The sequence below is a fragment of the Chondromyces apiculatus DSM 436 genome, from assembly GCF_000601485.1.
In the GTDB taxonomy this organism is placed as follows: Bacteria; Myxococcota_A; Polyangia; order Polyangiales; family Polyangiaceae; genus Chondromyces; species Chondromyces apiculatus.
In genome coordinates, this window is the sequence record NZ_ASRX01000063.1 from 1 (window position 1) to 93,107 (window position 93,107).

The following is a 93,107-nucleotide window of genomic DNA, read 5'->3' on the forward strand; positions in this document are numbered from 1 at the left end:
GCGCCGGGGCTTGCGGCGCCGGGAGCGAAAGGCGCCGCGGCCTCGACCGCCCAGCGCGTGGCGCCGCTGCCCAGCGCGACCTGGGCCCGCGCCTGCATCGGCTCGGCGCCGCGCCGCGACAGCAGGACCAGCTCGCCGACAGAAGCCTCCCGGCGGCCCAGCCGGGCGGCCCAGTCGGCTTGAACGCGCACCGTATCGTCCCCGCGCTCCATGCGCTCCCCGCGCTCCCCGCGACCCAGCGTCAGGTGCGGCGTGTAGCCCTCGGCGCGTCCCCGGCAGCGCGGAAAGCGGCGCACGAGCGCCTCGTGCAGCCGCGCCCAGGGCGCCGCGCCGGAGGCGGCGGGGTCCAGCCAGACCGTGGCGTCTTCGCTGTGCTGGAACCCGCGCGTGCCCTCGAGCACCGCGGTGAAGGGCCCGACCTCGCGCGCCGCCGCCGCGATCAGCGGCAGCGCCGCCTCGAAGCGCGACTCGGGCACGAAGCCGAACAGGAGGTTCACGTGCGGCGGCCAGCGGTCGACCTGCGGATCGTGCACCGCCCGGATCGCCTGGATCTCGGGCCAGAGCGCCTCGGGTGGCACCCAGGCCAGGGCCGTGCGCGCGGTCGGCGCGGTGTCCAGCGCCTCCCCGGCCTCCTCGCCCGCGGAGATCTCCACGCGGACGCCGTAATGGTCGGACAGGAACAGGCCCTCCGGCGAGACCGGCGCGGCCCCCTCCAGCGCTGCGGCCACGGCGCGCAGCGTGGCCCCGCGGACCAGCACCCGGTCCAGCCGGAGGGCGCGGCCGCTCCGCGACGAGACGGCGGCCAGCGGGTTGACCGTGGGATCGAAGGTGGGTGTCACGTCGTCCGCGCCGCGGGCTTCCAGCCACGCGTCCCTCATCCCCAGCGTCGCGGCCGGTCCCGGTCCGCCGTCGTTGAGATCGCCCAGCAACACCCGATCGCCCTCCACCGCGCCCAGCCCCGCGGAGAGCGCCGCGAGTTCGGCCTCGCGGCGCAGGGGCCCGTCCTGCGAGTGATCGCTGGTCAGGTGCGTGGCCACCACCACGAGCGGTTGCCCCGCGAGCGCCACCGTCATCGCGACCACCGCCTTGTGCGGCCCCAGCGCGTGCCACCCGACCTCGATCACAGGCAGCCGGCAGAGCAGCAGGAGGCCCGCGGTGTCCACGTCGCGGCCACGCGGCCCGTCGCTCAGCGTGTACCCGGCGCGGACCCAGCCCTCGGCGAGCAGCATCTCGAGCAGCGGCAGCTCGACCTCCTGCAGCGCGATCACGTCGGCGTCCGCGCGGCGCAGCGCCTCGACCAGCAGCGGCCGGCGCCGCGCCGTATGGATGCGCTCGGCGTCGTAGCGATCCCACAGCGTGTTCCACGTGAGCAGCCGCAGCCGTGACGTCGCCCCCGGCGTGAAGGTGGGCGCCGCGGTCTCCGCCTTGCCCCAGCAGCCCTGCGCGGGGTCCCAGCGCATGCCCGAGCGCGGCGAGAAGAAGGGAGGCCGCAGCCGCTGCGGCGCGCGCACCAGGCCAGCCTGCGTCTCATCCAGGCAATCCACGCCCGCGAGGCGGTCCCAGACCACCTCGCCGTCGGCCTCGATGACCACCACCCGGTGCCACGGGATGTCGCCCCCCGGCACGAAGGCGGGCAAGGGAATGCGCTTTGGCTCGGCCGCGTGCACGTTGATGCCCAGCACGAAGCGCGCGGGATCGAAGCGCGCGTCCCAGCGAATACGGTTGTAAATCTCCTCGCTCGTGCGCATGGCGTGTCCTCAGGGTTCCTCGCGCTCCGGCCGCTCCGGCCGCTCCGGCCGCTCCGGCCGCTCCGGCCGCTCCGGACCGAAAAGCGTACCTTCAGAATCGGCGACGCGGCCCGCGGCGTCGATATACCAGGTGCGGTGCGCGTCGCCTGGATACGGCGGCGCGAAGCGCTCCATCTGGGCAGCCAGCACCGCGTCCGGCACGCGGTGCGTCCGGCGGGCGTTGCGCTCGGCCAGCACGGCCTGGGGCACCAGGAAGACCGCGCAGGTGACCAGCGCGTCCCTTCGCCGCGCGACGGAGAGCGGCAGCGAGCGTTGCTGCGCCGTCAGCGCGGTGGCGTCCCAGACCACGCTCTGACCGGCGGCGAGGAGCCCATCGAGGCGCTCGAGCCCCTCGCGCAGGACCTCCGCGTTCGCCCCCTGATCGGCGCGGCTCCCCCGCGCGGCGCGCAGCTCGTCCAGGGAGACGCGCGCGGCGCCTGCCAGCGCTCGCTCCACGAAGCTGCTCTTGCCGCTGCCCGGCGGCCCCACCGTCACGACCAGGCGCGGGAACCGCCCCGCGCGCCAGCGAAACCCGTACGCCGCGGCCTCCTCGGGGCTGTGCAGCCGCCCCTCCACCCAGGCCTCGGCCGCCTCGGCCCAGCAGCGATCCTGCGCGTCCACCTCCAGCGCGCCGAGCGCCTCGCGCAGCCCCTCGCAGAGCGGCGCGAGCGGCGCCTCCTCCAGCAGGCCCGCCTCCGCGGCGTGCAGCTCGCTCCAGGCGACCTGCTCGCGCGCAGCGTCGACCTCCGGCCCGCGCCGCCCGGCCAGCGTGGCGGCCGCGACCGCGTGCAGCGCCCCGAGATCGGCGGCGCGGACCATGCGCATGAGGCCCGCGCGGCGCCGCTCGTCCGGGAACGGCGCGTGGAGCCGCCCGTGCAGCCCGACCAGGTCCCCCACCCTGCGCCCGAGCGGCATCCCGAGCGCCGCCGGCAGGTGCGTCATCAGCGTGACCCGCGGCCACCCGTGCAAGAGCGCCCCGAGCACGCCCGCGAGGCGCGCATCGCCGGCGCGGCCCAGGACATCCAGGCGCGCCGCCGCGTCGAGGACGGCGGCCTCTGCGTGGTCTGCGTGGTCTGCGTGGTCTGCGTGGTCTGCGCGCTCGCCCCGGGCGCCAGCCGGCTCCCCCGCGCCAGCCGGCTCCCCCGCGCCAGCCGGCTCCCCCGCGTCGGCCGGCAGGCGCAGCGCGCGCAGCAACGCAGCAGCCTCCGGCGCCGCGCCCGAGCGCACGTCCCACAGCGCCGCGCCCGGGCCGCGGCCGTTCGGGACCACCGGCTTGAGCATCCAGTGCTCGTCGGTCTGCACGTGGCCCGAGCGCACCCACTTCGCCACGCTCCGGGGGAACTGCTCGCGCGAGAACCCTCGGGCCGTGCGCACCACATAGCCTTCCTGCCGGCTCAGATCGAGGCGCAGCGCTCGGAGCGCGCGCTCGTTCATGGTCCCACGCCACAGCACCGGCGGGACCGGCACGCCCAGGCGGCGCGCGAAGCGCACGGTCGCGTCCCAGTCCAGGCAGCGGTCCTCCCCGGTCCAGACCGAGAACGCATAGAACCAGCTCTCCAGCCCGTCGTAGGCGATGGAGTGGCGCGCGTAGAGGTTCTCGCCGGAGACGCGAAAGCCAGGTGGGATCCGCGGAGCGATGCGCCCATGGAGGGCCTTGACCCAGGCGCGCGACGGGTGGTGCGCCGAGTCCAGCGACCGCGCGTGCAAGCCATCGCGGTACAGCGTGGTGTTCTCGCCGTCGAGCTTCTCGGTGACCACGATCTCCTGGCCCTCAAGGCCGGAGAGGTCCGCGGCGCGCATGTCGTCCGGGGTCGCGCCAGGCGACCAGGGAAGGTGCGGCGTACGTGGGTAGCGGACACGCATGGCGGGAGGTGAAGTCTAGTTCAGGTTCTGCGTGCGGGACCTGCGTGAACCGCACGATGTCCGCCCCGCTCACCGTGTCATCGAAGGGCACGACGCGGTGCGCGATCGTCGCGGCGCAGCGCGGTGCAACCCTCGGGAAGCTCGGCGCGGTCCACCGCCATGAGACCTTGGTCCCATGGTCCCAGGGCAGAGAGCCATCTACATGGGAGACACACCCAAGGTGGCGGTGCAGCTCTCCGAGGCTCGGCCGCCCACCGGAACAACGAGTCTTTCGTGAAGGGAGAACCCCATGTCACTCACGGCAACGGATAAGCGAGAACCTGCATTCGACGAGGTGATTTTCTTCACCGCGCGAGACTTCGGCGGCCAGGGCTATCTGGCGAAGATTGGCAGCCGGGTCGACGTCTGGAGAGAGCACAACGCGCTCAGCGACCGGCTGCTGTCGGTGAAGATCGGCGCATCCTGCACCGTCACCGCCTACTGGGCCGCAGGCTTCGGCACGCCTTCCAAGCAGTTCACTGCCGATACCGCGAGGGCCGCCGGATGACGCTCAAGAGCTCCGAGTTCCCTGAAGCCGGCGAGAACGGCGTCGTGCAGCCCAACCCCGAGCCGCTACCCGGCGTCGATCCTGCGACTCCTCGCGTGTTCACCGTGCTGAGGGACAGGAACGACGAGGCGCATCCACAGGCCGTCGCGATCGATGTCAGGAGGCCCAGCGGCGAGTACGAGGACATGGGCGCCGCGATGCACATCTACTGGGAGGCAGGCAGCGCCCGCATCAAAGATGTCCTCGGCTGGCCCACGAACCTGCATCATGAGCAGGACGGCTCGACCATCCACTTCGCATGGCGTTGAGCGCGTAATGCCTTTAGAGGGGGTGCTATCAGGCCCCTTTTTTCCGAACGAACGGATGCACCCTGGTCCCCGAGGCATCCCCGCCTTGCCCTGCCGGGCCGTGACACGCATCGGCCCCCTGGCACCGGCACCGGCAACGATGCACCCCTTGCCGTTCTCATTCACACGGCAGGGGCTCGCGCCCCCGCCCCCCGTCGAGCAAAGCTCGTCGGGCCCCCCACGCCGCGATCCACCCGCAGTTTCCAGAGCGCTTTGCCGCTTCGGGCCTGACGCCCGTCGCCTCGGGAAGCGGACAATGGCCCCAAGCACGTGTCGCGGCGGCGCTCGGGAATCTCGCCACGCGTCCCATCACGGACATTCTCATCGTCTTCGGGGGTTGGGGCTCCATCAGCGCCGGGGAACCTCTGCCGCGTGGTCGTTCCCGCCGGGGGCGCCATTCAGGTGTGCGATCTCGTGGACGATGGTCCCTGCAATGGCCCAGCGCCCCATCCGGAGCGCGAGCGGGGTGAGGACGATGTCATGGAGATAGCTGGGGTCCGTCCAGCCCCAGTCTCTGTGGTTGCCGGCCTCGTAGTTGACGTAGACGCCCATGTTGACGATCTCCGTGAACGAGTACCGCGCGGCAGCGTCCTGAACTCCTGCTCGCACGACTCGCACCCCAGGATCCTGGTCACCAGCAGATCGATCCCCCGCTGCACCTGGCCGACGCGGCCACCGTCCTCGTGTCAGCCGGTCGTCTGCGGCCCCCGGGACCTTTGCCGCGCGCCTGGCCGCCCCCGCGGACACGCTCGACGTCGAGGTGACGGGCATCGGCCGGCTCCGCTTCCCCCTCACCCCCCGTGACGCCCGCAAGCTCCGCAGCGTCGCGCGCCCCTCGCCCTTCGGCCTGCGCGAGCAGACGCTCCACGACCCCACCGTGCGCAACACCTGGGAGATCGCGCCGGGCCAGGTGAAGATCGCCACCCGACGCTGGAAGCCTGCGCTCGCGAGGCACCTGCGCACCCTCCAGGCCGAGCTCGGCTTCCCCGAGGGGTGCACGCTCGACGCGGTCTTCGACAAGCTCCTCCTCTACGAGCCGGGTCAGTTTTTCAAGCCTCACCAGGACTCCGAGAAGAGCGACGACATGGTGGCCACCCTCGTCGTGCTCCTGCCCTCGCAGTACAGCGGCGGCACCCTGACCGTGGAGCACCGCGGCGAGAAGAAGACCTTCCGGCGCCTTGAAGGCCAGATCAAGGACCTCTCCCTGCTCGCCTTCTACGCCGACTGCACCCACGCGGTGAGCCCGGTCAAGAGCGGCGTCCGGGTGGCGCTCACCTACCGCCTGCTGCGCGGCGCGCGCTCGACGTACGCCCCCCCGCCGCCGCACACCGACCTCGTGGATCAGCTCACCGAGGCCGCGCGCGAGCACTTCGCCGTGCCCCTCCTCAGCCGCTACGGCCAGACCGAGCCCGCCCCCCCGGAGCGCCTCGTCCACCTCCTCGACCACGAGTACACCCAGCGCAGCCTCTCCTGGGACCACCTCAAGAACGCCGACGCCCTGCGCGTCGCCGCCCTCCGGGCCGTCGCCGAGCGCCTCGACTGCGTCTGCTTCCTCGCCCTCGCCGAGGTCCACGAGCTGTGGACGTGCGAAGACGACCACCAGGGCCTTCGCTACGGGTATGGCTGGGATGACGCCGAGGACGACGCCGACGAGACCGACGCCTACACCCTCACCGATCTCGAGGAGACCGACATCGAGCTTCACCACTGGCTGGACGCCGAAGGCAAGCGCCTGGAGGGCATCCCCGCGCTGGTCGGCCCGGAAGAGCTCTCCCTCACCCGCCCCTGCCAGGATCTCGCGCCGTTCCGGAGCGAGCACGAGGGCTACCAGGGCAACTACGGCAACACCGTCGATCGCTGGTACCACCGCGCCGCCTTCGTGATGTGGCCCCGCAGCAACACCTTCGCCCTGAAGGCCCAGGTGTCCCCCGAGTGGGCCGTGGACGAACTGCTGGCGCTCCCCCCGGCGAGCGCCCCCGCGCTCACCTCCAGGATCAAGGCCCTCCTCCCCCGCTGGGCGCACACGGCCGGAGCCGTCGAAGAGCCTCGCTTCTTCGCCAAGCTGCTCAAGCTCTCCACCCGCATCAAGGACCCCGCCCACGCCCACGCCTGGCTCCACCCCCTCGGCGCCCACCGCCTCCAGAACCAGGCCATGCGCCGCGACCTCGTCACCCTGGTCGACAAGCACGGCGTGAGGTGGGCCAAGGACCTCTTCACCGAGTGGACGAAGCGCCCCACCTGGGACACCCCCCTCTGGGCGCCAGGCCTCGCCGACCTCTGCGAAGCCCTGTGCGTGAGCCGGCTCCCTTCCTGCGAAGCGCTCGCCACGTGGCTCCTCGACCGCGAGGCAAAGGCCGCGCGCGAGCGCTGCCTCACCGCCCTGAAGCTGCAGCAACCCTGGCTCGACCTCGACGGCTTCGCCGAGCCCTCGACGCACCTGGCCCACGTCCTCGCCGCCGCCGCCGCCGCGTCCGCCTCCGGCTGCCTCGACCAGACCATGACGTTCCTCCTCGACGCGTCCCGGCGCCTCTCCACCCCCTTCTTCCTGCACCTCATGCAGACCTGCTTCGCCAGGTCCCCCGCGCTCCGCGCCCACCTCACCGGCTCCCCCCTCCACCGCGCCTGCGCCGAGCGCCTCGCCGCAGTCCTCGACGCCCCGGCCCGCGCCCCCGACGACTGGAGGATCGTGCACCCCCTGCGCTGCACTTGCACCGACCGCGAGGTGCTCTCCCGGTTCCTCCAGTCCCCGGACCAGGATCTCGACTGGCCCCTGAACAAGCAGCGCCGCCAGCACCTCCATCACGTGCTCGACGCCGCCAAGCTGCCGGTCCTGCACACGACCCTCCGGCAGGGAAGCCCCCAGGTCCTGCAGCTCCGCAAGGACCCGTCGCTGTTCACGCGCGAACGCGCCTACCGCGCGCGCGTGAAGGCCCTGGCGAGCGCTCTGCCCGCCCTCCCTGCGCGATGAGGGGGCACCGTCACCATCGGTGTTGGGTTCTGAGCCATCGCCAGCTCATTCCGCTGCCGAGAGCCCCAGGCTCAGGGCTTCTTGGGCTTCAGGTCGGGAGGGGACCGTTCGTGCTCTTCGACGTGCACCGTCTTCGGTCCGGGCTTCGGATAGATTCTCCCGTCCGGCGGAACCGGTGAGGGCTTCGACCTCTCATGTTCCTCCACATGCACGGGCTTGGACTTGTCGCTCATGATTCACGGCCTCCGATCTCTGCTCAGCGTGTCGCGCTCCAGGGAGTCGAGCTCCCCGAGCATGTCTGCAGCATCGATGTGGAAAGTCCTCGAACGCCGCGAGCTGCCTCGTCGCGGACCTCCTGTCGACGCCGCCGTGACCGGAAGCCTCTCCAAAGTGCATGCCAGGAGCGACTCGCTGGTGGAAGCTCACGGTCCTCTCACCGTGAACCGCGGGCAGGTCATGCCCGGACCGCGGCTTCTGCGCGATCTGGGAGGACTCACGGAGGCGCGAGCCACCGTGGGACACGACCTCGAGGCACCTCGCATCGCCGACGCGCTGGCCAGATGTGGCCCGAAAACCGGCTCTACTCTGCCTGCAGGCCAGTTGTGACCTGCATCCAAGGACGACGCGAGCCCCCTCAGGCCGAACAGGAAACGGTTTCTAGCGTTCGGACTGTGGTGTAGTGTGTGCTGGGCCACGCTGCCGGGCATCTCGTCCCGGTCATGAGGTGCGGATGATGTCGAGGAAGCGACAGACCTCGCCGTTACACGCAGGCATGCTCGGTTCGAGCTGCCCTGAAGGAGACTGCCAGGAACCGTCCTGCATCTCCAGGAACAGCAGCCTGCGAGCCGCGGCCTGCACCGCGTACCACGCCGCGCGTGCTCTCGCCGAACCTCTTCCCAACAGGAACCACTTGATTCTCGCGCTCCCTTCCCGCGTGCGCGCGAGGGTCACTCTTCAGCTCCATGGCGGAGATCCCTGTGCCCAATCAACCCATTGAAACGATTCCGCTGGAGTCACGACTGGCATTGCCGGCCATCGCATTCGTGTGGCAAGCGGAGGGCAGCCGCAAGGTGCTCACCGTCGTGTGCAAGACGACGTACGAGCTATGCCCTGGCGTCTCGCCACTCGCGCCAGATCAGGACGATGTCCTGTTGCAAGACATCCACTGGGCCGGGGACACCTCGAACAGTGTATGGGCGCCCAGTGATCTGGTGCCCTTCAAGCGGCGTGTGGATGTTCTCGTCACCGGACACGCCTATCCGCCGCCGGGACAGCCCGTTCACGCGATGCTGGCGCGGCTGACCCTCGGCGCCATCGACAAAGCCGTCGAGATCTACGGGGATCGGAGCGTCCTTCCCGGTGGAGTGGCTTCGCGGCCTGCGGCGATCTCCAGGGTCGCGCTGTGCTGGGAGCGCGCCGCTGGTGGACCCGGTACGATGAACCCTGCGGGAATCGCGGTCGCTGCGCTGGACGGGTCGGAAGAGCGGGGCTGGGTCCCGAACCTTCAGCCTCCCGGCCTCGACATGGCGAGCCTGCGTGACCCCATCCCGCCTGCAGGGATGGGGCCCATCGCCCCCGACTGGCCGCATCGCATGCAGAAGCTCGGCCGCGCTGCCGCTTTCTGGGATCACCGGACCTGGCACGCGCACCCCCTGCCCGACGAGGTGGACGCCAGCTACTTCAACAGCGCGCCTGCGGACCAGCAGGTAGATCACCTCGCGCTCAACGAAACCCTCGTGCTCGAGCATCTGCACGCCGAGCACCCGCGCCTCGTGACCCGGCTCGAGCAGGTCGTGCCCCACGCCACCCTCCGGCGAGCGGCGCACCCGGAGCAACCGATTCACCTCCGCTGCGACACGCTGTGGATCGACACCGATCGCGGGGTCTGCTGCGTCACGTGGCGAGGCTCGGTTCCGCTGGAGCGGCCCGGAGGCGCCTCGGTTCACCTGACCGCCGAGGGGCCCCACCTCGCCTCGCTGACGGCGGAGAGAGCGGCTGCGCGTGGGGGACAGGCCCTCACGTCCGAAGAGCCTCGCCCCGAGGGCGGGTTCCCGGAGCGCTTGCCGCAGCCGATGGCCGAGACCATCACCGGAGGACTTTCATCCACTGTCCAAGCCCCCCTTCTCCCCTTCATGCCTGCCACCGTCGGAGTGGGCCTGAGCGCGACACCGTCGGTCACGATCCGTGAGTCCAGGGCCACCGGAGAGGATGACGACATGAGCGGCACCCTGCCGGCGCCGCTCGTGGTGACGACGAAAGCTCTGCCTTTCGGCACGCAAGACACTCCGGGACCCGTACTACCGGAGCAGATCGCCAGGCCAGGCGCACCTGCCCTGCTCGCACCGCTCGCCGGACCAGGAGGGCCTACCCCTCAGCACCCGTTCTCGGCACGGAGCGCTCTCGTGGAGCCTCCTCCGGTTGCAGGACCGAGCCAGCCTGTGTTGCCACCCCTGGGCGCAGCGCCGCTTCCTCCACCGCTGGGGCAAGTCACCGCGACCGAAGACGAGCCGGGGCCAGCCTCCGAGAGCGAGGTGCGGACACTCCCGCCGCCTCCCCTCGTCAACGCCGGGGTGATGGTCCCCACCACGTCCGAGCCGGTAGCGTCTCAAGCGGTCGAGCCGGCCGCATCCACCATCGATCCCGAGGCATTCACCATCGAGCGGTGGGCCGAGCTCACCGCCGAGATGGACAAGGGACAGCGCTCGCGGGCGGCGCTGCTCCGGGCGCAGGAGCTGACAGAGGTCGATCTCACCACCGTCGAGCGGCACTGGAAGACGGCCCTCGACAGCGAAGCGAAGAGCGGCGGCTTCGCGCTCCGAGCGAGGCACGACACGGCCTACGTGGGCGCGCTGGAGCGACTCCGGGGGCGGCCCCTATCGGCCCCCGAATACGCGCGACTTCTCGCCACCACCGACCGCAAGCAGCTCCCACCGACGCTCCAGGAACTGGAGATGCCGGCCGCCGCGCACCTGCCCATCGTCCGCCTGTGGACCGGGAAGCTCGCGCGCGATCCGAAGCTGTCCTTCGAGATGATCCAGGCAGTCGCTGCCCTCCGCGGCGGCACGCCAGGGTCAACACCGGCAATGCCCTGAGTCTGCAGCGGAGGATCCCCCCATGCCCCAGGCCGCCAAGTTCTTCGACCCTGTCCTCGGCATCGATCTCCACCTCGTTGTGGTTCCGCCCTCCCCAGCGCCGGTGCCGCTCCCTCACCCTTTCATCGGCATGGTCTTCGACCCGATCGGCGTCCTGATCGGGGCTGCGATGTCCGCCGTCTTCGGCGGCGGCGGTCCTGTCTTCGTGAACGGGCTCCGCATCGGGAACACCGGTACGGATGTCGTCGCTGTCCCGCACTTCCCCACGCCCCCGGGCGTCTCGTTCCATCCGACAGACATCCCTGACAACGAGGGCACCCTCGTGACCGGCGCGAAGACGGTGAAGTTCGAGGGCATGTCCGAGAGCCGGAACGGCTCGATGGTGGCGAGCTGCAACTTCCCGCTCAACCTGCCGACCTCCCTGTGCCTGGCGGTCGCGACGGGCGATCCCGTGAACGTCGGCGGCCCGGAAGCCGTGGACTGGCTGGCAGCGATCACCCGAGGGATCCGCACCAAGTGGTTCTCCGGGGTGCTCCACAAGGTCACGAAAGCTGCCGAGGGTTCCTGGCTGAGCAAGCTCATTTGCTTCCTGACGGGCCACCCGGTCGACGTCATGACCGGCATGGTCCTGACCGACAGGATCGACGTCGACCTCCCCGGGCCCCTGCCGCTGACGTTCGAATGCAACTACTACAGCCGGGATCGCTATGTCGGGCCCCTCGGCCAGGGCTGGCACCATCCCCTCGACGCCCATGTGATCGAGGACGACATCGAGGTGCGCGTGCGACTCGCGGATGGCCGCGAGCGCCTCCATGACCGTCTCGAACCCGGACAGTCGTTGTGGGACGACCTCGATCGATACACCCTGGCCCGGACCGAGCACGGATACCGGCTCACGACCTGGGATGGCATCGCGTACGACTTCAGCACCATGCCCGGCGCTGCCCCGCGGGGTGGCGAGCGCAGCAGCACCTTCCTGCTGCTCCGCGTCTCGGACCGCTGCAACAACACGATCCAGCTCACCTACGAGCGAGGACTGCTGCGGCAGATCCTCGACTGTGTTGGCCGCAGACTGGAGGTGGCGCATACGCCGGAGGGTCGCCTGGCGAGCATCTCCTGCAACCAGGTCACGCTCGCTCGCTATAGCTACGATGGCGCATTCCTGGTCGGCGTGACAGACCCGCTCGGCCACACCATGCGGTACGTCTACCGCGGTGGCGTGCTGGTCCGCGAGACCAACAAGAACGGGCTCTCGTTCTACTTCGAATACGACTGGGAGAACCCCGACGGCTGGTGCGTCCGGACCTGGGGCGATGACGGGATTTACGACAGGCGCATCCGATACGATAAGGCACGCCACACGACCATCGTGGATGACGGGAGGGGTGGGCGCACGCATTACTTCGGGAATGAGGCGGGGCTCGTCGATCGGGAGATCGATCCCACTGGCGTGGAGAAGCGCTACGAGTGGGACCAGCATTGCCGCAAGGTCGCAGAGATTGACGGTTTGGGGAACCGGACCGAGTGGGAATACGATGAGAGGGGGAATACCATCCTGGAGAGAAACACGCTCGGCGAGGAGACGCGGCGCGCATTCAATGCCTTCAACCTCCCGGAGGTCGTCATCGATGCGGCCGGGAGCCGCTGGAAGGTCGAGTATGATCATCGAGGAAAGCCGACCCGGCTAACCGATCCCCTCGGCCACGCGCGACGATACAACCATGACCGGCGCGGTCTGCTGAAGGAGAGCGAGAACCCCCTCGCCCAGACCTTCGCGTTCATCTACGACGACCGCGGCGAGCTGGCCGAGACCAGGGATCCGGAAGGCGGGCGCACCCGCCGTGCATGGGACGACTTCGGCAGGCTTCTGACGTACACCGATCCCGCGGGCAGAGAGACCGCCTTGACGTGGGATGCATGCGGCCGGCTGAGCGAGCTTCGCTTTCCGGATGGAGGCGTCGAGCGCCGCGCCTACGACCCCGAGGGCAACCTCGTCGAGCGCATCGACACGCTGGGCAACACCAGCCGGTACCGCTACGGTGGGTTCAACCGGCTGGTGGAGCAGATCGACGGCGAGGGATACTCCGTCCATTACCATCACGACGTCGAGGAGGACCTGGTCGGCCTCACCAACCAACTGGGCGAGACCTACCGACTCGACGTCGACCTGGCCGGGCGGGTGGTGCGTGAAGTGGGTTTCGATGGTCGGACGCTGGCGTTCCGGTACGACCGCGCTGGCCGCTGCATCGAGTCGGTGAACGGTCTCCAGAAGATCACCAGGCTGGAGCGCGACGCACTGGGCCGCATCATCCGTCAACTCGTCCCCGGCAGGCCGACCCCGGACCGCCCGCTGCCCCCTCCCGAAGAGGTGCTGTTCGTCTACGATGCGCGCGGCGACCTGGTGCGCGCCCGGAATGCTGACGCCGACGTGCTGTTCGAAAGGGACGCGCTCGGTCGTGTGACCGTGGAGCGGGTGGGCGACATCGCCATCGAGAGCCGCTACGACGCCGCGGGGAGGCGCGTGCTGCGCCGCACGAGCCTCGGACACGTGACGGGCTATGACATCGATGGAAACGGCCGCCTGCGTGGGCTGGCAGTCCTGCCGGACGAGGCATGGATGGACTTCAACCCGGTGGCGCTGCACGGGGGCGTGCGCCCGGAGCGCGCTCCCTGGTCGATGCGCATCACGCGCGACGCCACCGGCGCAGAGATCGAGAGACAGCTTCCTGGCGGCGTGGTGGCGCGCTGGGATCATGACATCGCGGGGCGACCTGCGGTGCATCAGGTGTTGCATATCGGCAAGCAGAAGCTCCATCGTGCGTACACATGGCGCTCGGATGAGCAGATTGCAGCGATTGCCGACGCGCAAAAAGGCATCACCCACTACGAGCATGATCGGCGTTCGTACTTGGTGGCTGCTCATCACGCGGCTGATGTGACGGAATACCGTGTCCCGGACCCTGCCGGTAATCTCTTTCGGACGCCCGATCGCTCTGATCGCACCTACGCTCATGGCGGTGTGCTCAAACGAGCTGACGGCGTGACCTGTTTGCACGATGATGACGGGAACCTGATCGAGAAGCTGCTTCCTGGTGGAAACCGCTGGGCCTATCAGTGGGACGGGGCTGGCCAGCTCCGTGAAGTCGTGCGACCCGATGGGCAGCTCGTAACATTTGTGTACGATGCCCTGGGACGGCGGGTGGGTAAGCACTTTGGCGGGCAAATGACTACATACGTCTGGGATGGCAATGATGTTGTGCACGAGGTGCGACCAGGGCTTGGAGTAACCACATGGGAGTTTGAGCCTGACACGTTCGCGCCAGTTGCAAAGACCGACGGAGAGCAACGTTATGGCGTTGTTACGGATCATCTGGGCGTGCCACTTGCAATATTTGACGATGCGGGCGAGATCGCTTGGAGGGCGCAGCTCAACACCTATGGAGTGGCGCGGGCTGATATGGCGCGCACCTCGTGCCCTTGGCGCTGGCCGGGGCAATACGAGGACGAGGAGACAGGACTTTTTTACAACAGATTCCGATACTACGACCCTGAAAGTGGCAGATATGTTAGCCAAGATCCAATCCGGCTACTCGGGGGAATTAACTCTTATCGATACACCTTCAATCCAACGTTGAATATCGACCCTCTTGGCCTCATAGACCCCTGGGACATCTTGTTTACTCAAGACTCAATAGGAGAGACCTTCACGCATGGTGATTGGGCAGGTAGGCCGCTGTCTGAAGCTATCGCAGAGACAAGGGATCTAGGGAGACTGCCAGAGGGGTTGGAACTAAAGGTCATGCAGTTGAATGACGATTGGGTTACGCTTAATAATCGCACCCTCTATGTTGTACAAGAGGCTGGGTTGAGCCAAACTCATCCCGAGAACGTGGGGGACAAGGGATTGAACACGCTCAATAAATTGCTCGACGGCAAAGCTCCTCTTCCGTACGATGAGCAGCCACATGTTCGCAGGAATCCGCCGCCCACCAGCGGTTGTGACTAGTCTAAACATGGAGAGGGATCATGGATAGGCAGCTTTGGACTGGCGCGCTCACGTTTCGTTGTCCTGAAGATCCGAATAGTCATTTTGGAATCGTTGCTGCGCAATGTGCTCCGAGTGCCAGTGGGTCTGTTACTGTAATTCTCAATAAATCAATGATTTCTATAGAAGAAATTGAAGGTGGAGTCCGGCTCTCACTTCCTGAATCATGGGCCGTCGAACTCGCAAAAAATGTCGAACTCACCGCTATGCGTCTCTCACACCTGCGTAGCTTGAACAGATTGGGACTTCTAAACGATAGCGCCTTCGTTAACGAAGCGTCTAAAATCTAAGCTTTATTTTGGTTTGGCTGGAAGGTAGCCAGGGTCGAATAAGCACATTGTGCCGGAGATTTATGGCCATCGACTTCACTTTCGCATTCGAGTCTGCCGCCGGCCCTTCGGGACCCTTCTCTCATCTCCGCGTGGTGGCGCTTTCCGGTCGCGAGGCGATCTCTGCCCTCTACCGCTACACGCTCGTCCTTTGTGCCCGCGAGCCTGCCCTGCCCGTGGATCCCGACGACCTCGTCGGGCAGCGCGCCACGCTCCGCATCCTCACCCAGACCGAGCCGCAGGTCCGGTACGTGCACGGCATCGTCACGGAGGCCGAAGAGAGCGGCTCCGCGTCCTCCAGCATGCTCTACCAGGTCACGCTGGAGCCGCCGCTGGTGCGCCTGGCCCACCGCACACGCAGCCGCATCTTCCTCGAAAAGACGACCCGTCAGATCCTCGAGGAGGTGCTCCTCGGCGACCCCTTGATGGCTGCAGGCGACGTCCCCTTCCAGACGGGCGACTCCCTTGAGGGCTCCTTCATCCCTGCGGCGGAGCAGTTCGCCTTCCGCTTGCTCGATCCCCGGCGGATCACAGACGTCACCACGCGATCTTACTGCGTCCAGTACAACGAGAGCGACCTCGCCTTCCTCTCGCGCCTGCTGGAAGAGGAGGGATTGCGTTATCACTTCGAGAACAGCGATTCGACCTGCCTGCTGGTCATCTCCGACAACGATGCGGGCGCCCTGCGTCACAATCCCTCCCTCCCGATCGGCGCGGAGATGATGGGGCGCGAGCTCACGTCCATCCAGCTCGGCCGACGCCTCCGCGCGTCGAAGGTCTCGCACACAGATTACAACTGGAAGAAGCCGTCACTCTCCATGGCCGTCGATGTGCCGTCTAAAGGTGCGGGGGGCGACCTGTTCGAGTCCACCTACCCGGGGCTCTACCCCGACGCGCCCGATCAAGGGAAGCCGCTGGCGGAGGCACGCCTCGGTCGTCTGCAGAGCGAGGCGCGGTATGCGCTGCTGTCGTCCACGTGCCGCGCGCTATCTGCGGGCTCCATCATCCGGGTGGATCACGCCAACGACCGCTACGATGGCGAGTACCTGGCCACCGCGCTCGATGTCCGGGGGGAAACGCCCGGGGAGCTACCGCCAGGGCTGAGCGTACCGCTCACGGGCACGCCCTACAGCGCGCGCATCGAGTGTGCGCGGCGCGGGAAGAACGGCTCTCCGGCAGAGACCGGATTCAGGCCGGCACGCATCACCCCGAAGCCGTGCATCGTGGGGTCGCAGACCGCTTTCGTGACGGCGGAGCCGTCGAACCAGGGGGCCGAGATCCATGTGGGAGGGCCACCAGGGGCCGAGATCGGGTGTGTGCGGCTCAAGTTCCACTGGGATCTGGAGGTCGAGCGGCACGCGAAGGAGCCGACGTCGTGCTGGGTGCGGGTGAGCCAGATGTTTGCGGGGGTCGGGGAAGGCGGGGTGTGGCACCCGCGGGTGGGGACGGAGGTGGTCGCCGAGTTCCTCGACGGGGACCCGGACCGACCAATGGTGACGGGGCGGGTGTACAACGGGAAGAACAGGCCGCCGGCGCCCGGGAGCGGCTCGCCCACCATCAGCACCTTCAAGTCGATGTCGAGCCCGGGGGGCGGGGTCCACAACGAGCTCATGTTCGACGATGCGGCTGGGAATGAGCAGGTCAAGCTGCACGCCGGCAAGGATTACAACGCGGAGGTGGGGCACGATCGGTCGGAGTCGATCACCAACAACAGCACGTCGAGCGTGGGCGTGGATCGTACGGAGTCGAGTGGCAACAACCGCTCGACGTCCGTGGGAGTGAACAACACGGAGACCGTGGGCAACACGGAGAGCGTCTCCATCGGGGTGATGCAGAACGTGTCGGTCGGGAACACGCAGATGATCGGGGTGGGGGTCAACCAGAGCCTGTCGGTGGGCGTGAATCAGATGGTCAACGTGGGAGTCACGCAGATCGAGAGCATCGGGGCGGTTCGCTCCGTCACCGTGGGGGTGAGTGACTCTCTGGTGGTGGGTGCGAGCCAGTCCATCGCGGTCACCGGGCACCGGAGCGATGCGGTGCTGGGAACCGTGGACGAGAGCGTGGTCGGCGCGAAGACGGTCAACATCGTGGGGCCGAGCACGGAGTCGATCCTGGGGCCGCAAACGCTGATGGTGACCGGGCCGCAGAGCTACACGGTGGTCGGGCCGGTGTCGCGCGTCGGCACGCTCAACATGGACGAGACCGTGGCGCTCAATGCCACCGTGAGCGCGGGCGTCAACCTCACCCTGGGGGCGGGCGCGCAGGCGGCGCTGGGAGCACCCGCGGTGTTCGTCAACGCGGAGGGAGAGCTGGTGCTCACGGGTGGAGGGGCCACCATCAAGCTCAGCGGTGCAGGTGTGGAGATCTCGGGCGCCACGGTCAAGATCTCGGGTGGGAGCGTCGATGTCACCGGCGGTACGATCAACCTGAACTGAGGCGATGTGGATCCGATCACCGTCGCGACGAAGCGGTTTCTGCAGGAGCTCGAGCGTCACTGGAAGCGGCACCCGGGCGGCGTGGCGCGACTCGTGGCGCGGGTGAGCGACCGGGTGCACCTGATCAAGGCGCTACGGCTTGCCGAGTACGAGCCCTCGAACCGGCGGCCGCTCTTCGTGTTCGAGGCCGGGTTCGAGGCTGCGGAGATCTACTTTGCCGGGCTCTGCCAGCAGGTGACGAGCGATTACGAGCTGGTTCGGAAGGGTGCGGCCGAGGAAGGGGTGACACTTGCGCCTCTGGACGCGCCGACACGCTCTCCCGCGCTCACGCCCGAAGCTCATGCGATGGCGGTTCTGGCCGCCGCAGGGGAGCGGCTGGGTACACATCTCGATGGGGCATTCGTTGCGCTGGTCCCGAAAGCGACTGCGGACACCGAGGCATGGCGTCGGTCCATGGAGCGCCTGTCGCGGACCACCCGGCTTCCTTCGTTGCGCATGGCCGTGCTGGATCCAGAGGATGGGCCGCTCGTGGGTGTGCTCGGGTCGGAGGGGGCACGCTTCTCGTTCGATACCGATGAGCTGTTCGATTTCGTCGAGCAGCAGACGAACCGGACATCGGCAGGCCCTCCAGTACCTCCAGGGCCTTCCGTCGCATCAGGGCAACGCGCTGGCGTCGGGCAGGCGCCAGGCCGCGAGGCAGTGAAGCCCGAAACGGCCGCTGCGCTTCAGGCACTCTTCCTGAAGGGTGCTCGGGGAGCCGCGAAGAACGACTTCGGGGCGGCCGTTGCTGCCTATCGGAGCGCACGCGACCTCTGCCATGACCAGGGCCTTGCGCAAGAGGAAGCGATGGCGGCATTCGCGCTGGGTGGTGCGCACCTTGCTGCCGGGAACCGACCGATGGCGCAGGTCACCTACGGGCAGGCGGCATTGCTCGCCGCGCAGGAGAAGCTCTGGCTGATGTCGTGCCAGGCCAAGCTGGGCGAGGCCGGTGTGGGCTGGATGGAGCAAGACTTCGGACGCGCGGCGCGCGCCTATGCGGAGGCGGCCTCGCTGGCGAAGAGGGGAGAGATGGTGCCGCTCTACATCGAGGCTCGGCGCATGGAGGGCCTGTGTCACCAGCATCGAGGTGCTGAGCCGGAGGCGATCGTGGCCTGGCGCAAGGCGGTCGAGGAAGGGACCGTCGCAGAGGAGCCGGCGCGGCGCGCGAGTACGTTCCGTGAGGTGGTCACGGCACTCGCCGACCTGCTCGAGGAACGAGGTCTACGGCCGCAGGCCATTCATCTGCGTTCCCTCCTGGATGAGTCGTAGGACGAAGCGGAGCGAGCCACCGACGAAATGGCTGAGCGATTCAGGAACCAGCCATGCGTCAGCGCTGGGACGGGTACTCCCTCGGATGCGGGTGATGTGTTGATGTAATCCGATTCACGTCTGGCTATTCCTCCTTCACAGGAGCGATTGCCGCGCCGGCAGGAGGAGCCTTCGCCTGGACTCCAAGACATTTCGTGTCCACGCGACTCTCCGACCACGAGCACGAACCCGCGGCGCGTCCACACGAACGTCATTCCCGTGGCGACGAGATTCCCAGCGCGCACACGGAGGCCATGCACGTCCTCGGGGAGGCGCTTCCCGTGGACACGAAGCGCCTTCACGTCGACACGATCTGCGGAGCGCGGACATGGAAGAACTCCGTGCCGACGCGACCGTCGTCCCCGTGGACGCGACCCGCGCTCCGTGGACATGAAGTGCCTTCGTGTGCGCACGGGTTTCTTGGCGGGGACACGAACCCGAGTCCTGTGGGACGCGAACCGGGGCTCCGTCACCACAGATCCCGGTCCCGTGGACTGGAAGGGTCCTTACCGTCGACACGAAGGAACTTCACGTCAACACGAAGATCGTTCGTGTGAACGGGAACGACCCTTCCCGTCGACGTGAAGATCCTTCGTGTCGACGAAGAGATGGTTCGCGTCCGCTGGGCGGTGGTGTGCGCCTGGGACGGGCAAAGCCGTGTCCAGGCAACCATCTCCTGTATCCAGGGCCGCCTGCTCCGCGTCACTGAGGTCCTGCAGGGCGCCGGTGCGGTGAGAGGGGTCACCACCGGCATCGTTCCGGCGCGCGCCGCGAGCCCCTGCATCCAGCCGGCGTCGTTCCCAGGGGAGGCCGGGAGAAGGGCATGCCAACCGGCGTTGTTTCGGGACATGGTGGGGCGTCAGGGAGCCCGACCGGCGTTGTTCCGGGGCTCAGGCGGGAAAGAGGCGTGCCAACCGGAGTTGTTCCGGGGCGCGGCGGGGGGTCGGGTACGCCGACCGGCGTTGTCCCGGCCACATTGCGGTGAGGGCGGACGGCCGACCGTCGTTGTTCCGGAGCGGGAACGGGTGCGTCGGCGCCGACCGCCGTTGTTCCGGAGCGGGAGCGTGTACGTCGGGGGCCGACCGCCGTTGTTCCGGAGCGGGAATGGGTGCGTCGGGGGCCGACCGCCGTTGTTCCGGAGCGGGAATGGGTACGTCGGGGGCCGACCGTCGTTGTTCCGGAGCGAGAATGGGTACGTCGCGCTCTCGATCAGGTTGGTAGAATCGCCTCGATCACCTTGAAAAGAGCCTGTTTCTTGCGCGAAAGTAGCACTTTGATTGCGCGTGCTTCACCTCGGGCGAGGTGGTGACATTGGAAGAAAGAAAATCGTCGCCGGTCCCATTGACGAAAATCGAATTGCAGACCATCTATGGGGGCGTGCGGGGCCGGTGACTCACCGGGGCGCACGCGGGTCGGCGCATGCGCCCTCATTCCGGGGGCGCACGTCGAACCTTCACAGTGAGGAGATGCATCATGGCGAGCATTGTTGTTCAGCCTCATCCGGGGCCTTACGTGCACGATTTCAGCCACCTGAGCGAGTTCACGGTCGACGTCCAGGAAGGGCACACCAAGGGTCTCTGCAGGGAGAAGCTGGGGTGGTCTGTCGCCAATCAGGAGCTGGCCACCAACCTGCCTCTGCACGCCGCGACGCTCGGGCTCGCCTCGGGTTTCTACGGGCAGGTGGAGGTGCTCAACGATCGGCTCGCTCAGGTCCGCAGCGCGCTGGTGGTGGTGGGCAAGCTGATGGAGGCGCTGGAGGAGACGGAGATCATCCTGGAGGATGAGCGCGAGACCCTGGTCAACGTGGTGGTGAATGCCACGCGCACCGTCTCCAAGCGCAAGAACCCCGCGGTCCGCGTGGCTTTCGAGGAGACCGAGCGCTACCACGGCCAGGTGGCGCGGCGGGCCGCGAAGACGCGCCGCCGGAACGCGGAGGAGGCCGAGGCCGCCGCGGCTGAGGAGGCAGCGGAGGCCGCCGCGGGGGATACCAAGGCCAAGGGCGCCGTCTCCGCAACGGCGGGCGGTGCAACTGCGGCCGACGCCGCATAGCCAGGGCCCCTGGGGGCCGCCGACGGTGAATGTCGGCGGTCCACCTCACAGGCCACCCACCCTCTGAACCTGCCCGCGCCGCCTGACGCATGCGCCGATGTCCCCTCCCGGGTCGGTGCCTCCGGAGAGGGCGGCGCGCGGTGGTCCCTCTCCTGAAATCACCCGCGCTACCTGACGATTGCACCGGCGTTCCCTCCCGGGTCGGTGCATTCAGCGGTGCGGCGCGCGGTGGCTCCCCTCCACGAGTCGCATGATTCGCTTGCCGGTGCGCTTTGCGCATCCACAAGCCGGACGATTCGCTTGCCGGTGCGCTTTGCGCATCCCCTCCGTCAGCGCGGGTGCATGTGGCGCCTTCCGCAGCCGACCACGTGAATGCGCTTCCCGGCGTGCTCGACGGCGCGCAGCGTGAGCTTCTCCGACCAGGGGATCTCCTTGCGCAGGTCGAACAGCACGAGCCAGCCTTCGGCGAGGCCGGCGCGGTCCAGGTACCCTGCGAGCTGGTCGAGGGCTTCCTCCTCGGTGTCGGTGTCGCGCCGGAGTTTCAGCTCGATGACGTGCCGCGCGTGGCGCTCGTCTCGCCACACCACCAGCAGATCCAGGGCGCCGCGGCCCAGGCCGTACTCGCGCGGGATGCGGCCGCCACCGTTCACGACCCGCTGGTCACGAGGCGTCTTTGCGAAGCGCGGCCAGCTCGGCGTCGGTGGGGAAGGTGTCGACGCGGTAGCGGGGGGGGTAGAGGTCGACGGGGATCATGCGGTCGCCGAGCAGCTCGGTGGCGCGGGACCAGGGGCAGAGGAGGGTGCGGGTGTCTTCGGGGGCGTCGGGGTCGACGAGGACCAGGTCGTCGGCGTGGGGGAGGAGGGTGGAGACGCCGCGGGTCCAGGCGCAGTAGGAGCGCATCTCGTCGTCGTCGTCGCGGATGCGGGTCTTGTGGCTGGCCACGAAGATCGGGTTGCCCTGCTCCTTGTGGAGGGCGTCGAGGAGGTGCTTCTGGCGCTCGTACTCGGAGGTGAGGGTGGCGATGCGGAGGGCGGCGAAGCGGGCGTGGAGGGGGTGGCCCTGCTCGGGGATGAAGGGGGCCCAGGTGTCGTCGTCGAGGAGGCAGACCGGGATGGTGGTGATGGCGCGGTTGTCCTCCATGTAGCTCTCGGTGAGGGCGGCGAGGACGTCGAGGCCCTGGATGTCGTCGGTGCCGGTGACGATCAGGGCGTCGCGGTGGGCGACCATCACCACCGGGTCGCCGCGGACGAGGAGGCGGCGGAGGGTGTCGGTGAGGATGAGGCGGGCGGCGTCGTGGTTGTCGCGCCAGGGGGAGAGGTACACGCCGTGGTGGACGCGCTCGAAGGGCTCGGCGCTGAGGGCGCGGAGGTTCTCGCGGGCGATGTGGAGGGCCTCCTCGAAGGAGATGTTCCACGTGGCGAAGACGTCCTCGGGGACCTCGACGATGTGCTCGGGCAGGTCCTGGACGAGGCCGAGGGCGAGGTGCTCGGCGACGGGGCGGTACAGGCCGCTGCGCGGGGCGGAGATGCCCTCGATCTGCAGACGCAAGGGGAGGGCGGTGTAGAAGAAGCGGTCGCGGATGCGCGGGAGGAGGCGGGGGAGGATCTCGGCGAGGGGGACGTCAGCGAGGGAAGGGGTGGGGCCGAGGGCGTAGCGCTGGAGGATGGCGCGGCGGCGGCTGCGGGGGGCCTGGAGGTAGGCGTCGTAGCCGTTGGCGAGCCAGGAGATGGCGGGGGAGTCGTCGCCGATGCGGAGCTTGAAGCCTTCGGGCTCGTAGCGGATGGGGCGGTCTTCGCCCTTCTTCCGCATGGCCTTGATGATCATCTGGGCATAGTCGTCGCGGGTCGGCCGGCCCCGGAGGCGATCCCAGAAGCCCATGGGGGGCGGCTCAGGTGGACGCCGGCTTGGCCGACGCGGTGATGGGCACGAAGCTGCCGGTGCGCACGCGCTCGCCGCGGGCCTGGGCAGGGATGCCGGCGGGGTAGACGGTGACGCGGGCCTCGCCCACGGTCTGGCCGCGGTCCTTGAGCCACTCCTCGCGCTCGGCGACCCAGGCGAGGACGGCCTCGCGGGCCTCGGGGGTGATGGCGCGGGTGTCGTTGACGTCGGCGAGCTCCAGGTCGCGGTCGTAGCGGTAGCGGATCTCCATGGGGCGGTCGGGGGGGGCGCTGGCGAGGGCGGCGCGCTGGGCCTCGACGACGGCCTGGTCGCGCTTCGCGGCCTCCTCGGCGCGGCGGCGGGTCTCCTCGTGGGCCTTGGCGTCGAGGGCCTGCTCGCTCTGGCGCTCCTCGTCGTCGAGGGGGCGGAGGGCGGCGCGGAGGCGCGCGTCGATCTCGGGATCGATGCTGGTCATGGCCACGCCGAGCACTTCCTGGAAGCGGGGGCGGTCCTTGAGCCAGGCGAGGGCGTCTTCCTCGGTGGGGAAGGAGACGATGGTGCGATCGCCACTGGAGAGGTCGCGGACCTGGAGATCGATGGGCGTCATCCGGGTACGATCGCCGAGTTGACGGTTCTCTGCAACGGGGCACCGCGCGTGCGTACGGCGATGCGCGCGAGACGCCGGGTACGACCGAAAGGAACGGACATGCTTGCTGGACGCATGATGGATTTTCCGCTGACGCTGACGCACTTCCTGGAGCGGGTGAAGACGTTCCACGGCCGCGGGGAGGTGGTGACGCGCAACCCCGACCGGTCGCTGTCGCGGACGACGTACGCGGACATCACCAAGCGCTCGGCGCGGCTGGCGCACGCGCTGACGCGGCTCGGGGTCGGGCCGGGCGACCGGGTGGCGACGCTGTGCTGGAACCACGCGCGCCACCTGGAGGCGTACCTCGGGGTGCCGGCGATGGGGGCGGTGCTGCACACCCTGAACCTGCGGCTGCACCCGCGGGAGATCGGCTACATCGCCAACCACGCCGGGGACCGGGTGATCCTCGTCGACAGGTCGCTGCTCAAGCTTTTCCGGGCGTTCAAGGACGCGGTGACCACGCTGGAGCGGGTGATCGTGATCGGCGACGACGGCGAGGTGGAGGAGGCCGACGGGCTCGATTACGAGGCGCTGCTCGCGGCGGAGGCTGGTGCGTTCCCGTGGCCGGCGCTCGACGAGGGGTCGGCGGCGATGATCTGTTACACCTCGGGGACGACAGGGGACCCGAAGGGGGTGGTCTACACCCACCGGTCGATGGTGCTGCACACCCTGGCGTGTTGCATGGCCACGGTGACCGGGGTGCGCGAGAGCGACGTGGTGCTGCCGGTGGTGCCGATGTTCCACGCCTCGGCGTGGGGGCTGCCGTACGTGGCGGTGGCGACGGGGGCGAAGCTGGTGATGCCGGGGCCGCACCTGGATCCGGCGTCGCTCCTGGAGCTGATGGCGAAGGAGAAGGTGACCACGGCGGGGGGTGTGCCGACGATCTGGCTGGGGATCCTGGCGCTGCTCGATCAGGACGCCTCGCGCTGGGATCTGTCGGCGATGCGGGTGATGCTGATCGGGGGCTCGGCGGCGCCGCCAGCACTCATCGACGGCTTCTGGAGCCGGCACAAGCTGCGGGTGGTGCACGCCTGGGGGATGACCGAGACGAGCCCCGTGGGGACGATGGCGCACCTGAAGTCGACGATGGACCTCGACGCGGCAGGAGAGCTGGAGGTGCGGTCGTCGCAGGGGTTCCCGCTACCGTTCGTGGAGCAGCGGCACGCGGGCGAGGACGGGAAGGTCCTGCCCTGGGACGGGCAGACGATGGGCGAGCTGGAGGTGCGGGGGCCCTGGGTGGCGTCGTCGTACCTGGGCGACGAGGGGGCCGATCGGTGGACGGCCGACGGGTGGTTCAAGACAGGCGACGTGGTGACGATCGACGCCGAGGGCTACGTGCGGATCACCGACCGGTCGAAGGACGTGGTGAAGTCGGGCGGGGAGTGGATCAGCTCCGTGGCGCTGGAGAACGCGCTGATGGCGCACCCGGCCGTGCTGGAGGCCGCAGTGTTCGCGGCGAAGCACGAGAAGTGGTCGGAGCGGCCGCTGGCCGCGGTGGTGCTGAAGCCCGGGCAGGAGGCGACGAAGGAGGCGCTCTACGGGCAGCTCGAGGGGAAGTTCACGAAGTTCTGGCTGCCGGACGACATCCTGTTCGTGGAGCAGATCCCGCGGACGTCGACGGGGAAGTTTCTGAAGACGAAGCTCAGGGAGCAGTACGGGGAGTACCTGGTGAAGGCGAAGCAGGAGGCGTGAGCCGAGGGGGGGGCGTGATGGCGGAGATGGATGAGGGCACGCTGGGAGCGCTGGGAGCGCACCTGCGCCGCGAGCGTCGCTGGCCTTGAGGGGGGCGCGAAACGGAAGAAATCATCCGCAACCGTGGTCAATTTTTCGAGGACAACGCATGACCAGCACCGCCATTGCGGTTCCCCCCGCCGCGACCCAGCAGCGGCGCCTGACCGCGCTCACCGGCTATCGCTTCGCGCTCGCCTCGACGATTCTGTTCACCCACACCTTCTATTCCATGCAGCTCTTCCACACCGATCCGGCGAAGGATCCCCTGGCCCTCAGCGTGCCGGTGGGGACGGCCGCGGTGTCGTCGTTCTTCGTGCTCAGCGGGTTCGTCCTGGCCTGGTCTGCCCCAGCTTCGGACACCTTCCGTGCCTTCTGGCGGCGCCGCGCGGTCAAGGTCTATCCCAACCATGCGCTGACGTGGCTGGCCACCGTCATCTTCCTGCTGGTGGTCACCACGCCGTCGCTGATGTTCGGCACCGACGTCGGTGTCGATGCCGACAAGGCCATCCTCAACCTGCTGCTGCTGCAGAACTGGGTGCCCCGGATGGACTACATCGGCAGCATCAACGGCATTAGCTGGTCGGTGTGCTGCGAGGCGTTCTTCTACGCGGTCTTCCCGTTCCTGTTCCCGGTGCTCCAGCGCATCCCCGCCCAGCGGCTGTGGCACTGGTTCGCGGTGCTCGGGGCGCTGGTCGTCGTCATTCCCGGCCTGACCTACCTGCTGGAGGGGCCGGACGCGGCCCCGTGGGCGCGCATGCCGGTCGCGCAGATCTGGTTGGCCTACGCCTTTCCTCCGACGCGGCTGCTCGAATTCATGATGGGGATCCTGACGGCGCGGATGATCCAGACCGGGCGGTGGCCGCACATTCCCGTGTGGGCGCCGCTGCTCGTCAGCGGGCTCATTTTCCTGACGACGCCGGTCCTGCCAGCGGCATACCTCTTCGGCGCCGCGGAGGCGGTCCCGATGGCGCTCGTGGTGCCTGCTCTGGCCACCCGAAACCTCGCCGGTCAGACCGGGTGGCTGGACCGGCCCGGCATGGTGCTCCTCGGCAACGCTTCCTACGCCCTCTATCTCTGCCACTACCCGATCTTGCGCGTCCTCCGGCACGTGGTCGGCCCGCAGCGGCGCTTCGCGTGGTGGTCAGGGACGCTCATCGGCCTCGTGGGGATGGCCATGTCCCTGCTCGTCGCGGTGCTCGTGTACACCTACTTCGAGGACCCGATCGTCAGGCGCTTTTCCCGCCGCCGCGCGTCTCCGTGACTGCGCGCTGACGAGCCTCCGTCACGAGGCGTGCTGGGGCGTGCGGGCGATGGCGCGCATCCGCAGGCCGCGTGGCTGCAGGACGATGTTGCGGGTGTCGGGGCGGACGGGGTGGCCAGGTACGGGTCGCAACTGCCAGCGGGAGGCGATGGTGGCGAGGGCGAGCGTGGACTCGATCATGCTGAACTGGTCGCCGATGCATCTGCGGGCGCCGTCGCCGAAGGCGATGAACGTGTCCCGGGGCGGCGCCGGGCGCCGGGGGCTGTCCCAGCGATCGGGATCGAAGCGCTCGGGATCGGGGTACAGGTCGGGGCGGTGCTGGATGAGGTACGCGCTGTAGAGGAGGGTGGTGCCGGCGGGGAGGAGATGCCCGCCGAGGTGGGTGTCGACGGCGATGGTGCGGGTGAGCAGCCATCCGGGGGGCCAGAGGCGCAGGGTCTCGGTGACGCAGCGGCTGGTGAGCTTGAGCCTGGGGAGGTGCTCGTGCGCGGCGGGGCTGCCCTGGAGGACAGCGTCGACCTCGGCGCGCAGGCGGTCCTCGATGTCGGGGTGTTGCGCGAGGAGGTGCAGCGCCCAGGCCACGGTGTTGGCGGTGGTCTCCGTGCCGGCGGAGAAGAAGGTCACGAGCTGGTCGGCGATCTCATCGTCGGAGAGGGCCGGGCGGGTCTCTGTGGGGTCGGGGTCGCGGGCAGCGAGCAGGGCCGAGAGGAGGTCGCCCTGGTCGGTGCCACTTTCGCGGTGGTCGGCCAGGATGGTGCGCACGGTCCGGTGCAGGCGGTCGCGGGCCTCGTGGAAGCGGCGGTTGCTGGGGATGGGCAGCCGATCCAGGGGCGGGGGCATGAGCATGCGCTGGAAGGTGCCGTGCGCGAAGGTGGTGATGTCGTCGATGGCCTGGCGGAGCACAGGGGGAGCGAGGGTGTCCGAGAACAGGGTCATGGTGGTGACCCGCCCGGTGAGGGTCTGCATCTCGGCGAGCACGTCGAGGACCTGCCCGTCGCGCCAGGAGCCGGTCATGGCGACGATCTGGTCGGTCATGGTCTGCGCGTAGCGGGCGAGGCGCGCGGGGTGGAACGCGGGCTGGAGCAGGCGCCGCTGGCGGCGGTGCATGCTGTGCGGGCAGGCGGCGATGCCGTTGCCGCCCACCTCGCGGAGGCGTTCGTAGAGGACGCCGCCTCTGTCGAAGGTGCGGTCGTCGAGCAGGACCTGGTGGGTCAGGGCCGGGTCGCAAACCATGACGGCCTGGAAGGGGCCGAGGCAGACGCGCACGAGGTCGCCGTGGGCCGAGAGGGACCTGAGGAAGGCGAGGGGATCACGCAAGAGCGGCGCGAGGTGGCCGAGCAGCGGCAGCGCCCCGGGCGCGGTGGCGATGGAGCTTGCGGTGCTCATGAGCGCGTCGCGTACCTGGCGTAGGTGATCTGCTGGACGGCGCCGCGGACGACGTGCTCGATGAGGCTGGCGTGCTCGGGGTGCGGGTCGGCGCCCGAGGCCAGCTCGTCGAGCAGGTGTCGCACGTGGAGGGCTTTGCGCCGGGTGTGGTCGGCGGCGAGGGCGCTGGCGGCTTCCAGGTCACCCCCGGTGTCGCGGGCGAGGATGGTCTGCAAGGCGAGCACGTCGCCGTGGCCCCGGGCGATCTCCCGGTGGTAGGAGACGAGGTCGTTGATCCACCCGCACAGGGTCGCGGCCTCGTCTTCCAGGCGGCGGAAGCGCGGGGAGTCGAGCAGGTCCTGGGAGGGGTCGTGGGCGGCGGCGATGCGGGCGACGACCATGAACGGGCGCGCGAGGATGGTGTAGGAGCGCATGGCGCTGTAGTCGGCGAGGGTGACCTCGGCGGGGCGCCGGCCGTGGTGGGCGTCCCAGACCATGGCAAGGAAGCTGTCGCGGAGGGATGCGGTGAGGTGGGCGTACTGCGAGGCCGTGCTGCGTGCCCTGAAGCGCGCGAGGAGGTCGTGCAGGGCGGCCGCGAAGGGTGAGCGCTCCGCCGCGGGAGCGCCGGTGCCGCTGTTCATGACGGTGACGAACTCCGCGAGGAGGCGGCTCAGCGCGGCGGCGGCCTGCGCGGCGGCGGCCTGCGCGTCGTCGACCTGCGCGTCGTCGACCTCCACGTGGCGGTCGTCGAAGGCGACGAGCCACACGGCCAGGTCCACGGAGAGCGCCACGGCGTCGAGGTCGGCGTCAGGCAGGATCACCGCGCTGGCCTGCGCGCACGACGAGGTGATCGCCGGCCGATCGGTGAGCTGGAACCGCTGGGCCCAGGCCGTGGCGCGGCGCTGGGCCTCCTGCTGGTGGGGGCTGGTCCGGAAGGGGCCGGGGAAGACGTCGCCGAGGGCAGACTCGGACAGGGCGCGAGGTGTGTGGTCGGCTGGCTTCACGGTGGGCCTGGCTCTCGTTTGTGGGGTGGCTGGGGTGGCTGGGGTGGCGGCCATCCGGGGGTGGCCAGCCCGAGGCGGGCTCAGTACGCGGTCTGGGGGCCGATCCGGAGACGGCGCAGGGTCTCGCGGGTGGCCAGGATCTCGGCGTCGATCATGGCCTGTGGAGCGTAGAGGGTCTTGTCGTGCCACAGGGCGGGGTGGTGGTGCAGAGGGTCGGCGCCGGCCTCGTCGAGGAAGCGGGCCGCGGCGGCGAGCTGGGTCCTCATGCGAGGTGAGGGCCCGGCAGTGCCCGCGGCCAGGAGGATGACGGAGGCGGCGTAGGCGGTCTCCTCGGCGGTGCCCGACCACACGCCCCAGGAGCCGTCGGCGCGCTGGGAGTCGCGCATCCAGCGCCCAGCCGCTTGCAACGCGGCCTCGATGCGGGGGGCGCGAGGGATGGAGGCGAGGGCGGTGACGGTGCGGCTCGTGGCGTAGTACGGGGACGCGTGCCACTTGTCGCCCCAGTGGCCTTCGGGCTGCTGCCGGCCGAGGAGCCAGTCGCGCAGGCGCTCGATGGGAGCCGCGCGCGCCGCAGGGTGGCCGAGGGCGTCGGGGGTGTTCAGCCAGTGGGTCCAGGCGTGCAAGGCGTGCGCGTTGGCGGTGATGGAGCTGGTGTCCTCGCCGAGGTAGCAGTCGTAGTAGGCGCCGTTGTCGAACCTGGCGAGCGCCTCCGGCGACCAGGGCTGCCCGAGCTGGGCGCAGAGCAGGACGGTCATCGCGGTGTCGTCCGCGTCGGGGGCGAGGTCCGGGGCGCCGCGCACGCCTTCGGGGTGGCGGTCGGCCAGGGCCCAGGTCAGGGCGGTGTCCGCCGCGGCTGCGGGGAGCCCGGTGCGGGCCAGGGCGGCGGCGGACCACAGGCGTTCGAAGGTGCGGATCGGCGCGGCCTCGGGGAACAGGCCGCCATAGCGGGCCGCGATCGTGGAGAGCAGGGACACGGCGGCGCTGCGGTCGGCGGGGCGCGGGGACAGCGCTCCGGCCGCGGCGGTGGCCGCAGGGGAGCTGCCCACCAGGCCAGTGACGGCGGGGACCAGCGCGCCTTCGCAGTGGCGGGCGATGCCCTCGAAGGTGTGCCGGAGCTTGAAGGGTAGCGCCCCGCGCGCTGCCGCCTTCGCGCCGACGCGCCGAGGAAGCGCCGGGTCGAAGCCGGGCAGGGGGCCCAGGCGCGCGCACGGCCACCCGCTGGATCCCGGCAGGTGGTCGCCCGCGCTGGCGAGGAGGTCGTCGATGCGCGCGGTGAGCTCGGGGATCAGGATCTGGATCGCGGCGGTGTCCGGCGCGGGCCCGGCCCCGGCCAGCGCAGGGATCACGGACAGGGCACGGGCGACGGCTGCGGCGGTGCGGGCGAGGGGCAGGTCGGGCGCAGGGCTGACGACCAGCAGCCGCAGCAACGCCTCGGCAGCGCTGAGGGTGGGCAGCAGCCGGTGCGGGGCGGGGCCTTCGCCAAAGCTCCCGTCCGGGTGCTGCCCGTCGAGCAGCCAATCGATGCGCTGGGCGGTGCCGGCGAGATCGGGCAGGAAGGACAGCACGCGCGCGGTCTCGTAGACCGAGGGCCTCACGCGCCCCCAGGGGTCGGCCTCCAGCGAGGCGATCAGATCCGCGGCCGCCTGGTCGTAGGCGGGTCTCGGTGCGGGGGAGGTGCCGGGGGTGAGGGGGGGGCGCTGGGCGATCATGAGGGCTGCTGGGTCGTGCGGGAGACGGCACGCATGCGGAGGCCGCGTGGCTGCAGGACGATGTTGTGGGTGTCAGGGCGGACGGGAGGGCCAGGTACGGGTCGAAGCTTCCAGCGAGAGGCGATGGTGGCGAGGGCGAGCGTGGACTCGATCATGCCGAACTGGTCGCCGATGCATTTGCGAGGACCGCCGCCGAAGACGATGAACGCATCTCGGGGCGGCGCCGGGCGCTGGTCGCTGTCCCAGCGGTCGGGATCGAAGCGCTCGGGGTCGGGGTACAGGTCGGGGCGGTGCTGGATGAGGTACGCGCTGTAGAGGAGGGTGGTGCCGGCAGGGAGGAGGTGCCCGCCGAGGTGGGTGTCGACGGTGACGGTGCGGGTGAGCAGCCATCCGGGTGGCCAGAGGCGCAGGGTCTCGGTGATGCAGCGGCTGGTGAGCTTGAGCCTGGGCAGGTGCTCGTGCGCGGCGGGGGCGCCCTGGAGGACAGCGTCGACCTCGGCGTGCAGCCGGTCCTCGATGTCGGGGTGCTGGGCGAGGAGGTGCAGCGCCCAGGCCACGGCGTCGGCGGTGGTCTCCGCCCCGGCGAAGAAGAAGGCCACGAGGTGGTCGGCGATCTCGTCGTCGGAGAGGGTCGGGCGCGTCTCGGCAGGGTCGGGGTCGCGGGCGGTGAGCAGGGCCGAGAGGAGGTCGCCGTGGTCGGTGCCGCTGGCGCGGCGTTCGGCCATGAGGCTGCGCACGGTCCGGTGCAGGCTGGCGCTGGCCTCGTGGAAGCGGCGGTTGCTGGGGATGGGCAGCCGATCCAGGGGCGGGGGCATGAGCATGCGCTGGAAGGTGCCCTGGGCGATGGCCTTGATGTCGTCGATGGCCTGGCGGAGCACAGGGGCCGGGAGGGCGTCCGAGAACAGGGTCATGGTGGTGACCCGTCCCGTGAGGGCCAGCATCTCGGCGAGCACGTCGAGGACCTGGTCGTCGCGCCAGGCGTCGGTCATGGCGACGATCTGGTCGGTCATGGTCTGCGCATAGCGCGCGAGGCGCGTGGGGTGGAACGCGGGCTGGAGCAGGCGCCGCTGCCGGCGGTGCAAGCTGTGCGGGCAGGAGCCAAGGCTGTCACCGCCCACCTCCCGGAGCCGTTCGTAGAACACGCCGCCTCTGTCGAAGGTGCGGTCGTCGAGCAGCACCTGACGGGTCAGGGCCGGGTCGCAGACCATGACGGCCTGGAAGGGGCCGACGCAGACGCGCACGAGATCGCCCTGCGCCGGGAGGGACCTGAGGAACGCGAGGGGATCCCGCGCGAGCGGTACGAGGTGACCGAGCAGCGGCAGCGCGCCTGGCACGGTGGCGATGGGGCTGGCGGTGATCATGCGCGCTCCGTGAGGCTGTGGTCGTCGGCGAACTCGGGGGGCTGCATAGTGGCGCGCGCGCCCGGGTGCCACGAGGTTTCAAGGAAAGAGAGAGCGACGTCCTCGGTTCGAACATGGATGCGCGACGAGGGAGCCAAGAAGCCACCCGGTGGTTGGCGATCCGCGCACGAATTGCGCGTTTCAGCGCCTCTTCGGGAGTGACGAAGCGCTTCGAGCGGAGCGATGTTGGGGCGGAGCGATGAAGGGGATGGAGACGCGTCGCTCGGGAGGGACTCGTGCGGGTCGAGCGATTAACGCAGGTGGGTGTGGGCGGCGGTTTCGAGGAGCATGGCGAGGACCAGGGGGTCGGAGGTCGCGCCGGAGGAGCCGGTGTGCATGCGGAGGCGGGCGAGGCGGGCGGCGTCGGTGAGGAAGAGGGGCTCGTTCAAGGTCTCGGCGGCCTGACGGAGGATGCCTTCGCGCTCTTCGAGGAGGGCGGTGGCGCCGCCGCGGTCGCCGCGGGTGATGCGCAGGGCGGCCTGGGTGAGGGCCTCGCCGGCGGCGAAGCCTTGCACGGTGCGGGCGACGCCGGGGTCCTGCGAGGCGGCGCTCTGGGCGTCGCTCTGGGCGAAGTGGACGGTGAGGGGGAGCTCCTCGGTGATGTTCTTCTTGGCGATGCGGTCCTTGTAGCGCAGCTCGATGGTGCCCACGTTCGCGGTGCCGGTGGCAGTGGCGGTGTTAGGCGCGGCGCGGAGCTTGAAGAGGAGGGCGTGGCTGTCGTCGCGGGAGAAGGCGGGCATGAAGAAGCGCATCCCGCCCTCGCGGTCCTCGTGGCGGTTCGCGGCGATCTTGTCGCGGGCCTGGGCGTGGACGTCGGCGGCGATCTCCTGGGTGCGCACGCTCTGGGACTCGGTCTCGTTGAGGCGGCGGGAGCCGTAGACGCGGAGCAGCTCCACGCCCTGCTTGAGGCGGACGCGGACCTCGACGGCGGAGGCCACGGGGTCGAGGCGGCGGTCGAGCTCCGAGGTGAGGGCGGGGGCGATCTGCTGCGTGTCGCGGAGGTAGTAGTAGCCGCCGGCGCCGTCGCTGGCGATGGCGCTCATCAGCTCGCCGTCGTAGGAGGCGCCGAGGCCGAAGGAGCTGGTCTGGATGCCGCCCTGGAAGGCGTCGAGGGCGAGGCGGGAGAGGCGGCCGCGGTCGGTGATGCCGTCGGAGGCCTGGCCGTCGGAGAGGAGGAAGACGACGCGCACGGCGTCCTCGGGGATGGTGGGGAGGCTGGCCTGGGTGTAGCCGTAGCGAAGGCCTTCGCCGATGTTGGTGCCGCCGGAGGAGCGGAGGTCGTCGATGACGCGCTGGATGGCCTGGCGGCGGGCGCCGACGAGGCCGTCGGGGACCTTCACCTCGGCGTTGCTGCCGAAGGTGGTGAGGGAGAAGTCGTCGTTCGGGTCGAGGCGGTCGACGAGGATCTTGGCGGCCTGCTTGGCGCGCTCCAGGGACTCGCCCTCCATGGAGCCGCTGGTGTCGAGGACGAGGTGCACGGAGAGGTGGGGGCGCGCGGAGGGGGCCTCGGCGCTGGAGCGGAGGCCGAGGCGGAGGTGGAAGGCGCCGCCGGAGGGGGGGAGCGCGGTGCGTTCGAGATCGGCGCGCAGGCCGAGGGCCTTGCCGGGGGGGAGGTCGAGGTTCGGGGCGTAGCGGGCGCCGACGTCGCTGACGATGACGCGCTCGGCCTCGGGGAGGATGCCGCGGGCGATGGCGGACTCGAAGGCGGCGAGGTGGCCGCCGCCGGGGCGGTAGGTGGTGGCGAAGCGGCCGTTGGGATCGAGCGGGGCCTCGGCGATCGCGCCGGGGTGGACGGGCGGGGCGTTGCTGTTCTGGGGCGCGCCTGCGTAGGCGGAGAGATCCGGGGTGGCGTGCTTGCCCGCGAGGCGGCCGTGGCCGGTGCCGTAGCCCTGGCCTGTGCCAGTACCCGCGCCGGTGCCGGCGCCGTGGCCCGCGCCGTTGCCGAAGCCCTGGCCGGTGCCGGCGCCGGCGCCGTGGCCGATGGTGCCGATGCTGCCGAGGCCGATGCCGCCGCCGCTCTCGCCCATGCCCGTGAGGCCCAGGCCAGCGGCGCCGCCTCCCTGCGTGGGGCCATTGCCGAGGGAGTCGTCGCGGCCCCAGGGGGCGGCGGGCGCGTTGGGGTCCCCGCCGCTGCCGGTGTTGAGCAGGCCGATCATCCCGAACTCGGCGGCGTCGCGCAGGCTGTCCCGGCGGGCGATGGCGAGGGCGCCAGGATCCTGAGGGCCTGTCACGCCGTAGCGGTTGCCGGTGGCGTTCCTGGACGGGTTGCCCAGGGAGCCCTCCTCGCCCTTGGCGCGGGTGCCGCTGCCTCCCTCCTTCACGTCGGCGTTGTTCTCGGCGACCTGCTCCGTCTCCTGCTCCTCCATGTCGCGCTCGGCGGCGGCGGCGAGGTACTGCTGCATGATGTAGACCTGGTCGGCGGTGGGGCCGTCGTCGGTGGGCGGGGGCGTGGGGCTCATCGCGAAGGCGGCGAGGGCGCCGAGGTGCGCGAGCGCGGAGAGGGCGACGAGGCCCATGGTGCGGCGGCCGGGGCGGGCGCGGAAGGCGCGCTCGTCGAGGGGCTGGGCGGCGGTGACGCGGATGTGGATGTCACCGAGGTGGATGTCGAGGAGGTCGAGGTCGGCGACGGGGATGGCGACGGCGCCTTCGAGGCCGTCGACGGTGCTGTCCACGTGGCGCTCGCGGGCGGCGGCGGTGGTGAGCGAGGCGCCGCGGAGGGTGAGGGTGCCCTGAGCGTCGGGGTGGAGGGCGAGGCAGGTGCGGCCCTGGGCGTCGCGGAAGAGGAGGGGGACGCGCTTCTGGCCGAGGACCTGCTCGGGGAGGAAGCCGTCGCAGGGGCGGCCGTCGGGGCGCGCTTCGCCGAGATCGAAGGGGCGAGGGGGAGCGAGGTGGGCGAGGTGAAGGACGGTCTCGCCCCAGGAGATCACGATCTCGAGGTCCCGGGGACGGGCAGCGGGGCGGGGGGCTTCGGGGCTTTCGCTCGAGTGCGTGACGCTGGACATGGCTTTACCCTCTCCGCACAGGGGGTGCGGCACGGCGTGGTTCGGCGCGCGTGGGGCGGGTCGCCAGGTCGGCGCTCCCGCACGCTCCATGCGGCGCAACGGGGCTGACAGCGGTCTGTCGGGAAGGTTCCGCGTTCGCGTGACATGCCGCGGATCGGGGTCGGGCTTCGTGGGCAGTGCCGCGGATCGGGGTCGGGTCGGCCCGGAGGAGCGGCGTTTTGGATCAAGAGAGATCCAGTGGGGCATCGCGTGCCCATCCCTTGAGAGGCGTGCGCGAGGCGTGCGCGTCTCGCAGGTCTACAGGTTTCCGCTCAGGACCGACGCGTGAGTGCGGTTATCCGAGATGAAGGGTGGGTGGTGCCAGAAGGCACACATTGGAACTGGACACCCCTCGGAACCCGGTGGTACTAGGTGGGCCGTGACGATGTAGGTGGGTGCGCACCGAGGCGCACCTCGGTCTCCGGGGAGAGACCGAAGGCTCGCGGGGATGGCTGGCAAGCAGGTTGCAATCCGTGACTGTCGCTTCAAGCCACCTCGACGCGGATAGCGGAGAAGACCGATGAAGTTTGCTTGGACCTGGATGGGCATCGCGAGTGGGGCACTGCTCATGGGTGGGCTGGCGTTCGGAGCGACGGGCCAGATCGCCGAGGAAATGGCCGCCGAAGCACACGCCGGAGAGGCTGTTCAGGGCTGCGGCGCCGAGGTCGTGAGCTGGAGCTATGACGCGGAGCGGCAGGTGCTCTCGCTGAGCGACGGCAGCGTGCAGCTCAACTGCTGCGGTCAGCGCTCGATCCAGGTGGAGCGGGTCGACAACGTGATCGAGGTGACCGAGCGTGACCGGCCCGACGAGGGTGGGCGCTGTGCGTCGTCCTGCACCTTCGACCTGTCGACGTCGGTGGCCCAGGTGGGCTCCGGCGAGGTGTTCGTGAAGCTGCTCCGCGACGTGACCGACGAGAACGGGAGCCCCGTGCTGGTGTGGCAGGGCAACCTGGACCTCACGAAGACCGCAGGCCACGTGGCGATGGAAGAGGCGGCGCCCGGGCCGTGCGAGGTCGCCGCGCGCTGAGATCCCCGTGAGCGCGGCGTTCGCGCCGCGCGCTGCATGAAGAGACGCCCGTCCGGAGAGACGGGCGTTTTCGTTTTGTCTGGCGGTCGCGCTGTCCGGCAGTCGCTGTTCGGCGGTCGCTGTCCAGCGGTCGCGCTGTCCGGCGGTCGCTGTCGCTGTCCGGCGGTCGCGCTGTCCAGCGGTGAGCGCGGGCGTCTGCGAGGACGTCAGCGTGTGGGGCGTCGTGAGCGCGCGCGGGCGGTGCGGGCTGCGAAGGCGGTGAGGGTGGCGAGGGCGAGGAGGACGGGGGGACGCGCAGGGCGAGGATCGGCGTGGCCCGGGAGGGTGCAGGCGCAACCTCCGGCGGCGCGGAGGGGGGAGGGGATGGTGGGCGTGGGCACGACGCACATCTCGGCGGTGAGGGGCGTCGCGGCGGTGCGGGTGGCGCCCTGGGAGAGCGGGGTGTCGAGGTTGCCGGTGTTGCGGTTGTCGTGGTGGTAGCTCTCCCAGGCGATGATGGTGTCGGTGGGGGCCTGGGTGTGCCAGGCGTAGAGCCAGCCGTCGCGGGTGCCGACGGTGACTTCGAGGAGGCCGTCGCCATCGAGGTCGCCGAGGGCGGGGGTGGAGGTGATCCACTGGCCCGTGAACTTGGGGAAGCCAGGGGCCTCGCGGCCGCAGCCGTCGAAGGCGCGGAGGAAGTAGCCGCCGGAGCCGGTGAGGATCTCGGGGTAGTCGTCGCCGGTGAGGTCGGCGATCGCGTGGTTGTTGAAGAAGGTGTAGTCCTCGAGGACGACGGGGAGCCCAGGGAGCATGGCGCCCGTCCTGCCGCTCCAGGCGGCGAGGAGGTGGTGGTCGCCAGGGATGCGGGCGCCGCTCTGCACGAGGGCGGCGAGGGAGAGGGAGCCGCCGGAAGCGACGATGTCGGGGGTGCCGTCCTGATCGATGTCGCCGAGGGAGGGCTGGGCGAAGAGGGGGAGGAAGCTGTTGGGGCGGTAGGCGGTGGAGGCCGGGCCGAAGTCGCTGGCAGGGGCGAGGCCGCGGGCGCCGTCGGGGCGCAGGGGGAGGGAACGCTCGGGGAGGTCGGTGAGGGAGGGCTGGGGGCCGGGGTTCGCCGGGAGGACGAGGGGGGTGCTGGCCTGGCCGTGGGCGACGGCGGCGAGGGTGCCGTTGAAGCGGGCGATGGCGCCGGAGTTGGGGACGCCCTCGGCGACGAGGGGGAAGAGCTGGAGGGAGCCGAGGGTGACGGGCCAGCCAGGGAGGATGGGGCCCTCGGGGGCGCCGTTGCCGCGGCCGTCGAGGAGGTAGACGGCGCCGGCCGCGCCGTCGTTGCCGAGCTGCTCGTTGGAGCCGACGAGGAGATCGGGGATGCCGTCGTCGTTGAAGTCGCCGACGGCGGGGGTGGTGAGGATGCGGTTGCGCGCGGGCGCGTCGGCGTGAGGGCCGGTGTAGTGCAAGGCGACGGGGAAGCCGGGGAGGTCTTCGCCCGTGGCGCGGAAGGCGTAGACGTTGCCGTCGAAGGCGGCCTGCACGATGTCGAGGGCGCCGTCGCCGTCGAGGTCGACGAGGACCGGGGAGGCGAAGGCGCCGCGCGCGATGCGGCTCGCGGTGGACATGCAGGTGGAGACCGGGGGCGCGCCGACGCCGAGGGGACAGGAGGGGACCTCGGGGAGGCGGCGGGGCCATCCGGGCGCGAGGGCGCCGTCGTTGCCGATGACGTAAACGGTGCCAGGCCAGGTGCTGATCACGATCTCGGGGGCGCCGTCGCCGTCGAGGTCGTCGATGGCGGGGGTGTTGACGATGGCTTCGCGGCCGATGTCAGGGAGGACCGCGCCGCTCTGGTAGGCAGGGGCGGCGAGGTAGCTCGGGGTGGTGGGGGTGGGCGGGGGATCGGCGAAGCCGTCGATGAGGGCGGTGCGGAAGGGGAAGCCGGGGAGGGGCTGGGGGCCGGCGGTGGTGATGCGGAAGGCTTCGACCTTGCCGTCGGAGGTGGCGTAGACGAGGTCGCGGACGCCGTCGCCATCGAGGTCGGCGAGCCTGGGGCTGCCCTCGGCGCTGGCGCCGAGCTGGATGGGGAAGCCCTTCACGAGGGTGGGGTCGCGGGTGAGGTAATAGGTGCGGCGCATCTCGCCGGGGACGTCGCCGATGTCGCCGCCGTAATGGGCGACGGCGCGCACGCGCACGGTGATGGCGCTGTCGTTCTCGCCGAAGGGGCTGTCGGGATCGCGGGCCTCCTCGGCGTCGAAGCGGACGGTGCGGAGTTCGAGGGTGGCGAGGATGCCGTCCTCGGCGCCGGAGACGACGGTGGAGGGGACGTTGGTGGCCTGGGCGAAGGCGGTGAATGCGTCTTCGAGGGGCTGGACGCCAGGGGCCCATTCGACGGTGTAATCGTAGGAGGTGGCGCGGCGGGCAGAGACGGTGGCGCGGATGGGGACGGGGCCGTCGACGCGGTCGTCGTAGAGGACCTGGAACCAGAGGGGGTAGGTGATGTCCACGGCCGGGGGGATGCGCTCGGCGAGGACGGCCTCCACGGCGCGGTTGGCGTTGACGCGGCCATAGCCGAAGCGCTGGTCGAAGCCGGGCTGGGACCAGGCGTACTGCGCGCCATCCTCGCGCGATTCGGGGGCGTTGATGTCGTCGGCGGTGATGAAGAGGAGGCCCTGGGCCTCGCCCGGGGAGAGGGGGAGGTCCTGCTTCAGGGCCGCGGCGTAGAGGAGGCCGGCGATGCCGGAGAGCTGGCCGGTGGCCTCGCTGGAGCAGCCGGTGCCGGAGGCGGAGAGGAAGTTCTGGCCGCCGTAGTTGGAGCAGGGGTGAAAGTCGAGGAACGTCGTGGAGCTGGTGACGCTCGGTCCGTCGTACCGGATGGCGTGGACCGGGAGGGTGTGGTTGCTCGTGGTGGGGAGGTTGTGGTGGCGTGAGCTCTCGTCGGCCATGGAGGTGATGACGAGGACGCCCTTGTCGTAGGCGTAATCGAGCGCCTTCTGGGTGAGGCTGTTGTTGTTGATGGTGCCGAGCGCGCACTGCACGACGCGGGCGCCATTGTCGGTGGCATAGACGACGGCCTGGGCGAAGTCGGAGGCGTCGGTGATGAAGCTGTCGCCGACGCGCATGGGGATGAAGCGGCAGTCGGGGCAAGCGCCGGCGGTGCCGACGCCGTTGTCGGCCTGGGCGACGGAGTGGCGGGCCTCGCTGGTGCCGTGGCCGTAGCGGGTGTCGTCGTAGGGGTCGTTGTCGTCCTTGAAGAAGTCCCAGCCGGCGATGTCGTCGGTGTAGCCATTCTGGTCGTCGTCGATGCCGTCCGAGAAGTGGAGGATGAGGTCTCCGGCGTCGAGGAAGCCGTTGGCATTGCGGTCGCCCCGGGGACGCCCTTCCGCTTCCGGGGGGGTGAGGGAGGGGGTGTCGCGGTAGTCGGAGACGGTGAGCTTGCCGTCGCCATTGCAGTCGAAGCCGGCGAGATCGTCGGTGCCGCCGCAGGGGCCGTCGTTCGCGGTGCGGGGTTTGTGGCTGGCGAGCTCGCGGTGGTTCAGCCACACCTGCTCGATGAGGTCCTCCTCGTCCCACTGGATGCCGGAGTCGGTGATGGCGATGCGGACGCGGGGATCCCCGGTGGTGTGGCGCCAGGCGAGGTCGATGGACATGCCCGAGGCAGTCTCCTCGGGGCGGGGCATGACCGAGCCGTTCGGGGTGGGGAGGAACGAGTAGTAGTTCCATTGCCCGTCGCTGTCGTCGCTGTAGCCGTAGCCAGGATCGCTCGGCCAGTTGGCAGGGTCGGCCATGTCGGCGGCCGTGGCCGAAGGGGGAGGAGGCCAGGCGGCGGTGGCGTCTCCGGGGACGAGCGAGCCCGCGGCAGTGAGGAGGGCCAGCAGGCCCGTGGGGGGGGCGAGGCGTGCGAGGTGTACAGGGCGCGCGGGATGGGCGGGGTGGGTGGGGCGTGCAGAGCGTGCAGAGCGTGCAAAGCGTGCAAAGCGGGCAAAGCGTGCAAAGCGGGCAAAGCGCGCGAGGCGGGCGCGGGGCATGGCATCACCCTACCATCGGCGCGGCGAGGTGGGTAAAGCGGCCCATCATGACCAAGGTGGACCTGTCGCGGTTGCCGCGGGTGGACCGGGTGGCGCAGCATCCTTCGCTCGCCGGGCTGCGGCGCCGCCTCGGCGCGGAGGCAATGACGCGGCTGGCGCGGCGGGTCATCGAGGAGGCGCGCGCGGGGGTGCGGGCCGGGGCGTCGTGTCCGAGCGAGGAGGAGGCGGTGGCGCGGCTGATGGCAGCGGCGCAGGCGTCGCTGTCGGCGCGGAGCCGGGCGGTGATCAACGCGACGGGCGTCGTGCTGCACACGAACCTCGGTCGCGCGCCGCTCGGGCCCCGGGCGGTGCAGGCGCTGGCCCGCGCGGCGGGGGGGTACACGTCGCTGGAGGTGGATCTTTCGACGGGTCGGCGCGGTCCGCGGGGCGCGTTCGCGGAGGGGGCGCTCGCGTCGCTCGCAGGGGCAGAGGCGGTGCTGCTCGTGAACAACGGGGCAGCGGCGGTGATGCTGGCACTCGGGGCGCTGTCGGCAGGGAAGAAGGTGCTGGTGTCACGGGGGGAGCTCGTGGAGATCGGCGGTGGGTTCCGGGTGCCGGAGGTGCTCGCGCGATCGGGGGCGGAGCTTTCGGAGGTGGGGACGACGAACCGGACGCGGGTCGCCGACTACGCGCAGGCGCTGGAACGCGGGGGGGTGGGGGCGATCCTGCGGGTGCACCAGGGGAACTTCCGGCAGGTGGGGTTCGTGGAGCGGCCGGAGCGGCGGGCGCTGTCGGCGCTGGCGCGGGAGGCAGGGGTGTGGCTGGTGGAGGATCTGGGGGGCGGGGCGCTGGTCGATCTCACGCCGTCGGGGCTCGGGGAGGAACCGACGGTGCAGGCGTGCGTGAGCGGGGGCGTGGACGTGGTCTGCTTCAGCACGGACAAGGTGCTCGGAGGTCCCCAGGGCGGGGCGCTCGTGGGGCGGAGCGAGGCGGTGGAGCGCGCGCGTCGGGATCCGCTGGCGAGGGCGCTGCGGATGGGGAGGCTGCCGCTCGCAGCGCTGGAGGAGACGCTGGCCTGCTACCTGGAAGGAGACCTGGACGGGGTGCCCACGGTGCGGATGCTGAAGGCCACGCCAGAGGCGCTGCGGGCGAGGGCGGAAGGGTGGCGGGAGGCGCTCGGGGCGCGGGGGATCGCGGTGGAGGTGGTGATGCTGGAGGGCGCGGTGGGCGGTGGGGCGCTGGCAGAAGCTGCGCTGCCGTCGGCGGGGATCGCGTTCGGAGGGGAGGACGGGAAGGAAGACGTGGAGGAGGTGGCGGCGCGGCTGCGCGCCGGGGAGCCGGCCGTGGTGGGGCGGGTGCAGGAGGGGAGGGTGCTGCTCGATGCGCGCACGGTGCTGCCCGGTGAGGAGGAGGCGCTGCTCGCGGCGGTCGTCGCGGCGGTCGTCGCACTGAAGCGGTGAGCGCGGGCGCGGCGCGGGAACGTGCGGCGCGGGAACGTGCGGCGGGAACGTGCGGCGGGAGGGAAAGGGAGATGCGGGCGAGAGGCGCGAGGAAGCGAGGGGCGTGAAGACGGGGGCGCCAGAAGATCAGGGGAAGCAGATGGGAGGGGTGGGGAATGCTCCGCAGTGAGCGGGGTCCGTGGGGGCGACGACCCGGAGGGTGGCGTTCTGCGAGGTGAGGCGGCGGCGGGTGCCGCACTGGTTGCCGTTCGACTCTTCGAGGGCGGCGCACACGCCCGCTTCGTTGGGGAGCGACCACGCCTGGCCGGTGCCGTAGACGAGGTTGATGGCGTAGTTGCCCTCGGGGAGGCAGCCCTGCTGGACGGTGATGGTGCGGCCGAATTGCCGGGAGAGGCTCTCTTCGAGGGCCGCGGTGTTGCCGATGACGACGTTGCCCATGCTGTCGTCGAAGTGGGGGACGACGAGCACGCCGCCGAGGGCGGGGTTGGCGGGATGCAAGCAGAGGGCGGCGGGGCGCACGGCGATGATGGCCTCCGGCTGCACGGGGTCGGTGACCTCGGTCGCGCTGGTGAGCGCGACGGTGTCGGTGAGGGTCTTGTAGAGGGTGATCCCCTGGAGGATGACCGCTGGTGAGGTCTGCTTGGTGAGGGTCACAGGCCCGTCGACGAGCTTGCTGAAGACCGAGATGGGAGTGAGGGAGGGGATGAGATCGGAGTCGGGGATGTGGTCGTCGGGGGTGATGACGCCATCGCCGTTCACGTCCTGGCGCGCGTAGAAGAGGGTGGGCGTGATGCCCTCGCCGACCGGGAAGAAGAAGGGAGAGCGCGCGGCGTCGTCGCGCTCGTCGGCAGGGACACCTGCGGCGAGGCGGAGGCGGAGGAAGGAGGCCTCGGTGTCGGCGGGCGCTGCGGGCGAGAAGGTGTTGAACTGGAAGTCGGAGGCCATCTCGACGGTGCCCGGGTTCGCGGTGTTGCCGGTGGGCGCGAGGGCCTCGGCGACATGGAAGACGGGCCGTTCGAAGGGGAGGGGGAGGGCGAGGGTGACGGCGACGCCGCTGACGCGGGCGCCTTGCTCGGGGATGCGGCCGTCCACGCCGAGGGGGATGGCGCGGTACTCGGCCTTGGCGCCGGCGAGGACCGCGGCGGCGTTGGTGATCGCGCCGCCGCCGATGTCGCCCTGGGTGGGGAGGTTGGCGATGGAGAAGATGGGGTCGAAGTCGCCGTCGAGGTCGTAGAAGCCGCGGATCTGGTAGGTGCCCGCCGGGAGGGGGGCGATGCTCCAGGAGGCGCTGACGGTGACGTTGGGGGTGCCGGGAGGAGGGCAGCCCTCGGAGTAGCCGAGCTGGGAGCGGACGCCGGCGAAGAGCTCGTCGCCAGGGACGACGTCGAGGCTCGCAGCGGAGGTGCCGAGGCCGTCGGGAGGCGGGAGGAGGAGGGTGTTGAAGGCGAGGATGGCCGCGGCGCCGACGAAGCGGCCGCCCTGGATGCAGGGCGGGGGGCCGGTGTACGTGACGGTGCCTTCGATGATGCCCGCGGGGCCGCCGAACTCGGGGCGCGGGATGAAGGTGTCGATGTCGTCGCAGCCGGCGCCGGTGAGGGAGGCGAGCGCGAGCAGCGCGGGCAGGGCGGGCAGGGCGGCGAGGAGAGGCTGGATCTTGGAGGTGGTGCTGTTCATCGCTGCGCCTAGAGGGTGTACGTGAAGAAGCCCATGAAGCGCCGGCCGATGCGGTTGCCGAAGGGGTGCATCTGGGGCGATTCGGGGGCGGTGATCCCGGCGAAGGCGTTGAAGACGGTGGCCGAGACCTCGGCGTGGTCGCCGAGGAAGCGGTAGCCGAGGCGGGCGTTCACCAGGGTGTAGCCGGGCAGCTCGAAGCGCTGGGGGAAGATCCCCGTCGCGGTGGTGACCTGCTCCACCCACTGCTGGCTGGACTGGTAGTGGAACATGATCTCGCCATCGAGGCCGATCTTGGTGCGGGCCTGGACGCCGGCGTTGATCTTGTGGCGGCTGGTGCGGCGGTCCTCGGGGACGAGGCAGCCCTCGGCGACGCTCTGGTTGGAGAGGTTGAGGGCGTAGTTGGCGAAGAGGTCGATGCCCTCGATGGGGAAGACGCGGCCGCCGACCTCGCCGCCGACCACGTTGTAGGTGTCACACTGGTTCTCCCAGCCGCCGAAGCCGACGGTGTACCGGCCCGTCTCGGGGTCGATGCCGCCGAGTCCATCGGCGCGGTTCGAGAGGGTGAGCAGGCGGCGGTCGGCGAGGGCGATGAGGTCGGTGACGCGGTTGTAGTAGGCGGTGACCTCGACGTTGACGTACTCGCTCTGCTGATTGAGGTAGCTCGCCTCGGCCGCGATGATCTGCTCGGGGTTGAGCTGGAAGCCGGGGCGATCGCGGGCGTCGCTCTCCGAGAGCAGCTCGGCGCCGGGCTGCGCGAGCTGGATGGGGAGCTGGAGGTAGGCTTCGAGGAAGGTGGGCGAGCGGAAGGCGGTGGAGCCGGAGATGCGGATGGCCTGCTGGCTGGTGGGCTTGATGAGGAAGGCGCCGCGGGGCGAGGGGATGACGCGCTTGAGGAAGGGGACGTAGTCGAGGCGCCCCGAGGCGACGAAGGTGAAGTGGGGGCCGAACTTCATCGCGTCCTGGAGGAAGAGCGCGCCGTGGTGCTCGGTGGGGGGATCGTCGACGAGGTAGCTCCAGAGGATGCGCTTGAGGCGGTAGCTGGCGCCGAGGTGGAAGTCGTGCTCCACGGCCTCGGGGAGGCGGAAGGTGCGCACGAACTCGGCCTCGCTGTGGAACAGGTGCTGGAGGGCGTTGGTCGGGTAGAGGGTGCGCCCGGAGTAGGCCGCGTTCGACTCCGCGTCCTCGTTCATGTTGGTGTAGTAGGTGCGGACGTTCAGGAACTCGCTGGTGAACATGGCGGTGACGTCCATGTTCGTGCCCTGCAGGATGTAGTCGTTGAACGGGCCGACGCCGTAGATGTTGAGTTCGTTGCGCGCGTAGCCGCCGCCGATGTGGAGCATGCGCCCCTTGCCGAGGCGCTGCGTGGTGCGGAGGTCGATGCGCACGTTCTGGGCGCCGAGGTTCTGGTCCTGCTCGGTGAGGTCGAGGTCGATGCGCTCGTCGGAGACCTCGCGCGTCCAGCGGGGATAGCGGGTGTAGCCGGCGGAGAGGCGGTAGGCGAAGTCTCCCTCGCGGCCCGAGGTCCACACCGATCCGTAGCCCTGGACCTGATCGCCGATGCCGACGCGGGCGCCGTCCCGGCCCTCGCCGGGGGCGATGGTGATGATGTTGACGATGCCCATGAAGGCGTCGGCGCCGTAGAGGGCGGAGCCCGGGCCGCGCACGACCTCGATGCGCTCGATCTGGTCGACGTCGATGGAGAACATCTCCCAGAACGTCGAGCCGAGGATGTCGTTCTTGGCGGTGCGCCCGTTGACGAGGACGAGCACCTTGTTCGAGAGGCGGCTGTTGAAGCCGCGCATGGAGACGCTGCTGTCGCCGCCCGTGATCTGCATGACGTCCATGCCAGCGACGCGGCGGAGCAGCTCGGGGATGCGGGTGATGCCCGAGAGGCGGATGTCCTGACGGGTGATGATGGTCGTGGAGCTGGGCGCGTCGAGGGGGCTCTGGGCGCCGCGCGAGGCCGTGACCACGGTCTCGCGGTAGATGTCGTCGGTGCGTGCTTCGCCGACGATCTGCTGGGTGTCCGGGCCGGTGGGCGCGGGCGTCGGCGTGGGGACCTGAGGGGACGGCCTGGGAGGCTCGGCAGGACGCGGCGGCTGTTCGCCCGTGGGGGGTTGCTCGCCGGTGGGAGGCTGGGTGCCGGTGGGAGGCTGCTCGCCAGGGCCCGGCGGGGTGGGCGTCGGCGGCTGCGAGGGCGCAGGCGGCGGTGGCTTGGCGGGCTCCGCGGCGGCGCGCTGCGCGGCGAGCTTCTCTTCGAGCTGACGGATGATCTGCGCGGACTTGTCGCGGTCCTCGGGCTCGCTGGCGAGGTACTGGCGGTAGCTCGCGATGGCCTGTTCGAGGTTGCCGGCCTCGGCGTGGGCGCGGGCGATGTTGAAGACGACGTTCGGGTGGGGGAGGATCTCGTTCGCGAGTTCGAGCTCCTTGATGCCCTCGTCGAAGCGCTTCTTGGCGATGAGCTCCATGCCCGTCTTGAAGTGCCGGCGGGCCTCGGTGCGGGCGTCGGCGAAGGCGCTCGACGACACGAGGGAGGTGGCGAGCAAGGCGATGGCCGCGGCGAACCTCGTGCGGTGCAGGAGGCGGCGCGTCGGCAGAGGCGCGGGGGGGCTCGGGCTCGGCGTTCGAGAGACGGGATACGCCATCGATCCCGTTGTCTCTCAGGTCGCCCGCCCGAGGCAAGCTTCGCGATGCAGGGTGGCCGGCCTCAATTGCCGAAGGGGTTGTCCTTGTAGCCTTCGGGCTTCGGGCCGCCGAGGCGGCCAGCGGGGGCCGGATCGAGCTTGATTTTCACCCGATCCTCGGCGCCCATCACGCTCACCTTGGTGGGCTTGAAGCCTTTCTTCTCGAAGGTGAGCTCGTGCTTGACGGTCGGCGCGGCCTCGTCGCCGTGCCAGGTGATGCGGCAGGGCGTGGTGGCGCAGAGCTCCTTGGGGCCTTCGAGGACCATCGCGCCGGTCGGGTTGCTCTCGACGTCGATGGTGAGCGACGCCGGTCGGGCCTGGGGATCGGCGGTGGCCGTCGGCACCTGGGGCGCGGCGGTGGGCGTCGGGGCAGGAGCAGCGGTGACGGGCGCCTGGGGAGGCGTCACGGCCTGTCCGCTGCTGCCCTCGGAGGTCTTCGAGCCGGTGGAGACCATCACCCCCACGCCGATGACGAGGGCACAGACGCCGGCCGCCACCCACGGCAGGATGCGGCGCGTGTTGCCGGCGGGCATCCCTCCGGGGGGGCTGCTCGGAGGTCGCGGCCTCGGGCCCAGCGAGTCGGTGATGGGCGGCGGCACGAACACCGACGCGCCAGGCGGCGGCTGAGAGCCGACGTCGGGGGAGAGCAGGCCGGAGTAGGTGATGGGGCTCGTCGGCGGGACTGACTGGGGCCCGGAGTAGGCGCCGGAGTAGTTGACCGAGGCGGAGGAGAGCTCGCCGCTGGCGGAGAGCGAGGGGCGCGAGGTCCGGGTGTAAGGGCCGGTCATCGCCGGCAGGACCTCGTTGGTGTCGGAGAGCCCCGCGCCGCCGGTGCGCTTGAGGGCGGCGAGGACATCGTTCATCGAGGCGTAGCGGGCCCGCGAGTCCTTCTCCAGACACCTGTAGATGAGCGCCTCCATGGCAGGCGAGATCTGCAGGTCCGGGTACGCCTCGTACATGCGCGGCACCACGTCGTGCACGTGGGCCATGAGGGTGCTGACGCTGGCGCCCCGATCGAAGGGGACCTTGCCGGTCATCATCTCGTACATGATCACGCCGAGCGCGTAGATGTCGGTGCGTGCGGAGATCTCGCCGCCGGTGACCTGCTCGGGGGCCATGTACTTCGGGGAGCCCATGAAGAGGCCCTGCTGGGTGAGGTCCTGGCCGCTCTCGACGTCCTTGACGAGGCCGAAGTCGAGGACCTTCACGTGGTCCTGCTCGTCCTCGTGGCTCACCAGGAGCACGTTGCCTGGCTTCAGATCGCGGTGGACCACGCCGATCGAGTGCGCCTCGCGGAGTGAGCGGCAGATCTGGCGGGCGATGTACGAGGTGCGTTGCTCGCTGAAGGGGCCCTCTTCGCGGAGCACGCGGTGCATCGTCTTGCCCTCGATGTACTCCATCGCGATGTAATAGATGTCGTCGCTCTGCCCGTAGTCGAAGACGGTGACCGTGTTCGGGTGGGAGAGCTTCGAGGCGGTCTCGGCCTCGAGGACGAAGCGGCGATGGAACTCCGGATCGCGATCCCCGTCGTACTTGGGGCTGAGGACTTTGAGGGCACAGATGCGACCGAGCGGCGCTTGCTCCGCGCGGTAGACCTTGCCCATCCCACCCCGCGCGATGACGCTGATGATCTTGAAGCGATCATTGATCACGCGACCGATGAGCGGATCCGACAGAGCAGCTCTTGCGCTGCCAGTTCCCTCTCGGTGGCGGTCATCGGACATGTGATCTGCGCGCTCCCCGCGCTGGTTAAGAAGGAGACTTGGAGGGGCCAAATCCCGCCTCCCGTCGCAGTCTGACCGAGGCGGCTCGGGCATGTCAATCTGTCGGCATCTCCTTTCCGGGCGCAAATGTCCAGCGATGCGCGTCGATGGCAGGTAAATCTGGTGTTCTTTCCGGAATGAAGCCTTCCGGTCAGGGGCTTCCAAGGAAACCGGTGGTGGGACCCTGTGGACGTCCCGGCTCCTCCGCTCGGAGGTTTGAGCGAAGTCACGGGGGTAGCGATCGCAGATGCTTGCTCCAGGGTACGCAGAGCCGCTGCATCTCCGGAGGGGGGTAGCGACCATCGGGAGCGTAGGGACCGCAGGTCCCTGATTCGCTGTACGCAGTACCGACCATCGGGAGCGTAGTCTCGAATGGAGGCTGCGCCTCCACAGGGCCCGAGGAAAAGGCTTCTGATTCAGAGACCTTGGAGTCCTTTTCAGAGCAGGGACCGCAGGTCCCTGCTCCAGGGTACGCAGGACGACGCAGTACCTAGCGGCGGGCGAGGATGACGAAGGTGGTGCGGCCGGCCTGAAGGGAAGCGCCGACCCAGATCTGGTTGGCGTCGTCCGTGGTGAGGGAGACGGCGGTGTCAGCGCTGGTGAGCTTCAGGACCTGGACGGGCTCGCCGTCGGGCTTCACGGTGCCATCCACGACGTAATGCACCCCGATCGGGTCGAGCGCCTCGTAGGTGGCACCGTCGTAGGGCTGGAAGAGGAGGAGACCCGGAGTGTCTCCCTCGGGGGCGATGGCGGCGAGGCTGCTGCCGAAGCCTGGCAGCGTGAACAGCGTCTCGCCGACGGTTGGCTCGGCGCCGGGGGCGATTTCCGCCGCAGAGAAGCCGCGCGCCTCCTGATCGGTGAACCCTGCAAGGATGACGATGGCGTTGCCGTCCCGGTCCACGGCGATGGGGCCGGAGAGGTCGCCCCACGCAGACACCTCGGTGGGGGCTGCGCAGGTGGCGTCACCTTCGGGAAGGAGGCGGGGATCCTGACCCACGGCGCCGCAGGTGTCTGCCGCGTAGAGGGCGTTGTTGCCAGCGGCAGCCGCGCCGACCGGGGAGAGGGCCGTGTAGAGCAGGCGCCCATCGGCGTCGTTGCCCAGGGCGGCGCCGGCATAGAACCCGTTTACGGCGTAGCGCAGGGAGACCGTGTCGTCCGAGACGAGGAGAAGCTCGCCCTCGGTGCTGGGGAAGGCGCCCGTCCAGGAGAGTGCGGTCCAGTCGAAGAAGGGGAGATCGAGGGCCTGGCCCCCGAGGAAAGAGCCGTCCGGGACCCCGGTTGCGATCTGGGTCACCGTCGTGGAGAGCGCGCCGGTGGCTTCGGCAGGGGGAGTGAGGCGCACGAGTTCCGCCGGGTCGCCATCCTCGGTCTGCACCAGGAGCGGCCCTCCGTGGCGTCCCCAGGTGGGGGCACCCGCGTCGACCTCGGCTGTGTACACGCCGACGGCGCACAGGGTCGGATCCACGATGGAGAACAGCTCTGCATAGGTGGAGGGATCGAGGCAGGGACTGCTCTCGTCCCCGCCGGAGCCTCCGGAGCCTCCGGAGCCGCCGGAGCCTCCGGAGCCTCCCTGGCTGCTGGTCGAGGCGCCGGCGCCACCCGTCCCGTCATCCTCGTCGCCGTCGCATCCCGGCGCAGAGGCCGCGAAGAGGGCGGCCGTCGCGCACAAGCCGAGCCACGTCAGGGAGAGGGCGCGCTTGCCCCTCGCCACGATCGGAAACCTGGTCATCGTCATCGTCCTTACCCGGCGCCCCACCGCGCCGCTCCGCAGGGTTGATTCCGCGGTCCGGAGGGGCAGAGAGGGCGAGGGCAAGGCGAGACCTGGCGCGCGCCGCTCGCTCCACCCCGGAGCCGCGGACGGCCTCGCGCAGCAGGTTTCCTGGCTCCCGGATCGTCCTCCGGCGGACCTTCCCAGACCCGGCGCTTCGATGGAGGCGCCGGAGATCCAGTGGATGCTCCGCCTTCGTCCCCGGTCACAGTGGCGGGGGCCGCGCCGGATTGTCACCGGCTTCCCTGTTGGCTGGCGTGGGCGCTGCCGCGCAAGCTGTGGCGCCTGGAGGGGGGGACCCGCCCGGCGCCCGAGGCCGACGCTGCTGCGCCCGCGCCCACTGCGCGAGATCGGCAGACCGGTAAGTCTGCACGAGCGACCTAGTTCAGGTCGTGGCTGAGCGTCAAGCACCCCGGTCGTGCGGGGGCTCGTCCGAGGCGGTCTCCATGAAGGGGACCTCCTCAGGCAGGTCGCGGGAGGCTGCGTCTCGGTCCTGGATGCCTCCACACCTCCGGGAGAACGCTGCCGGACGCGGCATTCGCGACAGCCGGGTCTCTTCTCTTCAACGACTCGTTGCGCTTGTCGTCCAGATAGACGACGCTGTGCGCGTGACTGGTGTTGGCACGCACCGGCGCTGTGGCTCTACCGCTTAACTGAGGCCGTGACCAAGTCGTCTCCCCCTCCCATCACTGCCGGAACGGTCATCAATGATCGTTACGAGATCCGCCAGAGCCTTGGGAAAGGCGGCATGGGCGAGGTCTTCCTGGCATTTGATCGCTCCACCCAGCAGACGGTGGCGCTCAAGGTTGTGCGCGAGGAATCGCGTATGCCTGGAGACGACGAGGCGTTGCGTCAGGAGTTGCTCCTTGCGCGCTCGGTCGGTCACCCCAACGTCTGCCGCGTCCATGACCTGGCGCCGAGCCTCTGGGGGCCGATCCTGGTCATGGAGCAGATCCCTGGCCAGACGCTGCACACCCACATCCGCAAGCGCAAGGCGGCGGGTGGCTACTCGGCCGACGAGTTCCGCAAGATCGCGAGCGAGGTGTGCAACGGCCTCGCCGCCATCCACGCCCAGGGGCTGGTCCACGGCGACCTGAAGCCGGGCAACGTGATGGTCTCCGAGGGGCGGACGGTGATCCTGGACTTCGGCTTCGCCCAGGAGCGCGCGCGTGCTTCGGCGCGGAAGCCTGGCGCGCCACCCGACGGCGGGACGCCGAACTACATGTCCCCCGAGCGGCTGCGCAGCGGTGGCGCGAGCCCCGAGGACGACGTGTACGCGATGGCCCTGACGCTCTGGGAGATGTGGACCTGCCGCGTCCCCGAGCCCGGCTACAAGCCGCGGGTCAAGCCGATGAAGCAGCAGATCATGTTCGACGTGCCGGCGGGCCTGTCGCATGACGAGATCCGGCAGATCTTCCGCGGCCTCAACGAAGATCCGGCGATGCGCCCCCAGGCGCGTCACATGCGTTTCTTCAACCCGTCGCAGCTCACCACGAGCCCCATCCAGCTCCCGCGGGAGCGCCTCGATCCAGGGCCTCCGCCCGGCGGCGCGCTGCGCACGAACTTCACGCCGGGGGCCCAGTCGCTGCTCATCAGCTACGCGAGCAACGCGCCGGACATCGTGGGGACGCTGCTCCCGCTGGACAAGCCGGTGATCACCATCGGCCGGCGCAGCGATCAGGACATCGTGCTCTCCGAGGCCACGGTCTCGGGGGCGCACGCGACGCTCCGGTGGCAGACGGGCACGTGGCTGGTCGAGGACCACGGGAGCACCAACGGGACGTACGCCGACTTCAATTACGAGCGGAAGACGCAGGTGTCGCTCCTGCACGGGGGCGAGGTGCAGCTTGGCGAGTGTCGGCTCAAGCTGGTCACCTTCGGGTCCGACTCGCCGCACCACAAGAAGGCGAAGCAGTACCTGGCCAAGCGGGACGGGCTCACGGGGCTGCTCGTGCGCGAGTACCTGATGAAGGCCATCGACGAGGATGGGCTCTTCGCGGAGTGGACCGAGGTGCCGATGCAGATCGCGCGCTTCGAGCTGCGGGGACCGAACCGTCAGGTGAGCGAGAGGCCGACCATCCTGGAGATGCTCGCGCTCCGGAAGGCCGCGCAGCGGGTCATCGATCTGACGGAGATGCTGCTGCTCAGCCTGACCCCGGCGGTCGCTGGCCGCACCGGGCCGCTCAAGTTCGCGGTGTCCGTGGTCGGGCCGAGCCTCGACGAGGCGCGGCACGTGGTGGAGCAGGTCGTCGCGCAGGTGCAGGGGATCCTGCCGGAGACCCTGGAACTCGCGGCCACGCTGGTGAAGTTCGAGCCAGGGCGGCCTGCCCGGACCCTGGTGGACTGAAGCAGAAGTGCGATGAACAGGCCGCTCTTTCCTTCCAGTCCGCCATCGCAGCAGTCACCCTACCGTTACCTCGGCCGTGGCGGAGGGGACCGGCCGGTCCGTCTGCAGATCATCATCGCGCTCGTCGCGGGGCTGATCCTGGTGGCCGTGCCCCTGTACCTGTGGCGGCGGCCGAGGCCCGAATCGATCCCGTCGGCCGACGCAGCGACCTCCGCCTCGGGCAGCGTCTCGGCGTTGCCGCTGACGCTGCCCCAGCCGGCGCCGCCTGCGGTGACGCTGTCGCCGTTCACCAACATCCGCTGCGAGAACCCAGGTCCTGGCAAGACGCCGCCGGAGCGCTGCGATCACGTGACCTTCTTCGAGGACGCGCTCGCGCGTGCCATCCGCGAGAACGTGAGCTGCGCGCCGACGGGCAAGGCTCCGGTCACCGTGAGCTTCGTGCTGGAGACGGACTTCCGGCGCAAGCGTCTCAACCTCTACTCGGGCAAGTCGAGCACCCTGAAGCGGGCCAAAGCCAAGGAGCTGATCAAGTGCATCGACCGCGCGATGCCGAAGCCCGACTGGGGGACGATCCCGCACCAGTACGTGAAGTACAAGGTCAACGTCATCGCCACGTATCCGCCCGACGCGAGCCTCTAGGCCTTCGGGGATCGCTCGCGGTCGCGCTGCTCGCGGTCGCGCTGCTCCTGGAAGCGCCGGCTGTGCGGGCCGAGGATGGGCCCACGCCGGGTCGTCCGCTGGTGGTACCGCAGCGTCGGCCCGTGGCGCGGCCTCGCGCGCCTGGCACAGGTCCCCTCTCGCCCGAGCCGGAGGCAGCGAGCGCGGGTTCCCTCACGGGGGCACCCACGGCAGCGAAGGATGCGCCGCTGCGGCTCAGGTACTCGGATTACGAGGTCGAGACCATCCAGCGTGCGCTCGCGCGCCTCGACGCGCAGCTCGCCGCGGATCCCGAAGGCAAGAGCATCGAGTCCATCGAGATCCTGCCCCTCGAAGTCTTCGAGGATCGCGATCCTGCGCCAGGGTTTCTCAACTGGTTCCACGCGACCTCGAAGCCCTACGTGCTCCGACGCGAGATGCTCCTCCGCACGGGGGAGCCTTACCGGCAGGTGCTCGCCGACGAGACGGCGAGGAACCTCCGGGGCCTCGATCCGCTCTCGCTCGTGCTCGTGTTTCCGGTCGAGGGGAGCCGACCCGGCCGGGTGCGCATGGTGGTGGTCACGAAGGACGTGTGGAGCCTGCGTCTGAACTCGAACTACCGCTTCGCTGCCGGGCGCCTGGAGTACCTGCTCCTGCAACCCAGCGAGCGAAACCTGTTCGGCACGCACCAGTCCATCTCCGCGCAGATGGTGATGGACCCGGCCACCGTCGCGCTCGGGGGCGGCTACTCCATGCCCTACGTGGGCGGGAGCCGCATCGTCCTCGGCGCGGACGTCAACGTGATCCTCAACCGGGACAGCGGCGTCCTGGAGGGCTCGTACGGGAGCTTCTCGTACGGCCAGCCCCTGTACGCGACCATCGCCGAGTGGTCGTGGGGAGCCGTGATGCAGTGGCGCGAGGAGATCACCCGCCGCTTCGTCGCCGGGCAGGTGGCGCAGTACGACGCCGCAGCCACGCCCGAGGAGGACGGGATCCCGTTCAGCTACAGGAGTTCGGTGCTCGGGGGCAGCTACACCCTCACCAGGAGCTTCGGGCGACTCCTCAAGAACAACTTCTCGGTGGGCGTCGAGGCGAGCCGCCGGGTGTACCGCCCCCAGGATCTCTCGGCGTTCGACCCCGTGGCAGCGGCGGAGTTTCTCCGCGAGGCGATGCCGACCAGCGACACCCGCGTCGGCCCCGCCTTCGAGTTCCACACGTACTCCGCCCGGTTCAAGCGCGTGCTCGATCTGAACACGCTGGCCCTGCAGGAGGACTTCCGCATCGGCCACGAGCTGTCCGTGAAGCTCTACCCGGTGTTCGAGGGCCTCGGCGCGTCACGCAACTTCGTGGGCGTCTCGGCGTCGGGGAGCTACACCGTGCCGCTCGGGGACGGGCTCGCGCGGGTCGTGGCCGAGAGCGTCACGGAGATCGAGCCCGAGCGCCTCGCCGATGCGTCGTTCCAGGTCGCCGCCCGGATCCACACGCCGCGCTTCGGGTTCGGGCGGCTGGTCTTCGACACGGTGCTCCTCCACCGCTACCGCAACTACATGAACCGGCTCACCCAGCTCGGCGGAGAATCGCGGCTCCGCGGGTACGCGACGGGAGAATTCATCGGACCGGACGTGTTCGCGGCGAACCTCGAGTTCCGCAGCATGCCCTTGGAGATCTGGTCCGTGCAGCTCGCGGGTGCTGCCTTCGTCGATGTGGGCGATGCGTTCGACGGCTTCGACGATCTGCGGCTCAAGCAGTCGGCGGGGTTCGGGGTGCGGATCCTGTTTCCGCAGCTCGATCGCACGGTCATCCGGGCCGACTGGGGCTTCCCGCTGGCGCGGGGTTACATGGAGAGGGACACCTTCCCGGGGGACATCATCATCACTTTCGGTCAGGCGTTCCCGTTGCCTTCTCCGTCGGTGTCTTCTCTTTAGCCGTGGCGACTGGCCCCAGGCTGGCGATGCGCGCTCGGTGGGCCGCAAAGGAGGCCTGGAGATCGGGCGGGATGCGTTCCTTGTCGAGCGCCGCGAGCACCTCGGCCCGCGGCCGACCCGCGAGCATGGTGTACCACGCGCGCTCCAGGGCGCTCCGGAGCCGCAGGCTGGCGTCCTCGCTCGTCGACGCGGTCGACGCAGGCGGCAGCGGCGGAGGCGCCCCGGCGGAGGGAGCGGCGGCGATCCCGGCGTGGCGTGCGGCGTGGCGTGCGGAGAGGGCCCGCGCTGCCTCGCTCCGGAAGGTGTAGCGGCCGCGCTCGAAGGTGGCGACTTCGAGCAGATCTGGCGCGAGGAGATCGCCCTCCACGGGGAGAGGCCTCCCGGCCAGATCGAGCTGACCATCGTCGTCGGCATCGATGGCCAGCGTGGGCAGGGTGGACAGCTCGACGGGATACCGCGTCGCGCTGAACGGATGAAGAGCCCATACCTCCAGCGTGCCCGTCTCGCTGCGCAGCACCACGTCCGGGAGGCTGTCCCCATTGAGGTCGGTGAGGGAGGCCGTGGCGAGGGAGGACTCCTCGTCGGTGTGGGTGGCGGCCTCGCCGAGGAGAGGATGCGCGAGAAGCTCGGTGGCCTGGCTGCGGTCGAGGTCTCCCAGGGAGAGGGGACCCAGGGTCAGCACGACCCCCCGCGAACTCACGGCGCGGACGGCCGTGGTGCGCCGCCCGAGCCGGTCTCCTCCCTCGTAACCCCGAGCGACCACCTCGCCCCCTCCCCGTGGGAGGCGGCCGCGCATCTCCAGGACGGCGGTGAGTCCGAGGGCCGCGGTCTCCTGCTCGATGACCCGGAGCTGACGCGCCAGGTCAGGACGCTGCACCAGTACCGAGGGAGGCGGGGCGTCGCCCCCACCCCAGGGGGATACGCGGTGGTTTCCTGCACAGGAGAGGGAGAGAAGGCACGTCGCCCACGCGATCTTTTCTGTTACCTTCGCCCCTGGCATGCGCCTGCTCGTCGCCGACAAGATGAATCTCTCCGCCCTCGAGGAGCTGCGAATCCTCGGGATCGAAGTCATTTACCGCCCGGAGCTTACCAGGGACACCCTGGCTGCCGCGCTGGATGGCATCAGCATCCTGGTGGTTCGCTCCACCGAGGTCACCGGGGCGGCCCTGAGCACGGCCAAGCACCTCAACCTGATCGTCCGCGCAGGCGCTGGCGTGAACACCATCGATGTCGCCGCGGCGAGCGCGCGTGGCATCTACGTGGCCAACTGCCCGGGCAAGAACGCCATCGCGGTCGCCGAGCTGGCGATGGGCTTGATCCTGGCGCTCGATCGCAAGGTGGTCGATGCCACGACCGATCTCCGCGCGGGACGCTGGGAGAAGTCGAAGTACTCGAGCGGAGGCGGGCTCTTCGGCCGTCGGCTCGGCATCGCCGGACTCGGTGCGGTCGGCCGTGAGCTCCTCGACCGGGCGCGTGCCTTCGGGCTCACGCCACATGCCTGGTCCCGCTCCCTCACGCCCACCCGTGCTGCGAAGATGGATGTGGGGTTCTCGAAGACGCTGGAAGAGCTCGCGGCGAAGTCGGACATCCTTTCGATTCACCTGCCCCTCACCGCGCACACGCGCGGGGTGGTGAGCCGGCGGGTCCTCGAAGCTCTCCCGGACGGCGCGATCCTCGTGAACACCTCCCGCTTTGAGGTGCTCGATTACGTGGCGCTCGCGGAGCTCGTCCCCAGGAAGAACCTGCGGGTGGGCCTCGACGTGCTGCCCGGCGAACCCGACGAGGGCAAGGGAACGATCGACCCCTCCCTCTTCGAGCAGGGGCTGGTCTACGGCACGCCTCACATCGGCGCTTCGACGGAGCAGGCCCAGCTCGCCATCGCCCTGGAGACCGCGCGGATCGTGCGCTCCTTCCTGACCGAGGAGGACGTCCCGAATGTCGTCAACATCGCCGCCGCGTCACCCGCGCGCTTCGCGGTGGTGATCCGCATGATGGACAAGGTGGGCGTGCTGGCGAACTGTCTCGCCGTGCTCAAGCGGCACAACATCAACGTCGAGGAGGTCTCGAACACCGTCTTCGAAGGGGCGCTCGCCACCTGCACCAAGCTCCGGGTCTCGGGCCGACCGAGCGACGCATGCGTGAAGGAAATCCAGGCATTCGATGAGGTCCTTCACGTGGACGTCATCGGCTTGCCCAACCTCGCATGAGCTTGTCGGGAGGCGATCGCGCCTGGTAGCCCCGTCGTCGTACGACCAGCCTGGCTGAAAAAGGCCGATCGTGCGGGGACATGTGCTTCGTGGTGGGGGGTAGGTCCCTCTTGCGCGCATGCGCGTATGGGACTAGGGTGCCCATCACAACTAGGCGGATCCGCGGGCCGGGTTCCCAGTTTGGGAATCGGCTCTTTTTTTTTGGCGCGTGGTCCCCAGGGCGAGATCCCGGGGTAGGCGCCGAAACTGAGTGGGTCTGCCCGAGGGCGATCGTCTATTTCTTTCATGCAGCAGTTGATGGACGCAGCAACGAAGACCTCGGTAGATCTCGCGCGAATTCGCGAGGTGATCGTGCCCGTGCTCGTTGCCTACGGGGTCGAGCTGGCCGACGCGGAATGGGTGACGGAGCGGTCCGGATGGACGCTCCGGGTGACCATCGAGCGTCTCGGAGCGGCAGATCTCTCGGGTGGCGTGACCCTGGAAGACTGCGCCGAGGTCTCGCGGGACGTGTCCGCTGCCCTCGATGTCGCCGACCTGATCTCGGCCGCCTACAACCTCGAGGTGAGCTCGCCCGGACTCGATCGGCGCCTCAAGTCTCCCGCCGAGTTCCGGCGCTTCCTCGGCCGCACTGCCAAGGTGAAGCTGTCGCGACCTGCACCCGACGGCCAGCGGCTGTTGCGGGGAGAGATCCTCGAAGCTCCAGAGGGACACGTCGCCATGATGGTCGACGGCAAGCGCATCGAGGCGTCCCTGGCAGACGTGGTGGAGGCGCGGCTCGTCTTCGAGCTCACGCCCCAACCGAAGGCAGGAAAGAAGGGGAAGCGGCGCTCCTCCGGTCAGCATGAAGAGGCTGCGCCGGATGCACGACCTGCAGCTCCAGGCCCCCAGAAGAGAACGTAGAGAACGCAAGGACCAGGAGACACGAACGTCATGGCAACGATGGCAGCGGCGCCGGCCTCGGACACGAGCCTGGGCGGCATCCTCGAGCAGGTCGCGAAAGAGAAGGGGATCGACAAGAAGATCCTCATCGAGACGATCGAAGCGGCGATCTTGAAGGCAGCGCAGAGCGTCTTCGGGCCGAGCCGTGAGCTCGAGGCACGCTTCAACGACGACAGCGGTCAGGTCGACCTCTTCCAGTACATGACCGTGGTGGAGACCGTGACCGACCCGGAGCGGGAGATCGCGCTTCCCGATGTCGAGCGCCTGAAGCTCGAAGCGTCGATGGGTGAGGAGCTCGGCTTCCAGGTCTTCTGGCGCCCCGAGGACGCGGAGAAGGCCCGCGATCAGGACAAGGAATACGGGGACATCCTCAAGCTCAAGCACGGCCGCACCACCTTCGGCCGCATCGCTGCCCAGACCGCGAAGCAGGTGCTCCTGCAGCGGGTGCGCGACGCCGAGCGCGACCTGATCTTCAACGAGTACAAGGACCGCAAGGGCGAGCTCATTCGCGGGATCGTTCGTCGCTTCGAGAAGGGCAACAACATCATCGTGGACCTCGGTCGCACCGAGGGCATCCTGCCCTTCCGCGAGCAGACTCCGCGCGAGACCTACCGCCCCGGTGACCGCATCGTCGCCTACGTGAAGGAGATCGACCGCGAGGCCCGGGGCCCGCAGATCATCCTGTCGCGCTCCGATCCCCGGCTGGTCGAGAAGCTCTTCGAGGCCGAGGTTCCCGAGATCTACGAGGGCATCGTCCGCATCGTCTCCGTGGCCCGCGAGCCCGGGGCGCGCTCGAAGATCGCGGTCACCAGCCGTGACGCGGACGTTGATCCGGTGGGCGCGTGCGTGGGCATGAAGGGCTCGCGTGTGCAGGCCGTCGTGCAGGAGCTGCGCGGAGAGAAGATCGACATCGTTCCCTACGATCGCGATCCGGCCCGCTACGTGATCGCTGCCATCCAGCCGGCAGAGGTGCACAAGGTCATCGTCGACGAGGCCGATGGGCGCATGGAGCTCGTCGTGCCGGACGAGAAGCTCTCCCTCGCCATCGGGCGCAAGGGACAGAACGTGCGGCTCGCCGCCCAGCTCACGAGCTGGAAGCTCGACATCATCAGCGAGTCGAAGTTCAAGCAGATGGAGGAGGAGGCGATCTCCGCGCTCCAGCAGATCGACGGCGTGAGCGAGCAGATCGCCAAGTCCATGTACCGGCTCGGCTTCCGCGCCCTGGAGGAGGTCAGCGAGGCGACCACCGAGGAGCTGGCGGCCATCCCGGGGCTCGGCGGTTCAGACGCTGCGGACCGGATCAAGACCCAGGCGGAGACGACGATGGAGCGGCTCCGGCAGGAGCGCATCCGGCTCGCCTCGCAGCGGGCAGAGCCCCTCACGGATCGCGAGCGCCTGATGTTCATCCGCGGAGTGGGTGACCGTACGGTGACCCTGCTCGAAGAGGCGGGATACCGCTCGGTCGAGGATCTCCTCCGCGAGGACGAGGATCGGCTCGCCATCCGCACGGGTCTGGGCATCAAGAAGGCACGGGCCATCAAGCAGGGCGCGCGTGATTTCGTGGAAAGCGAGCAGAAGGTGCTCGAAGCTGCGCGGGCCGAGGCTCGGCAGCGCGCGGCTGCGGCAAAGCACGCCTAGGAGGGTGATACTGGGAATGCCGGAAACGACGCACACTACGGGTACGGAAGAGAGTGATCTGGCGGGAGAGCGCGAAGCCGACGCTCGCGTGGACCCGTCAGGGGCTCACGGTCGTACGCGTACGTGCGTGGGATGTGGCCAGCGTGTCGCACTCGAACGTTCCGGTGATCCCACGACCCTCGTGCGCCTGATCCTGGGGCCCGATGGCATCGTGGCCGTGGACCCCGGCAACGGTGGTTTCGGTCGCGGCGCTCACGTGCATCCGCACCCTGACTGCCTGGCCAAGGCCGTGCAGCGTGGCCTCTCGCGCGCTGCGCGGGGTCGGGTTCACGCGATACACCTGGACCACGCCACGGACGCGGGCGAGACACGTGGTGAGTCTGCGCCGGAGCGGACTGCACCGGAGCAGGGGGCGCAACCGCAGCCCGTCCCGCTCACGGCTGCTTCGCTGGCCCGCGCCATTCGCCAGGCGATGGATCGACGGATCCGGGGTCTCATCCAGGCAGCCGTACGTTCGCGGGCCGCCGCCATCGGGGCCGATGCAGCCGCCGAGGCGCTCGACCGCGGTGCTCACCTGGCGCTCGTCGCCTGTGACGCCGCCGCGGGGGCCGAGCTTTCCCAGGTGCAGACGGCTGTCGCCGCGGGGCGTGCGGCGGCCTGGGGCACCAAGATGGATCTCGGGAAGCTCGCCGGGGGACGTCGTGAGCAGGGCGTGGCCGTGATGGCCATCTCCTCGAGTCGGCTGGCCTCGGCGCTTCTTGACGCGGTGCATACGGCCGATGCCTGTGCCGCTGCCGAGCGCGGCGCGGTGGTCCCTGGTCGCCCCGGCGGCGGCGGGACACGCCCCCCGCGCAGACCTTCCGGCCGCGAGCAACAGGAAAAACCAGCTACCCAGGCAGAGCCTCCCCGCGTGCCTGGATCACGCCAGCCCGGGGTGGCTCGGCGTGATGACACAAGAAATTCCCTGCAGGGCAAGGCGCCTCGTCGTAAACACGAAGAGGGCACGTCCGGCGATCAGGAAATGGACGCTCGCGAAGGTGCGGAGAGCGATGCGGCGGCGCGTCGAGGCCAACGTGGGTGGGCGAGGCGGACTGGCAACGTGGAGCGAGGTGCATGAGTAAGGTTCGGGTCTACGAGGTAGCGAAGCAGCTCAACATGGATCAGAAGACGCTTGTCGCGCTCTTCCAGTCCATGGGGATTGGCGACGTGCGTAACCACATGAGCGCCGTCGAGGCTGATGTCGTGGAGCGCGTCAAGCGCCACCTCGAGCGGCAGAAGACGCCCGAGGTCGTCGAGGAGCGCATTCGCCCGACTGTGGTGAAGCGCAAAGCACGTCCAGGATCGGAGCAAATCCCGGCGCCAGCACCGTCGCAGCCTGGAGCCGCGCGCGCGGCCGAGCCTGCGGCGCCTGCGCGCCACTCACCTGCGCCGGAGCCGGTCGCAGCCCGTCCCGTCACCCGTCCGACCGAGCCTCTGCCGGCTGCCCGTCCCCAGCCCGCACCCGCTGCCGAACCGGTTGCTGCTCGCTCGGCCACGCCGTCCGACAGGCCTTCGGCACCGCCGGTCGCGTCGGCTCCTGCAGCAGCCCAGGAGCCCTCCAAGACAGCCGCGTTCTCTGCTCCGCCTGCTCCGACCGCACCCGCACCCGTCGCTGCCGAGCCTGCCCCGGCTCCGCAACCGCAAGCCGCTCCGCCCCCGGCCGCTCAGCGCCCGGTGGAGACGCAGCCCACGGCTGCGCCCGCGCCGACGTCCGCGGCTGCACCAGAGCCCGCCCCGGCAGCGTCACCTGCTGCCACCACGCCTGCGGCAGCTCCGCAAGAGAAGGCGGCCTCCCAGGAGAAGGCTGCTCCCCCGGCCGCCGCGCAGCCCGCTGCAGCAGCTTCTGCTGCTTCCTCGGCGCCGGCGCTCACCGAGGTCGCGCCTGCGCCCGCAACGCCAGCACCGGCTGCTGCTGCGACGGCGCCTGCGACGCCCGCTGCACCGCCGCCTGCCGCCACCCCGGCGCTTGCAGCACCGGCGACCGCTGCGGCCGCGCCCGCACCTGCGGCGACTCCCGCGCTTGCACCTGCTGCAGCCGCGAGGCCCGCACCGGCTGCTGCGGCCGCGAGGCCCACGCCCGCGTCTGCGCAGCCGTCGCGTCCCATGTCCGGACCTCAGGCCGGGAGGCCGGGAGCACCGCCCGTATCGGCGCAACCTGCACGGCCCGGCTCGGCGCCTGTGAGGCAGGAAGAGCCGGCGTCCACCACCCAGGCGCCGCGTCGCCCGTCCTCGCCACCGAAGACCGGCATCGAGGTCTGGCAGGGCCGTCCGGGTATCACCGTGACCCAGCCGCGACCGACCACGCCCCAGCCGCGGCGCACGACCTTCGATCCCCGCGCCCCCAGCGCTCAGACCGGCCCCCGAGGGCCGACGACCGGCTTCGGTCCGGGGGGCCGACCGCGTCCCGGCCAGGCTGGCCGACCTGGCTTCGGGCGGCCGCGCCCTGGTCAGGCAGGCCCGCCGCGCAAGCCGGGGCCGGTGGCCACGCAGGAGATGGCCTCGCACAAGAAGGTCATCAAGATCGAGGAGCAGGTCACCCTTCAGCAGCTCGCCGCCAAGATGAGCCTGAAGGCGACCGACGTCCTGATGAAGCTCCTGTCGATGGGCATGACCGGCGTGCACATCAACAGCACGCTCGACGCCGACACCGCCAAGATTCTCGCCAGCGAGTTCGGCTGGACCGTCGAGGACGTGGCCGTGAGCGAGGAGCAGAGCCTCACCGCCGCGACCGAGGTGGTCGGCAAGTCCGACGAGGGGAACGAGCCGAGGCCGGCGATCGTCACCGTCATGGGTCACGTCGACCACGGCAAGACCTCGCTGCTCGACCGGATCCGCAAGGCGAGCGTCGCCGAGGGTGAAGCCGGCGGCATCACCCAGCACATCGGCGCGTACCGCGTGGAGACCCCGCGCGGCACGCTCGCCTTCCTCGACACGCCTGGCCACGAAGCCTTCACCGCGATGCGCGCCCGTGGCGCCTCGGTGACCGACATCGTGATCCTGGTGGTCGCCGCAGACGATGGCGTGATGCCGCAGACGCGCGAGGCCATCTCGCATGCTCAGGCCGCGAAGGTGCCGATCGTGGTGGCGGTGAACAAGATCGACAAGCCGGGCGCCGACGCGGAAAAGATCATGCGTGATCTCTCCTCCCTCGGCCTGCAGCCGGAGGAGTGGGGTGGTGACACCCAGTTCGTCCACGTCTCGGCGAAGATGGGTCAGGGCATCGATCGGCTCCTTGAGTCCGTGCAGCTCGTCGCCGAGATCCAGGAGCTCCGCGCCAACCCCAAGAAGCGCGCGAGCGGCACCGTCATCGAGGCGTTGCTCGACCGTGGCCGCGGCCCGGTGGCGCGCATCATGGTGCAGGACGGCACGCTCCGTACCGGTGACGTACTCCTCGCCGGCAGCGCCTGGGGCAAGGTCCGCGCCCTGACCGACGAGATGGGTCGATCCGTCGCCGAGGCGGGTCCCTCCACTCCGGTCGAGGTCCTCGGCCTGAACGAGGTCCCGAGCGCAGGCGATCCCGTCCACTCGGTGAAGGACGGCAAGACCGCCGAAGAGATCGCCGAGACCAGGCGCAAGAAGGCGAAGACGCTCATCCCGCAGGACTCGCGCGTCTCGCTCGAGGCGCTCACGAAGAACCTGCAGGAGGCCGACCAGCTCGAGCTGAAGCTGATCATCAAGGGCGACGTCCAGGGCTCCGTCGAGGCCGTCGTCCACGCGGTGAGCAAGCTCTCGAACGAGAAGGTGAAGGTGACGATCGTCAGCGCAGGCGTCGGCGCCATCACCGAGGGCGACGTCAACCTCGCTGTCGCGTCGAAGGCGATCATCGTCGGCTTCAACGTGCGCTCGGCGGGCAAGGCGAGCCAGCTCGCGGAGAGCGAGGGCATCGAGATCCGCCTCTACAACATCATCTACAACGCGGTCGACGACATCAAGAGCGCCATGGAAGGCCTGCTCCCCGCGACCAAGGTGGAGAAGCAGCTCGGTCGCGCCGAGGTGCGTCAGGTCTTCAAGATCACCAAGGTCGGCATCGTCGCCGGCTGTATGGTCATCCAGGGCACGATGAAGCGCACCGCGGAAGCGCGCCTGGTCCGTGACGGCGCCGTCATCTGGAGCGGCCGCCTCTCGGGTCTCCGTCGCTTCAAGGAAGACGCGAAGGAAGTCGAGCAGGGCTTCGAGTGCGGCATCTCGCTCGACGGCTACCACGACGTCAAGGAGCGCGACATCGTCGAGTGCTTCGACATCGAGGAGATCAAGACCAAGCTCTTCTAGTCAGTCTTGCGATCCTGCGTACCGGCGGAGGGGCCTTCGGGCCCCTGCGCTCCTCGGGTGCGCCACCCCTGGTTCTCCGCACGCGCGGCCCTGCAGAGACGCTGGACGAGCTGGGGAGATGAGGCACGAGGATCTCCTCGCGCCCGACGACTCACCGCTCCTGCCACCGCCGCGCTCACGAACGAACCCGCATGTTTGTAGGCATCCTTCGGCTTCGTCTGGAGATCGTCGGTTCCCGTTCCCTCAAGGACAAACGCCGCGTGGTGAAGTCCATGAAGGAGCGGGCGCAAGCGCGCTTCAGGGTATCGGTCGCCGAGGTCGGACAGCTCGACGACCCCCGCCGTGCCACCCTCGGCGTGGCGGTCGTCTCCAATGAGTCGGCGCAGTGCGATCGCGTGCTCGCCGATGTCGCCGCCATGGCGGGGACGTTGCCGGACGCCGTGCTGGCCGATCGCGCGACCGAGATCGTGTCCTTCGGTGAAGGCGGCTCCGGCGTTCAAGGTGGCATCGAGCAGGCACTGGGGCCGAGCTGGAGCGCAGCCGGCGACGAGGATGACGATGATGATGACGACGAGGAGGTCTCTTGAAAGGCGGCGGTAAACGTACCGGTAGGGTTGGTGAGGCACTTCGTTCCGAGCTCGCCTCGGAGATCCGCGCCCTCAATGATCCTCGCGTGGTCGGGGTGATCGTCAGCCGGGTGGAGATCGATCCTGATCTCTCGCACGCCAAGATCTACGTCCGCCACGATCTCGGCGCCTCCGACCCCGCGGCCCGTCGGGAGATCCTGCGCGGCCTCGGCGCTGCGTCCGGCAGGCTACGTCGCACGATCGCCGGCAACCTCTCCCTGCGCTCCATGCCGGAACTGCACTTCTTCTACGACGAGGCACTCGATGAGCAGCGGCGCATCGAGGAGATCCTCAACGAGATCAAGAACGAGGAAGGGCAGAAAGCACCGGGCGGCTCCGGCACGCCCACCTCGTAGCGTCACCCCGCGCCCACCTCGTCGCGACGCAGCAGGTCCACCGCCTCTGCCGGTGACAGTTCGAAGCGCCAGGGCCCCATCCGGGTCGGCCTCTCCAGGCACGCCCGCAGCGTGCGCAGGAAGCGACGCCGCGGCCACTCCACTGCCCCGAACCGCTCCAGGTGGGTGGTGTACGCCTGACAGTCGACCAGATCGAAGCCCCAGTGGACCAGGTTGCCGAGCAGCGTCGCGAACGCGACCTTCGACGCATCGGGCGCCCGCGCGAACATCGATTCTCCGAAGAACAGCCCCCCCAGCGACACCCCGTACAGCCCGCCGACCAGCCGATCCTCCTGCCAGCACTCGATGCTGTGCGCGTAACCCAGCGCGTGCAGGCGCACGTACCCCGCCATCAGCTCCTCGGTGATCCACGTCCCGTCCTGCCCCGGCCGCGGCACCTCGCTGCACCCCCGCATCACCTCCGCGAACGCCGTGTCTGTGCGCACCTCGTAGGGCCCCCGGCGCGCCCGCTTGCGCAGCGACCGCGGCAAGTGCGCTTCGGTCGGCACCAGCACGAACCGCGGATCCGGGCAGAACCAGAGCAGCGGCAGCCCCTCGTGCGGCCAGGGGAAGATCCCGCTGTTGTAGGCGGCGAGCAGACGCTCCGGAGATGCGTCTCCACCCACGGCCACGATCCCTTCCGGGGTGGCGCGCTCTGGCGAAGGGAAAGCGATCGCGGGAGTCAGCACCGGAATGCGCATGGGCCGCTCAGGGATCCTCGCACCTTCATTCCCTCACCGCCAAGCCCTACGACGCGCACACGTAGTCCTCCCCTTCCGTGAACCCCGCGCTCCCGAGGTGCTCCCGGATCAGCGCCCGTGCTCCCCGCGCGCCCACCGCCACCACCAGCGCGTACACCCCTCGCTCCAGCCGACCCGGCTCCACGATCGGTGCCCCCTGCACGGACCGCCCGATCTTGCGCGGATCGATGTCCACGAACAGGCAGGGGAACACCCCGTTCTCTCGCAGCGCCGCCGCGAGCCGCCGTCCAGTACGGCCAGCGCCCCACACCGCGACCCGACGACCCTCCTTGCGCAACCGGGCGGCGAGGTAGTGCCCCTTGGCCTCCAGGAAACGCGCGATGGCGTAGCGAGGATCGCTGAACGTCGCGCGCCCCGTCTGGTGCCGCCACCGCAGCCCCACCTCCGGGATCTTCGCCATCCGCACCCCTGCCGCCGCCATGCGCAGCCACAGATCGTAGTCCTCCGCCCACCGCGTCTCCTGGAAGCCTCCCACCGACGCGAGCACCTCCCGCCGCATCATCACCGACGGGTGGCACAGCGGCGACTCCACGAACATCTCCCGCGCGTGATCCTCCGGCGTCACGATCCCGTTCAGCCAGTCCACGTACCGGCGCATCCCTTCGCCGACCTCGCGCGCCTCTCCCTCGGCTCCCGTCGCGAACGCCTCCACCCGCGCCCCGACCACCCCGAGCCCCGCGTCCTCGCGCAGCGCCTCCGCCTGCCGTCTCAACCGCTCGTTCACCGACACATCGTCCGCATCCATCCGCGCCAGCAGCTCCCCGCGCGCCACCGACGCTGCCTGCGACAGCGCCCGCGCGATCCCCACCCCCCCGCTCGCCACGGGCACCACCCGCGCATCCCGCGCTGCGGCGCCTGCCACCACCTCGGGCCCATCGTCCGTGGACCCGTCGTCCACGGCCACCACCTCCAGCGGCACCCCCCGCTCCGACAGCACGCTCCCGAGCGCCTCCTCCACCGTCCTCCCCGCGTTCCGGTAGGGCAGCAGCACCGACACCAGCGGATGCATCGACCTCGGACTCCTCTCCGCCGCGACCGCCGCGACCGCCGCGACCGCCGCGCGGCTCAGCGCGCCAACCGCAACCCGCTGGCCTGCCAGCGCGCGGAAGGAGGGAAGAAGTTCCGGTACGTCGCACGCGCGTGGGACGCCGGCGTGAAGCAAGACCCTCCGCGCAGCACCATCTGCCCGCTCATGAACTTCCCGTTGTACTCACCCAGCGTACCCGCCCACGCCTCGTACCCCGGATACGGCAGGTACGCGCTCGCGGTCCACTCCCACACGTCCCCGAACATCGCCCGCGGCGCGCCCTCGTCCCCTGCCGTCGTTACCGGCGCCGGGCGCAGCCTCCCGCTCTCCGCGAAGTTCCCCTCCACCGCGAGCCCCTCGGCCCCCACCTCCCACTCCGCTTCCGTCGGCAACCGCGCCCCTGCCCACCGCGCGAACGCATCGGCCTCGTAGAAGCTCACGTGGCTCACCGGCGCCCGAGGGTCCACCGCGCGCATCCCGTGCAGCGTGAACACCTGCCAGTCCCCCTCCTCCCGTTCCCAGTAGAGCGGCGCCTCCCACCCCTGCACCTGCACCGCCTCCCATCCCTCTGACAGCCAGAGATCCGCCCGCCGGTAACCGCCATCCTCCATGAACGCGAGGTAATCCCCGCAGGTCACCGGCCGATCCGCGAGCGCATGGGCGGCCACGAACACCCGGTGCCGCGGCGACTCGTTGTCGAACGCGAACCCTTCCCCGGCGTGCCCGATCCAGCGCACCCCCTCCTCCTTCTCGATGAAGCGCGCTGCGTCTGCTGCGCCTGTTGTGCCTGCTGCGCCCCACACCACCCCGGTCTCGACCCCACCTGCGTGCTCCCCGCCATCTTCCCGCAGCGCTGGCCGCAGCGGGTTCTGCGCGAGCAGGTGCTTCACGTCCGTGAGCAAGAGCTCCTGGTGCTGCTGCTCGTGCTGCAGCCCCACCTCGATCGTCGCCTTGAGGTTCGCGTGCGCCCCTCCGGCCACCTCCATCAAGAGCGCCCGCATCCTCGCGTCCACGTGCTGCCGGTAGGCGTACACCTCCGCGACGGTGGGTCGCGTCAGCATCCCTCGCTGCGGCCGGCTGTGCCGCTTCCCCACGCCCACATAGTACGAGTTGAAGAGGAACCCGAACCGCGGATGGAATGGCGCGAAGGACACCCCCACCGCCCGCGCCGCCGGCTCCAGCACGAAGGTCTCGAAGAACCAGCTCGTGTGCGCCAGGTGCCACTTCGCCGGGCTCGCGTCCGGCATCGACTGCACCACGTAGTCCTCGGCCGAAAGCGGCGCGCACAGCGCCTCGGTGAACGCGCGGACCGCATCGTAGCGCGCCCCCAGCGACACCCCCCGCTCAGCTTCCCTCTTGCCCGCCTGCGCCACGGGCCCGCCCGACACCATCATCCCCCCTTGGATGCTGCTCACTTCTTTTTGAAGCGGTTCAAGTGCGTGATGTACCAGCGCCCCTGCCACGAGATGACCGTATGGACATCGATCGTGTGCGTCTTGCCCTCGATCTCGTACCGCAGCTTGCCCCTGAAGGACCGGTAGTACCCGATCTTGTTCGCCTCATCCCCGGGCGGCACCCACTTCGGCGTCGACCCGAGCTGGAACCCCACGAAGGTCGCGCCTTCCCAGCTCTTCCGCTTGCGGTGCTGCTGCCGGATGTCGTTCAGGTACGTCGCGTGCAGGTTGTCCCAGTACTTCCCGGGTCCCTTCACGTCCTTCAGCGGGATGAACGGCTCCTTCGGGAACCAGAATGCCTCCCCGAGCGCCCCCTCGTTCTTCACGATGGCGTCGAACAGCCCTCGCGCGCGCTCCGTCAGCTCGGCGCTCTCGCGCGGCGGCAGGATCTTGTTGTCGGCGGCATAGGGCGGCGCACCCTCGCCAGCGGCCCCGGCCTCCACGGCAGCATCGCCAGCGTCCGCGGACCCCGCATCGCCAGCGTCCGCGGTCCCTGCATCTCCCGCGCCCGCATCTCCGCCCTCGCTCCCCGCGCCAGGGGCGGCCCCTGTGGATGCGGCGGCCGTCGCTCCCGACGTCGGCGTCGCTCCCGACGCGGTCACCGCGGCGCTGCCGGAGGCCACGACCGCTGGCACTGCCGACCCTGTCGACCCCGCGGCGCCAGGCGACGCAGCCCCGCCCCGTTCATCCGCCTCTCCGGAAGGGCCCGCGCACGCCGTCACGAGCAGCGCGAACGCCACCCGCGCGGCGAGGCCACCCGGCAGGGCGCGACCACGCCCTGCAGCCATGTCGGGGGAGTTCACTTCTTCTCGAGGATGATGAGCTGCACGCGGCGGTTCTTCGCCTTGTTGGCGGGCGTCACGTTCGGCGCGATGGGCCTGTCCTGCCCGTACCCCTTCGCCGTCAGCCGCTCACCGTCCACGCCCGCCTTGACCAGCCACGCCCGCACCGCGTTCGCGCGCGCGTCGCTGAGCTTCTGGTTGTGCTCGCGCCCGCCAGTGTTGTCGGTATGCCCCTGGATCTCCAGCTTGCGGATGTTCGGGCTCCGCTGGAGCACGTCGGCGAGCTCCTCGAGCAGCGAGTTCGAGTCGCCCAGGATCTTCGCCGAGTCGGTCTCGAAGTGGACCTGCTTCGAGATCTTGAGCTCGTTGCCGAACAGCTTCACCTGCGAGATCCTCGGCCGCTTGTTGACGGACAGCGCCGCGCGCGTGTCCTCTGCGACCTTGATGTCGGCCTGGTTGACGTGGTTCATGTACCCCTGCGCCTCGACCTTCATCGAGATCGCACCGGGCGGCAGATCCTTCAACCGGAAGCTCCCCGTCCCATCCGCGGTGACGACCTGCTCCTTGCCGCTCGCGTCGGTGATGCGCACCGTCGCCCCCGCGACGGCCTCACCGCTCTCCGCGTCCTTCACCGTGCCGCTCAGCGCCCCGAGCTTCGGCTCGGCCTCCAGCGGGCACATGATGTCGACGAACGTCGTCCCCTGCGGTGCTGTCGGCGTCTGCGCCCCGGGTGCGCCCGGTGCACCGGGTGCCCCTGGCTGCTGACCGAAGGGCTGCGGCTGACCGAAGGGGTTGGGCTGCTGCGGCTGACCAAAGGGGTTGGGCTGCTGCGGCTGACCGAAGGGCTGCGGCTGACCGAACTGGTTGGGCTGCTGCGGCTGACCGAAGGGCTGCGGCTGCCCGAACTGGTTGGGCTGCTGCGGCTGACCGAAGGGGTTGGGCTGCTGCGGCTGACCGAAGGGCTGCGGCTGCCCGAACTGGTTGGGCTGCTGCGGTTGACCGAAGGGGTTGGGCTGCTGCGGCGGCGCGAACGGATCCTGCTGGCCGGGCTGGCCTGGCTGACCCGGCGCCGCGTTGTTCTGCACCACCGTCGCGGAGCAGGTCCCCGGCTTGTACCCCGCCGCCTTGACGGAGAAGGTGTACGTCCCCGGCTCCAGGTGCCGCGTGACGAAGCGGCCGTCGGGCCCCGTGGCCACCGGCGCCTGCACGCCTCCCTCGAAGCTCACGATCGCCTCCGCGATGAGCGTCTCGGGCTTCCCCTGCTCGTGCACCATGCCCCGCACGAAGCTCTGCGGCGCGGGCACGATCTTCACCTCCGGCGGCGGCGGGGGCGGCGGCGGCGGGGGCGGCGGCGGCACCTTCTTCTCCCGCGTGTCGTACGCGTAGCCGAGCCCGAAGTAGAGGGTCCACGGCGCCTGAGGCGCCACCTCCTCGATGAACGTGCTCGTCGCCGACAGCCCCACGTCGAACCCGAGCATCGCCGACAGGCCCCGGAACGCCTTGCTGAACGGCGTCACCCGCGCGCCGAACGACAGCCGCGAGGGCACTGCGGCGTACCCCGGACCTCCCTGGTTCACCGGATCCGACGAGCTGAAATCGTCGAGCCCGAGGCACACGTCACCGCGCGACACCCTCCCCGTGTGACACTCGTAGCCCTGCCGGTTCACGGGGATGTCCACCGAGTACTCCACGAACGGCTGCACCCAGCGCAGCGGTACCTCGACCCCGAGCGCCATCTGGAAGAAGTCGACCTTGTTGATCCCGAGCCCGAAGCGCTCGATGCGGCTGATGGGCTGCCGATCCCGCCCATCGGTGAACGCCTCCGCCCGCTGCACCTCGATGTCCTCCACGAGGTTGCCGGAGTTGTCGAGCTTGTACCCGAGGTTCAGGTTGGTCCGCAGCGGGAACCCTTTGCCCTGCGGCTTGCGCAGATCCATCGTCGCGAGCCCTCGGAACGCCGCGCTGGTCCCGCCGCCCGCCAGGCCCACCTCACCGGCTCCGTTCAGCAGCATGAGCTGGATCTCGCCGCCGAACGTGAACATCTTGCCGATCTTCGGCGGCGTGAACGCCTTCACGCCGAACGTCGTGTCGCCGAGCACCTGCAGGAGGCTCGGCCGCCCCTGATCGTTGTAGTTCGCGTACGTCCGCAGGTTCGCGTACGCCTCGAGCCACGACAGCGGCGTCGCGTTCAGCGTGAAGAACGCGCCCACGTGGCTCGCCGAGTCCTCGGCGGCATCTGGCCCGCAGGTGATGGGCGCCCCGGCGGGCGTGCTCTCGGCCGGATCGCACAGGAAGCCGCTGGTCGAGAACCAGTCCATCATGAACGCGACCCGGAACGTCCCTGGCGCGCCCGACCCCGCGTACGAGGTGCGCATCAAGCCCGTCGAGCCCCAGTAGTTGGGCGCGTTCATCAGCGAGAGGGCGCGCTCCTCGTCCTCCCACTTCTCGTCCACGGGCTTCTCGGCGTCGGCATCCGCGCCAGCGTCCGCGCTCGCGCTGCCTCCCGCCTGGAGCCCCTCGCCGTTCAGCGAAGCATCTGCGCCGAACGAGAACCCTGCGTCCGCGCCTCCCGGCGGCGGCTGGCCCGCAGGCGGTTGCGGACCGAAGCCCGGCTGCTGCGGCTGACCGAACCCTGGCTGCTGCGGTTGACCGAAGCCCGGCTGCTGCGGCTGGCCAAACCCTGGCTGCTGCGGCTGACCGAAGCCCGGCTGTTGCGGCTGACCGAACCCTGGCTGCTGCGGCTGACCGAAGCCCGGCTGTTGCGGCTGGCCAAACCCTGGCTGCTGCGGTTGACCGAAGCCCGGCTGTGGCTGCTGCGCGCCCGCGGTGCCGGTCAGGGCGAAGATGCCCAGGATCGGGAGCGCGGTGCGGGCGATGCGTCGCGTGTCAGCAAGGGCAGCCTGAAGGAGGGTATGCATCGATCCTCGTGCCTGGTGTGCGAGATCGGTCGAGGGACGTCTCCCGAGACGCCGCCGTGCCCCGCGCGCCGCCGTTGTATCATTCTCTTCGTCTCCGACGAAACAGGCGACATGTTCTGTCGCCATCCCACTGTGAAAGCCGCCATCTCCGGGGGAATCCTCTCGCCATCGCCACAGCCGGTGCCGATGCTCCCCACGTCACCCGTACGCACGCACGAGGGCGCCAAGGATTGTCGCCACCACCCAGGGTTGTGCACATGACAGGCCCACGAGGTCGTGGGAGGAGGTCCGGGAGTCTGTTGGAGGAAGTCCGGGAGTCTGTTGGAGGAAGTCCGGGAGCCTCGTGGAGGGAGCCCGGGAGTCTGTTGGAGGAGAGGTCTGGGAGCCTCGTGGAGGAGGTCTGGGAGCCTCGTCAGGAGGTCCTGGAGTCTGTTGGAGGAGGTCTGGAAGCCTTGTGGAGGAGGCCCGGGAGGCGCGTTGAGGAAGCCTGGGAGGCTCGTGCAGGAGGCCTGGGAGTCTATTGGAGGAGGCCCGGGAGGCGCGTTGAGGAAGCCCGGGAGGCTCGTGCAGGAGGCCCGGGAGGCTCGTGGAGGAAACCTGGGAGGCTCGTGCAGGAGGCCCGGGAGCCTCTCGACGAGGAAGCTCGGAGGCTCGTGCAGGAGGTCCGGGAGGCTCGTGCAGGAGGTCCGGGAGATTCGTGCAGGAGGTCCGAGAACCTCATCCAGGAGGCCCAGAAATCCCTTCGGCGAGGCATCCATACCCCCCGAAAGGGTGCTGGCCGGACGCTGTACGTGCTCTGTACGTGCGCTGGACATGCTCTGGACGTCAGGAACGTGCAGCCTGGCGTCAGGAAGCATCGACGCGCCTGCGTCACATAGGGCAGGATCGGCCCGCCTCATGCTCAACCTCTGTCGCCGTACCCGCCTTTCGGTGTGCGGCACGCTCCTCTCCGCCTTAACGCTGCTCGGGGCGTGCGGTGCACGCACGGAGATCCTGCTGGGGCACGAGGTCTCCGTGAGCCAGGGAAGTGCTGGCGGCACGGGGGGGGATGGGGGGACGGGTGGATCTGGGGGAACGGGTGGGGCCGGGGGAGGACCCATCGACCCTGAGCCCCTGTGTGCCCTCACGCGCTCGTTGCCGGTCCTCTCGGTGGGAGGGGGCGCGTTCTTCCACCAGCGGCAGCCTGACCTGGTCATCACGGGGGACGACCCGTCCCGGGTCACCCTCGCGGCCGAGTGGCGCAGCACGCAGGCGTCGCCCAGCACCGCCTCGGAACTGCGTCACACCACGTTCTTTCCCTGGGTCGAGTGGCCAGAGGGCGGGCAGATCGCGCCGAGCTACCTCGCCCACCTGAGCGGCGGTGGCTCGTTCGCAGCGGACCACGCCGAGGGGAACCCGCTCTCGCTGGCCATGATCGTCTCCCCCGGCACGGCCTTGTTCTCTCCCGAGTTCACCCCGGGGAGCGGCAACATGCCGTCCTTCTTCACGCTCAGCTACCCGGCCGACCGCATCCTCTTCAACCTCGCGGGGGACTCGACGAACCTCCTCGGCATGCAGTGGCAGGTGGAGAACAGCAATCCCCCTGTCTACCGGCAGGTCTACGAGGTCCTGTCGTCGCCCACCTTCGAGGGGGGGTGTGCGAGCGCGCCAGGTGCGGCCGACGCGATCCACATCGCTGGAGGATGGCTCGTCGCGCACGTGCTGTCGGCCACGGAGGACCTCTCCCAGCCGTGCATGCCGGGGAATCAGGTGCGCCCACCGACCATGCTCCAGACGCAGTGGCACCGTGAGGACGACCCTTCGGACAGCTTCATCGCCGTGCCCTTCGACGATCCGCTCCACAGCGGCAAACCGATCCAGCGCATCCAGGTGACACCACGGCCCGAGGGCGCGTGGCTCCTCTGGTCCTACGGGAGCACCGGCATGAGCCCCCTCTCCGCGATCCGCTTGACCGAGCGCGGTGACACCACGGGCGGCATCGCCAGCCTGTTCGCACCCGACACGCCCGGAGCGTTCGCTGCCGCGGCCCTCGGCACCTCGCTCGCCGTGGCGTCGGTGTTGGGCGGAACGAGGATCACCATCATGCTCCTCGACAGGGACGTGCAGCTTGAGAGCCTGGTGGAGATCGATGCGGATTTCCCCGTGGTCGGCGCGCCTTCGCTGATTGGCTGGCCGGATGGTCGAGGGCTCGTCCTCGCGTGGTCCGAGTCTCCGCCAGATGGCTCCGGTGACCGTATCCGGCTGGCGCGTTTCGAGTGTGCAAGTGGAGGGTAAGTAAGGGAGATGTCCAAGCGCGACGTACTGGATTCGCAGCTTGCAGGGAAGTTCGCGTGGCGCATCGCCATGCCGACCGAGCTTGCAGCGCCACCGCCGCCGGAGCCCGTGAAGGCCCCGGCGTCCGCGCCTCCTCCCTCTGCGCCGCCCCAGGCTTCTCCGGAGGCGACGGCGGCCGCGACGGAGGCCGCCGACAAGGAGCGCTGGGCGCGCGCCGATCGCGAGTGCGCGGAGCTGGCCCGCAAGGTGGATGAGGCGTGGCAGATCTCCGACCCCGCGACCCAGGCGGCGGCGACCGCAGCGCTCCTCGACCGCGCCCGCAAGCTCGGCCTCGACCTGTTCGGCATGAGCGACTACCCGCTCGCCAGCGTGCGGCTCTGGCGCCTCGTGGTGCGGCACTACCAGATCCTCCCCGCCCGCGAGCGCAAGCCGGGCGTGCACGCGCTGAGCTTCGCCGCCGCGCCGCCCGACCAGCGCGAGACGGTCGACCTGCTCGTCGAGGTGGCGGAGACGGGCGACTCGTGGCTCGCCTTCATGATGGAGCGCGGGCCGGCCTGCGAGGCCATGGGGCGCAGGCACCCGGAGCTCGGCGCGCGCCTCGCCCGCGTCCTCGACCACGGCAAGACCTGGGCGGCGCGCGAGACGGCGGCGCGCTGGCTCTCGTTCGCCGACCTGCGCGCGGCGATCCCCTCGCTCCGGCGGGCCCTGCGCCGCCCGCACGCGCGCGTGCGCTGGTTCGCGCTGGAGATCCTCCTCGAACGGGCGCCCCGCGCGCTCTCGGCAGACGACGTGCAGTGGCTGCTCGAAGACGCGGTGGATCACCCCCTGCCGCACGGCTTCGGGAGCCGCTCGTACGAGACCGCGGAGGGCTACGCCGACACCCTGGTGACCGCCGTGGCCAAGGTGCGTCCGCCCGAGGGGTGGCGGCCCCTCTCGGTCGTCGCCGATGGCGGCGGCGTGCACATCCGCCGCGATCGCGCCGGCCTCGACATGGGCTGGGCCCTGCGCGCCCTTGCGGCCGGCTACCCGGAGCGGGCGCTGTCCCGCATCGATCGCGAGCTCGCCGGGACCCGGAGCTGGCGGCGCATGGAGGCCGTGGAGGCCGCGGGGCAGCTCCCCGACGAGCTGCTCCGCCCCCGCCTGCTCGAAGCCGCGAAAGGCCCCTCTCACCGCATCATCGAGCGCGCCAAGGCGCTGTGGTTCGAGCGCTTCGGCTCCGAATGTCCCGTGGATGCGCTCGCTGGCGTGTGGACCGAGGTCCTCGCCGAGCCGCCCGGCGACAGGTTCCTCTCGCGGCTGACCGTGCTGCGCGGCGCCTCGGACGAGGCCAAGGGCGCGATGCTGGCAGCGCTGCTCGCCGAGGCTCCGGTCCCCGGGACCCCTGCCGTTGCCGACGGCGACAAGGCGGCGGACGGCGACAAGACGGCGGACGGCGGCAAGCCGGCAGAGGGCAGCGCACCCGGAGGCGAGCGCCCGGAGCCGGAGCTGTCCGTGGAGCAGCGCGAGATCCTCGCCCTCCTCCTCTACAGCCTGCGCGAGCAGGGCACGGCGCACCGGCGGACAGGCCTGCCGAACTCCGAGGAAGCGTGGGCCGAGGCCATCGTGCAGCGCTTCGGGCACCTGGGGTTCGAGGGGCTCGCGGCGCTCTCCGAGCGCGGGGCCATGGCAGGCGTGGACCACGAGTGGCTCGGCGCGCTCGCGGGCCTCGCGCGGCGCAACGTGCTGAAGCCCTCGTGGCACGAGCGGCTGCGCACCGTCGCCGTCAACACCCTCCGCTCCCCCGGGTGGGACGGCGCCACGTCGCCGCTCATCGTGCTCACCCAGGTGGGCGCGCCGCCCGATCTCATCGATCAGCTCTGGTCTCTGGCGCTGGAGCCGTCGAACCCCGACGGCCCCCGCCTGCGCGGCTACACCATCCTCTGGGCCTCCGACGCGCTGGTGGGGATGAAGGACGCGCCAGCGCTCGACGCGCGCATCGCCGCCGAAGGAGAGGCGGCCCTCGTGGAGCGCAGGTGGGAGCGCCTGGAGCGCATCTCGCGGATTGGCTGCCGGAGGCGCCTGCCCGCCGCCTACGAGATCGCCAGGCGTGGCCTCGCGCTCGGCGAGCACGACGCCGAGGCGCGCCCGACCGCGCTGCAGTGCGCGCACAACCTGGCGGAAGCGAAGCAGCTCGATCCGGCGTGGGTGCTGGCGATGCTCCAGAAGCCGGAATCACCGAGCTTCACCATTGCCTCGCGCTTCGTCGGCGAGGACGCCTCGCCCGAGGTGATCGCCGCCATCGAGCAGGCCATGACCTCCCCGGCCCGCGACGGCGCGGCGGCCGCGGAGTCAGCGCGGGCCCTCCTCTGGCGCAAGCGCATCGGCATCGAGGATCCCCGCCTCGACGGCCTGCTGGAGGGGGCCCCTCCGCGCGCGCGCGCCGATCTGCTCGGCTCCCTCGTGCTCCTCGACGCCCCCTTCGCACCCCTCCGCCGGCACTACCACGAGCTCCTGCTCAGCTCCGACGAGGAGTCCGCGGCCGAGGCGTTCGAGGACCTCTACGTGAAGCAGCCCGAGGGGACCTGGGAGCTGCTCGAAGAGGTGCGCCCCCTCGTGAAGAGCGAGGACCTGCGCGAGTCGATCACCTACTACCTCCGCGAGCCCACCGAGGCCGACCTCTACTGGCGTCACTCGGACGAGGACGAAGACGAGGACGAAGACGAGGACCTCGACGACCTGCTCGACGAGGACACCGAGTGACAGCGCGCCCGCGCGCCGGGTCGGCTAGGATGGGAGCATGAGCGAAGAGGAGGAGCAGGCGCTGCACCGCAAGGTCACCGAGCTGTGTGACCGCGGCGATGCGCTCGTCGAGGGCGGGGAGCTCGATCAGGCCGTGGCGCTCTACGAGGAGGCGCTCTCCTTGCTGCCGCGCCCTCTCCACCGCTGGCACGCGGCCACCTGGATCCTCACTGCCCTCGGCGAGACGCTCTACTTCCAGGCGCAGCACCGGGAGGCCGTCTCGGCGCTCAACGAGGCGCTGCAGTGCCCGCGCGGGCTGGGCAACCCGCTCATCCACCTGCGCCTCGGCCAGGCGGCGCTCGCGCTGGGAGATGAGTCGCTGGCCCGCGAGCACCTGGGGCGCGCGTTCCTCGCCGGCGCCGAGGATGTCTTCCAGGGAGAAGAGCCGCGTTACCTGGAGATCGCGCGCGAGGGGGCGCAGACACGGCAAGCGACGGTGCGCACGCCCGACGTCGGCGCGGACGGCGACGGGTCGAAGGAGCCCTGAGCGCAACCCTGCGCGCCGCGCCCGTCGGGAGACCGCCCGACACGATCGCGACCGTCCAGGAAAGCACGCCACTGGGGGAACACGTAAGGGACACACTCCATGGCGCGCGGACAGCCCCGCGCTGCGAAGCGTGCACCGCACCTCGCAGGGTCGCTCGCATGTCGGGCGCGGATCCTCCTTCACCTTGGCGGCCACCGATCCTAGGCTCCGGAGGTCGCTCGGAGGTTGCCCGTGAGCATCAACCAGCCCCCTCCCTCCCCGATCGCTTCCGTTGACGCCACCGTGTCCAGGACGACGTGGGGCGACCGGGCGGCTCAAGACGAGGTACCTCGCAAGCCCTCCGGAGCGCACGAAGGTAAAGTGATGGCGTCGCGACATCAGGAGAGCGCCGGGCCCGGGCGGGTCGAAGGCATCCTGGAGGGACAGAGGCAGGCGCTCGAGCTTGCGATGCGTGAAGCACCTCTCGGCGCGGTGCTCCAGAGCCTCACCAGGACCGCCGAGAAGATCGCGGGCGAGGGCGTGGTCGCCTCCATCCTGCTGCTCGATCGCGACGGCTTGCACGTGCGTCACGGCGCTGCACCAGGCCTCTCCGACAGCTACAACCGCCTCGTCGACGGCGCGGCCATCGGACCGGCGGTGGGCTCCTGCGGGACCGCTGCGTACACGGGACAGACGGCCATCGCGACCGACATCGAGACCGACCCTCGCTGGGCCAGCTTCCGCGGGCCGGTGCTGGAGCAGGGCCTGCGCGCGTGCTGGTCGACGCCCATCCTCTCCTCGGGCGGCGCTGTGCTCGGCACGTTTGCCCTCTACTGCCGCGAGGCCCGGGGCCCGACGCCGGACGACATGGATCTGGTGGAGCGCCTCACCCGCACCGCGGCGCTGGTCATCGAGCGGCATCGCGAGACCGAGGACCGTGAGCAGACCGAGAGGGCGCTGCGCGAGCTCAGGGAGCAGGATCGTCGGAAGGACGAGTTCCTCGCCACGCTCGCCCACGAGCTGCGCAACCCGCTCGCGCCGATGCGGAACGCCCTGGAGATCCTGCGCCTGTCCACCGATCCCGCGGCGCAGGACAGCGCGCGTCACATGACCGAGCGGCAGCTCCGGCAGGTGGTGCGGCTCGTCGACGATCTGCTCGATATCTCCCGCATCAACACCGGGAAGCTCGAGCTGCGCCGGGAGCGGGTCGACCTCCGGGCGGTGCTCCGGAGCGCCGTGGAGACGAGCCGGCCCCTCATCGACGCCGGGAGCCACACGCTCCTCGTGGTGCTGCCCGACACGCCGCTCCACCTCGACGCGGACCCGACCCGCATCGCGCAGGTGATTTTGAACCTCCTGAACAACGCCGCGAAGTACAGCGAGCCCGGGGGGCGCATCACGCTCACCGTGACCTGCGCCGGGGCGGAGGCGGTGATCCGGGTGAAGGACACCGGCGTCGGCATCGCGGCGGACATGCTCCCCCGCATCTTCGACATGTTCACCCAGGTGGACCGCTCCCTGGAGAAGGCGCAAGGAGGCCTCGGCATCGGGCTCACCCTGGTGAAGCGCCTCGTGGAGATGCACGACGGCGCGATCTCCGCGGCGAGCGAGGGGCCCGGCAAGGGGAGCGAGTTCGTGATCAGGCTCCCGCTGAAGGACGGAGCGGAGATCTCGCCAGCGACGATCCGGCCCGCAGCGCCCGACGCCGAGCAGGGAAGCAGGCTGCGGGTCCTGGTGGTCGACGACAACCACGACTCCGCCGAGAGCCTGGCCATGCTGCTGGAGCTGACCGGGCACGAGGTGCGCACGGCCCACGATGGGATCGAGGCCCTGCAGGCGGCGGAGACCTTCCAGCCCGCCCTGATCCTCCTGGACATCGGGCTCCCCGGCCTGAACGGCTACGAGGTGGCGCAGCGCATCCGCGCGAACCCGGCGCTCACCGGCGTGAAGCTCGCCGCGCTGACCGGGTGGGGACAGGCAGAAGACAGGCGCCGGAGCCGCGCCTCGGGCTTCGACTACCACCTCGTGAAGCCCACCGATCCGAACGCGGTGGAGAAGATCATCGCGGAGATCGAGGCCTCGGCGCGCACGCCCTAAACCAGCGATCCCGGACGTCACGGGCGCGGCCCCCCCCGCCCCCGTGACGGAGCGATGGGGTGCGCTAGCATGGGGTGGAAGCCATGGGGAGGAGCGCACCGTGAGCGACGTCGACTTCGCGTTTGCCTGGGAGGGAGCCTCGGAAGCCGTCGGGCCGTTCCGTCACCTGCAGGTGGTGGATTTCCGCGGCAGCGAGGGCATCTCCAGCCTGTACCGCTACGAGGTCACCCTGCTCGCCCGCGAGCCCGCCCCGGAGGTGGACCCCGAGGAGCTGATCCAGGCCCGGGCCACCCTGCGCCTCGCCACCCTCGCCGATCCTGCCTACCGTGTGGTGCACGGGATCATCACCGAGGCGGAGGAGCTCGGGGCCACCCAGAGCGGGATGCTCTACCGTGTGGTGCTCTCGCCGCCGCTCGTGCGCGCCGCGCACCGCACGCGCTGCCGGATCTTCCTGGAGAAGACCACCCGCCAGATCCTCGACGCCGTGCTGCAGGGGGACCCGTCGCTCACCCGGGACGACGGCGCGACGGCGGAGCCGGACGGCGGGGACATGACCTCGTTCACGCCAGCGCGGGAGCGCTACGCCTTCCGGGTGGCGCACAGCGAGCGCATCGACGACGCGGCGACGCGCCCTTACTGCGTGCAGTACAACGAGAGCGATCTCGCCTTCGTGGCGCGCCTCCTGGAGGAGGAGGGCATCAGCTACCACTTCGAGCACGGCGAGGGGGTCTGCCTCCTGGTGCTCGCCGACGCCGACGGGGGCCGCGCCCGCCTCGACCCCTTCGCGCCGCTCGGGCCTGGTCTGAGCAGCCGCGAGATCGCCAGCGTGAAGCTCGGGGCGCGCCTCCGGCCCCGGAAGGTGTCGCTGCTCGACTACAACTGGAAGAAGCCCGCGCTCGACATGGCCGTCGCCACGTCCGACGAGGCGTCGGGCGAGGATCTGGTCGACCACGAGTACCCGGGCCGCTACCCGGACGCGCCCGATCAGGGCAAGCCCCTGGCGCAGGCGAAGCTCGACAGGCTGGCGGTGGAGGCGCGCTACGCGGTGGGGGAGGGGGCGGTGCGCCTGCTCTCCGCGGGGAGCATCTTCATGCTGGAGCACCCGACGCCGCGGTACGAGGGCGAGTACCTGGTGACGCGGCTGGAGGTGCGCGGCGAGCAGCAAGGCGTGCTGCCGCCCGGCGGGGGTGGGGCGCCCGCGCAAGGCGTGCCGTTCGCGGTGCGCTTCGAGTGCGCGCGCCGGGGCAAGAACGGGTCGGCCGCCGAGTCGCGCTTCAGGCCCGCGCGGACCTCGCCCAAGCCCCGGGTGCACGGTACGCAGACGGCGTTCGTGACGGCGGAGCCGAGCGCGGCCGGCGCGGAGATCCACGTGGGCGGGCCGCCGGGCGCGGAGATCGGCTGCGTGCGGGTGAAGTTCCACTGGGATCAGGACGCGGAGCGGCTGGCGAGGGAGCCCTCGTCGTGCTGGGTGCGGGTGAACCAGGTCTTCGCGGGCGTGGGCGAGGGCGCGGTCTTCCATCCCCGGGTCGGGGTGGAGGTGATCGTCGACTTCGAGGAGGGCGACCCCGATCGGCCCATCGTGGTCGGGCGCGTCTACAACGGGCAGAACAGGCCCCCGGGCGGCTCTCCCACGGTGAGCACGTTCAAGACCATGACCAGCCCGGGTGGGGGCAGCTTCAACGAGCTGACCTTCGACGACACCGCCGGAAGCCAGCAGATCAAGATGCACACGCCGATGAACTGGAACAGCGAGGTCGGCAACGATCGGAACGAGCAGGTGTCCGCGAACAGCGGCTCCACGGTGGGCTCGAACCGCAACGAGGCCACCGGCGCCGACCGGAGCACCATGGTCGGCGGGAGCAACGCCGAGATGATCGGCGGCAACGAGTCCACCACGGTGGGCGCGAACCAGCGCGTCCAGGTGGGCGGCAACCAGGCGGTGTCCGTGACCGGCAACCGCGACCTCGCGGTGACCGGCAACCAGGGCCATACGGTCACTGGCAACCGCAACGCCGACATCACCGGCAACGACCAGCTCTCGGTGACCGGCAACCGCAGCGTGGCCGTGACCGGGGCGCAGAAGACCGACTACCAGGCGACCCACGAGGAGAACGTGGGGGCGAGCCAGAAGATCGTGGTCGGCGGCGAGCAGACCATCAATGTCACGGGTCCACAGGGCCTGAAGTCGGCGTCCAGCCAGAAGATCGAGGCGCCTTCGCAGGAGATCAAGGCAGACGGGGTGCAGGCCCTGAAGTCGACGAACCTCACCGTCGACGCCTCGGCCGACGTCACGGTCACCACGCCGACCTTCCTGGTGAACGGCGCGACGATCCAGCTCAAGGGAGACCAGATCCTGATCAAGGGCGGTCAGGTGACCATCGAGGACGGCGAGATCGCGATCAAGGGCGGCAAGGTCACCGTGAACGGCTCACCCATCGAGATGGACGGCGGCGGGCTGGTCCAGGTGACGGCGGGCCTCATCAAGCTCAACTGACCCGCCCATGCGCTTCGCGAACCACACGCCCCTGCCGGCCATCCTGATCCCCAACGCCGAGGAGGACGACCGCATGACGTCGCTCTTCCTCGCGGCCCAGACCTGCCGCATCGAGGGGAGCCGCCTGGTCCTCGCGTCCGCGCAGCGCCCCCTCTTGCTCGACCCGTCGCTCCCGTATCCGCACGACGGCATGCTCCGGAAGGCGACGGCCTCGGTGTGCGCGACGGGCTTCGTGTACCCGCGCGAGGGCCGCGCCCGCGAGGCGCTGACCACCTTGCGGGTCGGCGAGCGCGACGCGGCGATCCTGGCCCTGGGCCCTCGCCTCTGGCAGCGCGGCGCGGCAGGGGGCCTGTCGGCAAGCGCGCCGGTGCCGTTCGATCGGGTGGAGATGGACTGGCAGCACGCCTTTGGGGGCACCGAGGACGAGCCGGCGCGGGTGGTGGACATGGACGGTGAAGAAGCCTTCCTCCCCGCCCACGAGAGCGGCTCCCCCTTCAACCTGGAGGGCAAGGGCTTCCACACCGAGGCCGCGCGGGCCGTGGGTCAGCCGCTGCCTCAGCTCGAAGACCCGGCGCAGCGCATCCAGCGCTGGGACGACCGCCCCGAGCCCGTGTGCTTTGCGCCCTACCCGCTGTGGGGTGGTCTGCGCAGCACGTACGTATGGCACGACGGACAGCTCGATCCAGGCGGCGCGAGCAAGCTCGGGAGCCGCGCCGCGCCGCGCACCACCTTCGAAGCGCTCCCGTCCGGGACCCGCATCGCCCTCGCCGGGATGCGCCCCGGCGGTGAGGCGCTCGTCTTCGAGGTGCCTCCGCCACCCGTCGCGGTGGACGTCGCCGTGGGGGCCCGTGTCGAGCGCGTCCTGCCACACCTCGACGCGATCGACATCGACGCCGAGGCTGGCGAGGTGCGGCTCCTCTGGCGTGCCGAGGCCATCTACGAGCTGATCCAGTACGAGCTGCGGCGAGCGCGTCTCGTCGCCACCAGCGAGTTTCCGCCCGCGTGAACGGAGGGGTCCGTGGCGCACAACTTCCACGACATCAACGGCTGGCTGATCGTCGGCATCGAGCTGCACCAGGGCTTCCACATCTTCCCGCCCGCGCCGATGAAGTTCTGGAAGCTGACCCTGCTCCACCCCTTCACGCTCGGTGACAAGCAGCAGCCCACGGTCCTTTTCAACGGCGTCCCCTCGGTCACCCACCAGCACGAGCCGAAGTTCCTGTGGCCCCACCTGGGGATCATCCCGGACCCGCTGGATGCGCTGACGCCCATCCACATCCTCTTCGGCTCCCACAAGTGCTGGCTGCCGCGGGGCGCGGTGGAGATCTGCGGAGAGAAGGCGACCTGCTGCGTGATCGGCGGGCCGGTGTCCCTCAACGCGGACTGCTGGGACGTGGGGCGGTGGCCGACGTCGCTGGTGCTCAACCCGGGCACGGTGCAGACCACGCCGACCTTCGGCGATTTCGTGATGGGCGCGGTGACGCTCGCCGTGGACCTGGTGATCGACCTGCTCTTCGAGGGCGCCTTCAAGCTCGGTGGCAAGTTCCTGATGAAGCTCGGGAGCAAGGCGCTGAAGCCCCTGCTCAAGAAGGGAAAGGGCCTCGTCCAGAAGGGCATGAAGGCCGCGGCGAAGAAGATGGGAAAGGCGGGGCGGGGGCTCGCGAAGGGGGCGAAGTCGCTGAAGGGGAAGGCGGCGTCGGCCGCGAAGAAGGCCAAGTGCTTCGTCACCGGGCACCCTGTGGATGCTGCGTCCGGCACCGTCGTCGACGCCAAGGTGGACCTGACGCTTCCGGGGCCGGTCCCGCTGCTCTGGGAGCGCCACTACGCATCCTCTCGGGCGCTTGATCGATCCTCGCTGGGGCGCGGCGGGTGGACCCACAGCTTCGAGCAATGGATCGAGCGCACGGAGGAAGGGATCGTCTTCCGTGACGAGGAGGGACGCGATGTGCGCTTCCCGGCGCTGCGGGCCGGGGAGAAGGCGTTCCACAGGGCAGACAGGCTCACGCTCGCGGCGAACGACGACGGCACGTTCACCCTCCAGAACCACATCCACCGGACGACCCGGGTCTTCGCGCCGCAGGAGCCCGAGGGGCGTGCCCTGCTCACGGCCATCGGCGATGCGTTCGGGAACGCCATCCGGCTGGAGTACACGGGTACGAAGCTGCGCCGGGTCATCGACACGGCGGGCCGGGAGGTGCGCGTCAAGCTGACCCACGGCGGGCGCATCGCGCGGCTGGAGGTGTGGGTCGACGATACCCTGGAGCAATGGGTCGATTACGCCTACAGCCGGATGGGCGAGCTCGCGAGCGCGACGGACGCGCTGGGGTACAGCGAGCATTACGCCTACGACGAGGATCACCGGATGGTGAAGACCACGCTGAAGAACGGCGTGAGCTTCTACTACGAATACGACCCGGAGACCGGCTGGTGCAAGAAGAGCTGGGGTGACGGCGGGCTGCACACGGTGGAGCTCACGCCGGACCTGGAGCAGCGAATCACCTGGCTGACCGGGAACGACGAACCACGCATCCTCCACTGGAACGAGGACGGCCTCGTGGTGCGGGAGGAGACGCCAGATGGGTGCGTGCTCAGGACGCGCACGTACGACGCGGATCATTACCTGGTCGCCGAGGCGAACGGTGCTGGCGAGACCAGGAGGTACGAGTACGACGAGAGAGGAAACAAGACGCGGGAGGTCGACCCCGCGGGCAACGTGACAGCATGGGCCCACCATCAGGACCAGCCTGTCATGCTGGTTAGTCCCGAGGGACTGGTGACCACGTACGAGTACGATTCGCGTGGATCCATGACGGCAATGGTTCAGCCGTCGGGTGTTCGTCGCACTCTCTCGTATGATGAACTGGGGCGTCCAACCGAGGTGGCGTACCAGGGAAACCGACTCGCAGCGTTCCAGTTCGATGCGCATCACGACTTGGTCGAGGAGATCGACGCGCGGGGCGCGAAGACACGCTACAAATACGACGGTTTGAGCCGACCACTGTCGCGCACCGACGCTCTCGGTCGGGTTACATCGGTCGAATACGATGTGCTGGGTCGACGCATCGTGTTGCGCCGGCCCGACGGCACCACGTTGCTTTCGACATACGATGCCTTGGGTAACCCGGTGCGTGTGACTGACGTGCTCTCGAACGTCACACACATGGAGTTTGCCGGGACGGGCGTGCTCGTGAAGCTGGTGGAGCCAGACGGCCGTACCTGGCGGCTCCGGTACACCCAAGGAGAGAGGCTGCGGAGTGTCGAGAATCCCCGCGGTGAGCTGCATGTGTTCACCCGCGATGCGGTCGGTCGCATCACGAGAGAAGCCACGTTCGATGGGCGGGTGATTGATTACGAGTACTCCAGCGCTGGAGCGCTCTCGCGCATCAACTACCCGGACCGCAGCTTCCGGGCATTCGAGCATGACGCGCTCGGGAACATCGTACGCGAGCTGTCGAGTGACGGATGCATCACCTTCCAGAGAGATCGCCTGGGGCGCTTGCTCGGTGGACTCAGGGAGGAGGACGGCCGTACCGTCATGACGGCCTTTGAGCGGGATCCGCTCGGTCGGATCATCGCCTGTGTCCAGGATGGCCAGCGAATCGCGTATGCGGTCGACACCCAGGGACGGCGTGTCGAGCGGATCATGCCCGACGGCGCGAGGACTCAGTATCGTTACAACACGCGTGGTGACGTGGTCGGGGTGTCTCACGACGACCGCGAAATCGCGATCGAGCGTGACTTGCTTGGTCGTGAAGAGACGCGATGTGACATGTCCGGGCGGTTCAGCATCCGGAGCGTCTACGATTCCATGGACCGCATCATCGAGCAGCGCGTCGAGGCGGGCTCTGTGGTGGGCCGCGCCCCGTCGCTCCTCGCCCAGCGCCTCTGGCAATACGATCCGTTCGGCAGGGTGAAGCTCGTAGAGGACGGGCGATGGGGAGCCACAAGGTATCGCTATGACGCCGTGGGTCAGCTCCTGGAGGCGAGGAGCGACGCTGCTCAAGAAGTCTTCTCCTATGACGCAGCGGGAGCCCTGCTGAATGTTTTCCGAGGGCTGGAGGTGGTAGCCGAAGGGGAGGCAGGTAACGAGGGCTGGGAGATAGGGAGAGGCAACCAACTCCTGCGTTCCGCAGAGGCGACGTACGCCTATGACCTGCGAGGACGGCGATCTTCCAAGGTCGAGCTTCGCGAGCACGCTGGGCCAGGGAAAACCGACTACATCTGGGATTGCCGGGACGGTCTTCGGGAGGTGAGGCTACCCTCGGGAAACCGCGTGGTCTTCACCTGTGACGCGTTCGGGAGGAGGGTGCGCAAGCAGGTCCTGGATGCGCACGGGGTAGAGCAGTACGCGGTCGATTTCATCTGGGATGGCGACGTGGTCGCGGCTGATGTCGATAGCAGACATGGCACAAGACATTTCGTTCACGCGCCAGGCAGCTTCGTCCTGCTGCTTCAAGCAGAGCGAGGTGAGGTGTTCAGCTATGTGAACGACCACGTCGGGGTTCCCAAGGAGCTGCTCGACGCGTCAGGGCAAGTCGTCTGGTCTGCTTCGCATACTGCGTGGGGACGCATCGCAGAGGTGCATGTGGATCCGGAGAATCCATCGCGCGAGGCTCGCAGCGTTGCTTCTCCTTTTCGGCTTCAGGGTCAGTACGAGGACGAGGAGACTGGCCTGTGTCACACGAGGTTCCGGTATTTTGACCCGGATGTGGGAAGGTGGTGCAGTCCCGATCCACTTGGGCTCGCAGGCGGAAATGATCCGAATGGTTGGGACATCAACCCCGTCAATTGGGTCGATCCTCTCGGCCTGCTCCCGAACCTCCCGGCGAACCCCGATGATCTCCTGGACGATGGCTGGGAGGAGGTGACGCACCCGGAGATGGCGAAGAACTCGAATCGCAGGGAATTCTACAATCCCGACCTGGGCTACAAGGTCGCGTTTGACAAGGGTGTGCCAGGGGAAACCGGATTCGAAGCCGTCGACCATTATCACGTCTACAATCCCAATACGACCGGTAAGGGCGATAAATTCCTAGATGCCGCTGACAACCCGGTCCCCAAAGGCTCGAAGGCCTCTCATATACTGCCCAACTGCTGATGAAACCATCCGACGTTCCTCGAAAACTGGTTCTTCATGACTCCGTGATCAACTCCATCGATCATGATCCAGTGGCTCATACGCTGCGAATCGAGATCGAACTCTGTAATTACATGCAGAAATGGTACAGAGACTCCGAGCCGGAGATGGTGAGGGGAAGCCTCCTGTTCTCTGCGGTGGCGAGTGTTCGCGCAGAGCCCGACCTCGCTGGGCTCGCATGGAGTGAACAATTCGATGGTCAGATCTTGCGTGTCACGTCCGTGGACGGTTCGCCTGCGGAGATGGAAACGCTGAAATTCGCCATTGAGACGAGTGACTACCGCACGAAAGAAGAAGGAATGCTCATCCTCGAGGTATCCGCCGGGGAGTGTATCTGGCGCGGTGAGCAAGGAGCTGGACTGCTAGAAAGCAGTTCCTGATTAATGAGAGCCGTCTGATCGAATTTATTCTGGTGCTGTCGGTGGAATGCCGGTCTCCGCAGCGCTGTACACTCTGAACGAAGGAGTGAATGGAGTGAGGACGGCATGACGGAGCAGGAAGCGATAACCATCGTGGTCGAGGGGCTCGTCGGCGCGCGGAGCATTCCGGTCAAGCTGCGCGCGAGGGAAGGGCTGGATCGTGAAGGGGTGGCGCAGGTGAAGGAGGCGCTGCGCTTTCTCGCCGAGCAGTGGGAAGGGAGACCCGATGTTCCCAGGCAGGTAGCGCTCGCGTTCGTGGACATCGGGAGCAACATCACCTGGGCTCAAGGTGGGTACACGGAGCGGGAGCAGGCGGAGATCGAGGCGGCTGGGATGGAGCTGACGGAGCTGGGGCTGGCGCTCTTCGACGGCTGATGCACAGGAGGGAGCGCCCGAGGTGGGATGCGGTGATGTTCGTGCAGGAGACAGGGGAGGAGACCTGCTTCGTCACCGCCAGGTGAAGCCGAGCTGGGTCTCGGCGAGTTGCTCTTCGGCGAGGGGGGCGACGAGGCGGACGGCCCCGCACCAGGTGAGGGAGACGGTTTGCTGTTCGCCGTCGATGCGGACGGTTTGCAGCACGGCGTCGGGGGTGAAGACCTTGGGGACGCCGGGGGGGCGCACGGTGATGGTGGGGCGCTCGCCGGGGAGGGTGAACTGGAGCTCGGGGTGGCCGCGCACGAGGTGCTTGAGGATGACCAGCTCGTTGCCGCGGAGGCGCTCGGAGGCGAGGCCGGGAACGGCGCCCTGCACGTGGCGGGGGAGGATTTCGTTCTTGAGGAAGGGGCCGCGGAGGTCGTCGCCGTCGGGGAAGGCCATCTCGCGGATGGGTTTCGTCGGGGGGTCGTGCTCCAGGAAGGCGCCGAGGCTGCGCATGATGCGGGGGTACCAGGTGTGGGGGACCCAGCCGAGGCCGGCAGAGGCGGGGGCGTCGAGCCAGGCGAGGGGGGAGGGGACGAAGAAGCGGGAGGGGGTGAGGGGGTCGCCGGGGTCGTCGATCTGGGGCAGCAGCTCGCCGTCGGCGCGGTCGCGGTCGACGTCGATGAAGTAGGCGCGGCCGACCTTGTTGCGGGGGTAGGCGAAGACGCCTTCGTCGCGGGGGGAGGGCTCGATGCGGCGGCCGTTGCGGCGCTCGGGGGGGTCCAGCTCGTCGTGGGCGTAGGCGTCGTAGCCGCCGTAGGCGAGGTCCCAGGTGAGGGGGACGCTCTCGAAGGGGGCGGGGTCGGGGAAGTGGACGTCGCCGTCGAGGGTGACTTCGACACGGCGCTCGCCGAGGACCTTGAGGACGCGGGCGCTGCGTCCGACGGCGACGCCCACCATCAGCTCCTGGACCTTCCCGGGGGCGTGCGCCTTGCTGCCGGTGACCACCACGTCCGTGGCCGGCTTGGGGGGGAAGAGGTCGGTGTCTTCGCGGAGGGTGCGGTAGCGGTCGTGGGGGTCGACCTCGATGTCAGGGTCGAGGGTGAGGGGGAGCTGCGCGTCGGCGAGCTTCACGCGGCCAGGGGCGAAGGCGTAGGTGCGCCGGGCGATGCAGACCAGCCACAGCTTGCTGTCGGCGCTCTTCATGCACGCCACCCGCTGCGTCAGGGCCAGGGAGGGGGGTGTGGCGCTCATGAGGCTCGGGTCCGGGGCACGATCGACGGGTATCTGCCCTGCGCCGGGCGCGCAAGATGGGCCCGAGCCAGGCGGCCTTCAGGGCTGTAGCCGCGCGCGTCGGGGTCCGCGCCCGCGGGGGCCGGTTGCGCTACGATGCTCCCGTGAAGGACGCGCGCGCTACGGCTTTGCTGCCCGATGGTTCCGTGGCTCCCGCGGCGACTGAGCCTCCTGCGGGGGCGCTCTCGCCTGTCGCAGGGGCGGGGGCGGGGGCGGGGGCGCTCGCAGCGGCGACGTCGGCGGAGAGCGGAGGGGCAGCGCGGGTGGTGCCGCTGGGTCACGGGCGATCGCTGGAGATTGCCGAGGAGGGGGCGGAAGAGCGCCTCCAGGTTCGCGCGGCGGAGGGGCAGATCTTGCTCTCGATCCGGCTGACCAGCGAGGGGCCCGTGCTCTCGCTGGAAGGGGTGTCGCTGGAGATCAGCGCTGCGAAGGCGCTGTCCCTGGGGTGCGAGACGTTGCGGATCCAGGCGGCGCAGGATGCGTCGATCGAGGTGGGCGGGAGCCTGCGCGAGCAGGTGCGCGGGAGCGTGGTGCGCGAGGCCGGGCGGAGCGCGCGGGTGACGGCCGCCGAGGTGACGGTGGAGGCGTCGCCCGGAGGGGTCGCGATCCGGGCCAACGACGACGTGGATCTCGTGGGGGAGCGGGTGCGGCTCAACTCGGAGGATCCGCCGATGCCGCTCACCCGGGAGGAGTTCCTGGAGCGGCAGGCGCTTGTCAGGAGCCGGCCCGAGCCTGCGGCGCTGATGATCCCGCCCGATGCGGCGCTCGGGGGTGCGGGCAGGGGTACGCCTTCGTCCGGCTGATGTGAGCGCGGAGGGCTGGCTGCTCAGTCGGCCCTGAGCTTGGGGAGCAGGGCCATCAGCTCGGTGGAGAGCTTGGCGTCTCCTGCCGCTTTCCGGGTCCAGACACGCACCACGGGCATCAAGGCTGGGCGCTGGATGTGGAGCGCGTCGAGCGCCTCGCTGGCCTCGCCGCGCTCCAGGGCGACGGCGAGCCGCGCGTACTCGCCGAGGGTGATGGGGCCGCGAAATCCCTCGACGGCGGCGACGTAGGCAGTGTCGTGCTCGGCGCGCAGGTGGCCACCCCGTGCGCCATCCTTGTCGAGCGCTGCCTGCCAGGAGCGCGCGATCGAGGTCCAGGTGCCCTCGCTCATCTCGTGCGCGCGGAGCACGTCGGCGCGCGCGGTGCGACCCTCGGCGAGCTCCGCAGCGATGGTGGCGAAGCGCTGAACCGAGAGCTCCGGGAGCGGCGCAGAGGGGGCCGCCGGGGGGCCAGGCTCGGTGCGGGGGGAGGGCTTGTCCGCTGCGGAGGGGAGTGAGGGGGACGCGGAGGCCTGGGGAGATGGAGGCGGTGGGGCGAGGCCGAGAGGTGGGGCGAGGCCGAGAGGTGGGGCGAGGCCGAGAGGTGGGGCGAGGCCGAGAGGTGGGGCGACTTCGGGGCGCGGTGTGAGGTCGGGCGAGGAGGTGAGGCGCCGAGGTGGTGCGTCCTCGTCCAGGTGGGCGGGCTGGGTGCTCGGCGGCAGGTCGTCGGGGACGAGTGTCGAAGTCGAGGTGCCCGGGATCGGGGCGCTCTGGGGGAGCGGTGCGGGCTTCCAGAGCGGCGCGGGCGCGGGGGTCACCGTGGGCAGTGCCGCGTGGAAGGGGAGAGGATCGGAGGTGGCGGGGACCAGGCCGGGATCGAGGGTGCCCGTGCCAGGGAGATGGGCGCTGAACGAGGGAAGCGTGAGCCGCGCCTCCCGTCCTTCAGGGCGCGCAGGAGCTGGCGTGGTGGCTGGGCAGGTCGCTTCGGAGGGCGCGGCGAGGGGAGGGGGCTGACCGGGCACGTCTCCCGCCATGGCCGCCGGTGGCGCTGCATCCCCGCCGCTCGCGGCTGCGGTGAACGGCAGCGGGGTGGGCTTGGCCTGCGCGAAGGGCAGCGTGGCCGCCGCCGGGTCGTCCTGTGCGAGAGCCGGGACCAGGGTCACGGGGCCATCCTCCGCGGGCGCTGGTCTGTCGGAGGCGCGTGGGCGCGTCATGGTGACGAGTACCGTCCCTTCCTCGTCCGGGTGGCGCAGGGGTACGGGGCCACGCCAGGTGAGCGTGCAGAGGCCTCGGTCGGCGTCGATCCACAGGGTGTCGCAGCGGAGCCGCACGTCGACGGGCTCCGCCTTGTCGCGGTGCAGGGTGGCGCGAGGGAGGACAGGCTCCAGCACGGTGGTGAGCAGGGAGTGCTCCGGGTGCAGGTAGTCGAGGACGAGGCGCAGGCCGTCGTCGAGCTGGTCGAGCTGTTGATCGGGGGGCGCGGCGTTGAAGTAGCCGGCGTCGATGCCCTCGGGGAACGGCTGTCGGGTCCAGGTGTCGTCGCGGAAGGTGGCGGCGTGGTGGCGCAGCTTCGTCACCCGCTCGGGCCAGGAGGGCGCGAGCGGGCCGAAGCCGGCGGGAGGGATGCGATCGGCGGGGCCGAGCAAGGGGGTGTTCGGGAGGAGCAGGTTGGGGGCCAGCCGGTGCGTCTGGGTTCCGGTCGGGTGGCCGGAGGGCACGCCCACGGGGTTCCAGGTGTCCGGCCCGCCGGCGGCGCGCTCCCAGCGGAGCGGCATCCTGGAGAAGGGGGCGGGGGCGGTGAGCTTGCCGTCGGGTGACCAGGTGCGGTCCCCGTGCACCTCGATGCGCTTGTCCACGCGCGTGTCCACGCCGCTGACGGCGAGGCGGGTCACGAGCTTGCTCACGATCTCACCCTGGGGCGCGTGCGCGTGGCCGACGAGGAGCACGTCCACGCGGCGTTTGAACGGGACCTTGTCGCTCGGGGCCCAGAGGCTCGCCCGGGGGTTGTCGTGCCAGTGGGCGTCCGCCTCGAAGGGGCGCTCCTGCACGGCAGCGAGCGGGGAGGTGCCCGGCCAGAGGGTGAAGGTGGCCTTGCAGATGACCGTCAGCGCGAAGGCCTCGGGGCGCGGCTGCCAGAGGAGGGAGGTCACGCCGAGGGAGCATGCCGAGGTGACGTGCACAGGGAGAGTCTAGGCTGCCAGACCCCGACCGAGGAGGCCCTGGCTTCGGGGAGTGCAGGTCCCCGCCCCCGCGAGCGGCGGAGGGACGTCGTCGACCGGTGGAGAACCGAGGAGACTCGAAATTCTTTGGTCGACAAGACCTAGCTTATTCGTGGTTGGTTTCTTCGTTTGTACGGTCATCACTGGATTGACCGAGGCGAGCGCTTGAGGCACTTGTTTGAATAGACCAGTTGAACTAGTCAAACAGAGTGCCCCGGTACGCGCGTCACCTCGCGTCGCCGCTCGTCCCGCCGTGGAAAAGCGCGGAGTGGGTGCTCGTGTGCCTGCAAGGAGCCCCATGCGACGACTGTCGATCCTCATCGCCTCGCTCTCTCTACTTCTCGGTGGCTGCAACGACGGCGACACGCAGGCCGGGACGTCGGGAGATCCTCCTGGCGAGGGTGGTCCGCCGCAGAGCTTTCCGGTGTTCCAGCCACCCGTGCTCGAATGTCGCGCGCCGAGCGAGGGAGAGCCCCCGGGGCAGAGCGACGGGGGTGAGGTGTGCACGTGGACCATGATCTCCGGCTGTACGGAGCCAGGCCGGAAGTTCGCGGAGTACACCTCGTGCGATCCCGTCTACACGCAGCGTCCGTACCGGCCGGTGGCGCCGCCGGAGCCGTTCGCGGAGCCTGACCCGCGCATGGCGGATCCGGCGTACGTCACGGAACTCGGGTGGGTGCGCGAGCAGGTGGAAGCGTGCGCGTGCGTCTGCTGTCACCAGCAAGGGATCACCCCGAAAGGTGCGGCCGTCTGGGATATCGACGCGCCCGGCAACTGGATGAACACCTTCTCGGCCTACGGCCTGGCGTTCGCCGGTGGGTTCATCGACTCGTCCCTGCTCGGGGCCTACCCGGCGGAGGAGAACAACGGCTTCGATCGCGCGACGACGGGGTTGCCGTCGACGGACCCGGCGAGGATGGCTGCCTTCTTCGCGAACGAGCTGGCGTACCGGGGGCAGTCGCCGGAGGACTTCGCCGAGGCGAACCCGACGCCGGAGTTCTTCTACCAGCAGTCGATCTACGAGCCGGAGGCGTGCGCCGAGGGCGAGGGGATGAGGGCGGATGGGACGATCGCCTGGAGCGGCGGTCCAGCGCGCTACGTGTATGTCCTGGAGTCGGACGCGGCGAACCCCGGGGTGCCGCCGAACCTGGACCTGCCCGAGGGGACGCTCTGGCGGCTCGATGTGGACCCCGACGCGGCTCCGCTCGCCCCTGGCAGCGTCCGCTACGGTGAGATCTCGGGAGGCGCAAAGCAGGGGTTCCCGGCGGCAGGGGCAGCGGCTCCTCTCACGCCGGGGGCGACGTACTACCTCTACGTGCTCGCGGACGTGGGGTTCCCCTTCACCCGCTGCCTGTTCACCTACGAGGAGAGCTGAAGAGCCGAGGGAGCGCGCGGCCAGCACGCGCACGTCTCCGCCTGCCTTTCGTCGGCACGACCGCGCGCGCTAGGATGGGGCCGGTGAAGGCCCGATGCTGCGTGTAGCCCGCTGGTTCGTTGCCATGGCCCTGCTTGGGTCAGGCGGGTGCATCCTCGACTTCAGCGGTCTCTCGGGGGGGGCTGCGGGAGAAGGTGGCTCGGGCGCGAGCGGGGGCGGGGGCGGGGGCGTGAGCAACGTC

The 93,107-nt window shown here is 69.9% G+C and carries 59 protein-coding genes, 1 pseudogene and 1 riboswitch; of the genes and pseudogenes, 34 read left to right on the forward strand and 26 right to left on the reverse strand.

The features are described from left to right. Positions 1–1,748 (reverse strand): RNA repair domain-containing protein (locus CAP_RS32090; protein WP_044247864.1); only part of this gene is annotated, 1,748 nt, incomplete at its 3' end. 9 nt (positions 1,749–1,757) lie between these two features. Next, positions 1,758–3,650 carry an RNA ligase family protein gene (locus CAP_RS32095; RefSeq protein ID WP_081865489.1) on the reverse strand — a complete coding sequence of 631 codons (1,893 nt, stop codon included), beginning with the start codon at positions 3,648–3,650 and terminating at the stop codon, positions 1,758–1,760. 289 nt (positions 3,651–3,939) lie between these two features. Here CAP_RS32095 and CAP_RS32100 point away from each other — a divergent pair, with 289 nt between their 5' ends. Further along, positions 3,940–4,197 carry a beta/gamma crystallin domain-containing protein gene (locus tag CAP_RS32100; protein WP_044247866.1) on the forward strand — a complete coding sequence of 86 codons (258 nt, stop codon included), beginning with the start codon at positions 3,940–3,942 and terminating at the stop codon, positions 4,195–4,197. After that, positions 4,194–4,505 (forward strand): hypothetical protein, encoded by a 312-nt coding sequence (locus tag CAP_RS32105; RefSeq protein WP_044247868.1) that lies wholly within the window; start codon positions 4,194–4,196, stop codon positions 4,503–4,505. Before CAP_RS32100 ends, CAP_RS32105 begins: the two co-directional genes overlap by 4 nt. Positions 4,506–4,892: 387 nt before the next feature. Here the strand turns inward: CAP_RS32105 and CAP_RS32110 are convergent, their stop codons facing one another. Continuing rightward, a complete protein-coding gene (locus CAP_RS32110) occupies positions 4,893–5,162 on the reverse strand; it encodes a hypothetical protein (protein WP_156041328.1) in 270 nt (89 codons plus the stop codon). Between the two features lie 142 nt (positions 5,163–5,304). On the opposite strand from CAP_RS32110, the gene CAP_RS45985 reads away from it, so the two are divergent. After that, on the forward strand, positions 5,305–7,512 hold the full coding sequence (locus CAP_RS45985) for a 2OG-Fe(II) oxygenase (RefSeq protein WP_052376418.1): 2,208 nt from the start codon (positions 5,305–5,307) through the stop codon (positions 7,510–7,512). Between the two features lie 71 nt (positions 7,513–7,583). Here CAP_RS45985 and CAP_RS51215 read toward each other — a convergent pair whose 3' ends face one another. Further along, entirely contained in the window at positions 7,584–7,745 is a 162-nt protein-coding gene (locus CAP_RS51215; RefSeq protein WP_156041329.1) for a hypothetical protein, read from the reverse strand. A gap of 729 nt (positions 7,746–8,474) precedes the next feature. Between CAP_RS51215 and CAP_RS32125 the strand changes: the two genes are divergently transcribed. The 5 genes from CAP_RS32125 (at position 8,475) to CAP_RS32145 (ending at position 20,809) form a co-directional block, all read left to right on the forward strand. Then, positions 8,475–10,604 carry a DUF2169 family type VI secretion system accessory protein gene (locus tag CAP_RS32125; protein ID WP_081865490.1) on the forward strand — a complete coding sequence of 710 codons (2,130 nt, stop codon included), beginning with the start codon at positions 8,475–8,477 and terminating at the stop codon, positions 10,602–10,604. A 22-nt stretch (positions 10,605–10,626) separates the two neighbouring features. Beyond that, a complete protein-coding gene (locus tag CAP_RS32130; protein WP_044247875.1) occupies positions 10,627–14,610 on the forward strand; it encodes an RHS repeat-associated core domain-containing protein in 3,984 nt (1,327 codons plus the stop codon). A gap of 463 nt (positions 14,611–15,073) precedes the next feature. After that, a complete protein-coding gene (locus CAP_RS32135; protein WP_231511807.1) occupies positions 15,074–17,413 on the forward strand; it encodes a type VI secretion system Vgr family protein in 2,340 nt (779 codons plus the stop codon). 6 nt (positions 17,414–17,419) lie between these two features. After that, on the forward strand, positions 17,420–18,721 hold the full coding sequence (locus CAP_RS32140; protein WP_044247877.1) for a hypothetical protein: 1,302 nt from the start codon (positions 17,420–17,422) through the stop codon (positions 18,719–18,721). Positions 18,722–20,233: 1,512 nt separating this feature from the next. Continuing rightward, complete coding sequence (locus tag CAP_RS32145; protein ID WP_156041330.1) at positions 20,234–20,809, forward strand: hypothetical protein; 576 nt, start codon at positions 20,234–20,236, stop codon at positions 20,807–20,809. Between the two features lie 329 nt (positions 20,810–21,138). Here CAP_RS32145 and CAP_RS32150 read toward each other — a convergent pair whose 3' ends face one another. Genes CAP_RS32150 through CAP_RS32160 form a run of 3 tightly spaced genes read right to left on the reverse strand, consistent with a single transcriptional unit; the run spans position 21,139 to position 23,294 of the window. Continuing rightward, a complete protein-coding gene (locus CAP_RS32150; protein WP_044247880.1) occupies positions 21,139–21,459 on the reverse strand; it encodes a PD-(D/E)XK nuclease domain-containing protein in 321 nt (106 codons plus the stop codon). A 10-nt stretch (positions 21,460–21,469) separates the two neighbouring features. Next, positions 21,470–22,687, reverse strand: a complete 1,218-nt coding sequence (locus CAP_RS32155; protein ID WP_044247881.1) for a DUF1444 family protein — start codon at positions 22,685–22,687, stop codon at positions 21,470–21,472. A gap of 10 nt (positions 22,688–22,697) precedes the next feature. After that, the gene (locus CAP_RS32160) at positions 22,698–23,294 is read right to left on the reverse strand and encodes a hypothetical protein (RefSeq protein WP_044247883.1); all 597 of its coding nucleotides are present in this window, start codon (positions 23,292–23,294) and stop codon (positions 22,698–22,700) included. Between the two features lie 99 nt (positions 23,295–23,393). On the opposite strand from CAP_RS32160, the gene CAP_RS32165 reads away from it, so the two are divergent. Both CAP_RS32165 and CAP_RS32170 read left to right on the forward strand, forming a co-directional pair. Further along, positions 23,394–25,028 carry a long-chain fatty acid--CoA ligase gene (locus tag CAP_RS32165; protein ID WP_044247884.1) on the forward strand — a complete coding sequence of 545 codons (1,635 nt, stop codon included), beginning with the start codon at positions 23,394–23,396 and terminating at the stop codon, positions 25,026–25,028. A 148-nt stretch (positions 25,029–25,176) separates the two neighbouring features. Next, complete coding sequence (locus CAP_RS32170) at positions 25,177–26,328, forward strand: acyltransferase family protein (protein ID WP_044247886.1); 1,152 nt, start codon at positions 25,177–25,179, stop codon at positions 26,326–26,328. 21 nt (positions 26,329–26,349) lie between these two features. Here the strand turns inward: CAP_RS32170 and CAP_RS32175 are convergent, their stop codons facing one another. From CAP_RS32175 to CAP_RS32195, 5 genes are all read right to left on the reverse strand, one after another. Continuing rightward, positions 26,350–27,714 (reverse strand): cytochrome P450, encoded by a 1,365-nt coding sequence (locus tag CAP_RS32175; protein ID WP_044247887.1) that lies wholly within the window; start codon positions 27,712–27,714, stop codon positions 26,350–26,352. Continuing rightward, entirely contained in the window at positions 27,711–28,697 is a 987-nt protein-coding gene (locus CAP_RS32180) for a terpene synthase family protein (protein ID WP_044247889.1), read from the reverse strand. The genes CAP_RS32175 and CAP_RS32180 overlap by 4 nt, the downstream gene beginning before the upstream one ends. Before the next feature lie 80 nt (positions 28,698–28,777). Further along, positions 28,778–30,406, reverse strand: coding sequence for a prenyltransferase/squalene oxidase repeat-containing protein (locus CAP_RS32185; RefSeq protein ID WP_052376419.1), 1,629 nt, complete (start codon positions 30,404–30,406; stop codon positions 28,778–28,780). After that, positions 30,403–31,767 carry a cytochrome P450 gene (locus CAP_RS32190; protein WP_044247890.1) on the reverse strand — a complete coding sequence of 455 codons (1,365 nt, stop codon included), beginning with the start codon at positions 31,765–31,767 and terminating at the stop codon, positions 30,403–30,405. The genes CAP_RS32185 and CAP_RS32190 overlap by 4 nt, the downstream gene beginning before the upstream one ends. A gap of 290 nt (positions 31,768–32,057) precedes the next feature. Next, positions 32,058–34,808, reverse strand: a complete 2,751-nt coding sequence (locus CAP_RS32195; protein ID WP_081865491.1) for a vWA domain-containing protein — start codon at positions 34,806–34,808, stop codon at positions 32,058–32,060. Positions 34,809–35,367: 559 nt separating this feature from the next. Between CAP_RS32195 and CAP_RS32200 the strand changes: the two genes are divergently transcribed. Beyond that, on the forward strand, positions 35,368–35,874 hold the full coding sequence (locus CAP_RS32200; RefSeq protein WP_052376420.1) for a hypothetical protein: 507 nt from the start codon (positions 35,368–35,370) through the stop codon (positions 35,872–35,874). 206 nt (positions 35,875–36,080) lie between these two features. On the opposite strand, the gene CAP_RS55275 is transcribed toward CAP_RS32200, so the two are convergent. After that, on the reverse strand, positions 36,081–39,866 hold the full coding sequence (locus tag CAP_RS55275; protein ID WP_081865492.1) for an FG-GAP-like repeat-containing protein: 3,786 nt from the start codon (positions 39,864–39,866) through the stop codon (positions 36,081–36,083). 47 nt (positions 39,867–39,913) lie between these two features. On the opposite strand from CAP_RS55275, the gene selA reads away from it, so the two are divergent. Continuing rightward, the gene (selA, locus tag CAP_RS32210) at positions 39,914–41,305 is read left to right on the forward strand and encodes an L-seryl-tRNA(Sec) selenium transferase (protein ID WP_044247893.1); all 1,392 of its coding nucleotides are present in this window, start codon (positions 39,914–39,916) and stop codon (positions 41,303–41,305) included. 126 nt (positions 41,306–41,431) lie between these two features. Here the strand turns inward: selA and CAP_RS32215 are convergent, their stop codons facing one another. The 4 genes from CAP_RS32215 to CAP_RS32230 form a co-directional block, all read right to left on the reverse strand. After that, a complete protein-coding gene (locus CAP_RS32215; RefSeq protein ID WP_044247895.1) occupies positions 41,432–42,979 on the reverse strand; it encodes a hypothetical protein in 1,548 nt (515 codons plus the stop codon). 8 nt (positions 42,980–42,987) lie between these two features. Further along, a complete protein-coding gene (locus CAP_RS32220) occupies positions 42,988–45,624 on the reverse strand; it encodes a TonB-dependent receptor plug domain-containing protein (protein ID WP_081865493.1) in 2,637 nt (878 codons plus the stop codon). Positions 45,625–45,686: 62 nt separating this feature from the next. Next, the gene (locus CAP_RS32225; RefSeq protein WP_231511808.1) at positions 45,687–47,315 is read right to left on the reverse strand and encodes a serine/threonine protein kinase; all 1,629 of its coding nucleotides are present in this window, start codon (positions 47,313–47,315) and stop codon (positions 45,687–45,689) included. A 601-nt stretch (positions 47,316–47,916) separates the two neighbouring features. Then, the gene (locus CAP_RS32230; RefSeq protein WP_156041331.1) at positions 47,917–49,155 is read right to left on the reverse strand and encodes a hypothetical protein; all 1,239 of its coding nucleotides are present in this window, start codon (positions 49,153–49,155) and stop codon (positions 47,917–47,919) included. A 143-nt stretch (positions 49,156–49,298) separates the two neighbouring features. Next, positions 49,299–49,441, reverse strand: a riboswitch (cobalamin riboswitch). 414 nt (positions 49,442–49,855) lie between these two features. On the opposite strand from CAP_RS32230, the gene CAP_RS32235 reads away from it, so the two are divergent. The 3 genes from CAP_RS32235 (at position 49,856) to CAP_RS32245 (ending at position 54,102) form a co-directional block, all read left to right on the forward strand. Further along, on the forward strand, positions 49,856–51,541 hold the full coding sequence (locus tag CAP_RS32235) for an FHA domain-containing serine/threonine-protein kinase (protein ID WP_081865494.1): 1,686 nt from the start codon (positions 49,856–49,858) through the stop codon (positions 51,539–51,541). 12 nt (positions 51,542–51,553) lie between these two features. Next, the gene (locus CAP_RS32240) at positions 51,554–52,180 is read left to right on the forward strand and encodes a hypothetical protein (RefSeq protein ID WP_044247901.1); all 627 of its coding nucleotides are present in this window, start codon (positions 51,554–51,556) and stop codon (positions 52,178–52,180) included. 122 nt (positions 52,181–52,302) lie between these two features. Then, positions 52,303–54,102: a BamA/TamA family outer membrane protein gene (locus CAP_RS32245; RefSeq protein ID WP_044247903.1), complete on the forward strand. Its 1,800-nt coding sequence runs from the start codon at positions 52,303–52,305 to the stop codon at positions 54,100–54,102. Here the strand turns inward: CAP_RS32245 and CAP_RS32250 are convergent. Continuing rightward, the gene (locus CAP_RS32250; protein ID WP_052376423.1) at positions 54,050–54,979 is read right to left on the reverse strand and encodes an FG-GAP repeat domain-containing protein; all 930 of its coding nucleotides are present in this window, start codon (positions 54,977–54,979) and stop codon (positions 54,050–54,052) included. The genes CAP_RS32245 and CAP_RS32250 overlap by 53 nt on opposite strands. Before the next feature lie 121 nt (positions 54,980–55,100). Between CAP_RS32250 and CAP_RS32255 the strand changes: the two genes are divergently transcribed. The 5 genes and pseudogenes from CAP_RS32255 to CAP_RS55885 form a co-directional block, all read left to right on the forward strand. Then, a complete protein-coding gene (locus CAP_RS32255; RefSeq protein ID WP_044247905.1) occupies positions 55,101–56,309 on the forward strand; it encodes an NAD(P)-dependent oxidoreductase in 1,209 nt (402 codons plus the stop codon). 297 nt (positions 56,310–56,606) lie between these two features. Further along, on the forward strand, positions 56,607–57,209 hold the full coding sequence (gene rimP / locus CAP_RS32260; RefSeq protein ID WP_044247906.1) for a ribosome maturation factor RimP: 603 nt from the start codon (positions 56,607–56,609) through the stop codon (positions 57,207–57,209). 30 nt (positions 57,210–57,239) lie between these two features. After that, a complete protein-coding gene (gene nusA, locus CAP_RS32265) occupies positions 57,240–58,886 on the forward strand; it encodes a transcription termination factor NusA (RefSeq protein ID WP_044247907.1) in 1,647 nt (548 codons plus the stop codon). A 16-nt stretch (positions 58,887–58,902) separates the two neighbouring features. Then, positions 58,903–60,003: a YlxR family protein gene (locus CAP_RS55880; protein ID WP_081865495.1), complete on the forward strand. Its 1,101-nt coding sequence runs from the start codon at positions 58,903–58,905 to the stop codon at positions 60,001–60,003. Further along, a pseudogene (locus CAP_RS55885) lies at positions 60,000–60,143 on the forward strand (translation initiation factor IF-2 N-terminal domain-containing protein); the annotation flags it as partial. The gene CAP_RS55880 and the pseudogene CAP_RS55885, both read left to right, overlap by 4 nt. Before the next feature lie 446 nt (positions 60,144–60,589). Here the strand turns inward: CAP_RS55885 and CAP_RS54275 are convergent. Continuing rightward, positions 60,590–61,030 carry a hypothetical protein gene (locus tag CAP_RS54275; RefSeq protein ID WP_231511809.1) on the reverse strand — a complete coding sequence of 147 codons (441 nt, stop codon included), beginning with the start codon at positions 61,028–61,030 and terminating at the stop codon, positions 60,590–60,592. Here CAP_RS54275 and infB point away from each other — a divergent pair. The 3 genes from infB to rbfA all read left to right on the forward strand — a co-directional run bounded on the left by infB (position 61,029) and on the right by rbfA (position 64,176). Continuing rightward, positions 61,029–63,194 carry a translation initiation factor IF-2 gene (gene infB / locus CAP_RS54280; RefSeq protein ID WP_503129131.1) on the forward strand — a complete coding sequence of 722 codons (2,166 nt, stop codon included), beginning with the start codon at positions 61,029–61,031 and terminating at the stop codon, positions 63,192–63,194. The two genes, CAP_RS54275 and infB, sit on opposite strands and share 2 nt — an antisense overlap. 191 nt (positions 63,195–63,385) lie before the next feature. Next, entirely contained in the window at positions 63,386–63,781 is a 396-nt protein-coding gene (locus CAP_RS32285) for a DUF503 domain-containing protein (RefSeq protein ID WP_044247910.1), read from the forward strand. Next, positions 63,778–64,176 carry a 30S ribosome-binding factor RbfA gene (rbfA, locus tag CAP_RS32290; RefSeq protein WP_044247911.1) on the forward strand — a complete coding sequence of 133 codons (399 nt, stop codon included), beginning with the start codon at positions 63,778–63,780 and terminating at the stop codon, positions 64,174–64,176. The genes CAP_RS32285 and rbfA overlap by 4 nt, the downstream gene beginning before the upstream one ends. 2 nt (positions 64,177–64,178) lie before the next feature. Here the strand turns inward: rbfA and aat are convergent, their stop codons facing one another. From aat to CAP_RS46000, 5 genes are read right to left on the reverse strand one after another with little or no spacing between them, the layout of a single operon-like run. Continuing rightward, complete coding sequence (aat, locus tag CAP_RS32295) at positions 64,179–64,916, reverse strand: leucyl/phenylalanyl-tRNA--protein transferase (protein WP_044247912.1); 738 nt, start codon at positions 64,914–64,916, stop codon at positions 64,179–64,181. A gap of 46 nt (positions 64,917–64,962) precedes the next feature. Next, entirely contained in the window at positions 64,963–65,985 is a 1,023-nt protein-coding gene (locus CAP_RS32300) for a glycosyltransferase (RefSeq protein ID WP_044247913.1), read from the reverse strand. Positions 65,986–66,041: 56 nt separating this feature from the next. Then, positions 66,042–67,394: an ergothioneine biosynthesis protein EgtB gene (egtB, locus tag CAP_RS32305; protein WP_081865497.1), complete on the reverse strand. Its 1,353-nt coding sequence runs from the start codon at positions 67,392–67,394 to the stop codon at positions 66,042–66,044. A 20-nt stretch (positions 67,395–67,414) separates the two neighbouring features. After that, on the reverse strand, positions 67,415–68,245 hold the full coding sequence (locus CAP_RS45995) for a hypothetical protein (protein ID WP_156041334.1): 831 nt from the start codon (positions 68,243–68,245) through the stop codon (positions 67,415–67,417). An 11-nt stretch (positions 68,246–68,256) separates the two neighbouring features. Then, a complete protein-coding gene (locus tag CAP_RS46000; RefSeq protein WP_052376426.1) occupies positions 68,257–71,157 on the reverse strand; it encodes a carboxypeptidase regulatory-like domain-containing protein in 2,901 nt (966 codons plus the stop codon). Positions 71,158–72,054: 897 nt separating this feature from the next. On the opposite strand from CAP_RS46000, the gene CAP_RS32320 reads away from it, so the two are divergent. The 9 genes from CAP_RS32320 to CAP_RS32360 all read left to right on the forward strand — a co-directional run bounded on the left by CAP_RS32320 (position 72,055) and on the right by CAP_RS32360 (position 87,197). Further along, entirely contained in the window at positions 72,055–73,431 is a 1,377-nt protein-coding gene (locus tag CAP_RS32320; protein ID WP_044247915.1) for a hypothetical protein, read from the forward strand. Between the two features lie 9 nt (positions 73,432–73,440). Beyond that, positions 73,441–76,170 (forward strand): hypothetical protein, encoded by a 2,730-nt coding sequence (locus CAP_RS32325; RefSeq protein WP_044247917.1) that lies wholly within the window; start codon positions 73,441–73,443, stop codon positions 76,168–76,170. A 37-nt stretch (positions 76,171–76,207) separates the two neighbouring features. Then, positions 76,208–76,696 carry a tetratricopeptide repeat protein gene (locus tag CAP_RS32330; protein ID WP_052376427.1) on the forward strand — a complete coding sequence of 163 codons (489 nt, stop codon included), beginning with the start codon at positions 76,208–76,210 and terminating at the stop codon, positions 76,694–76,696. Positions 76,697–77,059: 363 nt separating this feature from the next. Further along, entirely contained in the window at positions 77,060–78,772 is a 1,713-nt protein-coding gene (locus CAP_RS32335) for a hybrid sensor histidine kinase/response regulator (protein WP_052376428.1), read from the forward strand. 100 nt (positions 78,773–78,872) lie between these two features. Then, a complete protein-coding gene (locus CAP_RS32340; RefSeq protein ID WP_044247919.1) occupies positions 78,873–81,266 on the forward strand; it encodes a type VI secretion system Vgr family protein in 2,394 nt (797 codons plus the stop codon). A gap of 7 nt (positions 81,267–81,273) precedes the next feature. Then, entirely contained in the window at positions 81,274–82,272 is a 999-nt protein-coding gene (locus CAP_RS32345; protein WP_044247921.1) for a DUF2169 domain-containing protein, read from the forward strand. A 99-nt stretch (positions 82,273–82,371) separates the two neighbouring features. Next, complete coding sequence (locus tag CAP_RS32350; protein WP_231511811.1) at positions 82,372–86,364, forward strand: DUF6531 domain-containing protein; 3,993 nt, start codon at positions 82,372–82,374, stop codon at positions 86,362–86,364. Between the two features lie 44 nt (positions 86,365–86,408). Beyond that, positions 86,409–86,783, forward strand: coding sequence for a hypothetical protein (locus CAP_RS46005; RefSeq protein WP_156041332.1), 375 nt, complete (start codon positions 86,409–86,411; stop codon positions 86,781–86,783). Positions 86,784–86,888: 105 nt separating this feature from the next. Beyond that, positions 86,889–87,197 carry a hypothetical protein gene (locus CAP_RS32360; RefSeq protein WP_044247923.1) on the forward strand — a complete coding sequence of 103 codons (309 nt, stop codon included), beginning with the start codon at positions 86,889–86,891 and terminating at the stop codon, positions 87,195–87,197. A 72-nt stretch (positions 87,198–87,269) separates the two neighbouring features. On the opposite strand, the gene CAP_RS46010 is transcribed toward CAP_RS32360, so the two are convergent. After that, on the reverse strand, positions 87,270–88,433 hold the full coding sequence (locus CAP_RS46010) for a DUF2169 domain-containing protein (RefSeq protein WP_052376430.1): 1,164 nt from the start codon (positions 88,431–88,433) through the stop codon (positions 87,270–87,272). Between the two features lie 143 nt (positions 88,434–88,576). Between CAP_RS46010 and CAP_RS32375 the strand changes: the two genes are divergently transcribed. After that, entirely contained in the window at positions 88,577–89,275 is a 699-nt protein-coding gene (locus tag CAP_RS32375; protein WP_156041333.1) for a hypothetical protein, read from the forward strand. 23 nt (positions 89,276–89,298) lie between these two features. Here CAP_RS32375 and CAP_RS32380 read toward each other — a convergent pair whose 3' ends face one another. Next, positions 89,299–91,422, reverse strand: a complete 2,124-nt coding sequence (locus tag CAP_RS32380) for a DUF2169 family type VI secretion system accessory protein (RefSeq protein WP_231511812.1) — start codon at positions 91,420–91,422, stop codon at positions 89,299–89,301. A 367-nt stretch (positions 91,423–91,789) separates the two neighbouring features. On the opposite strand from CAP_RS32380, the gene CAP_RS32385 reads away from it, so the two are divergent. Beyond that, entirely contained in the window at positions 91,790–92,866 is a 1,077-nt protein-coding gene (locus CAP_RS32385) for a hypothetical protein (protein ID WP_044247929.1), read from the forward strand. Positions 92,867–93,107: the final 241 nt, after the last annotated feature.

Bases quoted from the DNA above. Each gene is read 5' to 3' on its own strand.
- CAP_RS32095 (WP_081865489.1), bottom strand. From the start codon at position 3,650: ATGCGTGTCCGCTACCCACGTACGCCGCACCTTCCCTGGTCGCCTGGC.
- CAP_RS32100 (WP_044247866.1), top strand. From the start codon at position 3,940: ATGTCACTCACGGCAACGGATAAGCGAGAACCTGCATTCGACGAGGTG.
- CAP_RS32105 (WP_044247868.1), top strand. From the start codon at position 4,194: ATGACGCTCAAGAGCTCCGAGTTCCCTGAAGCCGGCGAGAACGGCGTC.
- CAP_RS51215 (WP_156041329.1), bottom strand. From the start codon at position 7,745: ATGAGCGACAAGTCCAAGCCCGTGCATGTGGAGGAACATGAGAGGTCG.
- CAP_RS32125 (WP_081865490.1), top strand. From the start codon at position 8,475: ATGGCGGAGATCCCTGTGCCCAATCAACCCATTGAAACGATTCCGCTG.
- CAP_RS32130 (WP_044247875.1), top strand. From the start codon at position 10,627: ATGCCCCAGGCCGCCAAGTTCTTCGACCCTGTCCTCGGCATCGATCTC.
- CAP_RS32145 (WP_156041330.1), top strand. From the start codon at position 20,234: ATGGCGAGCATTGTTGTTCAGCCTCATCCGGGGCCTTACGTGCACGAT.
- CAP_RS32155 (WP_044247881.1), bottom strand. From the start codon at position 22,687: ATGGGCTTCTGGGATCGCCTCCGGGGCCGGCCGACCCGCGACGACTAT.
- CAP_RS32160 (WP_044247883.1), bottom strand. From the start codon at position 23,294: ATGACGCCCATCGATCTCCAGGTCCGCGACCTCTCCAGTGGCGATCGC.
- CAP_RS32165 (WP_044247884.1), top strand. From the start codon at position 23,394: ATGCTTGCTGGACGCATGATGGATTTTCCGCTGACGCTGACGCACTTC.
- CAP_RS32170 (WP_044247886.1), top strand. From the start codon at position 25,177: ATGACCAGCACCGCCATTGCGGTTCCCCCCGCCGCGACCCAGCAGCGG.
- CAP_RS32175 (WP_044247887.1), bottom strand. From the start codon at position 27,714: ATGAGCACCGCAAGCTCCATCGCCACCGCGCCCGGGGCGCTGCCGCTG.
- CAP_RS32185 (WP_052376419.1), bottom strand. From the start codon at position 30,406: ATGATCGCCCAGCGCCCCCCCCTCACCCCCGGCACCTCCCCCGCACCG.
- CAP_RS32190 (WP_044247890.1), bottom strand. From the start codon at position 31,767: ATGATCACCGCCAGCCCCATCGCCACCGTGCCAGGCGCGCTGCCGCTG.
- CAP_RS32195 (WP_081865491.1), bottom strand. From the start codon at position 34,808: ATGTCCAGCGTCACGCACTCGAGCGAAAGCCCCGAAGCCCCCCGCCCC.
- CAP_RS32200 (WP_052376420.1), top strand. From the start codon at position 35,368: ATGAAGTTTGCTTGGACCTGGATGGGCATCGCGAGTGGGGCACTGCTC.
- CAP_RS55275 (WP_081865492.1), bottom strand. From the start codon at position 39,866: ATGCCCCGCGCCCGCCTCGCGCGCTTTGCCCGCTTTGCACGCTTTGCC.
- selA (WP_044247893.1), top strand. From the start codon at position 39,914: ATGACCAAGGTGGACCTGTCGCGGTTGCCGCGGGTGGACCGGGTGGCG.
- CAP_RS32215 (WP_044247895.1), bottom strand. From the start codon at position 42,979: ATGAACAGCACCACCTCCAAGATCCAGCCTCTCCTCGCCGCCCTGCCC.
- CAP_RS32220 (WP_081865493.1), bottom strand. From the start codon at position 45,624: ATGGCGTATCCCGTCTCTCGAACGCCGAGCCCGAGCCCCCCCGCGCCT.
- CAP_RS32230 (WP_156041331.1), bottom strand. From the start codon at position 49,155: ATGACCAGGTTTCCGATCGTGGCGAGGGGCAAGCGCGCCCTCTCCCTG.
- CAP_RS32240 (WP_044247901.1), top strand. From the start codon at position 51,554: ATGAACAGGCCGCTCTTTCCTTCCAGTCCGCCATCGCAGCAGTCACCC.
- CAP_RS32255 (WP_044247905.1), top strand. From the start codon at position 55,101: ATGCGCCTGCTCGTCGCCGACAAGATGAATCTCTCCGCCCTCGAGGAG.
- rimP (WP_044247906.1), top strand. From the start codon at position 56,607: ATGGACGCAGCAACGAAGACCTCGGTAGATCTCGCGCGAATTCGCGAG.
- nusA (WP_044247907.1), top strand. From the start codon at position 57,240: ATGGCAACGATGGCAGCGGCGCCGGCCTCGGACACGAGCCTGGGCGGC.
- CAP_RS55880 (WP_081865495.1), top strand. From the start codon at position 58,903: ATGCCGGAAACGACGCACACTACGGGTACGGAAGAGAGTGATCTGGCG.
- infB (WP_503129131.1), top strand. From the start codon at position 61,029: ATGTCCGGACCTCAGGCCGGGAGGCCGGGAGCACCGCCCGTATCGGCG.
- CAP_RS54275 (WP_231511809.1), bottom strand. From the start codon at position 61,030: ATGGGACGCGACGGCTGCGCAGACGCGGGCGTGGGCCTCGCGGCCGCA.
- CAP_RS32285 (WP_044247910.1), top strand. From the start codon at position 63,386: ATGTTTGTAGGCATCCTTCGGCTTCGTCTGGAGATCGTCGGTTCCCGT.
- aat (WP_044247912.1), bottom strand. From the start codon at position 64,916: ATGCGCATTCCGGTGCTGACTCCCGCGATCGCTTTCCCTTCGCCAGAG.
- CAP_RS32300 (WP_044247913.1), bottom strand. From the start codon at position 65,985: ATGCATCCGCTGGTGTCGGTGCTGCTGCCCTACCGGAACGCGGGGAGG.
- egtB (WP_081865497.1), bottom strand. From the start codon at position 67,394: ATGGTGTCGGGCGGGCCCGTGGCGCAGGCGGGCAAGAGGGAAGCTGAG.
- CAP_RS45995 (WP_156041334.1), bottom strand. From the start codon at position 68,245: ATGGCTGCAGGGCGTGGTCGCGCCCTGCCGGGTGGCCTCGCCGCGCGG.
- CAP_RS46000 (WP_052376426.1), bottom strand. From the start codon at position 71,157: ATGCATACCCTCCTTCAGGCTGCCCTTGCTGACACGCGACGCATCGCC.
- CAP_RS32320 (WP_044247915.1), top strand. From the start codon at position 72,055: ATGCTCAACCTCTGTCGCCGTACCCGCCTTTCGGTGTGCGGCACGCTC.
- CAP_RS32325 (WP_044247917.1), top strand. From the start codon at position 73,441: ATGTCCAAGCGCGACGTACTGGATTCGCAGCTTGCAGGGAAGTTCGCG.
- CAP_RS32330 (WP_052376427.1), top strand. From the start codon at position 76,208: ATGAGCGAAGAGGAGGAGCAGGCGCTGCACCGCAAGGTCACCGAGCTG.
- CAP_RS32335 (WP_052376428.1), top strand. From the start codon at position 77,060: ATGGCGTCGCGACATCAGGAGAGCGCCGGGCCCGGGCGGGTCGAAGGC.
- CAP_RS32345 (WP_044247921.1), top strand. From the start codon at position 81,274: ATGCGCTTCGCGAACCACACGCCCCTGCCGGCCATCCTGATCCCCAAC.
- CAP_RS32350 (WP_231511811.1), top strand. From the start codon at position 82,372: ATGAAGTTCTGGAAGCTGACCCTGCTCCACCCCTTCACGCTCGGTGAC.
- CAP_RS32360 (WP_044247923.1), top strand. From the start codon at position 86,889: ATGACGGAGCAGGAAGCGATAACCATCGTGGTCGAGGGGCTCGTCGGC.
- CAP_RS46010 (WP_052376430.1), bottom strand. From the start codon at position 88,433: ATGAGCGCCACACCCCCCTCCCTGGCCCTGACGCAGCGGGTGGCGTGC.
- CAP_RS32385 (WP_044247929.1), top strand. From the start codon at position 91,790: ATGCGACGACTGTCGATCCTCATCGCCTCGCTCTCTCTACTTCTCGGT.